This window comes from Massilia sp. LMS1-1-1.1, from assembly GCF_040815535.1.
Classification (GTDB): Bacteria; Pseudomonadota; Gammaproteobacteria; order Burkholderiales; family Burkholderiaceae_D; genus Janthinobacterium; species Janthinobacterium aestuarii.
Genome location: NZ_JBFPNG010000001.1, coordinates 1019969 through 1132899, shown reverse-complemented (window position 1 = coordinate 1132899; position 112931 = coordinate 1019969). Strand labels below are relative to the sequence as shown.

105 protein-coding genes, 7 tRNA genes, 1 pseudogene and 1 riboswitch (1 of these 114 cut by a window edge) are annotated in these 112931 nt (G+C 62.3%); of the genes and pseudogenes, 76 read left to right on the top strand and 37 right to left on the bottom strand.

Going from position 1 to position 112931, the window contains the following annotated elements; all coding sequences use genetic code 11:
* The 7 genes from MRBLMS1_RS05225 to dapC form a co-directional block, all read right to left on the bottom strand.
* Nucleotides 1–1833, bottom strand: the 5' portion of a protein-coding gene (locus MRBLMS1_RS05225) for an ATP-binding cassette domain-containing protein (RefSeq protein WP_456150452.1). The gene continues 159 nt to the left of window position 1, outside the view; the window shows 1833 of its 1992 coding nt (coding positions 1–1833); the start codon lies at nt 1831–1833; its stop codon lies off the left edge, out of view.
* A gap of 104 nt (nt 1834–1937) precedes the next feature.
* Entirely contained in the window at nt 1938–2828 is an 891-nt protein-coding gene (gene prmB, locus MRBLMS1_RS05220) for a 50S ribosomal protein L3 N(5)-glutamine methyltransferase (RefSeq protein WP_485878209.1), read from the bottom strand.
* Between the two features lie 56 nt (nt 2829–2884).
* Nucleotides 2885–4021 (bottom strand): succinyl-diaminopimelate desuccinylase, encoded by a 1137-nt coding sequence (gene dapE / locus MRBLMS1_RS05215; protein ID WP_128142530.1) that lies wholly within the window; start codon nt 4019–4021, stop codon nt 2885–2887.
* Nucleotides 4022–4106: 85 nt separating this feature from the next.
* Complete coding sequence (locus tag MRBLMS1_RS05210) at nt 4107–4463, bottom strand: ArsC family reductase (RefSeq protein WP_128142531.1); 357 nt, start codon at nt 4461–4463, stop codon at nt 4107–4109.
* A gap of 133 nt (nt 4464–4596) precedes the next feature.
* A complete protein-coding gene (locus tag MRBLMS1_RS05205) occupies nt 4597–6144 on the bottom strand; it encodes an FAD-dependent oxidoreductase (protein WP_485878208.1) in 1548 nt (515 codons plus the stop codon).
* A gap of 121 nt (nt 6145–6265) precedes the next feature.
* Nucleotides 6266–7093: a 2,3,4,5-tetrahydropyridine-2,6-dicarboxylate N-succinyltransferase gene (dapD, locus tag MRBLMS1_RS05200; RefSeq protein ID WP_046683916.1), complete on the bottom strand. Its 828-nt coding sequence runs from the start codon at nt 7091–7093 to the stop codon at nt 6266–6268.
* A 23-nt stretch (nt 7094–7116) separates the two neighbouring features.
* A complete protein-coding gene (gene dapC, locus MRBLMS1_RS05195) occupies nt 7117–8349 on the bottom strand; it encodes a succinyldiaminopimelate transaminase (protein ID WP_485878207.1) in 1233 nt (410 codons plus the stop codon).
* 186 nt (nt 8350–8535) lie between these two features.
* Here dapC and tsaB point away from each other — a divergent pair, with 186 nt between their 5' ends.
* The 4 genes from tsaB to MRBLMS1_RS05175 are packed head-to-tail and all read left to right on the top strand — an operon-like array spanning nt 8536 to nt 11579.
* Nucleotides 8536–9261 (top strand): tRNA (adenosine(37)-N6)-threonylcarbamoyltransferase complex dimerization subunit type 1 TsaB, encoded by a 726-nt coding sequence (tsaB, locus tag MRBLMS1_RS05190; RefSeq protein ID WP_181878053.1) that lies wholly within the window; start codon nt 8536–8538, stop codon nt 9259–9261.
* A complete protein-coding gene (gene rimI, locus MRBLMS1_RS05185) occupies nt 9261–9749 on the top strand; it encodes a ribosomal protein S18-alanine N-acetyltransferase (protein ID WP_485878979.1) in 489 nt (162 codons plus the stop codon). Before tsaB ends, rimI begins: the two co-directional genes overlap by 1 nt.
* Nucleotides 9746–10648 carry a uracil-DNA glycosylase gene (locus MRBLMS1_RS05180; RefSeq protein ID WP_485878205.1) on the top strand — a complete coding sequence of 301 codons (903 nt, stop codon included), beginning with the start codon at nt 9746–9748 and terminating at the stop codon, nt 10646–10648. Before rimI ends, MRBLMS1_RS05180 begins: the two co-directional genes overlap by 4 nt.
* Nucleotides 10641–11579, top strand: coding sequence for a DUF1853 family protein (locus MRBLMS1_RS05175; RefSeq protein WP_485878204.1), 939 nt, complete (start codon nt 10641–10643; stop codon nt 11577–11579). Before MRBLMS1_RS05180 ends, MRBLMS1_RS05175 begins: the two co-directional genes overlap by 8 nt.
* 66 nt (nt 11580–11645) lie before the next feature.
* Here MRBLMS1_RS05175 and lplT read toward each other — a convergent pair whose 3' ends face one another.
* Nucleotides 11646–12908: a lysophospholipid transporter LplT gene (gene lplT, locus MRBLMS1_RS05170; RefSeq protein WP_034749808.1), complete on the bottom strand. Its 1263-nt coding sequence runs from the start codon at nt 12906–12908 to the stop codon at nt 11646–11648.
* 248 nt (nt 12909–13156) lie between these two features.
* Here lplT and alr point away from each other — a divergent pair, with 248 nt between their 5' ends.
* From alr to fliD, 4 genes are all read left to right on the top strand, one after another.
* A complete protein-coding gene (gene alr, locus MRBLMS1_RS05165; protein ID WP_485878202.1) occupies nt 13157–14248 on the top strand; it encodes an alanine racemase in 1092 nt (363 codons plus the stop codon).
* A gap of 69 nt (nt 14249–14317) precedes the next feature.
* On the top strand, nt 14318–15694 hold the full coding sequence (gene radA / locus MRBLMS1_RS05160; protein WP_128142536.1) for a DNA repair protein RadA: 1377 nt from the start codon (nt 14318–14320) through the stop codon (nt 15692–15694).
* Nucleotides 15695–15769: 75 nt separating this feature from the next.
* Nucleotides 15770–16144: a PilZ domain-containing protein gene (locus MRBLMS1_RS05155; RefSeq protein WP_329958189.1), complete on the top strand. Its 375-nt coding sequence runs from the start codon at nt 15770–15772 to the stop codon at nt 16142–16144.
* 231 nt (nt 16145–16375) lie between these two features.
* A complete protein-coding gene (gene fliD / locus MRBLMS1_RS05150; RefSeq protein ID WP_485878200.1) occupies nt 16376–17761 on the top strand; it encodes a flagellar filament capping protein FliD in 1386 nt (461 codons plus the stop codon).
* Here fliD and MRBLMS1_RS05145 read toward each other — a convergent pair.
* Nucleotides 17758–18528: an AraC family transcriptional regulator gene (locus tag MRBLMS1_RS05145; protein ID WP_485878199.1), complete on the bottom strand. Its 771-nt coding sequence runs from the start codon at nt 18526–18528 to the stop codon at nt 17758–17760. The two genes, fliD and MRBLMS1_RS05145, sit on opposite strands and share 4 nt — an antisense overlap.
* Before the next feature lie 130 nt (nt 18529–18658).
* Between MRBLMS1_RS05145 and MRBLMS1_RS05140 the strand changes: the two genes are divergently transcribed.
* Both MRBLMS1_RS05140 and rraA read left to right on the top strand, forming a co-directional pair.
* Nucleotides 18659–19894, top strand: coding sequence for an MFS transporter (locus MRBLMS1_RS05140; protein ID WP_485878197.1), 1236 nt, complete (start codon nt 18659–18661; stop codon nt 19892–19894).
* A gap of 32 nt (nt 19895–19926) precedes the next feature.
* Entirely contained in the window at nt 19927–20421 is a 495-nt protein-coding gene (gene rraA / locus MRBLMS1_RS05135) for a ribonuclease E activity regulator RraA (protein WP_070302082.1), read from the top strand.
* Nucleotides 20422–20431: 10 nt separating this feature from the next.
* On the opposite strand, the gene MRBLMS1_RS05130 is transcribed toward rraA, so the two are convergent.
* Complete coding sequence (locus MRBLMS1_RS05130) at nt 20432–20860, bottom strand: DUF4952 domain-containing protein (protein ID WP_181878055.1); 429 nt, start codon at nt 20858–20860, stop codon at nt 20432–20434.
* Entirely contained in the window at nt 20847–21230 is a 384-nt protein-coding gene (locus tag MRBLMS1_RS05125; protein ID WP_070302076.1) for a MerR family transcriptional regulator, read from the bottom strand. Before MRBLMS1_RS05125 ends, MRBLMS1_RS05130 begins: the two co-directional genes overlap by 14 nt.
* A gap of 83 nt (nt 21231–21313) precedes the next feature.
* On the opposite strand from MRBLMS1_RS05125, the gene MRBLMS1_RS05120 reads away from it, so the two are divergent.
* Nucleotides 21314–21757 (top strand): hypothetical protein, encoded by a 444-nt coding sequence (locus MRBLMS1_RS05120; RefSeq protein ID WP_485878195.1) that lies wholly within the window; start codon nt 21314–21316, stop codon nt 21755–21757.
* Between the two features lie 82 nt (nt 21758–21839).
* Nucleotides 21840–23657 carry a DUF4153 domain-containing protein gene (locus MRBLMS1_RS05115; protein ID WP_485878194.1) on the top strand — a complete coding sequence of 606 codons (1818 nt, stop codon included), beginning with the start codon at nt 21840–21842 and terminating at the stop codon, nt 23655–23657.
* 58 nt (nt 23658–23715) lie between these two features.
* Here MRBLMS1_RS05115 and MRBLMS1_RS05110 read toward each other — a convergent pair whose 3' ends face one another.
* The gene (locus tag MRBLMS1_RS05110) at nt 23716–23961 is read right to left on the bottom strand and encodes a hypothetical protein (protein WP_128142543.1); all 246 of its coding nucleotides are present in this window, start codon (nt 23959–23961) and stop codon (nt 23716–23718) included.
* A gap of 270 nt (nt 23962–24231) precedes the next feature.
* On the opposite strand from MRBLMS1_RS05110, the gene MRBLMS1_RS05105 reads away from it, so the two are divergent.
* Complete coding sequence (locus tag MRBLMS1_RS05105; RefSeq protein WP_485878192.1) at nt 24232–25632, top strand: aminotransferase-like domain-containing protein; 1401 nt, start codon at nt 24232–24234, stop codon at nt 25630–25632.
* A 155-nt stretch (nt 25633–25787) separates the two neighbouring features.
* On the top strand, nt 25788–26186 hold the full coding sequence (locus tag MRBLMS1_RS05100; RefSeq protein WP_485878191.1) for a VOC family protein: 399 nt from the start codon (nt 25788–25790) through the stop codon (nt 26184–26186).
* A 15-nt stretch (nt 26187–26201) separates the two neighbouring features.
* On the opposite strand, the gene motA is transcribed toward MRBLMS1_RS05100, so the two are convergent.
* Together motA and MRBLMS1_RS05090 are read right to left on the bottom strand one after the other, a co-directional pair.
* Entirely contained in the window at nt 26202–27065 is an 864-nt protein-coding gene (motA, locus tag MRBLMS1_RS05095; protein ID WP_128142545.1) for a flagellar motor stator protein MotA, read from the bottom strand.
* A gap of 48 nt (nt 27066–27113) precedes the next feature.
* On the bottom strand, nt 27114–28028 hold the full coding sequence (locus tag MRBLMS1_RS05090; protein ID WP_128142546.1) for a LysR family transcriptional regulator: 915 nt from the start codon (nt 28026–28028) through the stop codon (nt 27114–27116).
* Between the two features lie 99 nt (nt 28029–28127).
* On the opposite strand from MRBLMS1_RS05090, the gene MRBLMS1_RS05085 reads away from it, so the two are divergent.
* Nucleotides 28128–29297 (top strand): mandelate racemase/muconate lactonizing enzyme family protein, encoded by a 1170-nt coding sequence (locus MRBLMS1_RS05085; RefSeq protein ID WP_485878188.1) that lies wholly within the window; start codon nt 28128–28130, stop codon nt 29295–29297.
* 2 nt (nt 29298–29299) lie between these two features.
* Here the strand turns inward: MRBLMS1_RS05085 and MRBLMS1_RS05080 are convergent, their stop codons facing one another.
* Complete coding sequence (locus MRBLMS1_RS05080; protein WP_485878186.1) at nt 29300–29656, bottom strand: glyoxalase superfamily protein; 357 nt, start codon at nt 29654–29656, stop codon at nt 29300–29302.
* A 173-nt stretch (nt 29657–29829) separates the two neighbouring features.
* Here MRBLMS1_RS05080 and MRBLMS1_RS05075 point away from each other — a divergent pair, with 173 nt between their 5' ends.
* From MRBLMS1_RS05075 to nosR, 8 genes are all read left to right on the top strand, one after another.
* Nucleotides 29830–30888, top strand: a complete 1059-nt coding sequence (locus tag MRBLMS1_RS05075; RefSeq protein WP_181878057.1) for an Lnb N-terminal periplasmic domain-containing protein — start codon at nt 29830–29832, stop codon at nt 30886–30888.
* Between the two features lie 80 nt (nt 30889–30968).
* Nucleotides 30969–32222, top strand: a complete 1254-nt coding sequence (locus tag MRBLMS1_RS05070) for a DEAD/DEAH box helicase (RefSeq protein WP_436482397.1) — start codon at nt 30969–30971, stop codon at nt 32220–32222.
* 87 nt (nt 32223–32309) lie between these two features.
* A complete protein-coding gene (locus MRBLMS1_RS05065) occupies nt 32310–32768 on the top strand; it encodes a hypothetical protein (protein ID WP_485878183.1) in 459 nt (152 codons plus the stop codon).
* A gap of 158 nt (nt 32769–32926) precedes the next feature.
* On the top strand, nt 32927–33793 hold the full coding sequence (locus MRBLMS1_RS05060; RefSeq protein ID WP_128142551.1) for a response regulator: 867 nt from the start codon (nt 32927–32929) through the stop codon (nt 33791–33793).
* Nucleotides 33790–34134, top strand: coding sequence for a hypothetical protein (locus tag MRBLMS1_RS05055; RefSeq protein ID WP_456150430.1), 345 nt, complete (start codon nt 33790–33792; stop codon nt 34132–34134). Before MRBLMS1_RS05060 ends, MRBLMS1_RS05055 begins: the two co-directional genes overlap by 4 nt.
* Nucleotides 34131–34970 carry an HDOD domain-containing protein gene (locus MRBLMS1_RS05050; protein WP_128142553.1) on the top strand — a complete coding sequence of 280 codons (840 nt, stop codon included), beginning with the start codon at nt 34131–34133 and terminating at the stop codon, nt 34968–34970. Before MRBLMS1_RS05055 ends, MRBLMS1_RS05050 begins: the two co-directional genes overlap by 4 nt.
* Before the next feature lie 14 nt (nt 34971–34984).
* Nucleotides 34985–36448 carry an ATP-binding protein gene (locus MRBLMS1_RS05045; protein ID WP_485878180.1) on the top strand — a complete coding sequence of 488 codons (1464 nt, stop codon included), beginning with the start codon at nt 34985–34987 and terminating at the stop codon, nt 36446–36448.
* Between the two features lie 20 nt (nt 36449–36468).
* On the top strand, nt 36469–37794 hold the full coding sequence (gene nosR, locus MRBLMS1_RS05040) for a response regulator c-di-GMP phosphodiesterase, NosR family (RefSeq protein WP_485878178.1): 1326 nt from the start codon (nt 36469–36471) through the stop codon (nt 37792–37794).
* A 10-nt stretch (nt 37795–37804) separates the two neighbouring features.
* Here nosR and MRBLMS1_RS05035 read toward each other — a convergent pair whose 3' ends face one another.
* The 5 genes from MRBLMS1_RS05035 to MRBLMS1_RS05015 all read right to left on the bottom strand — a co-directional run bounded on the left by MRBLMS1_RS05035 (nt 37805) and on the right by MRBLMS1_RS05015 (nt 42707).
* Complete coding sequence (locus MRBLMS1_RS05035; RefSeq protein ID WP_485878177.1) at nt 37805–39133, bottom strand: ATP-binding protein; 1329 nt, start codon at nt 39131–39133, stop codon at nt 37805–37807.
* An 87-nt stretch (nt 39134–39220) separates the two neighbouring features.
* A complete protein-coding gene (locus MRBLMS1_RS05030; protein WP_485878175.1) occupies nt 39221–39892 on the bottom strand; it encodes a hypothetical protein in 672 nt (223 codons plus the stop codon).
* Nucleotides 39889–40899, bottom strand: a complete 1011-nt coding sequence (locus tag MRBLMS1_RS05025) for an MlaD family protein (protein ID WP_034749726.1) — start codon at nt 40897–40899, stop codon at nt 39889–39891. Before MRBLMS1_RS05025 ends, MRBLMS1_RS05030 begins: the two co-directional genes overlap by 4 nt.
* Before the next feature lie 52 nt (nt 40900–40951).
* Nucleotides 40952–41770, bottom strand: coding sequence for an MlaE family ABC transporter permease (locus tag MRBLMS1_RS05020; protein ID WP_128142558.1), 819 nt, complete (start codon nt 41768–41770; stop codon nt 40952–40954).
* A gap of 61 nt (nt 41771–41831) precedes the next feature.
* Nucleotides 41832–42707 (bottom strand): LysR family transcriptional regulator, encoded by an 876-nt coding sequence (locus tag MRBLMS1_RS05015; RefSeq protein WP_485878172.1) that lies wholly within the window; start codon nt 42705–42707, stop codon nt 41832–41834.
* 115 nt (nt 42708–42822) lie between these two features.
* On the opposite strand from MRBLMS1_RS05015, the gene MRBLMS1_RS05010 reads away from it, so the two are divergent.
* Entirely contained in the window at nt 42823–44193 is a 1371-nt protein-coding gene (locus tag MRBLMS1_RS05010; RefSeq protein WP_485878170.1) for an MFS transporter, read from the top strand.
* Nucleotides 44194–44197: 4 nt separating this feature from the next.
* Here MRBLMS1_RS05010 and ribB read toward each other — a convergent pair whose 3' ends face one another.
* Nucleotides 44198–44845, bottom strand: a complete 648-nt coding sequence (ribB, locus tag MRBLMS1_RS05005) for a 3,4-dihydroxy-2-butanone-4-phosphate synthase (RefSeq protein ID WP_035820303.1) — start codon at nt 44843–44845, stop codon at nt 44198–44200.
* A 95-nt stretch (nt 44846–44940) separates the two neighbouring features.
* Nucleotides 44941–45091, bottom strand: a riboswitch (FMN riboswitch).
* A gap of 185 nt (nt 45092–45276) precedes the next feature.
* Between ribB and MRBLMS1_RS05000 the strand changes: the two genes are divergently transcribed.
* The 5 genes from MRBLMS1_RS05000 (at nt 45277) to MRBLMS1_RS04980 (ending at nt 52155) form a co-directional block, all read left to right on the top strand.
* A complete protein-coding gene (locus tag MRBLMS1_RS05000; protein ID WP_485878168.1) occupies nt 45277–48111 on the top strand; it encodes a M16 family metallopeptidase in 2835 nt (944 codons plus the stop codon).
* A 95-nt stretch (nt 48112–48206) separates the two neighbouring features.
* A complete protein-coding gene (locus MRBLMS1_RS04995; RefSeq protein ID WP_010399555.1) occupies nt 48207–48404 on the top strand; it encodes a hypothetical protein in 198 nt (65 codons plus the stop codon).
* 123 nt (nt 48405–48527) lie between these two features.
* Nucleotides 48528–50102: a methyl-accepting chemotaxis protein gene (locus MRBLMS1_RS04990; RefSeq protein ID WP_485878166.1), complete on the top strand. Its 1575-nt coding sequence runs from the start codon at nt 48528–48530 to the stop codon at nt 50100–50102.
* Nucleotides 50103–50184: 82 nt separating this feature from the next.
* Nucleotides 50185–51054, top strand: coding sequence for a ThiF family adenylyltransferase (locus MRBLMS1_RS04985; protein ID WP_034749708.1), 870 nt, complete (start codon nt 50185–50187; stop codon nt 51052–51054).
* Entirely contained in the window at nt 51055–52155 is a 1101-nt protein-coding gene (locus MRBLMS1_RS04980; protein WP_485878164.1) for a nitroreductase family protein, read from the top strand.
* A gap of 32 nt (nt 52156–52187) precedes the next feature.
* On the opposite strand, the gene MRBLMS1_RS04975 is transcribed toward MRBLMS1_RS04980, so the two are convergent.
* From MRBLMS1_RS04975 to MRBLMS1_RS04965, 3 genes are all read right to left on the bottom strand, one after another.
* Nucleotides 52188–53180: an EDSAP-1 family PEP-CTERM protein gene (locus MRBLMS1_RS04975; protein ID WP_485878162.1), complete on the bottom strand. Its 993-nt coding sequence runs from the start codon at nt 53178–53180 to the stop codon at nt 52188–52190.
* A gap of 110 nt (nt 53181–53290) precedes the next feature.
* On the bottom strand, nt 53291–54274 hold the full coding sequence (locus MRBLMS1_RS04970) for an EDSAP-1 family PEP-CTERM protein (protein WP_485878160.1): 984 nt from the start codon (nt 54272–54274) through the stop codon (nt 53291–53293).
* A 188-nt stretch (nt 54275–54462) separates the two neighbouring features.
* A complete protein-coding gene (locus MRBLMS1_RS04965; protein WP_485878158.1) occupies nt 54463–55695 on the bottom strand; it encodes a glycosyltransferase in 1233 nt (410 codons plus the stop codon).
* 137 nt (nt 55696–55832) lie between these two features.
* Between MRBLMS1_RS04965 and MRBLMS1_RS04960 the strand changes: the two genes are divergently transcribed.
* From MRBLMS1_RS04960 to MRBLMS1_RS04945, 4 genes are all read left to right on the top strand, one after another.
* Nucleotides 55833–56006 (top strand): hypothetical protein, encoded by a 174-nt coding sequence (locus MRBLMS1_RS04960; protein WP_200873002.1) that lies wholly within the window; start codon nt 55833–55835, stop codon nt 56004–56006.
* 240 nt (nt 56007–56246) lie between these two features.
* Nucleotides 56247–56384 (top strand): hypothetical protein, encoded by a 138-nt coding sequence (locus MRBLMS1_RS04955; protein ID WP_162995739.1) that lies wholly within the window; start codon nt 56247–56249, stop codon nt 56382–56384.
* Between the two features lie 129 nt (nt 56385–56513).
* Nucleotides 56514–56882, top strand: coding sequence for a hypothetical protein (locus MRBLMS1_RS04950; protein ID WP_034749696.1), 369 nt, complete (start codon nt 56514–56516; stop codon nt 56880–56882).
* Between the two features lie 83 nt (nt 56883–56965).
* The gene (locus MRBLMS1_RS04945) at nt 56966–57424 is read left to right on the top strand and encodes an acyl-CoA thioesterase (protein ID WP_034750191.1); all 459 of its coding nucleotides are present in this window, start codon (nt 56966–56968) and stop codon (nt 57422–57424) included.
* Nucleotides 57425–57454: 30 nt separating this feature from the next.
* Here MRBLMS1_RS04945 and MRBLMS1_RS04940 read toward each other — a convergent pair whose 3' ends face one another.
* From MRBLMS1_RS04940 to MRBLMS1_RS04910, 7 genes and pseudogenes are all read right to left on the bottom strand, one after another.
* Nucleotides 57455–57910: a hypothetical protein gene (locus MRBLMS1_RS04940; RefSeq protein WP_485878154.1), complete on the bottom strand. Its 456-nt coding sequence runs from the start codon at nt 57908–57910 to the stop codon at nt 57455–57457.
* Between the two features lie 67 nt (nt 57911–57977).
* Complete coding sequence (locus tag MRBLMS1_RS04935; protein ID WP_485878152.1) at nt 57978–58862, bottom strand: hypothetical protein; 885 nt, start codon at nt 58860–58862, stop codon at nt 57978–57980.
* Between the two features lie 285 nt (nt 58863–59147).
* Nucleotides 59148–60554, bottom strand: coding sequence for a DEAD/DEAH box helicase (locus tag MRBLMS1_RS04930; protein WP_035820280.1), 1407 nt, complete (start codon nt 60552–60554; stop codon nt 59148–59150).
* A gap of 379 nt (nt 60555–60933) precedes the next feature.
* Nucleotides 60934–61455, bottom strand: a complete 522-nt coding sequence (locus tag MRBLMS1_RS04925) for a helix-turn-helix transcriptional regulator (RefSeq protein ID WP_485878149.1) — start codon at nt 61453–61455, stop codon at nt 60934–60936.
* 5 nt (nt 61456–61460) lie between these two features.
* Nucleotides 61461–61736: pseudogene (locus tag MRBLMS1_RS04920) on the bottom strand (hypothetical protein).
* 27 nt (nt 61737–61763) lie between these two features.
* Nucleotides 61764–62552: an enoyl-ACP reductase FabI gene (fabI, locus tag MRBLMS1_RS04915; protein WP_128142568.1), complete on the bottom strand. Its 789-nt coding sequence runs from the start codon at nt 62550–62552 to the stop codon at nt 61764–61766.
* A 102-nt stretch (nt 62553–62654) separates the two neighbouring features.
* Complete coding sequence (locus MRBLMS1_RS04910) at nt 62655–64064, bottom strand: transglycosylase SLT domain-containing protein (protein WP_128142569.1); 1410 nt, start codon at nt 64062–64064, stop codon at nt 62655–62657.
* A gap of 327 nt (nt 64065–64391) precedes the next feature.
* On the opposite strand from MRBLMS1_RS04910, the gene MRBLMS1_RS04905 reads away from it, so the two are divergent.
* Nucleotides 64392–64964 carry a DUF1415 domain-containing protein gene (locus tag MRBLMS1_RS04905; RefSeq protein WP_139089831.1) on the top strand — a complete coding sequence of 191 codons (573 nt, stop codon included), beginning with the start codon at nt 64392–64394 and terminating at the stop codon, nt 64962–64964.
* Nucleotides 64964–65158 carry a DUF1289 domain-containing protein gene (locus MRBLMS1_RS04900; RefSeq protein WP_034749680.1) on the top strand — a complete coding sequence of 65 codons (195 nt, stop codon included), beginning with the start codon at nt 64964–64966 and terminating at the stop codon, nt 65156–65158. Before MRBLMS1_RS04905 ends, MRBLMS1_RS04900 begins: the two co-directional genes overlap by 1 nt.
* A 105-nt stretch (nt 65159–65263) precedes the next feature.
* Here MRBLMS1_RS04900 and MRBLMS1_RS04895 read toward each other — a convergent pair whose 3' ends face one another.
* Complete coding sequence (locus tag MRBLMS1_RS04895) at nt 65264–65770, bottom strand: DUF1993 domain-containing protein (RefSeq protein WP_034749677.1); 507 nt, start codon at nt 65768–65770, stop codon at nt 65264–65266.
* A gap of 262 nt (nt 65771–66032) precedes the next feature.
* On the opposite strand from MRBLMS1_RS04895, the gene MRBLMS1_RS04890 reads away from it, so the two are divergent.
* Both MRBLMS1_RS04890 and MRBLMS1_RS04885 read left to right on the top strand, forming a co-directional pair.
* The gene (locus tag MRBLMS1_RS04890) at nt 66033–69158 is read left to right on the top strand and encodes a sensor domain-containing protein (protein WP_485878145.1); all 3126 of its coding nucleotides are present in this window, start codon (nt 66033–66035) and stop codon (nt 69156–69158) included.
* A gap of 10 nt (nt 69159–69168) precedes the next feature.
* Nucleotides 69169–71442, top strand: a complete 2274-nt coding sequence (locus MRBLMS1_RS04885) for a xanthine dehydrogenase family protein molybdopterin-binding subunit (protein WP_485878143.1) — start codon at nt 69169–69171, stop codon at nt 71440–71442.
* Between the two features lie 6 nt (nt 71443–71448).
* On the opposite strand, the gene MRBLMS1_RS04880 is transcribed toward MRBLMS1_RS04885, so the two are convergent.
* Complete coding sequence (locus MRBLMS1_RS04880) at nt 71449–71877, bottom strand: thioredoxin family protein (protein WP_034749668.1); 429 nt, start codon at nt 71875–71877, stop codon at nt 71449–71451.
* Nucleotides 71878–72152: 275 nt separating this feature from the next.
* Here MRBLMS1_RS04880 and MRBLMS1_RS04875 point away from each other — a divergent pair, with 275 nt between their 5' ends.
* Entirely contained in the window at nt 72153–73070 is a 918-nt protein-coding gene (locus MRBLMS1_RS04875; RefSeq protein WP_034749665.1) for a 23S rRNA (adenine(2030)-N(6))-methyltransferase RlmJ, read from the top strand.
* 186 nt (nt 73071–73256) lie between these two features.
* On the opposite strand, the gene MRBLMS1_RS04870 is transcribed toward MRBLMS1_RS04875, so the two are convergent.
* Complete coding sequence (locus MRBLMS1_RS04870; RefSeq protein ID WP_070302037.1) at nt 73257–74006, bottom strand: SAM-dependent methyltransferase; 750 nt, start codon at nt 74004–74006, stop codon at nt 73257–73259.
* 55 nt (nt 74007–74061) lie between these two features.
* Nucleotides 74062–74670, bottom strand: coding sequence for a Maf-like protein (locus tag MRBLMS1_RS04865; protein WP_070302286.1), 609 nt, complete (start codon nt 74668–74670; stop codon nt 74062–74064).
* A 222-nt stretch (nt 74671–74892) separates the two neighbouring features.
* Between MRBLMS1_RS04865 and MRBLMS1_RS04860 the strand changes: the two genes are divergently transcribed.
* The 28 genes from MRBLMS1_RS04860 to MRBLMS1_RS04725 all read left to right on the top strand — a co-directional run bounded on the left by MRBLMS1_RS04860 (nt 74893) and on the right by MRBLMS1_RS04725 (nt 95882).
* Nucleotides 74893–75390, top strand: a complete 498-nt coding sequence (locus MRBLMS1_RS04860) for a YceD family protein (protein ID WP_034749656.1) — start codon at nt 74893–74895, stop codon at nt 75388–75390.
* A gap of 202 nt (nt 75391–75592) precedes the next feature.
* Nucleotides 75593–75775: a 50S ribosomal protein L32 gene (gene rpmF, locus MRBLMS1_RS04855; protein ID WP_034749653.1), complete on the top strand. Its 183-nt coding sequence runs from the start codon at nt 75593–75595 to the stop codon at nt 75773–75775.
* Nucleotides 75776–75985: 210 nt separating this feature from the next.
* On the top strand, nt 75986–77053 hold the full coding sequence (plsX, locus tag MRBLMS1_RS04850) for a phosphate acyltransferase PlsX (RefSeq protein ID WP_034749647.1): 1068 nt from the start codon (nt 75986–75988) through the stop codon (nt 77051–77053).
* A gap of 15 nt (nt 77054–77068) precedes the next feature.
* A complete protein-coding gene (locus tag MRBLMS1_RS04845) occupies nt 77069–78067 on the top strand; it encodes a beta-ketoacyl-ACP synthase III (RefSeq protein ID WP_128142573.1) in 999 nt (332 codons plus the stop codon).
* 54 nt (nt 78068–78121) lie between these two features.
* On the top strand, nt 78122–79063 hold the full coding sequence (gene fabD, locus MRBLMS1_RS04840) for an ACP S-malonyltransferase (protein ID WP_035820249.1): 942 nt from the start codon (nt 78122–78124) through the stop codon (nt 79061–79063).
* A 49-nt stretch (nt 79064–79112) separates the two neighbouring features.
* On the top strand, nt 79113–79856 hold the full coding sequence (fabG, locus tag MRBLMS1_RS04835) for a 3-oxoacyl-ACP reductase FabG (protein WP_485878139.1): 744 nt from the start codon (nt 79113–79115) through the stop codon (nt 79854–79856).
* 178 nt (nt 79857–80034) lie between these two features.
* Nucleotides 80035–80274, top strand: coding sequence for an acyl carrier protein (gene acpP / locus MRBLMS1_RS04830; protein ID WP_008449912.1), 240 nt, complete (start codon nt 80035–80037; stop codon nt 80272–80274).
* Between the two features lie 29 nt (nt 80275–80303).
* On the top strand, nt 80304–81554 hold the full coding sequence (gene fabF, locus MRBLMS1_RS04825; protein ID WP_485878137.1) for a beta-ketoacyl-ACP synthase II: 1251 nt from the start codon (nt 80304–80306) through the stop codon (nt 81552–81554).
* 163 nt (nt 81555–81717) lie between these two features.
* A complete protein-coding gene (locus tag MRBLMS1_RS04820; RefSeq protein WP_485878135.1) occupies nt 81718–82194 on the top strand; it encodes a hypothetical protein in 477 nt (158 codons plus the stop codon).
* 66 nt (nt 82195–82260) lie between these two features.
* Complete coding sequence (gene rpoE / locus MRBLMS1_RS04815) at nt 82261–82884, top strand: RNA polymerase sigma factor RpoE (RefSeq protein WP_034749631.1); 624 nt, start codon at nt 82261–82263, stop codon at nt 82882–82884.
* A 71-nt stretch (nt 82885–82955) separates the two neighbouring features.
* The gene (locus MRBLMS1_RS04810; RefSeq protein WP_485878134.1) at nt 82956–83291 is read left to right on the top strand and encodes a sigma-E factor negative regulatory protein; all 336 of its coding nucleotides are present in this window, start codon (nt 82956–82958) and stop codon (nt 83289–83291) included.
* A 235-nt stretch (nt 83292–83526) separates the two neighbouring features.
* A complete protein-coding gene (locus MRBLMS1_RS04805; protein WP_072452887.1) occupies nt 83527–85023 on the top strand; it encodes a DegQ family serine endoprotease in 1497 nt (498 codons plus the stop codon).
* 52 nt (nt 85024–85075) lie between these two features.
* Nucleotides 85076–85321: a glutaredoxin family protein gene (locus MRBLMS1_RS04800; RefSeq protein WP_485878132.1), complete on the top strand. Its 246-nt coding sequence runs from the start codon at nt 85076–85078 to the stop codon at nt 85319–85321.
* A gap of 303 nt (nt 85322–85624) precedes the next feature.
* Nucleotides 85625–87415, top strand: a complete 1791-nt coding sequence (gene lepA, locus MRBLMS1_RS04795; RefSeq protein WP_034749621.1) for a translation elongation factor 4 — start codon at nt 85625–85627, stop codon at nt 87413–87415.
* 3 nt (nt 87416–87418) lie between these two features.
* Nucleotides 87419–88336, top strand: coding sequence for a signal peptidase I (gene lepB, locus MRBLMS1_RS04790; RefSeq protein WP_485878130.1), 918 nt, complete (start codon nt 87419–87421; stop codon nt 88334–88336).
* 92 nt (nt 88337–88428) lie between these two features.
* Nucleotides 88429–89244: a ribonuclease III gene (gene rnc / locus MRBLMS1_RS04785; protein ID WP_034749615.1), complete on the top strand. Its 816-nt coding sequence runs from the start codon at nt 88429–88431 to the stop codon at nt 89242–89244.
* Nucleotide 89245: 1 nt separating this feature from the next.
* Entirely contained in the window at nt 89246–90148 is a 903-nt protein-coding gene (gene era, locus MRBLMS1_RS04780) for a GTPase Era (protein WP_046683972.1), read from the top strand.
* 28 nt (nt 90149–90176) lie between these two features.
* Nucleotides 90177–91019 (top strand): DNA repair protein RecO, encoded by an 843-nt coding sequence (recO, locus tag MRBLMS1_RS04775; RefSeq protein ID WP_485878129.1) that lies wholly within the window; start codon nt 90177–90179, stop codon nt 91017–91019.
* A 30-nt stretch (nt 91020–91049) separates the two neighbouring features.
* Nucleotides 91050–91811 (top strand): pyridoxine 5'-phosphate synthase, encoded by a 762-nt coding sequence (gene pdxJ, locus MRBLMS1_RS04770; protein ID WP_139089823.1) that lies wholly within the window; start codon nt 91050–91052, stop codon nt 91809–91811.
* Nucleotides 91812–91831: 20 nt separating this feature from the next.
* A complete protein-coding gene (gene acpS, locus MRBLMS1_RS04765; RefSeq protein WP_485878128.1) occupies nt 91832–92272 on the top strand; it encodes a holo-ACP synthase in 441 nt (146 codons plus the stop codon).
* Complete coding sequence (gene uvrC / locus MRBLMS1_RS04760) at nt 92269–94149, top strand: excinuclease ABC subunit UvrC (RefSeq protein ID WP_485878127.1); 1881 nt, start codon at nt 92269–92271, stop codon at nt 94147–94149. Before acpS ends, uvrC begins: the two co-directional genes overlap by 4 nt.
* A 127-nt stretch (nt 94150–94276) precedes the next feature.
* Nucleotides 94277–94861, top strand: a complete 585-nt coding sequence (gene pgsA, locus MRBLMS1_RS04755) for a CDP-diacylglycerol--glycerol-3-phosphate 3-phosphatidyltransferase (RefSeq protein ID WP_034749601.1) — start codon at nt 94277–94279, stop codon at nt 94859–94861.
* A gap of 225 nt (nt 94862–95086) precedes the next feature.
* A tRNA-Gly gene (locus MRBLMS1_RS04750) sits at nt 95087–95162 on the top strand.
* A gap of 92 nt (nt 95163–95254) precedes the next feature.
* Nucleotides 95255–95330: transfer RNA gene (locus MRBLMS1_RS04745), tRNA-Gly, on the top strand.
* Nucleotides 95331–95401: 71 nt separating this feature from the next.
* Nucleotides 95402–95477, top strand: a tRNA-Gly gene (locus MRBLMS1_RS04740).
* Nucleotides 95478–95532: 55 nt separating this feature from the next.
* Nucleotides 95533–95608: transfer RNA gene (locus MRBLMS1_RS04735), tRNA-Gly, on the top strand.
* Nucleotides 95609–95690: 82 nt separating this feature from the next.
* Nucleotides 95691–95766, top strand: a tRNA-Gly gene (locus MRBLMS1_RS04730).
* Between the two features lie 42 nt (nt 95767–95808).
* Nucleotides 95809–95882 (top strand) — tRNA-Cys (locus MRBLMS1_RS04725).
* A 152-nt stretch (nt 95883–96034) separates the two neighbouring features.
* Here the strand turns inward: MRBLMS1_RS04725 and MRBLMS1_RS04720 are convergent.
* Nucleotides 96035–96589 (bottom strand): inclusion body family protein, encoded by a 555-nt coding sequence (locus MRBLMS1_RS04720; protein ID WP_485878124.1) that lies wholly within the window; start codon nt 96587–96589, stop codon nt 96035–96037.
* Nucleotides 96590–97048: 459 nt separating this feature from the next.
* Here MRBLMS1_RS04720 and MRBLMS1_RS04715 point away from each other — a divergent pair, with 459 nt between their 5' ends.
* Together MRBLMS1_RS04715 and MRBLMS1_RS04710 are read left to right on the top strand one after the other, a co-directional pair.
* Nucleotides 97049–98536 (top strand): SulP family inorganic anion transporter, encoded by a 1488-nt coding sequence (locus MRBLMS1_RS04715; RefSeq protein WP_485878122.1) that lies wholly within the window; start codon nt 97049–97051, stop codon nt 98534–98536.
* 33 nt (nt 98537–98569) lie between these two features.
* Nucleotides 98570–99022 carry a hypothetical protein gene (locus tag MRBLMS1_RS04710; protein ID WP_230516363.1) on the top strand — a complete coding sequence of 151 codons (453 nt, stop codon included), beginning with the start codon at nt 98570–98572 and terminating at the stop codon, nt 99020–99022.
* A gap of 25 nt (nt 99023–99047) precedes the next feature.
* Here MRBLMS1_RS04710 and MRBLMS1_RS04705 read toward each other — a convergent pair whose 3' ends face one another.
* Nucleotides 99048–100763: a methyl-accepting chemotaxis protein gene (locus tag MRBLMS1_RS04705; protein WP_485878120.1), complete on the bottom strand. Its 1716-nt coding sequence runs from the start codon at nt 100761–100763 to the stop codon at nt 99048–99050.
* A gap of 382 nt (nt 100764–101145) precedes the next feature.
* Here MRBLMS1_RS04705 and MRBLMS1_RS04700 point away from each other — a divergent pair, with 382 nt between their 5' ends.
* From MRBLMS1_RS04700 to MRBLMS1_RS04665, 8 genes are all read left to right on the top strand, one after another.
* On the top strand, nt 101146–103296 hold the full coding sequence (locus MRBLMS1_RS04700) for a TonB-dependent receptor (protein WP_485878118.1): 2151 nt from the start codon (nt 101146–101148) through the stop codon (nt 103294–103296).
* 280 nt (nt 103297–103576) lie between these two features.
* The gene (fdnG, locus tag MRBLMS1_RS04695) at nt 103577–106648 is read left to right on the top strand and encodes a formate dehydrogenase-N subunit alpha (protein WP_485878116.1); all 3072 of its coding nucleotides are present in this window, start codon (nt 103577–103579) and stop codon (nt 106646–106648) included.
* A gap of 13 nt (nt 106649–106661) precedes the next feature.
* A complete protein-coding gene (fdxH, locus tag MRBLMS1_RS04690; RefSeq protein ID WP_128142584.1) occupies nt 106662–107585 on the top strand; it encodes a formate dehydrogenase subunit beta in 924 nt (307 codons plus the stop codon).
* Nucleotides 107572–108243 carry a formate dehydrogenase subunit gamma gene (locus MRBLMS1_RS04685; protein WP_139089816.1) on the top strand — a complete coding sequence of 224 codons (672 nt, stop codon included), beginning with the start codon at nt 107572–107574 and terminating at the stop codon, nt 108241–108243. The genes fdxH and MRBLMS1_RS04685 overlap by 14 nt, the downstream gene beginning before the upstream one ends.
* A 135-nt stretch (nt 108244–108378) precedes the next feature.
* Nucleotides 108379–109455: a formate dehydrogenase accessory protein FdhE gene (fdhE, locus tag MRBLMS1_RS04680; RefSeq protein ID WP_485878114.1), complete on the top strand. Its 1077-nt coding sequence runs from the start codon at nt 108379–108381 to the stop codon at nt 109453–109455.
* A complete protein-coding gene (gene selA, locus MRBLMS1_RS04675) occupies nt 109452–110861 on the top strand; it encodes an L-seryl-tRNA(Sec) selenium transferase (protein WP_485878112.1) in 1410 nt (469 codons plus the stop codon). Before fdhE ends, selA begins: the two co-directional genes overlap by 4 nt.
* On the top strand, nt 110858–112813 hold the full coding sequence (gene selB / locus MRBLMS1_RS04670) for a selenocysteine-specific translation elongation factor (protein WP_485878110.1): 1956 nt from the start codon (nt 110858–110860) through the stop codon (nt 112811–112813). Before selA ends, selB begins: the two co-directional genes overlap by 4 nt.
* A 12-nt stretch (nt 112814–112825) precedes the next feature.
* Nucleotides 112826–112921: transfer RNA gene (locus MRBLMS1_RS04665), tRNA-Sec, on the top strand.
* Nucleotides 112922–112931 lie beyond the last annotated feature (10 nt).

Below are 112931 nucleotides of genomic sequence, written 5' to 3'. Positions count from 1 at the left end.
CGCCTTTTGCGCATTGCGCTTGGCGATCTGCTCTTCCTGACGCTTGATCTTGTTTTCGATCGGCTTGCGCAAAGCGGCGGCTTTCTGGCGCTCTTCCGCTTCCTTGCGCTTGTCGCGCACGGGCGCGGCAGGGGCTGCTGCGGCAACGACGGGCGAGACCACGGGGAAGTCGGTCTTGTTGGCCTTGCCGGCGGCTGGCAGCACGTCCGTACCTTTGCCCAGCTTGGTCTTGAACAGCCAGTCCTTGTAGTCATCGAGGTCGCCGTCGAACGGTTGCAGTTTGCCGTCGGCAACGATGATGAATTCATCGGTGGTGGCGCGCAGCAAATGGCGATCATGGGACACGACGACCAGGGTGCCTTCGAACTGGGCCAGCGCTTCCGTCAGCGCTTCGCGCGTTTCCAGATCCAGGTGGTTGGTCGGTTCATCGAGCAGCAGCAGGTTCGGACGCTGCCAGACGATCAGGGCCAGCGCCAGACGGGCTTTTTCACCGCCCGAGAACGGCGCGATCGAAGCCGTGACCATGTTGCCGGGGAAGTTGAAGCCGCCCAGGAAGTTGCGCAGTTCCTGCTCGCGCACGGTCGGGGCGATCTTCGCCAGATGCCACAGCGGCGATTCGTCGTGGCGCAGCATTTCCACCTGATGCTGGGCGAAGTAGCCGATGTTGAGGCCCTTGCCCATGGTAGCGTCGCCCGTCAACGGCATCAGTTCGCCGGCGATGGTCTTGATCAGGGTCGATTTGCCGGCGCCGTTCTGGCCCAGCAAGCCGATACGTTGGCCGATCTGCAGCGAAAACTTGATGCCGTTGACGATGGTTTTATGCGTGATTGCGCCCGTCGCTTCGTTCTCGATCTTGTAGCCCGCATCGACATCTTCCATCACCAGCAGCGGGTTCGGCGCGCTCAGCGGCTCGCGGAATTCGAACGAGAATTCGGCGGCGGCGCGCAATGGCGCCAGCTCTTCCATCTTCGCCAGCGCCTTCATGCGGCTTTGCGCCTGGCGGGCTTTCGACGCTTGCGCCTTGAAGCGGTTCACGAACGATTCCAGGTGGGCGCGCTTGCGCTGCTGCTTTTCCAGCGCGCCGGCGGCCAGGATCATTTGCGCCGCGCGTTGACGCTCGAAGCTCGAATAGTTGCCCGAATAGCGTTTCAGCTTGCGTTCGTCGATATGCACGACGACGTTGACCACTTCGTCGAGGAAGTCGCGGTCATGGGAAATGATCAGCAAGGTGCCGGCGTAGCGCTTGAGCCAGTCTTCCAGCCAGATGATGGCGTCCAGATCCAAGTGATTGGTCGGTTCATCGAGCAGCAGCAGGTCGGACGGGCACATCAGCGCTTGTGCCAGGTTCAGACGCATGCGCCAGCCGCCGGAGAAACTCGCTACTGGCTGCTGCATCTGGTCCAGGGTGAAGCCCAGACCCAGCAGCAATTGCTCGCCGCGCGACTGCACGGTATACGCGTCGGCATCGGCCAGCGCGCTGTAGATTTCGCCGATGGCGATGCCGTTTTCCGACGTGGCCGGCTCCGATTCCAGGCGCGCCAGTTCCGCTTCCAGCTTGCGCAGGGTGACGTCGCCATCAATGGCGTAGTCGAGCGCGGCACGGTCCAGCGGCGGCGTTTCCTGCGCCACGTAAGCCACGCGCCATTTGGCCGGGAAATCGATCTCGCCCTGGTCAGGGTGCAATTCGCCACGCATCATGGCGAACAGGCTCGATTTGCCCGCGCCATTGGCGCCGATCAGGCCGATCTTGTCGCCCGGATTGAGGGTGACGTCGACTTGTTCGAGCAACGGTTTGATGCCGCGCATCAGGCTTACTTGTAGGAAACGTATCATTTTTTTCTTTGCGTTTTAACCCAAAGGCGCAAACCCGGGGTCGGACCCTGAGGGGCCGACCCCGGCATTTGCAGTTGGGTTGAGTGAGGTAGTGCGTTTGTCAATTAACCCAGCTTCAGCTGCTCGGCCGTCAGCAGGAATACCATGTCGTCGCCGGCGCTCGTCGTCAGCCAAGTCAGGCCCAGCTCGCCGAAGGCCGCTTCCGCGTATGCGCGCTCATTGCCGATTTCAATCATCAGGATGCCGTCGTCCGTCAGGCGCTCGGCCGCACCGGCGATGATCTTGCGCACCAGGTCCATGCCGTCGCTGCCGCCGTCGAGGGCGATTTGCGGTTCGGCCAGGTATTCCTGGGGCAGGGCGCCCATCGACGCGGAATTCACGTATGGCGGGTTGCTGATGATCAAATCATATTTCTTGGCCGGTACGTTCGTGTACAGGTCCGATTCGATCAGATTCACGCGGTCCTGCAGCTTGTATGTGTCGACGTTGCGCTTGGCCACGGCCAGCGCGTCGGCGGAAATATCCACGGCGTCGACTAAGGCGTTCGGGAAGGCGTCGGCCATCATGATCGACAGGCAGCCCGAACCGGTGCACAGTTCCAGGATGTTTTCCACGGCTTCCGGCTCCGCCACCCATGGCGAAAAGTATTCAGGGATCAGCTCGGCGATGAAGGAGCGGGGCACGATCACGCGCTCGTCCACGTAGAAGTTATACGTACCCAGCCAGCCTTCCTTGGTGATGTAGGCGGCTGGCACGCGGTCGATGCTGCGGCGATCGATGACGCTCATCACGCTGGCCACTTCCGACGGCAGCAGCTTGGCGTCGAGGAACGGTTCGAGCTTGTCGAGCGGCAACTTCAACGTGTGCAGGATCAGATAGGCCGCTTCGTCGAACGCTTCGGCGCTGCCGTGGCCGAAAAACAGCTTGGCGGTATTGAAACGGGTAACGGCGTAGCGCAGCAGGTCGCGTGGCGTGGAAAACGGGTTCGGGGTCATGGCATTCTCGAAAAGACGGTGTTCTGGCCCGCCGTGACGGGCCTCGGTATTCTGGTTCAGACGGGCAGCAAATGCTCCAGCGTGCGCCGGTAAATATTCTTCAGGGGATCGATGTGGCGCAGTTCGATGTGCTCGTCGATCTTGTGAATACTGGCATTGGGCGGCCCGAATTCTATCACTTGGGGGCAGATTTGCGCGATAAACCGGCCATCCGAGGTGCCGCCCGTGGTCGACAGCTCCGTCGTGAGGCCCGTTTCTTCGAGGATCGCGGACGACAGCGCATCGCTCAAGGTGCCGCGCGGCGTGAGGAAGGGCAGGCCGCTCAGGGTCCACTGCAAATCGTATTGCAAGTCATGCTTGTCGAGGATGGCGTGGACTCTTTCCTGCAAGTTTTCCGCCGTGCTGGCCGTGGAAAAGCGGAAGTTAAAGTCGATCACCATGTCGCCGGGAATCACGTTATTGGCGCCCGTGCCCGCGTTGATGTTGGACATTTGCCACGACGTCGGCAGGTAATACTCGTTGCCGGCGTCCCATTTTTCCTCGACCAGATCGGCCAGCGCCTGCGCCGCTTCGTGGATCGGGTTTTTCGCCAGGTGCGGGTAGGCGATATGGCCTTGCACGCCCTTGATCGTCAAACGGCCCGACAGCGAACCGCGGCGGCCGTTCTTGATCATGTCGCCCAGCTGCGCGCTCGACGTCGGCTCGCCCACCAGGCAATAGTCGATCTGCTCGCCCCGTTCCTTCAATTTGTTGCACACGATGACGGTGCCATCCGTGGCCGGGCCTTCCTCGTCGCTGGTGATCAGAAAGGCGATCGAACCCGTATGCTCGGGCGTGGCGGCGATGAATTCCTCGCAAGCGACCACCATGGCGGCGATCGAGGTCTTCATGTCGGCCGCGCCACGGCCGTACAGCTTGCCGTCTCGGTGCGTGGGGATGAAGGGCAGCGAGCGCCATTGCTCGACGGGACCCGTCGGCACCACGTCCGTATGGCCGGCAAAGACGAACACGGGCGAGCTCAATCCGCGGCGTGCCCACAGATTGGTGACGTCGTTCGACTGTATCGTTTCGCAGACAAAGCCCAGCGGCGTGAGGATATCGATCAGGTGCTGCTGGCAGCCCTTGTCGTCGGGCGTGACCGAGGACAGGGCGATCAGTTTTTCGGTCAGGGCGAGGGTTTTGGAGGTGGTCATGGGCGGTATGTGGCGGAGCGTCAACTCGGGGTCAGACCCTTTGGGTCTGACCCCAGCTTTACAGGTGTTGGGCTAGACTGAAAAATTAAACTGAAAAAATGGCTTTGTACTGCGCATCCGAAAACGCCACGCTGAACTGGCCATCCTTGTCCAGCACGGGGCGTTTGATGATGGATGGGTTTTCCAGCATCAGCTCCAGAGCGCTGGCCGCATCGACGGTGGCGGCCTTGCGCTCGTCGGACAGGGCGCGCCAGGTCGTGCCTTTCTTGTTGACCAGCACATCCCACGGCAATTGCTGCAGCCACGCTGCGACGGTAGCGCGTTCCAGGCCCTGCTTCTTGAAGTCGTGGAAAGTGAAATCGAGTTGCTGCGCGGCCAGCCAGGTGCGGGCCTTTTTGACGGTATCGCAGTTGGGGATACCGTAGAGTGTAATGGTCGTCATGGGTAGGGCTAAGGGGAATGAATGCGGTTCGCTTGATCGCGGCGCTTGCGCCAGGAGAAAATGCGATGGTCGCCGCCATTATACAGTTGATGCGCAGTCAATGCGGCAGTGCAACACAGCCCGGTGATTTTCCCTACACAGGCCGTGGCGCCGACTTGCCCATCTCTGCCGGGCCGAAATGCAGGCCCAGCCGCAAGGCCAGGGCGCGCAGGGCGCCGCTTTCCTGCAGATGCAGGGCCAGTGCGATATGGCCGTCGGGACGGACCAGGTAGGCTGCGTCGCGGCCCAGGCCGGCCAGCTTGGCGGCCACGTTATAGGTGTAGCAATGCACGGGCAGTTTCAGCACGCGCGCTTCGTCCAGCAGTTCGGGCGCCGGCTCGCCATAGATGTGCAATTGCCAATTCATGCTGCGCAGGGCCGTGAAATTGTCTTGCGTACCGTCGGAAAACCATGGCAGGCGGTCGCCGCCGCGCAGGTATTCCGCATGGCCGGCAGACAGGGCGCTGTCTTCATAGCTGATCTGGATTTGCGACACTGTTTTGAACAGCAGACGGCGCGCCCGCCCGAAGCCCGAGAGGAAGGGCAGCGCGTGCGGCACCAGCCAGCGCCGGAGGAATTGCCCGGCCATGCCTTGCGCGACGATGGCCTGGAAGACGCGGTCGGTGGTGGCGACGAGCTTGCGGGCAAACACGATGCGCTCGCTTTCATAGGTATCGAGCAGGGCGTCATTGCTCTGGCCCCGCAGTTTTTGCGCCAGTTTCCACGCCAGGTTGACGGCGTCACCCAGGCCCGTGTTCATGCCTTGGCCACCCACGGGGCTGTGCAAATGGGCCGCGTCGCCGAGGATGAAGCAGCGCCGCTCGCGGAACTGCCCCGCCACCCGGTGGTGGACTTTATACGTGGAAAACCAGTTCACGTGTTCGACCTGGATATTCAGCAAACTTTCCACCTGTTCCCGCACGTCGTCGAAGACGGGCGCGGGCGCGCCATCGGGGCGGTCGGGCAGGATGCCGATCAGGCGCTGCATGCCGCTGGTGCGCACGGGCAGCATCAGCGCAAACGAGTTCGCGCCCAGGTGGGCGTGCAAATCCGTATTCTTGCCCGCCACTTGCGCGTCGGCCACATAGTACAGGTGGTCGTAGGTGCCGCCGGAAAAGTCGAAACCGGCGATCTCGCGCACTTTGCTGCGGGCGCCGTCGCAGCCGCAAATATAGTTGAACGTACAATATTGGCGTTCGCCGTCCTTGAGCACGATGGCTTGCACTTCGCTATCGTCCTGCGTCCACAGGTCCAGCGCCACATTCCATTCCACGTGCACGCCGGCCGCCGCCAGCTTGCTGATCAGGAATCGTTCATGCTCGTCCTGCGGCAGGCTCAGCACGAAAGGATAGGGGCTCAAGCCTTCGCCGATCTCGCCCAGCGCCAGTTTCACCAGTTCCTCGCCGCCTTCATGGATGTGCATGGCATTGATCTTGATACCCAGGCTGACCAGCTCGTCGGCGAAGCCCAGCTGCTGGTAAAACTCCAGGGTGCGCGCATGTACGGCCATGGCCCGCGACGCCTGGCCCGGACCGCTGTTCCTGTCGATGATGCGGCAATCGACACCATGGCGCGCCAGGCGCAAGGCCAGCATGAGACCGGTAGGACCGGCGCCGACGATCAGGACGGGAGGTGTATTCATGCCATCCAGTATAGGACAGGATGGGCGATGGCTGCGCGACGATTGAAGTTGCTAGCTGGAAATGAAAATGTCCCGCCGAAGCGGGACATGCAGGTGTTACCGATACTTCACAGCGCAGTAATTAAATGCCGCGCAGCAATTCGTTGATGCCCGTTTTCGCGCGGGTTTTTGCATCCACGCGCTTGACGATCACGGCGCAGTACAGCGAGTACTTGCCATCTTCCGAAGGCAGGTTGCCCGATACCACGACGGAGCCGGCTGGCACGCGGCCGTAGGTGACTTCGCCCGTGGCGCGGTCGTAGATCTTGGTCGACTGGCCGATGTAGACGCCCATCGAGATGACCGAGTTTTCTTCGACGATCACGCCTTCGACGATTTCCGAACGGGCGCCGATGAAGCAGTTGTCTTCGATGATGGTCGGGTTTGCTTGCATAGGTTCCAGCACGCCGCCGATGCCGACGCCGCCGGACAGGTGGACGTTCTTGCCGATCTGGGCGCAGGAGCCGACGGTGGCCCAGGTGTCGACCATGGCGCCTTCATCGACATAGGCGCCGATGTTGACGTAGGACGGCATCAGCACGACGTTCTTGGCGATGAAGCTGCCGCGGCGGGCAACGGCTGGCGGCACCACGCGGAAACCGCCCTTGGCGAAGTCTTCCTTGGTGTAGTTGGCGAACTTGGTCGGGACCTTGTCGTAGAACTGCATCGTGCCATCGGACGGCAGGACGACGTTGTCTTCCAGGCGGAACGACAGCAGCACGGCTTTCTTGACCCACTGGTTGACCACCCAGTCGCCCGTGGTTTTTTCGGCCACGCGGATGCTGCCGTTGTCCAGGCCATTGATGACGTGGGAGACGGCGTCGCGCAGTTCGGCCGTGCCGTTGCCTGGATTGATCTCGGCGCGGTTTTCCCAGGCCTGGTCGATGATGGTTTGCAGTTGTTGGCTCATGATGATGTCTTGTTTATGTAGGGTTAATGCGTGGTTGATGCGGATGCGGAAAGCTGCTGGCAGAATTTTACTATGCGCAGTGCGGCTTCCAGCCCTTCGGCCGTTTCGGCCACGAGGGCCATGCGGATGCGGTTGCGGCCCGGATTGATGCCGTGCGCGTCGCGCGCCAGATAACTGCCAGGCAATACCGTCACATTATATTCGGCGTACAGGCGTTGCGCGAATTGCGTGTCGGACAGTCCCGTGCGGCTGACGTCGGCCCACAGGTAGAAGCCGGCGTCCGGCAATTGCACGTCCATCACCGATTGCAGCAGCGGCGTGATGGCGTCGAACTTGGCGCGGTACTTGGCGCGATTTTCCTCGACATGGGTTTCGTCGTTCCAGGCCGCGACGGAGGCCGCCTGCACGGCAGGGCTCATGGCGCCGCCGTGGTAGGTTCGGTAGAGCAGGAATTTTTTCAGTACTTCCGCGTCGCCGGCGACAAAGCCCGAGCGCATGCCCGGCACGTTCGAACGCTTCGACAGGCTGGAAAACACGACCAGGCGCGCATATGGGCGCTCGATGGTGGACAGTCCCAGCATGTGCGCCGCCTGCAGCGCGCCCAGCGGTGGCGTGTCGCCGTGGTAGATCTCGGAATAGCATTCGTCGGCGGCGATGACGAAATCATAGCGTTCGGACAGGGCGAACAGGTGTTCCCAGTCCGTCAGGGTGAGCACGGCGCCCGTCGGGTTGCCGGGCGAGCACAGGAACAGCAGCTTGACCTTTTCCCACACGGACGCGGGCACGCTGTCGTAGTCGCAGCCGAAATTGCGCGCCGGATCGGAATTGACGAAATACGGTTCGGCACCGGCCAGGTAGGCCGCGCCTTCATAGATCTGGTAAAACGGGTTCGGGCTGATCACGAGCGAACCGGCCGATGGATCGATCACCGTTTGCGCCAGCGCAAACAGCGCTTCGCGTGAACCGTTCACGGGCAGGATTTGCGTGGCAGGATTGAGCTTGGGGATGCCGTAGCGGCGCTCGAGCCAGCCGGCGATGGCGGTACGCAAGGCTTCCGAACCGATGGTGGTCGGATAGCTGGCCAGGCCATGGATATTGTCGGTCAATGCCTGCTCGATGAAGGCCGGCGTCGGGTGCTTGGGTTCGCCCATGCCCAGGCTGATGGGCGCATATTCGGGGTTGACCGTTATGCCGGCAAACAGCTGGCGCAGCTTTTCAAACGGGTATGGTTGCAGTTTAGCAAGAAGTGGATTCACGGAGCGGACCAGGGCAAGAGTGGGGTGATAGTGTCGCGTATGGATTGCCAGGCATGGCGCAATGACGCCGGTCAAGCAATCAGCTTAGCCTTTTATTATAGCCGTCCTCGCGCATGGCCTGTGCAAGTGGGCTGTTGTTGACCGGCACGGCATGCCGTTCCCGGGCCTGGCAAGGTAAAATACGCTATGTCTACCTTACTTCCCACCTTACTTGCTATTGAAACGTCGTCCGAACTCGCCTCCTGCGCCTTGCTGCGCGGCGATGTCGTCCTGTCCCGCGCCTCGTCGGGCGTGCGCACCCATTCCCAATCCATCCTGCCGATGGTGCAGGAATTGCTGGCTGAGGCTGGCGTGACCCTGGCGGACGTCGATGCCATCGCCTACGGCTCCGGTCCCGGCTCGTTTACGGGCGTGCGCACGGCTTGCGGCATCGCGCAAGGCCTGGCCTACGGCGCCAATCTGCCCGTCGTGCCCGTCGTCACGCTCGATGCCATGGCGCTCGCGTGCCACCAGCAGCATGGCGCGCAGCGCATCGTGACCGTGCTCGACGCCCGCATGGGCGAAGTGTACTGGGCGCAATATGACTATCAAAATGGATTGCAGGCCGTGCTGCAGCCGGCCCTGAGCGCGCCGGCCGGCGTCGCGCCGCAAGGCGACGTCACCGCTTGCGGCAACGGTTTTGGTGCCTATGCTGACGCATTGGCCGCGCTGCCATGCGCCGCCGCTGCCGACGCGGCCATCATGCCGCACGCCGTGCAAGTGGCGCAGCTGGCGCGCATCGCGTTTGTGGCCGGTCAGTTCGTGACGGCGGCCGAGGCGCAGCCTCTGTACTTGCGCAACAAGATCGCTTACACAAGTGCCGAGCGTCTCGACATGCAGGCCGCCAAGGCCGCTGCGGAGTCGGCGCAATGATGGAAGCGGGCAAGGACAGCGCTGCAGGCTGGGACTTGCTGCGCCTCGACTATCAGCCGATGCAGGAAGCGGACCTGGTCGAAGTGCTGGCGCTGGAACAGCGCGTGTATCCGCATCCCTGGACGCATGGCAACTTCGTCGATTCGCTCAAGAGCGGCTACCCTGCCTGGGTCTTGCGCGACGTGGATGGCACCTTGCTCGGCTACTTCTTGCTGATGCTGGTCGTCGATGAAGCGCATTTGCTGAACGTGGCCGTCGAGGGCGCCATCCAGGGCCAGGGGCTGGGGCGTTTCCTGCTGAACCAGTCCTGCGCCTGCGCGCGCCAGCTGGGCATGGAATCGATGCTGCTGGAAGTGCGCCCGTCGAACGTGCGCGCGCTCGATATCTACCAGCGTTATGGATTTGAACAGATAGGCCGCCGCAAGGGATATTATCCGGCGGCCAACTCGCAACGTGAGGACGCCATCGTGATGCGTTATACCTTATGAGCCGCAGCGCCGTTTTCCTCGATGAAATGGGCGTCGGTCCCCTGTGGCGCTTGCGCCAGCGCGCAGCACCCGAGACCGTTGACGTCGTCGCCGAAGCGCCCGTGGAGATGGAAGCGGCCGTGGCGCCACCCGTGGCTGAAGCCGTGATTGAGGTATTCACAGAGGTGGTTGCCGAAGTCGTCGAGGTGGTTGCCGAGGCGAAGGTCGAGGTGCAGGCCGAAGCACCTGTCGCCGTTGCCGCGGCGTCAGTCCCCGCCGCCGAGCCGGACGACACGGCCTGGTTCGACGATGCGCCGCCACCGCCGCCCGCCAGACAGCTGAGCGATGCCGATATCGCCGCCCTCGACTGGGATGGCTTGACGGCGGCCGTGGCCAAGTGCGCGCGCTGCGATTTATGCAAGACGCGCAAGGGTGTCGTCATGGGCCGTGGCGACCGCCAGGGCGCCTGGCTGATGCTGGCCAGCAGCCCCTCGCGCCTGGAAGAACGGGAAGGGCGCGCCTTGCCTGGCGAACAGGGCAAGCTGCTCGACAATATGCTGAAAGCCATCGATATCGACGCGGGCAGCGATGTGTACATCACGCATTTGCTGAAATGCCGTCCGCTCGACGAGGCCGGGCAGGAACGCTTGCCGACAGAAGCCGAGTCCGCTGCCTGCCGCCCGTACTTCGACCGCGAACTGGCCCTGCTGCAGCCGCGCACCATCGTCACTCTCGGATCGATGGCCGCCGCCGGCATCAATCCCGGCGAAAAGCCCGTGCGCGGCAAGGTGCGCCAGCTGGGCAATGCGTCCGTCGTGCCCACCTTCCACCCAGAGCAACTGCTGCAGGACGGGACGGGCAAGGCCAAGGCGCGCGCCTGGGCCGACCTGTGCCTGGCGAAAAGCACGCACGGTGGTTGAGTCGGCCGTCTACAGCTTTCAGGCCCGCTTCGAGCGCCGCTGGGGCCATTTGACGCACCCCCGCGTGCGTGCGCTGGCCTGGCTGCTCGACTCGCCCGACTTGCTGGACCCGGCCAGCCCCCATTGGGGCGGGCGCATCGCCAGCCTCGCACCCGTCACGCCCGCCGTGGCGGCGTGGCTGGGCGCGCTGCAGGATGACCCGTCGCCGCTCGACGCGGCGCTGGGGCCGAAATTCTATTCCCGCCTGGGCCTGTACGCTGAAAAGCTGCTGGCCTTTTATTTTGAACAGCATGGATTGCTGCAAGCGCATGGCTTGCAAGTGCAAGTGAACCGCAACGATACGGTGGGCGAATTCGATTTCCTGCTGCGTGACGGGAGTGAACTGCTGCACTGGGAATTCGCCACCAAGTTCTACCTGCTCGAAGGCGCGCCCGATCCCGGTGTGTTCAACCACTTGATCGGCCCCAACCTGGCCGATACCCTGGGTTTGAAGATGCGCAAGATTCTCGGCAAGCAGTTGGCCTTGTCCCGCCATCCGGCCGCGCAAACCCTGCTGGCGCAGCCCGTGTGCGCGGCGCAGGCGCTGGTCAAGGGCTGGCTGTTCTATGCGGCAGGCGCCACGCCTGCCATGGACGGCATTTCCCAGGAACATGGACACGGCTTCTGGTGCACGCCAACCCAATTGCCGCAGCAGCGCTATGTCGTGCTGCCGCGCTTGCAATGGCTGGCGCCGTTCAAGGGCCGCGACGTGGAAGTGCTCGATGTCGATGCCTTGCAGGCGCAGTTGTTTGATCTGGCGCAACCGGTGCTGGTGGCCACGGTGGACAATGTCGAAGGCTGGGAAGTGGAGCGCACGCGCGGTTTTGTCGTGCCCCATGACTGGACGGAGCAGGCTGCCGCGCGGCGGCTGGCTGGTGCTTTGCCGATTTAAGACTCTCAACCCAAAACGAAATCCGGGGTCAGACCCTCAGGGTCTGACCCCAGCCCTTGCTTGGGTCTAGTGTTTCTGCTCGCCAATCAGCGATAAATTGTCATGCTCAGCCTGGTTCAGCTTGTGCTTGCGCATGATCATGTACATGGTGCCGGCGACGAACAGGCCGAACAGGGTGATGATGATGTTCAGCGGCAGGTGCAAGCGAATCATGATCGAATACACGGCCAGCATGGTCAGAATCGACAGGTTTTCATTGAAGTTCTGCACGGCGATCGAGTGGCCTGCGCTCATCAGCACGTGGCCGCGGTGTTGTAGCAGGGCATTCATTGGCACGACGAAGAAACCGGACAGGGCGCCGATCAGTATCAGCAGCGGGTAGGCGATCCACACGGAGTGCACTTGCGTCATCATCATGACGATCACGCCCATGGCGATGCCGAGCGGAATGACGGTCAGCGATTTGCGCAGTGGAATGAAACGGGCCGACAGCACGGCGCCGGCGGCCACGCCGATGGCGACCACGCCCACCAGGCTGGTTGCCTTGTCGAACGGCATGTTCAGCGATTGTTTGGCCCATTCCAGCACGATCAGCTGCAAGGTGGCGCCTGCGCCCCAGAACAGGGTCGTTACGGCCAGGGTGATCTGGCCCAGCTTGTCTTTCCACAGGATGGAATAGCAATTGGCAAAATCGGTAATCAGTTTGATAGGATTGCGTTCCTGGTGCGCATATACGCAGCCCGTGTCGGGAATCTTCAGGTTGGCCAGGGTTGCCAGCGCATAAATGCCCACTACCACGCACAAGGCCGCTTCTGTCTTGCTGGTGATGCCCGTATTGATCAGGGGAATGTCGATCGACAGCAGCATGTCGGACACGTGACCGCTGACGAGCGCGCCGCCCATGACGGTGCCGAGGATGATGGAGGTGACGGTCAAGCCTTCGATCCAGCCATTCGCCGCCACGAGTTTTTCCGGCGGCAGCAGTTCCGTCAGGATGCCGTACTTGGCGGGCGAGTACACGGCCGCGCCAAAACCGACGACGGCGTAGGCCAGCAACGGATGCACGTGGAAGAAGACGAGGGCGCAGCCGAAGATCTTGACCATGTTGGCAATGAACATGACCTTGCCTTTCGGCAGTGCATCGGCGAAGGCGCCGACAAAAGCGGCCAACAGCACGTAAAACAGCACGAACGACAGTTTGAGCAGCGGCGTGATCCACGCCGGGGATTTCATGGACACCAATAAATCGACGGCGACAAAAAAGAGGGCGTTATCTGCCAGCGAGGAAAAGAACTGCGCCGCCATGATGGTATAAAAACCACGATTCATTCTGGAATGCCTGAAATCATATCTGGCTTGCTTTATACCACGAAAAAACGGCAAACCCCAAGTTTGGAAGGGGCTGCTTTGCATCCTCTTGCCTAAGCGAAGCTTAATTTTTCTGCCGTAGAAAAATACACATACATGTGAGCATTTTGTACATGGTGTCCTGCGCGCCTATCCTGCGCCTGCTAGCGGCGCCTGCTCGCGGCCCATCCGGTAAAATACGGCTTTCCCACTTGCCGTGTGTCACGCTTATGCCCAGGCCCCTCATCGCCACCATTCATCTCGATGCCATGCAACACAATCTGGCGCGCGCCCGTGCCGGTGCCCGCGGCGCCAACGTGTGGGCCGTCGTCAAGGCAAATGCCTATGGCCACGGCCTGGAAAGGGCCATGCGGGGCTTTGCCGACGCCGATGGCCTGGCGCTGGTCGAGGTCGATTACGCCGTGCGCTTGCGCGAACTGGGCTGGACCAAGCCCATCTTGCTGCTCGAAGGTTTTTTCGACGCTGGCGATTTGCCTGTCATGGCGCAATATGGCTTGAACGGCAGCGTGCATTGCGAGGAACAGATCGCCATGCTGGCAGCGGCGCGTTTGCCGCACGCCATCGACGTGCACCTGAAGATGAATACGGGCATGAACCGCCTGGGCTTTACGCCGGGCGCCGTGGCGGGTGCGTATGCGCGTCTGCGCGCCATGCCGCACGTCGGCACGATCACCCTGATGACGCATTTCGCCAATGCCGATGAAGCGGCGCCCACGCGCTTGCCTCTGGCCCAGCAGATGCTGCGTTTTGAAGCGGGCGCGGCCAGCATAGGCGCGCCGCTGCCGCGCAGCCTGTGCAATTCGGCCGGCGTGCTGCTGCACCATCTCGACAGCGACTGGGTGCGGCCCGGCATCATGCTGTACGGCGGCACGCCCAGCGGCGCTCCCGGCGGCACGTGCGCGCAGGCGTTCGGCTTGCTGCCCACCATGACCTTGCGCAGCAAGATTATCGGCATCCAGGATATCGCCGCCGGTGAAGTGGTGGGCTACGGCAGCCGCTACGAGGCGGCCGGCAATATCAAGGTGGGCGTGGTGGCCTGCGGCTATGCGGACGGCTACCCGCGCCACGCGCCCGAAGGCACGCCCGTGCTGGTCGACGGCGTGCACACTGGCCTCATCGGCCGGGTGTCGATGGACATGCTGATGGTCGACCTGACGCAGGTGCCGGGCGCAAAAGTCGGCAGCGCCGTCACCTTGTGGGGCCAGGGCATGCCGATCGACGAAGTGGCGCTGGCCGCCGGCACCATCGGCTACGAGCTGATGTGCGCATTGGCGCCGCGCGTTCCGGTGATCGAGGCGTGACCTCACAGCCTTGTTTGTATATACTGTATATATAGACAGCAGTTTCACCTTACCCGGGCAAAGTACACCATGGCAAAAGTCAAGACCATCTACACCTGCAGCGATTGCGGCGCCATCAGCAACAAATGGATGGGGCAATGCACCTCGTGCAATCAGTGGAATACCATGGTGGAAACCCTGCCCGAGACGGGCGGCAACAACCGCTATTCGAATCCGCAGCACATGTCGCTGGCGCAGACGGCGCCCGTGCTGTCGCTTGACGATATCGATGCCATCGACGTGCCCCGCTTCGGCACGGGCATCGAGGAATTCGACCGGGTGCTGGGCGGCGGCATGGTGGCGGGCGGCGTCGTGCTGATCGGCGGCGACCCCGGCATCGGCAAGTCGACCCTGCTGTTGCAGGCGCTGGCGAACATGTCGCACCACAAGCGCGTGCTGTACGTCAGTGGCGAAGAATCGGGCGCGCAGATCGCCCTGCGCGCCAAGCGTCTCGTCATCGATGCCAAGGAACTCAAATTGCAGGCCGAGATCCAGCTGGAAAAGATCCTGTCCACCTTGCACGATTTGAAGCCGGAAGTGGTGGTGATCGATTCGATCCAGACCGTGTATTCCGACGCGCTCAGCTCGGCTCCCGGTTCCGTGGCGCAAGTGCGCGAATGCGCGGCGCAACTGACGCGCGCGGCCAAGCAGACGGGCGTGACCATCATTCTGGTCGGCCACGTGACGAAAGAGGGCGCGCTGGCCGGCCCCCGCGTGCTCGAGCACATCGTCGACACGGTGCTGTATTTCGAGGGCGACGCCCATTCCAGCTTCCGCCTCGTGCGCGCCATCAAGAACCGTTTCGGCGCCGTCAATGAACTGGGCGTGTTCGCCATGACGGAAAAGGGCTTGAAAGGGGTGTCGAACCCGTCGGCCCTGTTCCTGTCGCAGCACGACAACCAGGTACCCGGTTCCTGCGTGATGGTGACGCAGGAAGGCACGCGCCCCTTGCTGGTGGAAATCCAGGCCCTCGTCGACACGAGCCACTTGCCCAATGCGCGCCGCTTGTCTGTCGGCCTGGAGCAGAACCGCCTGGCCATGCTGCTGGCCGTGGCGCACCGCCACGCGGGCATCGCCGCCTTCGACCAGGACGTGTTCATCAACGCCGTCGGTGGCGTCAAAATTACGGAACCGGCGGCCGACCTGGCCGTGTTGCTGGCGATTAACTCGTCGATGCGCAACAAGCCATTGCCACGGGGATTGGTCGTGTTTGGCGAAGTGGGGCTGGCCGGTGAAATCCGTCCCGCGCCGCGTGGCCAGGAGCGCTTGCGCGAAGCTGCCAAGCTGGGCTTTACCTTGGCCGTGGTGCCCAAGTCCAATCTGCCCAAGCAAGTCATCGAAGGCCTCAAGGTCATCGGCGTCGAGCGCATCGACGAGGCATTCAACAAGTTGCGCGATCTGGAGTAAGAGTTGGTATGGTTTAAATGCCAAGCTTGAGACAAGTCAAACAAAATTTCCGTTTGGAACTATAATATTTGTCCGATGAGTTCGCATGGCGAATTCGTATCGACAATGCATAGAGAGAAGCGGAATACAGTGTCAGTAGAGCAAAGGCAGGGCGCACGCAAGATTCTGCGTGCCAAGGCAATGTTGGTCATCGATGGTGCGGGTCCCGTGGCGGCGCGCACCCTCGACGTGGGGCCCGGTGGCATGGCGGCCGTCATCGCGGAGCCGGTGCCGACCGGCAAGCAGGGCAAGGTGCTGTTCGAGCTGTTTTACGATGGCGCGGCGCACATCATCGAGGCGCGCGTGTCCGTCTCGCACTGCATTTTCAGCAGTGCCGGTTTCAAGGTGGGACTCACTTTCCTGCAGCTGGACATGGCCGTCAGCAGCGCCATTTCAAGATTCATGCGCTGAGGCATGCTAGGAATAAGCGGCAAGTGACATGCGCTAGAATGGTGCATATGGCTTTGCAGTCAGGAAAAACCTGTTCTGTTCGCTGTTTTGATATTCCGGTAATACTGCATAATTATCAACCAGAAGAGGGATGCCGCCGCGCCACGCGCGCCTGCCGTCCGTTTCTAGCGCAGCATGCGGTCAAGACCTGAACCGCGTGTCATGACCTTACACCCGACGGGAACGCCTATCATGTTTAATTCGACCATCAACAGCAGGGCTTACACCAACAACACGCAGCAGACGACGCAGGGTAATATCTCGGCCGATGTGTATGCGAAGGTGGAGCGCCAGATGCAGTCGCAGAACACGGGCGTCGTCAAGCTCAACGCCAGCCTGGCGCGCGACCAGGCCAAGTTCTCGGGCCTGGGCCAGCTGCAATCGGCGCTGGCGAAATTCCAGACCGTGGCCAAGAACATGGCCGGCAGCGGCCTGGCCACGTCGGCCACGTCGAGCGCCAAGGATGTGCTGAGTGCCACCACCACCGACAAGGCCGCCAGCGGCAGCCATGAGCTGAACGTCAAGCAGCTGGCGCAGGGGCAGACCCTGCTCAGCGGCGCGCAGAAATCCTCGAGCGCGGCGATCGGCACGGGCGCGCCCGCCCTGGTCAAGATCGAAGTGGGGACGGCCGATGGCAAGCAATTTACGCCCGGCAACGGCAAGGTCATTTCGCTGACGATAGACAGCAGCAACAATAGCCTCGATGGCATCGCCGCCGCCCTGAAACAGCAGGGCGTGGACGCCAGCGTCGTCAAGGGGCCCGATGGCTACTCGCTGGCCATCAATGGCAAGAGCGGCGCCGACAGCAGCATGCGCATCAGCGTGTCCGGCGACGCTGCCGTCAGCAATCTGCTCAGCTATGCGCCCGGCTCTGGCAAGGGCCTGCAGCAGACGGCCGCCGCGCAGGATGCGCTGCTGACCGTCGATGGCAAGGACATCAAGAGCGCCACGAATACCTTGACGACGGCTGTCGAGGGCGCCACCATCGAATTGAAGAAAAAGGGTGTGACGGACCTCGTCATCGCCAAGGACAGCAGCCAGATCGCGACCAACGTGGCCAGCTTTGTCACGGCCTACAATGAACTCAACAGCAAACTGCAAAGCCTGCAGCAGGGCGACTTGAAGTCCGACACGGCGCTGGGCCAGGTGCGGTCGCAGATGGAGCAGGTGTTGCGCACGGCCAGCACGGGCGTGCCCGCCTCCATCCTGAGCAGCGCCGGCGTGACCCTGGGCAAGAGCGGCGAGCTGGTGCTTGACGATAAAAAGCTCAAGGCCGCCATTGCGGCCGATCCGGATGCCGTCAGCAAGCTGTTTACGAATAACGGCAAGGGCGTGGCCGACCAGTTCTCCAGCAAGATCGGCGAGCTGACGGGCGAAACGAGCATTATCCGCAAGGAAGTGCAGACGGTGGGCAAGGACATCACCACCCTGACCAACAAGAAAGCCGTGCTGGCCAAGGCGCTGACGGCACAGGCGCAGGCGCTGATCAAAGCCTATTCGGCCCAGGAACAGATGGGAACGAACTCGGCCTTGCCGGGTTATACCGGCAAGAATTCTTTATTCGACTTCATGGCTTAAGAGCGCTCGCCCTGGGCAAAGAAGGCCGATGGCGAGCTGCCGAAAGTCTTCTTGAACATGGCGGAAAAGGCCGACTGGCTGGCATAGCCCAGTTCTTCGGCCACTTGCGACAACGGCACGCCGCGCGCGATCAGGGGCGCCGCGTGCGCCAGGCGCACTTGCTGGCGCCACTGGCCAAAACTCATGCCCAATTCCCGTTCGAACAGCCGCGCCAGGGTACGCTCCGACGCGCCGACCAGCTGCGCCCAGTGTTCCAGGGTCTGGTTCAAGCCCGGTTTTTCGATCAGGCTGTCGCACAGGGTTTTCAGGCGCTTGTCGCTGGGCAAGGGGACGCGAATGGGGCGCGTGTCCGAGCGTTTCAATTCATCGAGAATCAGTTCGGCCAGCAGCGCTTCGCGCGCCGGTTCCTGGCCCGGGTCCAATTGCTCCAGCGCCATGATCAGCTGGCGCAGCAGGTTCGACACTTCCAGCACCTTGCAGTCGCGGCCCGTGAATGGCGCGCGCGCGGCATGGATGCACAGGGGGCGCAAACGGGTTTTTTCCAGTATCGTGACGGCATGCTCCACATTGGGCGCGATCCAGATGGCGCGCATGGGCGGCAGTACCCAGCTGCTGTTGTTGGCGGTAATACGCAGCACGCCTTCGAGCGCCATGGTCACCTGGCCCCAGGGATGGCTGTGCGGCAAGAGAAATTCATCGGGTTGCAGGTCGCGCGCGACCATGGTCACGGGGATGGTCGCGCTGGGCGCTTCCCGAGGTGGACACATGCGCGTATGGTGGAGGATAGGTACACCCATCAGCTTGGCCTTAATTCGATAAATTATGTCGTTCTGTCGGAAAACAGACGATGGTATTTTGCATACACTTGAGCTTCACCAGTATAAGACAGGGTATGACATGATAACAACTAACTCGGCATCCGAACTTCCCACCTTGCGCAGCGATGCGCGCGTCATTGCCCTCGTGGGGCTGGCGCATGGCGTGTCGCACTTCTACCACCTGATCCTCGCGGCCCTGTTCGTCTGGCTGAAACCGGCCTTCGACCTGTCGTATGCGGAACTGGGCTTGCTGATGACGGTGTTCTTCATCATCTCGGGCGTGGGGCAGGCGCTGGCGGGCTTTGTCGTCGACCGTTTCGGCGCCCGCGCCGTGCTGTTTTCCGGCATCTTCCTGCTGGGCGTGTCGGCGCTGGCCCTGTCCACCGCGCACAGCTATGCGGCGCTGATGCTGGGCGCCATGCTGGCCGGCATGGGCAACAGCGTGTTCCATCCGGCCGACTACACGATACTCAACCAGCGCGTGTCGGCGGCCCGCGTGGCCTACGGCTTTTCCGTGCATGGCATCAGCGGCAACATCGGCTGGGCCCTGGCACCGCTGTTCATGACCTACGTTGCCACCCATTATGACTGGCGGATCGCGCTGCAGTGCGCGGCCGTACTGCCGTTCGGCGTGCTGCTGATCCTGCTCCTGAACCGCCACGCCATCCGCCCGGAGCCTGTCAAGAAGGCCGCACCGGGCCAGGCGGCAGGCGGCGAGGGCACCTTGGACTTTCTGCGTTTGCCGGCCGTGTGGATGTGCTTTGCCTTCTTCTTCATTACCGCCATCGCCCTGGGCGGCATCCAGAGCTTTGCCAGCGTGGCCCTCGTCAAGCTGTACGGCATGAGCCTGGCGCTGGCCACCAGCGCCTATACGGCCTATATGCTGGCCTCGGCCGTGGGCATGCTGGCCGGCGGCGTGGTGGGCGCGCGCAGCAAGCAGCCGGACCGCAACGTGGCGATCGCCTTTTCCGCTGCCGCGCTGCTGGCCGTGCTGCTGTCCATGGCCGCCGTGCCGGCCTGGGGCGCCGTGGTGCTGATGGGCGCCATCGGCCTGACGTCGGGCGTGGCGGGACCGTCGCGCGACCTGATGATACGCGCGGCGGCGCCGAAGAATGCCACCGGGCGCGTGTATGGCGTCGTGTATTCGGGTCTCGACAGCGGCCTGGCCGTCGGGCCCCTGTTCTTTGGCGCGCTGATGGATGGCGACCATCCGGCCCTGCTGTTCGTGTTCATCGGCCTGTTCCAGGCGCTGGCGATTGCCACGGCCGTGGGCGTGGGCGGCAAAACACGTGCCGCGGCGTTGCAAAAGGCATAGAATCGTTGCCATCAGCCACGAAAGGAATCCCCATGACCTTTGCCACCACCGACCTGTGCGACGACTATGCGGCCATGCTCGACGACGGCACCCTGGCCGTGCTGCCGCCCGTGTACCGCGCTTTCGGCCAGCGCATGCGTTTCAGCGGCCCCGCCACCACATTGCAAGTGTTCGAGGACAACGCGCTCGTGCGCAGCACCCTGGAAACGCCGGGCCAGGGCCACGTGCTGGTGATCGATGGCGGCGGCAGCCTGCGCCGCGCGCTGGTGGGCGGCCAGCTGGGCGTGCTGGCGGAAAGCAACGGCTGGGCCGGCATCGTCGTCGATGGCTGCATCCGCGACAGCGAGGAAATCAATGTCTGCCAGATCGGCGTGCGCGCCCTGGCCACGCATCCTCGCAAGAGCAACAAGACGGGCGCCGGCCAGCGCGACGTGCGCGTGCAGGTCAGCGGCGTGGCCGTGCATCCGGGCGACTGGATCTACGCCGATGCGGATGGCATCCTGGTGGCGCGGCAGGAACTCGATTGAGAGGGTTGCATCAAGGGTCTTGCGCGTAGCCGTCGACCTGCACGACAAAGCGGTCGATCCGCGGCCAGGCGTCGCGCGTCCTGACCAGCGTCTCCCCCGAGCCCATCAGCAGCACATAGCCGTAGCCGGTGCGGCGGTCGCGCCAGGAGTGGGGCGTGCTGTCCCAGGCGCAGCAATAACGCTTGAGCCTGGGCAAGCCATACGCGCGCCGCAGGTACGCTTCCGCCTGTTGCGCATGCTTGCCGTCCACCGCGTAGCGGGCTTCGAACGGCTGGTCCTGGCGTTCCCTGTTTTGCTGGCAACCCTGGTAGACGAGATACGCGGGCTTCTTGCCCAGCTGGGACAGGAAGTCGCCGCAGGCCAGTTCGGCGCCCTGCGCGCCGCCCGCGCCCAGCAGGAATAGCCACGGCAGCAGTGTAGCGGGTTTAGTGACTGGCATCGGCATCTCCGCGCAACGGACACGCGGCCGCTGCCGGCCCCATACGCAGCACCAGTTCGCCGCGCAACTGCGTCAATCCCGCGATGCGCGCATCGATTTCACCCAGCTTGCGCGCCAGCGCCGCACGCAGCAGGTCCGCCGTGGCGGGATCGCCGGCGGCCGCCAGCAGCGGCATGTCGGCCTCGATTTCCGCCAGGGTAAAGCCCAGCTGCTGCGCCGTGCGCAGGTAGCGCAGCCAGTCGGCCGCCTCGGGCGGGTAGTCGCGGTAGCCATTCGCGCCGCGCCGTGCGCGCAGCAAGCCCCGCTTTTCATAAAAGCGCAGGGTATCGCGGCTCAAGCCCGTCGCCTGCGCCATCTCGCCGATCTGCATGGTGATTTTTCTTTCATAAAATGCTTGACCATGGAGTGTACTCCAACCCTGATCATGGACGCTTTCCATAGACAGGAGTTCCCATGTTGTCCGTTTCCGCCTTCCGCCGCGTGGTGCGCGCCAGCGCCATTTATGATGTGCTCATGACAGCCCCGTTTGCCACGCCGTGGACGTTTTTGCTGCTGCGCGAGCACTTGAACGCCGTCAATGTGAGCCTGGGCGGCCTGCCGCTGCCCGTCTTCGGACCGTTTCATCTGCTCATCAGCAGCTTGTTTGGCAGCGTGGTGATGGTCTGGTCCGTGCTGCGCATGCTGGACCCGCAGCCGCGCTTCGGCCGCTTCGATGCGGCGGCCCGCTATCTGTTTTCCACGTGGATGGCGTGGGCGCTGTTCACGACGGGCCAGCCGCTGCTGTGGCTGTTCCTCGTGCCGGAACTGGCCTGGGGCCTTGCGCAAAGCTTGCCATTGCGCCGCAGCGAAGGCGCGCCGGCAGGGCGCGCGCACGAATCGTTGTTGAGATGGCGATAACGAAATGCAATAATGGCCGTGCTTTACAGCAATAAACGACTATTAAGGGATGATTATGCAGCAGGATGCCGCTGGAAAAAACATGGCGTTGCTCGATCCGGTGGTGGCACCGCGCATCGCGGTGACGCGTCTGGTGACGGGCCTGCTGCAAGGTGTGCTGCTGTACTGGCTGTACAGCACGGCGCAAGACAAGGTGTGGCCCGCCACGGAAGCCTATCTGCTGGCGCCGCTGATGCTGATCAGCCTGCTGCTGCCCATTCTGCTGGTGTCCAGCCTGGGCCATATGTCGGTCAAGCGCATCGCCCTGTGGATGGCGGGCGCCGCCGTCGTGATGGCCGTGCTGGCCTGGCATGACGTGGCGCGCGGCGCCGAGCACGTGATCTGGGGCAACTACAAGCCGGGCGCACCGCTGCGCGTCATTTCCGCGCAGCTGTTCGGTTTTTGCGTCGTCGGCTTTTATATCGCCCACGCGCTGGTGCTGGCCAGCGCCCAGGATGGCCAGCGCATCGCCCGCTATCCGACCTACTTTGAAATCGCCTGGAAGCTCGGCATCCAGTTGCTGTTTTCCCTGCTGTTCGTGCTGGGCCTGTGGCTGGTGCTGTGGCTGGGCGGGCAGCTGTTCCTGCTGATCAAGCTCAGTTTCCTGAAAAAACTGCTGGGCCAGGCCTGGTTCGTGATTCCCGTCATCTGCTTCGCGTTTTCATTTGCCATCCACATCACGGACGTGCGCCCGTCCATCGTGCGCGGCATCCGCACCTTGCTGCTGGTGCTGCTGTCGTGGCTGATGCCGATCGCCGCCGTGCTCGTCTCCGGTTTCCTGCTGACCTTGCCCTTCATCGGCTTCGAGCGCCTGTGGGCCACGCGCCATGCGGCGTCCGTGCTGCTGGGCATGGCCGGCGTGCTGGTGGTACTGATCAATGCGGCCTTCCAGAATGGCGAAGTGGGCCATGGCGTGGCGCGCGGCATCCGCCTCGGCACGCGTCTGGCTTGTCTGCTGCTGCCGTGGGTGGTGGGCATCGCCATCTATGCGCTGACCCTGCGCGTGATGTCGCATGGCTGGACGTCCGACCGCCTGATCGCTGCCGCCTGCCTGCTGATCGCCACCTGCTACGCTGCCGGTTACGCATGGGCGGCGAGCAAGTATGGCGACTGGCTGCACCTGATCGCCAACGTCAACGTGGCCACCGCCTTTGTTACCCTGCTGGCGCTGTTCGCGCTGTTCTCTCCGCTGGCCGACCCGGCGCGCATTTCCGTGGCCAGCCAGATGGCGCGCCTGAACAGCGGCAAGATAGGCGTGGACAAGTTCGATTTCGAATACCTGCGCTTCCAGGGCGCACGCTATGGCCAGGCGGCCTTGCAGGAATTGACGAAACGCACGACGGGCCCCGATGCGGCCATCGTGCGGGCCCGCGCCGAGGCCATGCTCAAGCGCCAGAACCGCCTCGACGAGACGGGTGCGCTGAGCGACGTGTCGATCAACCTGACCCTGCGCCCGGCCACGGCGAAACTGCCGGAGAGTTTCCTGCGCCAGGACTGGACGCAGGTTGGCCCGGCGTGGCGCCTTCCCGCCTGTTTGAAGCGGGCTGGGCCGCAGTGCGACGCGTATCTTCTCGATTTCGACGGCGATGGCAAGCAGGACGTGCTGCTGATCAGCAATGACCCGCGTGCCTCGTCGGTGTTGCTGGCGGAAAAGGAAGACGGCAGCTGGACCGCGCGCGGGCAAATCCCCATGGATGCGCTGCGCTGCAAACCGCTGCGCGAGAAACTGCAGGCGGGCGAGTTCCAGCTGGTGCCGCCGAAAGTGCGCGAGCTGGAAATCGATGGCCAGCGCGTACCGATGACCTTATATACGCCAGAGGACGAGGTCAGCTGCCCGGATGAGACGGCGCCGGGCCCGTAAATGGCGGAGAGAGTCTGGCGCGGCTGACCGATGGAATCCGCAGCCAGAAGCGGGCATCTTATGGGAAGGTCATGTCCAAACCGACCATCCTGACAACGACGAAGGTGACGAGTCCCAGGACCATGAGCAATAGCATGAAGCCTGCGACCACCTTGCCGCTCGCGCGCAGCACAGCGCGATTCTGCTTCGCCTTATCCTTGTCCTTCTTGCCTTGATCGTAATGCCACTTGATGGCGAAGAACATGCCCGTGCCGAGCACGAGAGCCTTGAAGGTAACGAAGACTATAGGTGTCCAATCCATCATTTGAGTATTTCCAGTCTATTACTTGACACTATCTATCGTGAGGAGCACTGCCTCAAAACGCTGCTTCAGCAGCTTCCGTTCAAACCATCCCCAGGCATCCTGTTTGACTCTTCCATTATAGCTACCCATGAAATAACAAGGGCATCGGACGCAGCGATGTGCCGAATGCGGATGCGCGAGGAGAAACGTCAGCGACTTCCATACAAGATTGGTGTTGCTGCACGTTATAAGGCATACTACCTTAAAACAATCTCCATACATTGAGACAAAATGTCCCAGTTGAAAGCCATACAAGATGACAATGTGACGATCTGGTTGCCGCGATTGGCCGCGCACGGGGGGCCACGTTTTTTGCAGATTGCCGATGCCTTGCAGGCTGCGGTGGCAGACGGATCCTTGAGACCGGGTGACCGTCTGCCTCCGCAGCGTCACCTGGCAGCGCAGCTGGACGTCGACCTGACGACGATCACACGCGCCTACGATGAAGCCAGACGCCGCAACTTGCTGGAGGGCCGCGGCGCTCGCGGCACGTATGTCGCGGCGCCGAAAGTCGAATTGACCGCTATCCTCGACCTCTCCATGAATACCCCGCCACCGCCCGATGGCGTGGACTTCGACGACATGCTGAAACAAGGTTTGTCTCAGGTATTAATGCGGGCAGATAATGAATTGCTGATGACTTATCACCTGGGCGGGGGAAGCGATTCCGACCGTCAGGCCGGGGCCAAATGGCTGGCACCGATGTTTGGACATCTGGATGCTCGACAGGTCCTTGTCTGTCCCGGTGCGCAAGCGGCGATCGCCGCATTGATCCTTGCGCTGACGGAGCCTGGCGATGTCATCCTGGCAGAGCCGATGAGTTACCCCGGCTTGCGTGCCGCAGCAAGCCAATTCGGCCGGCACGTCATTGCGGTGGACGCGGACAAGGACGGGATGCTGCCCGAGATGCTCGAGCAAGCATGCCGCCAGCACAAGCCCGGGCTGGTCTACCTCAATCCCACATTACAGAACCCGACCGCCATCACCATGCCGGAACGCCGGCGCAAGGAGCTCGCCAGCATCGCGCAGCGCTGCAATGTGCGCATCGTCGAGGACGATCCCTACTGGCTTCTTGCCGAAGCCCCGCCGCCGCCTGTTGCCACGTTTGCCCCGGAACAGGTGATCTACATCTCCACCCTGTCGAAATGCCTGACACCCGGCCTGCGTGTCGCGTTCGTGCTGATACGCGACCCGATTGAGCGCGAACGTTTCCTGGTCGCGCTCAGATCCTTTGCGCTGATGGTCGCGCCTCTGACGGCCGCACTGGCCACGCAGTGGATACTCGACGGTTCGGCTGATGGATTGCTGGCAGGCGTACGCAAGGAGGCGCGCCTGCGCCACCGGATGGCGCGCGATATTCTGGCGGGGCGCTATAGCGGCTTGGGTGACGGCCTGCATGTATGGATCGAGTTGCCGGCGTATTGGAACTCTTCACAGCTTGCGCGTGCAGCCGCCAGCTCCGGCATCGCGGTCACGCCGGCGGAGGCATTCGCCACTGGCAGCGACTCCGTGAATGCCATCCGGATCTCGTTGGGCAGCATCAAGGAGCGTGAACGCTTGCAGGCGGGCCTGCAACGACTGTCTCATCTGCTTGCGCAGCGGCCCGAGTCGTTCAGCGCTGCTGTGGTTTAATTGTCCAGCAAACACTGTGCTGGTTTATTGATATCCTAGAGGAACCATTTTTTCGCCAGCGTGTCGATTTGGTATGCCGTCCACCGTTGCAGGAAGGACGCACCGGTAGCCCATTCCACCCAGTCCACCTTCAACCAGGGAAGCAAGGAAGCGCCATGCACAAACAGATCATTCTCAACCTGCCCGTAAAGGACCTGGACAAATCCAGGGCCTTCTTTGCCGCCCTCGGCTTCACCTTCAATTCCCGCTACAGCGGCGAGAATGCGGCGTTCATGAATATCGTCGAGGGCAACATCGAGGCGATGCTGACGACCGAGCCGTTCTTCCAGTCACTGATCGGCAAACCCGTCGCGAATGCCAAGGAAGCCAATGAAGTCGTCATTTGCCTCAGTTGCGAAAGCCGGGAAGAGGTGGACGGCCTGATCGCCAAGGCCCAGGCCGCCGGTGGCCGCATACCGCATCCGCCCGAAGACCATGGCTTCATGTACGACCAGGGCTTCGAGGATATCGATGGCCACCTGTGGAACCTCGTCTGGACGGCGCCGGAAGCCTGACGCGAACCGCTGGAATCAGTTCTTCGTGCGCACCTGGCGCACGTGGTTTTCCAGTTCGCTGAATGACGGGCGTTCCGTGGCGGAAATGACCTTGCGGCCGAATTCCACGGCCAGGGCCGGGGCGTAGCCGTTCAGGCTGGCCAGTAACGTCACTTTCACGCACTGGTACATCTTCGCCGTTTCATGATGCTTGCGGCGCAGCAAGCTGGCCAGCGGCGCGATGAAGCCGTAGGCCAGCAAGATGCCGATGAAGGTGCCGACGAGCGCCTGCGCGATCAGCACGCCCAGCTCGGCCGGCGGCAGGCCGACGGACGCCATCGTGTGCACGACGCCCATCACGGCGGCCACGATGCCGAAGGCGGGCATGGCGTCGGCCAGCTGCGAAATCGTCTGGATCGGCATTTCCGCATCTTCATGGTGCGTCTCGATCTCGTTATCCATCAGGTTTTCGATCTGGTAAGCGTCCATATTTCCCGACACCATCAGGCGCAAATAATCGGTGATGAATTCCAGGATGTGCTCGTCGCCGAGCGTGTACGGGTATTTCACGAAGATAGGGCTGCGGTACGGGTCGTCGATATCGTCCTCGACCGACATCAAGCCTTCCTTGCGGATCTTGCTGAGGATTTCATACATCAGCCCCATCAGCTCCATATAGCGCGCCTTCGTGTATTGCGAGCTGTGGAACAGGGTGGGCAGGGCGGCGAACGTGGCGCGGATGGCCTTGGCGTCATTGCCGACAAAGAAGGTACCCAGCGCGGCGCCGCCGATCATCAGCAGTTCCAGCGGCTGGAACAGGGCGCCCAGGTGCCCGCCCTGCATGGCGAAACCGCCGAAGACGGAAAACAGCACGACGAGAAATCCGAGTATGACTAGCAAAACCTACTCCTTCATATTATTGCCATATCGCAATATTGTAGTGTAACCCTATTTTCCCGTATTGGCCGAGTCCGGCTGCAACTGCCCGATGAGAAAATTGATAAAAGCGCGCACTTTGGCGGGCAGCTGGTGGCGGCTCGGGTAATAGGCGTACAGGTCGGCCGGCGCCAGCGCGTACTCTTCCAGCACCACGCGCAGGCGGCCGCTGTCGAGGTAGCGGGCCAGGTCCCATTCCGAGCGCAGCAGGATGCCGTGGCCGTCCAGGGCCCAGCCCAGCACCACGTCGCCATCGTTGCTGGCCACCGTGCCGCGCACTTTCACCGTGTGGGTGGCGCGGCCACGGCTCAAGCGCCAGATGCCGTAGGCGTCGTCGTTCTGCCGGTGCACGATGCAGCGGTGCCGCGCCAGGTCGTCCGGTGTCTGCGGCGTGCCGTGCGCCTGCAGGTAGGCGGGCGAAGCGCACAGGAAGCGCCGGTTCGACATGATGCGCCGCGCGGACAAACGCGTGTCGGGCAAGTCGCCGAAGCGGATGCCCAGGTCGTACGCCTGCTCGACCAGGTTGATGGGACTGTCCGTCAGCTGCAGCTGCACTTCCAGCTGCGGGTGGCGCAGGGCGAATTGCGACAGCAGGGGCGCGATCACCGTGCGTCCGAAACCAAGGGTGGCGTTCACGCGCAGCAGACCGCGCGGCTCCGCGCTGCCGCTGGCCAGGGATTCCTCCATGGCGCGGATATCGTCGAGGATGTGCCGCGCCTGCTGCAGATAGCTTTCGCCATCGCCCGTCAGGCTGATGCGCCGCGTGCTGCGGTTCAGCAGGCGCACGCCCAGGCGCTGCTCCATCAGCTGCAGGCGCTTGCTGACGGCGGGCGGCGTGATGCCCAGTTCGCGCGCCGTGGCCGACAGGCTGCCCAGCTTGGCCAGCAGCACAAAGAAGGCCATTTCCGTCGTGGCGTCGCTTTTCATTATTAACTTCAATTGAAGAATGGTTTAAATTGCTATTGATTATACGGCTGTCTATCGCGGTTAAGCTGGCGTCATTGTTTTCACCCACAGGAGACCCGCATGAAAATCGTTGAAATCCGCGAAAAGACCATCCCCATCTCTTCCCCCATCCGCAACGCCTACATCGATTTCAGCAAGATGACCCTGAGCCTGGTAGCCGTCGTCACGGACGTGATGCGCGACGGCAAGCCCGTCGTCGGCTACGGCTTCAATTCGAATGGCCGCTACGGCCAGGGCATGCTGATGCGCGAGCGTTTCATCCCCCGCATCCTCGACGCCGATCCCGCTTCGCTCGTCACGGATGACGGCAGCAACCTCGATCCGCACAAGGTGTGGGATTGCATGTACATGAATGAAAAGCCGGGCGGCCATGGCGAGCGTTCGGTGGCCATCGGCACCATCGACATGGCCATCTGGGATGCCGTGGCGAAGATCGACAACAAGCCATTGTTCCAGCTGCTGGCCGAGCGCCATGGCACGGGCGTGCCCGATAAAAAAGTCTTCGTGTATGCGGCGGGCGGCTATTACTACCCGGGCCAGAGCCTGTCCGCCCTGCAGGACGAGATGCGCAGCTACATCGACCGTGGCTACACGGTGGTCAAGAAAAAGATCGGCGGCGCTTCGCTCGATGACGACTTGCGCCGCATCGACGCCATCATGGAGGTGCTGCAGGATGGGCAAAAGCTGTGCGTGGATGCGAACGGCCGCTTTGACTTGGACACGTCGATCGCCTACGCCAAGGCGCTGCGCCAGTACGACCTGTTCTGGTATGAAGAGGCGGGCGACCCGCTCGACTTCGAGCTGCAGGCCACCCTGCGCAGCTATTACGACAAGCCGATGGCGACGGGCGAAAACCTGTTTTCCATGCAGGATGCGCGCAACCTGATCCGCTATGGCGGCATGCGCGCCGACCGCGACTGGCTGCAATTTGACTGCGCCCTCAGCTACGGCCTCGTGGAATATTTGCGCACGCTGGACATGCTGCACCAGCACGGCTGGTCGCGCAGCCGCTGCATCCCGCACGGCGGCCACCAGATGTCCCTGAATATCGCGGCCGGCCTGGGCCTGGGTGGCAATGAATCGTATCCCGATTTATTCCAGCCCTTCGGCGGTTTTCCCGATGGCGTCAAGGTCGAAAATGGCCACATCACCATGCCGGACCTCGTCGGCATCGGCTTCGAGGGCAAGGCGAACCTGTATGCGGAAATGCGTGCGCTGAGCGGGCAATAGCGTTATTCGCCGCGCTGCCAGAAGCGCAGCCGGTTGCCGAACGGGTCAGCCACTTCCAGGATGCGGCCCCAGTCCTCGTCGCGGATGCCGGGCCGCGCATACGGGTAATCCTTGTCGCGCAATTCCGCATGCAGGGCGGCGACATCGTCGACGGGGATCAGCAGCGCCGCGCCCGGTGTGGCGTCGCCGTGGTGTTCGGACAGGTGCAGCACCAGGTCGCCACGCGTCACCTGCAGGTACAGCGGCGCCGTAGGTTCGAAGCGATGTTCCCAGTCCAGGGTAAAACCGAGAAAATCGAGATAGAACTCGCGCGCTTTGGCTTCGGAAAAACTGCGCAGGATGGGGATGGGGGCATGCATGGCGGCGCTTTCAGCAAAGTGGCAATGCCGGTATTCTAGCTGTGCTGCGATGGATGTGGCCGCATGCCATGGCAGTGAGCCTACTTCGATTCCTTTGCCGGGCCGGCGCTAACGACGATGGGATGGCACGTCCGAAATACTTGCATATCTGCACTTGCCACTATAATCACGGCATGACTTTCTTATCACTGCGTGCCCGCTCCGTGCTGGCCACCCTCGGCAAAATGGCCGTTTCCCTGATTATCCTGTTGACTGCATTGTGGGGTGCGCTGGCGCTGTGGTACCAGCTGTCCGGCGGCACGGCGGCGCAAGGCATCGGCGCGCTGCTGTGGGGCGCGCTGGGCGTGGCCAGCATCGCGCTGTGGTGGATGCGCGGCGACGCGCGCGTGCTATTGCCGTATGCGGCCGGGTTTATCCTGCTGCTCGTGTGGTGGAGCCTGATCGCGCCGAAGCAGCAGCGCGTGTGGGCCGACGACGTGGCGCGCAATGTGACGGGCACGGTCAAGGGCAATCTCGTCACACTGGACAATGTGCGCAATTTCGACTGGCGCAGCGATGACGACTACACGGTCAAGTGGGAGCAGCGCAGCTACGACCTCGACGAACTGCGCACGGTGGACACGGCACTGTCGTACTGGACGGGGCCTTACATCGCGCATACCTTGATTTCCTTCGGCTTTGCCGACGGGCGCTTTTTGACGTTTTCCATCGAGATCCGCAAGGAGAAGGGCGAGAGCTTTTCCGCCATCGGCGGCTTTTTCAAGCATTTCGAGATGAGCTTGATCGCCGCCGACGAGCGCGACATCCTGCGCGTGCGCACGAATGCGCGGGGCGAGGACATGCATCTGTACCGCGTCATGATGCCCAAGGCGGCCATGCGTTCGCTGTTTCTCGCCTATCTGGACGAGGCGCAAGCGCTGAAGAACCAGCCGCAGTTCTACAACACGCTGACGGCCAACTGCACCACCATCGTCTTCGAGATGGTGCGCCGCATCGTGCCGGGCCTGCCGCTCGACTACCGGCTGATGGCCTCTGGCTACCTGGACCGCTATCTGTTCGACGTGCAGGGCTTGGTGCCCGGCCAGACCTTCCAGCAGCTGCGCGATGGGGGCCACGTCACGGCGCGCGCGCGGGCGGCCAACGGCGATGCGGATTTTTCGCACGCGATCCGCCGCGGCATGCCGGGCTACGATGACGCGGGTTATCCGAAGCTGCAAATGCCACGCCAGTAGCTGTCTGCCTTATACTGTCGCCATATCCGACCGGCCGCCTTTCGCGGCCGGTCTCACTTTACGAATAAAGAAGGCCCGCTATGCCATTTTCCTCACTGGGTCTGATTCCCGCCCTGGTCCGCGCCGTTGACAAGGCCGGCTATGCCGCGCCGACGGCCATCCAGGCGGCCGCCATTCCCGCCATCCTGCGCGGCAGCGACGTGCTGGGCGCGGCCCAGACGGGTTCCGGCAAGACGGCCGCCTATGCGCTGCCGCTGCTGCAGGCGCTGATGGCGCCCGTTTCCGGCCCGCGCCAGGTGCGCGCGCTGATCCTCGTGCCCACGCGCGAGCTGGCGGCGCAGGTGGGGCAGACGGTGCACGCGCTGGCCAAGCCGTTGCCGATCAAATTGAAGATTTCCGTGCTGTTCGGCGGCGTGTCGATCAATCCGCAGATGATGGATTTGCGCGGTGGCGCCGATATCGTCGTTGCCACGCCGGGCCGTTTGCTGGACCTGGTGCGCCAGAACGCCGTGAAGCTGGGCGGCGTGTCGCTGTGCGTGCTCGACGAGGCCGACCGCCTGCTCGACATGGGTTTCAGCGAGGAGATCAACGCCATCCTCGCGCTGTTGCCAGCGAAACGGCAAAACCTGTTCTTTTCCGCCACCTTCCCCGACAGCGTGCAGACGCTGGCCGACAGCCTGCTCAAGGAACCCGTGCGCATCGAGGTGGCGTCCGAACCGCAGGACAAGCCCGACATCGTGCAGCGCGCCATCACGGTCGACGTGCCACGCCGCACGCAGCTGCTGCGCTACCTGATCCTGCAGCAGCAGTGGGAGCGCGTGCTGGTGTTCGTCGCCACCAAATACGCGGCCGAACACGTGGCCGACAAGCTGCAGCGCGCGGGCCTGCACGTGGGCGCCTTCCACGGCGAATTCAGCCAAGGCACGCGCAGCCAGCTGCTGGCCGACTTCAAGGCCTGCCGCTTGCAGGTGCTGGTGGCCACCGACGTGGCGGCGCGCGGCATCGACATCGCCGGCCTGCCGGCCGTCGTCAACTATGACTTGCCCCGTTCTGCCGTCGATTACACGCACCGCATCGGCCGTACGGGCCGCGCCGGCGAAAGCGGCACGGCCATCAGTTTCGTGACGGCCGACACGGAAGCGCATTTCCGCCTGATCGAAAACCGCAACGACTTGCGCATCGTGCGCGAAGTGGTGGCCGGTTTCGAGCCGACGGAATTGCCCGCACCGGTGAACCCCGTCACGGACACGGTGAATGGCGGCGTGAAGGGCGCGCGCAAGAGCAAGAAGGACAAATTGCGCGAAGCGGCTGCCAAGGCGGCCGAGGGCAATTAAATCCGCCTTATGTGCGCTAGCCGCTTGAACGGCCAGCCGTCCCGCTTTAAGATGATGTTTCTATAAAGCAAGGGGACGGCAATGCACATGATCATGATCAAACGGATGGCCGCTGCCACCTGCATCGCGGCGCTGGCCGGTTGCGCCGGCATGGGCGGAAACAATGGTTCGGCCGGCATGCAGATGCCGGGCAAGACGCCTGCCGATGCCGCCGTGGCCGCCACCTGGTACAACCCGCCCAGCGAATTTCCCGGCATTTGCCTGACCCAGTTCAAGGATGGCAGCCTGCGTTTCGATGGCGGTTTCGCCTTTTTCAACCCGGGCCGCTGGGCGTACGATGGCGCCGCGTCCGAACTGCGTCTGCAACTGGCGCCGACGCCGTCGCTTGAACTATCGCACGCGCAAATCGTCCAACATATGAACCTGCTGCGCATTGAGGCGGACAGGAGCACGCTGGTGTATGGCGTGAAAGCCGATACCAAGGCCATCGGCCTGGGCGGTTTTGTGTTTTACCGCGACACGCCTTGTCCTGCACAGCGCGGATAAGTGCCGGATAAGTGCCGGATTAGTGTCATACGGGAATATTTAGTCGTATAATTTCAACGCAAGCTGGCTGCCGCGCAAGACTAGCAAGACTGTCACGTGCGGCAGATTCCCCCTCCAGGCAAGCTCCGATTTCGCCATGGCGATGAGAGGATGGTCCGATGGATGTGCACGACGAGCATGGCATGCCGGGTACTGCGGCGCTGGCGGCGGATGCCGGGCAGCAGGCCGTGGCCCCGCCGCGCACCTTGCTGCTGGTCGATGACGAGCCGAATATCCTCGCTTCCCTCAAGCGGCTGCTGCGGCGCGATGGCTACCATATCCTGACGGCCAACAGCGGCCAGGAAGGGCTGGACGTGCTGGCCAGCCATACGGTCGACGTGATCGTGTCGGACCAGCGCATGCCCGGCATGCTGGGCGCCGACTTCCTGCGCAAGGCCAAGCTGCTGTGTCCGCAAACGATACGCATCATGCTGTCGGGCTATACGGAATTGCAAGCCGTCACGGACGCCGTCAACGAGGGCGCCATCTTCAAATTCCTCACCAAGCCCTGGGAAGACCATCAGTTGCGCGAACATATCGCCGAAGCCTTTCGCCTGAAGGGCATCGACGACGACAATGCGCGCCTCAATGCGCAGCTGCGCGACGCCAACCAGGCGCTGGCGGCGGCCAATGCCGCCATGCAGGCGCTGGTGCGCCAGCAGCAGCATCAGATCAGCCGCGACGAAGTCAGCCTCGGCATCGCGCGCGAATTGCTGCAATTTTTGCCGCTGCCCGTGATCGGGCTCGATGAGGATGGCATGATCGCCTTCATCAACGCGGCGGCGGCCAATCTGTTCGAACGGGGCGCGGCCCTGCTGGGCAACGAGGCGGCGATCGTCTTGCCGCAGCTGTTCGACGGGCAGGGCGCACCTCGCCTGGCCGCCATCGATGGCCAGCCGTATGCCGTGGCCGTCCATCCGATGGGCCTGCATTCGCGTTCGCGCGGCAGTCTCGTCACCCTCAGTCGCCATGGAGTGGGTACATGAGTGAAAGCGTGAACGAAAGTGGTCGCGAGATTTCCATGGAACAGGCGCAGGAAGGCATGGTGCTGGCGCAGGCGCTGAGCGATGCCAGCGGCACCGTGCTGCTGGCCCAGGGCGCCACCTTGACGGCGGCGAACCTGACGGCCTTGCGCAGGCGCAATGTGGAGAGCTGCCACGTCGTCATGGACGAGGTGGTCGACCCCGTCGCGCAAGCGCATGCCGAGCAGGAACGGGTGCGCCGCCTGGAACGGCTGGCCGTGCTGTTCCGCGCCACGCCGGCCGATTCCGCCGGGGCCGAACTGCTGGCGCTGCTGCAGCGCTACCGGCAAGGGGGCGCCACATGACACGGCTCAGTTTTGAACACATCATCCGCCAGATCCAGGAACTGCCCTCGCTGCCCGTGGTGGTGCTGGAGCTGCTGTCGAGCATGGACCAGGACGACACGGACGTGCACGTGCTGGCGCAAAAGATCGAGCTGGACCAGGGCCTGGCGGCAAAGACCCTGCGCATCGCCAATTCCTCGTTCTATGGCATGCAATCGAAGGTCACGAGCATCCCGCAAGCCGTTTCCGTGCTGGGCTTTCACAGCATCCGCACCGTTGTCACGGCCTGCGCCCTGACGGGCAGCTTCGCGCCCGTCAGCGGCGGCTTCGATTTCCAGGCATTCTGGCGCCATTCGCTGGCCACGGCCGTCGCCGCGCGCCTGCTGGCGCCGCATTTGCGCGTCAATCCCGAAACGGCGTTCACGGCCGGCCTGCTGCACGACCTGGGCACCCTGGTGCTGGTGACGCGCTTCCCGGCCGAGCATGCGCTCGTGCGCAGCTACCGCCAGGCGCATGACTGTCAGATGGCCGATGCGGAACTGGCCGTCATCGGCATCGATCACGCGCAGGTGGGCAGCGCCCTGGCCGCCTACTGGAAGTTCCCCGAGGCGATACAGCAGGCGGTGGCCGACCACCACGCCATCGACCGGCTGGAGGCGGGCGGCTTGCCGCTGGCCGTGCACCTGGCCAATGCCGTCGCCCTGGCGCTCGACCTGGCCGGCGTCGACGATGCGCTGGTGCCACCGCTGTCGCCTGCGGGCTGGCGCAGCATCGCGCTGGATGAACAGGCCTGGCTGGCGCTGCTGGGACAAACGGAACACACTTTTGATGAAATGTCGCGGATCATGCTGGCATGAACAAAAAAGAGGCCATGGAAACAGACGCAGGGCAGGTGCTGCCCGTCACGCCGGAGCGCCGCCAGGGTGATTCCGTCGCGCTATCGGCGTTTTTCGACGGCCATCCCGTGGCCACTTTCGCCATCGACACGGACCACGTGGTGACGCACTGGAACAGCGCCTGCGAACAGTTGCTGGGCTTTACGGCCGCGGAGATGGTCGGCACGCGCGACCACTGGAAGGCGTTTTATATGCAGCCGCGCGCCTGCCTGGCCGACCTGCTGGTGGCCGATGATATCGCGCTCGGTGAAAATGACCGCTACCTTGGCAAGCTGAAGCGCTCTTCCGTGATCCCCGGCGCCTACGAGGCCGAGGATTTCTTTGCGCATATCGGCCCCGACGGCCACTGGCTGCATTTCACGGCGGCGCCCCTGCGCGACCGTCAGGGGCGTCTGGTGGGCGCCATCGAAACCCTGCGCGACGTGAGCGAGCGGCGCTTTGCGGAACTGGCGCTGCGCAAGGCGCACGACAACCTGGAACACCTGGTGGCCGAGCGCACGGCCCAGCTGGCCGAAATGAACGAGCGCCTGGCCGACGATATCCGCCAGCGCCAGATCGCCGATCTGGAATTGCGCGAGCGTAACCTGGCCCTGACGGAATTGAACAGCAAGCTGTCGCTGGCCCAGCAAAAGCTGCTGCAGTCGGAAAAACTGGCCTCGATCGGCCAGTTGGCCGCCGGCGTGGCGCACGAGATCAACAATCCCATCGGCTATGTGTTTTCCAATTTCGGCACCCTGGAAGGCTATCTGGACGACCTGTTCAGCATGCTCGACGCCTATGAGGAAGCCGAGCCGGCCGTCGCCGACCCCGTGGTGGCGGCGCGCCTGCGGGCGCTGCGTGAACAGATCGACCTCGATTTCCTGCGCACCGACATTCCCATGCTGATGGGCGAGTCGAAGGAGGGCATTTCGCGCGTGCGCCGCATCGTGCAGGACCTGAAGGATTTTTCGCGCACGGATGCGCACCAGGAGTGGGTCTGGGCCGACCTGCGCCAGGGCATCGATACCACGCTCAATATCGTGAATAACGAGGTCAAGTACAAGGCCGACGTGGTGCGCGAGTATGGCGACATTCCCGATATCGAATGCCAGCCTTCCGAGCTGAACCAGGTGATCATGAACCTGGTCGTCAACGCGGCCCATGCCATGAACGAGGAGCGCGGGCGCATCACCCTGCGCACGGGCAGCGACAACGCGACGGAAGTGTGGATCGAGGTCGAGGACACGGGTGGCGGCATCGCGCCCGAACACCTGTCGCGCATCTTCGATCCGTTCTTCACCACCAAGGCCGTAGGCAAGGGTACGGGTCTGGGCCTGTCGCTGGCCTACACCACGGTGCAAAAGCATCACGGCCGCATCGACGTGCGCAGCGTCATCGGCCGCGGCACCACCTTCCGCATCACTTTGCCCGTGCGCCAGGCGCAGGCCGTCGCACCATGACCGAACAGGACAGCATGAGTATGAGCATCAGTACCAGCGCCAGCACCGCGGCCGCGCCGCCCACCATCCTGTGCGTCGACGACGAACCGAATATCCTGTCGTCGCTGCGGCGGCTGTTCCGCCCGCACGGCTACCGCGTGCTGACGGCCGATGGCGGCGCGGCCGGTCTGGCCCTGCTCGAGAGCGAGACGGTGGACCTGGTCATTTCCGACATGCGCATGCCGCACATGGATGGCGCGCAGTTCCTGGCCCAGGTGCGCCAGCGCTGGCCCGGCACCATACGCTTGCTGCTGACCGGCTATGCCGACATCCAGTCCATCCTCGACGCCATCAACCAGGGCGAGATCTACCGCTACGTGACCAAGCCCTGGGACGAGAACGATATCGTGCTGGTGGTGCGCCACGCGCTGGAACGGCGCGCGCTGGAACAGGAAAAACTGCGCCTCGAAGCGCTGACGGCCAGGCAAAACGTGGAGCTGCAGGCGCTCAACGCCAGCCTGGAAGCGAAGGTAGCCACGCGCACGCAGCAGCTGAAACAGTCGCACGACGAGGTGCAGGCGGCCAACGAGCGCCTGAAGGCCACGTTCGTGACGACGATCAAGGTGTTTTCCAACCTGATCGAAATGCGCGGCGGCAAGCTGGTCGGCCATGCGCGCAGGGTGGCGGAGTTGTCGCGCAAGCTGGCGCAGACGCTGGGCCTGGAAGGGCAGGACGCGCGCGACGTGTTCATCGCGGCCTTGCTCAAGGATATCGGCAAGCTCAGCTTGAGCGACGACGTGCTGGAACTGCCGGCCAGCGCCTGGACGGGTGAGCAGCTGGCCGCGTTCCGCAAGCATCCGCTGCGCGCCGAACAATTGCTGATGGCGCTCGACGAGCTGCGCGCCGTTTCCGTGATCCTGCGCTCGCAGCTCGAGCGCTTCGACGGCGGCGGTTTCCCCGATGGCCTCGTGGGCCTGGCCATTCCGATGGGCGCGCGCATCCTGGCGCTGGCGTCGGACTACGACGGCTTGCAGATCGGCGCCATGGTGCAGCGCAGCCTGCGCGCCGAGGAAGCGCGCACCCTGATCTACGACAGCGTCGGCAAGCGCTACGACCCGGCCGTCGTGGCCGCTTTCCGCAGCATCATGGACGAAACGGAGCCGCCGGCGCGCGACCTGACCGTGCTGTCGGGCCAGCTGGAGCCGGGCATGGTGCTGTCGCGCGACCTGATCAGCCGCGACGGCCTGATGCTGCTGGCGGCCGAACACGTGCTGACGGCCCGCGTGATTTCCCAGCTGCTCGATTTCGAAGGCAAGAATGGCGGGCGCCTGAGCATCCGCGTGTACGCGCCCTTGAAGGAATGCTAGGGCGGGAAGGTTAGGGCGCTGGCGGGGCCGCCGGCGGCGTGACGGGCAGGTGCACGGTAAAGCGCGTGCCACGGCCCACTTCCGACGCCACCTCGATGCGTCCGCCGTGCTTGTTGACGATGCCGTACGACAGCGACAGGCCCAGGCCCGTGCCGCTGCCCACGGCCTTGGTGGTGAAGAACGGTTCGAAGATGCGGTTCAGGTGTTCGGGCGCGATGCCGGCGCCCGTGTCGCCGATCTCCACCCACACCCAGTCGCCGGCATGGCCGGTGCGGATGCTGATCACGCCATCGCTGCTGATGGCCTGGCCCGCGTTGACGAGCAGGTTCATGAACACCTGGTTCAGCTGCGAGGCCAGGCACAGTATCTGTGGCAGCTCGCCATAGTGCTTCTCGATGCGCGCCTTGTATTTCAATTCGTTGGCGACGATGTTGAGGGTGCTGTCCAGGCCAGCGTGCAGGCTGGCCACTTGCCAGTCCGTCTCGCCCACATGGGAAAAATCCTTCAGCGACTGCACGATGTCCCGCACGCGTTTGAGACCATCCATCGATTCGCGCACCAGGTCCACCATGTCGTCCTGCAGGAAGGCGAGGTCGGCCTGGTCGCGCACCTGGGCCACGCGCGCGGCCAGGGCCGGGCCGTCGAGCGTCTCGCGCATCGCCGCCTCATACTGGCCGATCACGCCGAACAGGGTGCCGACATAGCCTTGCAGCGAACTCATGTTGGAGTTGACGAAGCCGATCGGGTTATTGATTTCATGCGCGATGCCGGCCGCCAGCTGGCCGATGGAGGCCATTTTTTCCGATTGCAGCAGCTGGTCGTGCGCTTCCTGCAGCTTGCTGATCAGTAGTTGCTGCTCTTCGCCGCGCGCCTGCAGCATCGCTTCCATGCGCTTGCGTTCCGTAATATCGGTCAGCGAGCCGATCACTTCGAACGGCACGCCGTGCTCGTCGCGCACGAGGCGCAGGCTGTCGTGCATCCACAGGTAGCTGCCGTCGCGCACGCGGAAGCGGTATTCATAGGCGCGCGCGCCTTCGACGAAGATCTGCGCCAGGCTGGAAAAAATGCCGGGCGCATCGTCGGGGTGGATGTGGTCGAACCAGAAATTGGGATCGGCAACCATCTCCTCTGGCTGGTAGCCCAGCACATTCAAGGCATTGTTGCTGACAAACGTCATCTTGAAGTCGCCGCTGGGCACGGTGCAATAGATGATGGAGGGTGTATTGTCGAGCAGATATTGCAGGCGCACGGCCGTGGCGGCCGGTGCGTCGGCATCGGGCGCCGTCCCGGCATGCCGGCCGGTATCGGGAGTAGAAAGGTCGAAATCCTCGAACTGCATTGTCACACCTCGCGGCCTGCACGGCATTGATGTCATCCTGGTTCGATTATGCCTGATTCTGCCTGCCTTGGGCCGTCATCGGCGCGCTCAAGGGGCCAGTGGCTGCTCGACGATCGCCATGCGCCGCGCGATGCGCTGCGCCGCTTGCGTATCGCCCGCCTGTTCGGCGCGCAGGCGCTGCACGCCCAGCCATGCCAGCAGCGGACGGCGCCAGCCCTGGTCCGAGGCGGTGGCCACGGCCGTATCGAGCAGCTCCGGCGTGGCGCGGCCCGAGCGCAGCAGCACGCCGGCGGCCACCAGCTGCGACAGCGGGTCCTTGATGGCGGCCACGGCGCTGGCGGCGGCCGTGTCCGAGCTGGCGCTGGCGGCAGCCCGCTGCGCTTCCGGCAGCAGGGCGACATCGGCCGCCAGCGCCTTGCCGGCCAGCCAGGCCGCATAGGCGCGGTCGGCGTCCGTCGCGTCGGCTTGCAGAGCTTCAAAGCCGGCGCAGTCCTCAAAGGCCAGGCTGGCCACGCGCGCGGCGCAGCGCAGCAGTTCGATGCGCGCCACGAGTTCGAGCTTGCCCGTGCCGGCGACCTGGCTGCGGGCACGGCGGAATTCCGTCTGCTCGACCAGGGCGTTGCCGCTCAAATAAGCCGCTTGGAACCGTTCGACGGAACTTTGCGCATTCATTTTCCAGTCCGGCACGGGCGGGCCGCTGGAGCAGGCGGCGAGCGCGGTCAGGGCCAGTGCGGACAAGGTGACGTTGAGTTTTCTCATGGCAGTTTGATCTCCGGATTGCGCTTGAACGGCCATTTGCGGTTGATTTCATTGACCAGCTGCTCGACCTTGCGCAGATTGCTTTCCACGTCGGCGCGCAGCGGGCCCAGGTCGGCTGTGGCCGCCTTGGCGTTGGCGCCCACGGCTTGCGCCTCGACCAGCACGGCGTCGACTTTTTTCAGGCTGTTGCGCGTGTCGGCCAGCAGGGCGTTCAGCTGCACGATGGTCGCCTGCGCATCCGTCATCACGCCCTTGTCGCCGAAGACGCGCGTGTCGGCATTGGCCACCAGGCCATCCGTGCGACGCGCCAGCTGGTCCGCCGTGATCAGCAGGGCGTTGGCCCGTTCGATCAGCAGGCGCGACTGCTTGTCGTCGCCCGTCAGCAAGCCCATGGCGCCACCCGGACCACTGAGCTTGCCCGTCACGGCCTGCACGTTGCGCATGGTACCGTCGAGCGCGGAATCGGTGCCCGTCAGGTTGCCCAGGTTGTTCAGCAAGTCCTTGGCGGCGGCCAGCAGGCGGGGGATTTCCGCCGCCATGTCGCCCACCAGCAAGTCGCGCGTGGCGTCGTCGGGCAGCGGCGGGTCCGTCAGGATGCCGCTGTAGGCGCGCAGCTTGGCGCCGCCCACGATGCCCCGCTCCAGCGTGAAGATGGAGCTGGTGCGCAGCCAGTGCGCGTCTTTGCGCGGCACGTCGATGATGACGCGCGCGCGGCCGTCCGGCGCCAGCTCGATGCGCTGCACGCGGCCGATGGGAAAGCCGGAAAAGGTCAGGTCGGCGCCCACGCCGACGCCGTCCGAATCGTCGGCCGTCAGCACCAGGGTTTGCGTGGCTTCGAAGGCGCCGCGCGCATACATCAGGTAGACGACGGAGCCGACCACCAGCACGAACATGAAGACGAGCAGGATGGCCGCCTTCAGTTCGGCGTGGCGCACGGGCGGCGGGGCGGGCAGCACAGCGTCGGGCGCCGTGACGTCGGTCTGGTCGGGATTTTGAGGTTGGCTCATGGCTTCTGGCTCTGGTATGGGTGGTTCAAGGTTAGCTGGGCGGTGGCGGGCATCAGTAGTAATTGCCCATCAGCGAAGCCACTTCGACCAGCAGGATGACGGAAAACAGGCGCAGCATTTCGGACAGGCCGTGCGCGGCCCACAGGCGGTTGCGCCGGCCGTGCGGTTCTTCCGGATAGTACGACGAGGCCAGCGGGATCAGGGCCACGGCAAAGCTGAAGAAGATCACCTTGAGCATCAGGATCAGCGCCACGGCCGGATTGAAGATCTGTCCCACGACGCGCGTGTAGCCCTGCAGCGCCCACGGCGTAAAACCGTAGATGGTGATGTAGGCGAGGATCAGCGACGTGACGCAGCTGACGATGGCCAGCATCCACACGGCGAAGATGCCGGACATGACGCGCGGAAAGTATTCACGGCGCAGCAGGTCGACGCCCTGGCGCTGCATTTTCTCAAGCATGCCGGACGAGCGCATTTGCGCGAACGCAATGCCGTCGGGCAGGGTCAGGCGCAGCGCGACGAACAGGGCGGCCGTCAGGGGGATCAGTTCCAGCACCAGCACGCGCACCACCATTTCCAGCGCATAGCGCGACAGGCCGTAGCTTTGCGCGCTGACGACGACGATGCGTATCAGCACCAGGCTGACGAGCGCGCAGGCGACGCTGAACCACACGAGATTGGGCGCCGTGTTCGTCACCAGGCGGTGCGCGAGGATGGGGCGGTTGTCGCGGTTATAGCTCGATGGCGACAGGGCCAGCGAAAACACGAGGATGGCGAAATGCAGCATGCGCCACCAGCTGACCAGCCAGGCCATGGTGGCCCGGTGCAGGCGGCGCAGGCTGATGATGAGGGAGACGGATAGGGTCATCATGGCATCTTAACATTGGATGCGTTCGATACAAGCGATTGTGCAGCCGTGCACGGCAGGCCCTTTATTGACCGGCCACGCTGGCAACGCTGTGGATAATCGCGTCGGCCGCCGCCCGCACGCGGGCCGAGCGGTTCAGGTCCGCATGCATGACCAGCCACACGTCATACGCTTCCGCCCGCTCGGGCCAGATGCGCACGAGTTGCGGGTCGATGTCGCCCAGGTGGGTGGCCAGCTCGGCCACGCCCAGGCCCGCGCGCGTGGCTTCCTGCAGCATCGCCGCCGAGTTCACTTCCATGGCGACCCGGGCGTTGGCGACGGATTCGCCGGCGATTTTCTCGCCATGGCGCGGCGTCACGGACTGGTGGTAGATGACGATGTCGTGCCCGGCCAGCGCCGTGCCGCGCACGGGCTCGCCCCGTTCGGCCAGGTAGCTTTTCGACGCATACAGGCCCAGGCTGCGCTTGACGAGATGGCGCGAGATCAGGTCCGGGTCGGTGGGGCGCACGCCGCGTACGGCCAGGTCCGCTTCGCGCCGCGTCAGGCTGGCCAGCGCCGGCGCCACGTTGAGCACGATGCGGATGTCCGGGTGGGCCGCGTGCAGCTGCTGCATGGCGCGGATGACGAAATGGCTGGCCATGGTGTCCGTGGTGGCCACGCGCACCAGGCCGCTTAAACGGTTGTCGACGCCCTGCATCTCGCGCTGCAGCTTGTCGGCCGCCCGCTCCATCGCTTCGGCGGCCGTGAGCGCCAGCTCACCGGCCGGCGTGGGCACGTAGCCCGACGGCGTGCGCAGGAACAGGGTGGCGCCCAGCGAGCTTTCCAGCGCGGCCAGGCGGCGCCCGCAGGTGGCCTGGTCGATGCGCAGCAGGGCCGCTGCCCCGCGCAAGGTGCCGGCACGGCCGATGGCGAGAAAGATGCGTGCGTTATCCCAGTCCATCCGTTTCCTTGTGATTTGTGATGCATTTTTGCATCAAGGCGCCGATTTTATGCCTGTTTACTGCATCATGCAACGCTCGCATAATGGCTGCCCCGCTGTCCCTGCAAGGAATATTATGTTTGCCCCCACACCGCGCCGCGCCAACGGCTTGATCCTGCTGACCCTGGCCTTCGGCTTCGTCATGGCGATGATCGACGTCACGGCCGTCAACGTGGCCCTGTCCGATATCGCGCTGGACCTGGCCATTCCGCTGACGGGCCTGGTCTGGGTGGTCGATGGCTACACCCTGACGTTTGCGGCGCTGCTGCTGGCCGGCGGCGCGCTGGCCGACCGCTACGGGCCGAAAGCCGTGTACCAGGGCGGCCTCGGCGTCTTCCTGCTTGGCTCGATCCTGTGCGGCGCCGCGCCCGATGGTCACTTCCTGACGGCGGCGCGCCTGCTGCAGGGCGCGGGCGCGGCCCTGTTCATGCCCAGTTCGCTCAGCCTGCTGACGCACAGCTTTGACGACGAGCGCGAACGCACGCGCATGCTGGGCGCCTGGTCGGCGCTGGTGGGCGTGGCAGGTGCATCCGGTCCATTGATCGGCGGCATCCTCGTGCACCAGTTCGGCTGGCGCAGCGTGTTCTGGGTCAATGTGCCGCTGGGCGTGCTGGCCATCGTCATGGCGCAATTGCTGCTGGCGGCACCGGTGCGCCAGCCGCGCGATCTGTCGCTGCTCAGCCATGCGCTGGGCGTGGCGGCGCTGGCGGGCCTCAGTTTCGTGCTGATCGAAGGGCCGGCGCTGGGCTGGCTGTCGCCCGGCGTGCTGGCGGCGGTGGCATTGACGGTGCTGTCGGCCGGGCAGTTGCTGCGGCGCGAGCGCAGTGGCAGCCATCCGTTGTTGCCCCGTGCACTGTTTCACAGCAGCAGCTTTGGCGCGGCCAATGGCGTGGGTTTCTTGATCAATTTCTGCGTCTTCGGCCAGCTGTTCCTATTGAGCCTGTTCCTGCAGCAGTCGGGCGGCGCCGATGCCTTGCAGTCGGGCTTGCGCCTGCTGCCCATGATGGCGGCCTATACGGTAGGAAATTTCATGGCAGGAAGTATTGCGGCCCGCCATGGCACGCGCTTGCCCATGCTGGCCGGCTTGCTGGTGGGCGCCGTCATGGCCTTGTTGCTGATGAGCTTGCGTCCGGGCACGCCGTTTGCGCTGCTGGCGCTGGGCACGGCCGTCATGAACGTGGCCATTGGCATCGCCATTCCCGCCATGACGGCTACCGTGATGCGGGTAGCCGGCAAGCAGCATGCGAACAGCGCGGCGGCGGCCCTGAATGCGAACCGGCAAATCGGCGCCCTCGTGGGCGTGGCCCTGATCGGCAGCATCCTGCACATGGCGCAGGACTGGTCGCTGCGCTTGCCGCTGGCCTACGCGACGATTGCCGTCGCGTATGGGCTGGCGGCGGGCCTCGTGTACAAACACGTACATCTGCCGAAGACCGTCGCCGTCTGACAGTTTATTGCTCGCGCGTGCTGCGCCATTCCACCAGTTCTTCGATGGTCAGAATTGGCATGCCGTGCAGTTCGGCGAAGCGTTCGATATCGTCGCCGCGCATCATGGTGCCATCCGGGTTCATCAGCTCGCACAGCACGGCGGCCGGGTTCAGGCCCGCCATGCGCGACAGGTCGACGGAGCCTTCCGTGTGACCACGGCGCTCGAGCACGCCACCGGGCGCGGCACGCAAGGGGAAGACGTGGCCGGGGCGCACCAGGTCGGCAGGCTTGGCGTTCGGCGCGATGGCGGCGCGGATGGTGGTTACCCTGTCGGCGGCCGACACGCCCGTCGTGACGCCGTCGCGCGCCTCGATGGACACGGTGAACGGCGTGCCGTAGCGGCTGCCGTTGTCGGACGACATGGGTGGCAATTCCAGCGCGCTGACGACGTCCGTCGGCAGGCACAGGCAGACGATGCCGCTGCATTCGCGGATCAGCAGGGCCATGGTTTCATTCGTGAGTTTCTCGGCAGACAGGATCAGGTCGGCTTCGTTTTCACGGTCGAAATCGTCGAGCAGGATGACGGGGATGCCGGCGCGCATGGCGGCCAGGGCGGATTGGATGCGACCTTCGAGGTCGTTGGAAAGCAGGGTATAGCTGTTGACTAACATGGTGAAACGCTCCTCGCATAGGCGAAAAACGCTGCAGGGCAAGCGAATAGACGCAGCCGGCCGCATCGACAGGTCGAGCGGACATCGCGTTTACTGCACATCTTCTTTCATCCGGACTATACCGTCGGCTCTAGGTTCACACTAGATCTGCTGACCTTATCAGGCTAAACCTGACAAGCGCTCGCGGGCTTGACCGTTGCCGGTCTTACCGCCGGTGGGGAATCGCACCCCGCCCCGAAGACGTATTGTTGTGCCGGTCCACATGACCGGCGGCAATACTTTAGCACAATTGAAAAAAAGGGGCAGGGCACTGCTGAGTTTGTTATTCGGCAAAGTTGCCTGGGGAAAGCAGTTTTTCCTAAGCTGTTTTTAATGGCGGAAACAGGATTTCAGTGTAAGGTACGCTTACTGAATCTTACCGTTGAGAATACATGAAGCTGAGTAAATTACGCCTGATCTCGGGCGCCGTCTTGCTGGCCTGCACCTGCATGGCCCAGGCGGAAATCCGTTTGAGCGATCCCCTGCCGCTGGCACCAGAAGTTACCGTTGGAAAACTGCCGAATGGCTTGACCTATTACATCAAGAAAAATGCCCGTCCCGCGCAGAAAGTGGAATTGCGCCTGGTGGTGAAAGCCGGTTCCATCCTGGAAGATGACGACCAGCAAGGCCTGGCCCACTTCACGGAACACATGGCCTTCAACGGTTCCACGCATTTCAAGCGCAATGAACTGATTTCATATCTGCAATCGATCGGCGTGAAGTTCGGCGCCGACTTGAACGCCTACACGAGTTTCGATGAAACCGTCTACGTGCTGCCGATTCCGACGAACAAGAAGGAAAACCTGGAAAAGGGTTTTCTCGTGCTGGAAGACTGGGCGCATGGCTTGAAATTCAACACGGCCGACATCAACAGCGAGCGCGGCATCGTGCTGGAAGAGGCGCGCCTGGGCAAGGGTGCCAGCGACCGCATGAACAAGGTGCTGTATCCGAAGCTGCTGAACGGTTCGCGCTACGCGGAACGCATGCCGATCGGCAAGGAATCCGTGCTGAAAACCTTCAAGCCGGAAGCCATCAAGCGTTTCTATAAAGACTGGTACCGTCCCGACCTGATGGCCGTGATGGTGGTCGGTGATGTGGAGCCGAAACAGGCTGAAAAGCTGATCCGGCAGCATTTCGGCAAGCTGAAAAATCCCGCGAAGCCGCGCCCGCGCCTGTATGCGGAAGTGCCGCAGCGCTCGCAAACGGAAGCGCTGGTGATCACGGACAAGGAAGCACCGGACGACAGTGTCTTCATCCGCTATCCGATCCGCGCCGCGCAGGAGCCCGTCACCATCGCCGACTACCGTCGCCAGATGATCGAGAACCTGTATGGCCAAATGCTCAGCGCGCGCATGCAGGAATTGACGCAGCAAGCCAATCCCCCGTTCATTCAGGGCGGCAGCAGCATGGGCAAGCTGGTGCGCGGCTATGAATCGTTCAGCGCGTATGCCTTGCTGGGCAAGGGCGGCGTGCAACCGGCTGTCGATGCGCTGGTGCAGGAAGACGAGCGGGCGCGCCGCTTCGGTTTCAGCCAGGATGAACTGGACCGCGCGCGCAAGGACATGCTGCGCAATTACGAGCGCGCTTACAGCGAACGCGACAAGTCCGATTCGGCCGGTTTCGTCGCCGAGTATTCGCGCAACTTCCTGGAGCAGGAAGCCGTCCCCGGCATCGCCAATGAATTGCTGTACGCGCAGGAACTCTTGCCGCAGGTAACCTTGCAGGAAATCAACGAAACGGTGGCCAAGGTGATTCCCGACCAGCAAAAGAAACTGGTGGTCTTCATGGGCGCCGAGCCGAAACCGGGTGCCAGCGTGCCGACGCAGCAGCAATTGCTCGACGCCGTGGCAAAGGCCGAGCAGCAAAAGGTCGAGCCGCGCACGGAAAAAGTCCTGGCCAGCAAGCTGATGGATGGCCCGCCGGCCGGCGGCAGCATCGTCTCGGAAAAGTTGAACAGTGCCATCGGCGTGACGGAGCTGACCCTGGGCAATGGCGTGCGCGTGCTGCTCAAACCGACGGACTTCAAGAATGACCAGGTGCTGATGGGCTCGACGCGCTTCGGCGGCCAGTCGCTGTTTGGCGACGCCGACATCTACAACGCCCGCTACGCCAGCGCCGTGGTCGGCAGCATGGGCTTGAAGGACCTGGCACCGCTGGACTTGCAAAAAGTGTTGGCCGGCAAGACGGTCAACGTGGGCGCGTCGCTGGGCGAGTTGAGCGAAGGTTTTGGCGGCTCGGCCAGCAGCGCCGACGTGGAAGCCATGCTGCAACTGGTGTATTTGTATTTCAATGACGTGCGCAAGGATGCGGGCCTGTACCAGTCCTTCATCGGCAAGCAGCAGGACCTGGCGAAAAACAGCATGGCGCAGCCGGAAGCCGTGTTTTACGACGCCATCCAGCACGCCATGTTTGGCGACAACCCGCGCGTCGATGGCGTGCCGCGCGCGGCCGACTTCGACAAGGTGGGCCTGGACCGTTCCTTGGACATCTTCCGCCAGCGCTTTTCCAGCGCGCGCGGCATGACCTTCATCTTCGCGGGCAGCTTCGAGCTCGACAAGATCAAGCCGCTGATCGCCAGCTACCTGGGCACCTTGCCCGTGGGCGACGTGCCGCATGCCTACCGCGACGTGGGCATGCGCCCGGTGACCGGGATCGTCAAGAAGGAAATTTACATGGGCAGCGAGCCCAAGAGCACGATTTCCATTACCTTCAATGGCGACGTGGCGTATTCGGACGAGCAAAAGCTGACCTTGCAGGCGCTGGGCGAAGTGCTGAACCTGAAAGTCATCGAAGTGCTGCGTGAAAAGATGAGCATGATCTATGGCGGCGGCTTCGAAACATCGATGGGGCAGCACCCGTATGGCCATTATTCGGTGGCCTTGAACTTGCCGACGGGACCCGAAAACGTGGACAAGGTGATCGCCGCCGCGTTTGCCGAAATCAACAAGATGAAGACGGACGGGCCATCCGCGGCCGACCTGGAAAAGGTCAAGCTGAACTGGATTACGCGCCAGCAAAAGTCGCTGCGCGAAAACCGCTACTGGATGAGTCAGCTGATGGGTTCCGTGACGCAGGGACGCGACCCCGCGCACATCCTGCGCTACGAACAGCGCGTGCGCGCCATCACGCCGCAAGCCGTCAAGCTGGCGGCGCAGCGCTACCTGGACATGCACAATTATGTGCAGGTGGTAATGTATCCGGAACGCAAAAATGTTGCCGCCAAGTAACCGTCGTGTTTGATCTGCATGGGCGGCAGCGTGGCGAAGCTGTTAAACTGCCGCTTATTGATGTGATATCGCAATTTAACAAGCAAGGAAATACGATGGCTAAGAAAGAAGAGCTCGATCCGGAAACCCTGGAGTTGATCAACTGGTGTATCGAGGTCGAAGGCTTCCTCGTGGCTGGCGGCGCCACCGTGGCGCAGGCGCAGGACCACATCGAAGAGCAGGTCGAGTGGTTTACCGACCAATTCTACGACGGCTTGACGCCGGAAGAGGCGGCCAAGGAAGCCTTGGCCTGACCTTCTCAACACGACTTACAGCGGGCGGTGCCTGCCGGGCACAGCCCGGTAGCGCCGCCCGTTTTGCTTTTTTGAAAAGATTTCCATTGGGCAATTAATTCTTCTATTTATTTCCAGGCACCCATGACACTCCGTTCGCGCATTCTCCTCCTGTGTTTCAGCACCTTGCTGGGCATCGTCCTCATCGCTTCATTCTCCCTGTATTCCTTGCGCCAGACCATGATGGCGGAAAGGGTCGAGCAATTGACGGTGCTGGTGGAGCTGGCCAACGCGTCCGTGGAAAAGGCGTATGCGCTGGAACAGTCGGGCAAGCTCACGCGTGAGCAGGCCCAGCAGCAGGCCAAACTGGCCATCGGCAGCTTCGCCAAGGACGAGATGTATTATTTCGTGCGCGATTTCAGCACCGACTTGCTGTACGTGCATCCAAACGCGTCGCGCATCGGCGTGCCGCAAAAGAACATGAAGCAGTCGGGCGACCGCTACCGCGTGGCCCTGGCCGCCAGCCGTATCGGTCTCGTGCAGGCGGACGGCACGCGCCCCGGCGTGAAGGACCCGGTGGCAAAGATGTATGCCGTGGTGAAATTTGCGCCGTGGGACTGGCTGATCGGCACGGGCACGTATATCGATGACATCAACCACAAGTTCTGGGCCCAGGCGGGCGTGCTGCTGGCCATCGGCGGCGCGCTGATGCTGGTGGTGGGCGCCTTGGCGGCCCTGATGCTGCGCCGCATCCTGGCCCAGCTCGGTGGCGAACCCGACTATGCAGCGGCCATCGTGGCGCAAATCGCCCAGGGCGACCTGACCACGCACATCGATACGCGCCCCGGCGACACGTCGAGTTTGCTGATGGCGATCAAGGCCATGCGCGATAACCTGGCCCATCTGGTGAGCCAGGTGCGCACCGATGCGGAATCGATTTCCACGGCGTCGGGCGAGATCGCCTCGGGCAACCACGACCTGTCGGCGCGCACGGAGCAGCAGGCGGGTTCGCTGGAAGAAACGGCGTCGACCATGGAAGAGATGACGTCGACCGTGCGCCAGAATGCGGACAATGCGCGCCAGGCGAACCAGCTGGCCATTTCCGCCTCGCAAGTAGCGAGCCAGGCGGGCGGCGTGGTGAGCCAGGTGGTCGACACCATGGGCGCCATCAATGCCTCGTCGAAAAAGATCGGCGACATCATCGCCGTCATCGACGGCATCGCCTTCCAGACGAATATCCTGGCCCTGAACGCGGCCGTGGAAGCGGCGCGCGCAGGCGAGCAGGGCCGTGGCTTCGCCGTCGTGGCCAGCGAGGTGCGCAACCTGGCGCAGCGTTCGGCCGCGGCCGCCAAGGAGATCAAGCAATTGATCGACAGTTCCGCCGAGCAAGTGGGTGCCGGTGAAAAACTGGTGGCGCTGGCCGGCGAGACGATGGAAAAAGTCGTTTCCAGCGTGCAGCACGTGACCGATATCGTGGCCGAGATTTCCTCGGCCAGCGCCGAGCAAAGCGCCGGCATCGAGCAGATCAACCAGGCCATCGTCGAGATGGACAACATGACGCAGCAAAACTCGGCCCTCGTCGAGCAGGCCTCGGCGGCGGCGCAAGCGATGAACGAACAGGCGGCGGGCCTGGCGCAGATCGTCAGCGTGTTCAAGGTGGGCGCAGTGGCAGGGGCGCCACGCCCGGCGCAGTCGGCCCAGCGCCGGCTGGCCCGCTAAGTTTTCGTCATAACGGGAACTTATCGCCTGACCATCTGTCGAACTCTTCTTGGTCCTTAGCGGACGTACAGTAGAGGTAAGCATGACAGATGGTTTTTCCTATCACGCGGCATTTGCCCGTAACCTGGGCTGGGTCACGCAGGCGGAGCAAAACAGCTTGCGCGGCAAGCGCGTGGCCATTGCCGGCATGGGCGGTGTCGGTGGCGTGCACTTGCTGACCCTGGCGCGGCTGGGCATCGGCGCTTTCCACATCGCCGATTTCGACACCTTCGATATCGCCAACTTCAACCGCCAGGCCGGCGCCATGGTGTCCACCCTGGGCCAGCCCAAGGTGGCCGTGCTGGCGCAGATGGCGCGCGACATCAATCCCGAACTCGACATCAAGCAGTTTCCCGACGGCATACACGACAGCAACCTGGCCGAGTTCTTTGCCGGTGTCGACCTGTACGTGGACGGCCTGGATTTCTTCGCCTTTCCCGCACGTCAGGCCACTTTCGCCACGTGCGCCCGCCTGGGCATTCCCGCCATCACGGCCGCGCCGCTGGGCATGGGCACGGCCGTGCTCAGCTTCATGCCGGGCGGCATGACGTTCGAAGAGTATTTTGGCTGGGGCGACTTGCCCGAAGAAGAAAAAGCGCTGCGCTTTCTCGTCGGGCTGGCGCCGGCCGGCTTGCACGGTCCTTACCTGGTCGACCCGTCCGCCATCAACCTGAAGGAGCGGCGCGGGCCGTCGACCATCATGGGCTGCCAGCTGTGCGCGGGCGCGGCCGCCACGGAAGCCTTGAAAATTTTGTTGAAACGCGGCAAGGTGATGGCGGCGCCGCACGGCGTGCATTTCGACGCCTATCGCAACAAGCTCGTGCATACCTGGCGTCCCGGCGGCAATCGCCATCCGCTGCAGCGCCTGACGATGGCCATCATCAAGCGGCGACGCGCCGCGCAGGGGGCATAAATGGCGCAAGCATTGCTGAACGATCCCGTGCTGGAAAGCATCCTCGACCAGGCGCGCTGGGCGCCCAGCGGCGACAACACGCAGCCGTGGCGCTTTGAAGTCGTGGACCCGCGGCACGTGGTCGTGCATGGCTTCGATACGCGCAGCCACTGCGTGTACGACCTTGACGGCCATCCCAGCCAGCTGTCGCTGGGTGCCTTGCTCGAAAGCATGGCGCTGGCGGCCAGCTGTCACGGCTTGCGCATGGAAGCGCGCCGGCGTTTGTCCATGCCCGATACCCTGCCCACCTTCGATGTGCACCTGATCGATAGTCCCGGCATGCAAGCCGATCCGCTGGCGGCGTTCCTGCCGCAGCGCAGCGTGCAGCGGCGGCGGCTCAGCACGCGCAGCCTGCGTGCCAGCGAAAAGGCGGCGCTGGCGGCCAGCTTGCCGCCGGGCTACGGCGTGCACTGGTTCGAAGGCGGGCGCGCGCGGCTGGCCTGCGCGCGGCTGATGTTCGACAATGCGAAGCTGCGCCTGACCATGCCCGAAGCGCACAAGGTGCACCGCGACGTGATCGAATGGGGGGCGCGCTTCAGCAGCGACCGCATCCCGGAGCAGGCGCTCGGCGTCGACGCGATGACGGCGCGCCTGATGCGCTGGGTCATGCACAGCTGGCGCCGCGTGGATTTTTTCAATACCTGGCTGGGCGGCACCATTGCTCCGCGGTTGCAGATGGATTTGCTGCCGGGCCTGTATTGCGCCGCGCATTTCGTGTTGCTGGCCGATGCGCCGCCGCGCCATATCGACGATTACGTGGCGGCCGGCCGCGCCATGCAGCGCTTCTGGCTCACGGCCACGCAGCTGGGACTGCAATTGCAGCCGGAACTGACGCCGCTGATCTTTGCCCGTTATGTGCGCGAGCGGCGCACCTTTTCGCGCACCGATGGCATGCAGGAAATGGCGCAGGAACTGGCCGTGCAATGCCAGGCCGTGCTGGGTGCCACGGCGGTCGAGCGGGCCGTGTTCCTCGGGCGCATCGGCGCGGGGCCGGTGGCCAGTGCACGCTCCTTGCGCCGTCCGCTGCAAGACTTGCTGGTGGCACCTACAACGGGGCAGTAGTGCGCGTGACGCCGTGCGCGCCACGGCGTCAATTAGCGCCGGCGCCGTGGCGCCAGGCAAGCCAGCGCTGCCAAGCCCGCCGCCAGCAGCGGCAAGGTGCCGGGCAGCGCCACTGGCGTGACGCCTGGCACGTAGGCCAGTTCGGAACTGTTCAGCATGTTCAGCACGAGGGTGTAGTTGCCTGCCACCAGATTGTCCGTGACGGCGCCGTATTGCCCGCCGCACGTCTTGCCGGTGCCCGTGCCTGTGGGCGCGCCGCAGCCGCTGGGGTCGTAGGTAAATACGCTGCCGCTGGTGAGCGGCGTTTGCGCGTAGCCCGTATTGAGGTTGGCGGCGTCGGCCAGTTCCGTGCCGCCCAGGATGCCGGAGCCCAGGCTGCCGTCGGGCGCCCAGTTGAAGACGATCTGGCCATTGTCATCGATGATGCTGAACGTCATCGCCATATTCGTCGTGGCCGTCGAGCCCGTGCCGGCCAGCGCGTCCAGGTACAGCTGCATGAAGGGCAGGGCCTGGAAGCTGAAGGCCAGGGTTGCGCCCGGTTGGCCGACGACGAAATTGATGGCCAGGGCCGTGGTGGAACCGTTGCGTCCCGAGGCGTCGGCGCTGCCGCCGCCCGTCAGGAAGGTTTCCGCCGCATTCACCGTATGCGTGCTGGTCGAGCCCGGCGGGAACGGGGGAATTTGCGAAGTGATGATTTGCGCCTCGCCGCGCGCATACGCGGCGTTGCCCATGCCTTGCTGGGTAAAATCGTTTTGCCCTTTGGTGACGCCGCCGCGTGTCGCTTGCGGCGCGTCGATCTCGTTGCTGCCACCGTTGATGACGCTGCTGCCGTTGAGCGTGGCGGTGGTGCGCGATACGTCGATATTGCTGATCAAGGTGGTGGAACCGGTGGGATTGCTGATGACCAGGCCAAAGACGCTGGTGTAGGAATAACCGTAGGCGGCGGCGCTGGCAGTGCCACTGCCGGCCAGCAACAGCAAGGCCAGCAGGGCCGTTGACAGTCGGATGCATAAAAATGTAGTCATGAAAATCCTCATCTCCTGGTCGGCCGCGTTGTAAGGAAAACCGACAGGCTTGCCGCATAAAAAAAAGGCGAGGAGACTCCCTCGCCTGTGAATCCCCCCTGTTGCCTGGTTCAGACGGCAACTTTGCGGCGGCGGGCGTAGCCCAGACCCGCCAGACCCAGGCCCAGCAAGGCCAAGGTGCCCGGTTCGGGTGTCGCCGCCTGTTTCACCAAGTCCACGCTTTCCACCGCATTCAAGGTCAAGGTGTAGTTACCGGCCGTTAAAGCATTGCTGACGGAGCTGAAATTGCTGCCGCACGCTGTACCCACGCCGGTGCCCGTGGGCGTGCCGCAGCCGGAAGGGTCGTAAGTGAACAGGTTGCCGCGCGTGAGGAAATTGGTTGCCAGACTGGTGTTCAGGTTGGCGCCGTCGGCGTTTTCTGTGCCGCCGAAGATACCCGAGCCGATCACGCCGTCTGGCGTCCAGTTGAATACCGTCGCGCCGGCCGCGTCCGTGATGGTGAAGGTGACGACCAGGTTGGCCGTGGCCGTGGACAGCTGCCCGACCGTGCTTTGCAGGAAGACCTGCATGAAGGGCGACGCCAGGAAGTCGAAGCTCAGGGTTGCCGTGGGCGAGCCGACGACGAAATCGACCGAGAAGCCCGTGGTCGAGCCGTTGCGCCCGGACGCATCGGCCGTGCCGGCAGGCCCGTCAAGGTGGGCTTCGGCCACGTTGACGGCCTGGGTAGAGGTGGAGCCCGGCGGGAACGAAGGGAACTGCGTGCTGACGATTTGGGCATCACCGCGTGAATAGTTGCCTGCTGGGCCTTGTTGCGTGAAGTCGTTTTCGCCCTTGATGACGGGGCCGACGTTGGCGCGCGGGGCATCGAGCGAGCCGGCGCCGCCATTGATGACGCTCACGCCATTCAGGGTGGCCGTGCTGCGCGAGATGGTGGTGCTGTTGGCCACCGTGATCTGGCCCGTCGGCACGGCGATCACCAGGCCGAAGATGTTGTTGTACGAATAGCCGTAAGCGCCCGCCTGTGCGCTACCGGCGGCACACAGCATGGCCAATGCCGCTGCGGCCGGGAGCAGTTTCAGTTTCGAGAGTTTCATTATATTCACCTCATGGTTGAGTGAGTCTGGAAGTCTTGCCTGAGACCTGTCGGCAGGTGCTCATGGCCAGTACCTAGCGACTTCCATGCCAACGCATGAGGTTCTTTTGAAATCAACGACTTGGCGTGCTTTTGTTGACGCGGTGCAGGCTTTGCCGGATGCGCTGTAAGAAAAACCGACGCTGCCCGTCAGGGCTGGCAGCCATGCGGCAACGAGCCCAGCAGGGCGTGCATATGGGGCAGCAAGCGTTGCCCTGGCACATAGTCGCGCATGGCCGTGGCCAGCTGGCGCGCCGCCAGCTTGGCCCTGCCTTCGTCGAGCATGCGCGTGGCGGCATGGCGCAAAGCGGTTTCCTGGAAGCGGTCGGCGCGCAGCAGCAGGCCGGCGCCGGCACCCACGATGCTGTGCATGTTGAGAAATTGGTCGAGGTTGCCGGCGATGCCGATGACGGGCACGCCTGCCGTCAGCGCTTGCTGGCTGGTGGGGCTGCCGCCGTTGCAGATCACCAGGCTGGCGCGCCGGGCGGCCGCGTCGCCTGGTAAAAAAGGCGCGACATAGGCGTTCGGCGGCACGGCATCGACGCGGATGGTGCCGGCCGTGGCCGCCAGTACGGTGACGGGCAGGGGCGCCAGCGCACGCAGCACGCGCGGCAGCAATTGCCCCTGGCCGGAACTGCCCAGGGTGACATAGATGATGGGCCGTCCGCTGCTCAGTTCCGGGCGCTGCCACCAGTCCGGCAAGTCGAGCGGCGGCGCCCAGATGATGGGACCCAGGTAGTCGTGCGTGGACGGCATGCCGTGCGGCGGGAACAGTTGCGGAATATCCGCGTACAAGGTGCGGTCGGCATCCGTATAGATGCGCCGCAGGTCGCTGCCCAGCGATGGCAAGCCATGGCGGCGGCGCACACGGTTCAGGGGCACGGCGTGCGAAGCGAAGGCCAGCGGGCGGATCAGGCGGAACAGGGGATCGGCCAGCCAGATGGGCAGCACGCCCGTCAGGGGCAGGTTGGGCACCGTGTAGTGCTGGCGCACCCAGGGACTCCAGTAGGCGTTGCTGACGGTAATGTAGGGGATGCGCTGCAGGCGCGCGCTGACCGACAGCGACAGGCGGAAGTCGCCGATCACGAGATCGGGCTGGACGGCATTGAGCAGGCGCAAGTCGTCTTCGACATACGCGTGCAAGGTGCTTTCCGTATACACGGGCTTGCCGTGCGCCAGCGCCTGCAGAAATTGCAGCGATGAAATACTGTCGATGCGCCAGCGGCGGAAGGGGACTTGCTTGAAACAAAAGTCATACCCATCGGCGCAGGCAAAATGCACCTCGTATTCTGCCTCGTCCAGCCCTTGGGCCAGGCTCAGGGGGCGGCCAACATGGGCCAGGGTCACTGCCTCGGCCATAAAGAGGATTTTCTTGCGCGCCATAGGGGTCGCTTGCACTCGTGCTGGAGGGGATGCCTGCGAAGTTGGAGTGGCGCCACGCCGTTTAGTTCCCCGCCGCCTGCCAATGGCGGGCGCCAGGATTTGGCTGCATCGGCTACAGTGGGGCAAAGGAGGCCACCATGCAGCCACAATTCCATCTTGCCCCGCTGCGTGCGCACAGCACGCCCGAACCCGATATGCCGCCACCGCCGGAAGGCGATCCCCTCAAGCCGCCGCCGGAACCGCCGCCGCACATCGACCCCGTGCCGGTCGAGGAACCGACGCCGCCACCGCCGCCCGTGAAAATGCATTGAGCGGTTTTCGGACCATGGCACCGCGCCATGGCTTGCGGCGGGCAGGTGCGCGCCATGTTTATTTCCAATCGGAAATGGAAGGCGCGGGCCTCGCCAGAGGCACGCCATTTAAACAACAAAAATGCGCATAAATGTTGCCTTGCGGATACAAATCAAGCTCCAACTGCTGAGTGTCATGCGGCCGTCACGATTCTGTTCTTATAATGAGACATCATAAAAATTCTTGTACAGGAGACCATCGTGGGCAATTCCTTGCATAACAAAATCTACCTGGGCCGGCGGCCCGTGATCACCAGCAAACACCTCGTGGCGCTGGCCCTGGCGGGCGCCGTGGCTGGTTGCGGCCTGGCATGGCTGCTGCTGCGCAGCTACAAATAACGGTCGTCACGCCCGTGTTTCCGTCGCCTGGCCGCATGGCGGGCGGCGGTAGATTCACGTTGCCTGTTGCCGATGCGCAGCGGGGCGCGTACCATGGGGGCCGAACACCTGGCCTTTTATGGAAAAGTAATGAAGAACGAGAAATTAACAACCGATGAATATGACGCGCTGGAGCAAGTTGCACGCGGCATCAAGACCGAGCGCCCCAGTGCTTGCGTTGCCCGCAATGCCAAGCGCCTGTCGGGCCTGAAGCTGCTCAGCTATGCACGCGACGGCCGTCTGTCCATCACCGAGAAAGCACAACAACTGCTGTTCCTGCGCCGCTGCATCATGGGTTTGCGCGCTGTCGCCACCGATCCGCTGACCAAGCTCGATACGGACGTGGCGTATTTCCTGGGCAAGAAAGCCCACATCGTGGCGCGCGCCGAAGGCGAAGGCCACGACATTTCCGACAAGGGCCGCGAATCGCTGGCCGACATCGACACCCTGGGCCTGTAAGGCTCGCAACCGGCCCCTGGGGCCGGTTTTCACATCTTCCCTCACTTTTAATTTCCCCCTTGGAGAACACTTTGGACAGCGCGATGAACTGGTCGGCCCACGAACTGACGATGACGGTCCTGATGACGCCCGATATGGCCAACTTTTCCGGCAACGTGCACGGCGGCACCATCCTGAAATACCTCGACAGCGTCGCCTACGCCTGCGCCAGCCGCTATTCGGGCAGCTATGTGGTGACCTTGTCGGTGGACCAGGTGATGTTCCTGCAGCCTATTCACGTGGGCGAGCTGGTGACGTTCCTCGCCTCGATCAATTACACGGGTACGACGTCGATGGAAGTGGGTATCCGCGTGGTGACGGAAAACATCCAGCAGCGCCTCGTGCGCCACGCCAACAGCTGCTATTTCACGATGGTGGCTGTCGACGCCAACCGCAAGCCGGTGGCCGTGCCGCCGCTGGTGCTCGAGACACCGGAACAGCACGCGCGCTTCGAACAGGCCAAGCTGCGCAAGCTGTCGCGCCAGAAGGTGTCGAAGAAATAGTTGTGTAGCGACATCGATGGCCGCAGCCGCTTATTGGCCACGTGCGTAGCACATTTGCATTTCTGCGCAACGTATGGGACCTGGCAAATGCGTCCAGTCGCCCGGGTTGGGGAATGTGAAGGCGCATATTTGATGAATGGCTTGCGGCGGCAAAAATCCCTGATCTCTTCCCAGTTGTATTGCCCAACAATCTGCGGCCCTTTCGTTGCTGCCTACATATTGATGCGCACATTCATGCGTATAGACATACCATTGTATAAAAGGCGGAAGGTAGAAAAAATCAGGGCGGAATAATAATACACCTGGCCGTGCCATTGCAATATCCGGGATGGCGGCCACATAAGAAACCGCGCCGCCGCATGTCATGGTTTGCCCGGCAATGATGGGGGCTACTCCCATGGGTTGAAGGATGACTTGCGCGACGGCTGGCGGGCCGAGGATGGCGGCCAACACAATAAGCGACAGCGATACTGTTAAGGTTTTCATTTTTCAGTGGCGATGCTTGAATTATATGGCGCGGATAATTTTGGCGCAGTGACTTTGACATCAGCGGTTAGCTTGCATCTTCCAGTTCTTTGGGGAAGGAGCACCTTTTCTTTCTTGACTGGATCTGCTCAAGCTGATTTTTTAGTGTGGAAATTAATCCCAAACGGGGGAGCGGTAGAATTTCCGGGTCTTGCAAGAGCTGAATGAATTGTCCGATCCGTTCGTTCCCGGAATTGCAGTCTCCCATGGCGAATTCGGAAATTGCCCAATCCGCGATAATGTAGGCTCTCGCGCCATTAATGCCGAACGCAGATTCGCCGCGCAGTACATTCAGGGAATCCTGAAAAGCAGCCCGTCCTTCCTGTATTTTTCCGGTCGAAAACATCAGTCGCGCCTTGTATCGTCTCGCTTCCGATTGCATCGAGGGCACCGCATCCTTGATGGCGACGGCCCGTTCAACCAAGGTAGTGGCACTTTTCCAGTCATAAATATTCAACGCTTCCGATATCAACACCAATAGTTGGGGAATTCCCGCATGGTCGCCGAGGCGCGGTAGCAATGCCGTGGCATATTGTATGTTTGCCAGTACCTGTGGAGATACCATGGAATTCATCGCCATCAGCATTTGGGGATTATTTGATTGATATTGAATCTGGATCATGTTCTGGCGCAGATTTGACACGGCATTCACGGATTTGTTGAATTCTTCCATATCCCTGAAAAGTTCATTGCGTGGCTGGCTCCAGAACATGTCAAAAAGAGAAATTGCACTTAAAAGTATGCCAATGAGTAAGGCCAGGAAGCTTGTTCTTTTTTGAATTATTTCAAATCTTCCGTGTTCCGGATTTTCGAGGCGGTTCATTCGAAGATCCATTGCATGTATTTTCGACCCGATCGAGGATTTATCCTCCGGATCGGTGGTGTCGCTTTCCGGTACAGGATTGGAATTCATGGCGGAAATTTCCAGTCTTGGCTGCATTATTGAATCTATCGTTATCTGTATTCCCTGATGTGACTATATTCTGAAAATGTCGGTGAAGTTTGATCTTGAGTAACGTATGTGATTATTCGACGTCTTTATGTTTTTTATCTGAAAGTATTTTCGTTTTTTATGATAGGAAATCTTTCCCGAGAAGGCAGTCAGCCGGTGTGGCTGTCAAATCGACGGGCAAAAAAAAGCCACCAGATCACTCTGGTGGCTTTTTCTCGTGCTGTAATTTGCAGCGGCTAATCGTGATTAACGGTCGCCGTAGCTGCGGCGTGCGCCGTCGGTGCTGCGCGGGTTGGAACCCTTGTAGCCGCCGCCGGTGCTAGGAGCGCCGTCCTTGCGTGGTGCGCCCGGCTTGCTGAACGTGCGTTGGCCTGGCTTCGCGCCGCCACGGTTGTCGCCTGGTTTCCAGCCGCCTGGACGGGCGCTCGAACGTGGTGCCGATGCCGTTTTCTTCGGTTCGAAACCTTCGATGACATTGACCGGGATCAATTGCTTGGTGAAGCGTTCGATACGCTTGACGTTCATGCCTTCAGCGTGGTTCACCAGCGAGATGGCCAGGCCATTGCGGCCAGCGCGGCCGGTACGGCCGATGCGGTGGACGTAGTCTTCAGGGAACTTCGGCAGATCGTAGTTGAACACGTGGGTGATCGTCGGCACGTCGATACCGCGGGCGGCAACGTCGGTGGCAACCAGCACTTTGACCTGGCCGCGGCGCATGCCGTCCAGGGTGCGGTTGCGCGCGCCCTGATGCATGTCGCCGTGCAAGGCGGCAGCCGAGAAACCGGCGATGTTCAGACGGTCGGCGATGGTGTCGGCGTCACGCTTGGTGGCGGTGAACACAACAGCCTGGTCCAGCGATTCGTCGCGCAGCAGGTGGTCCAGCAGGCGATTCTTGTGCGACAGATCGTCGACGAAGTGGACGCGCTGGGTGATGTTTTCATGCTTGTTGCTCGAGCTTGCCACCTGGATGACCAGCGGGTTCTTCGTGATGCGGCGGGCCATGTTGCCCACGACGCCGTCCAGGGTTGCCGAGAACAGCATGGTTTGACGGCCTTCTGGCGTCGCTTCCACGATTTTTTCGATGTCGTCGATGAAACCCATGTCCAGCATGCGGTCGGCTTCGTCCAGCACCAGGATTTCCAGTTGCGAGAAGTCGATCTTGCCCGAGTCCATGTGGTCGATCAGACGGCCAGGGGTGGCGACCAGAATCTCAGGATTCTTGGCCAGCAATTGCATCTGTTTAGGGTAAGGCATACCGCCCAGAATCGACACAGCCTTGATGCGGCGGATGCCGGTGCTGTACTTGTCGGTGTTGGTGGTCACTTGCAGGGCCAGTTCGCGCGTTGGCGTCAGCACCAGCATTTTTGGCTGGGCAGCCTTGAAACGTGGACGCTCGCCGCGGGCGCGCGATGCTTGCATTTCCTGGTTCGGCGTCTTGCCGGCGGCGCTTTGTTCGGCGCTGGCCAGTTTGTGCAGCGACGGCAGCATGAAAGCTGCGGTCTTGCCCGAACCGGTCTGCGACGAGACCAGCAGGTCACGGCCTTCGATCGCGGCTGGAATCGCTTGCGACTGTACCGCGGTTGGCGCGGTGTAGCCCGATTCGGTCAGAGCGGCGATGATGGACGGATGCAGGCCTAAGGATTCAAATGTCATTCTTTTCTTTCGTAAAAATCAGCGTTCTTGCAAAAAGCAGAACGCAAAATAGCAACGCCAACCAAAACGAAATGACTCAACTAGAAAGAAATTTCGGCACAAAAGCTTTGCGCCGGGACGGTGTCAGGTGCGACACACAAGGCGGGAGGGCTTTATAAGCGGCATCCTGTGGATGCGCTAAGGCTTGCGAAGCTGCTAAGTTTGTAGTGCATGACTGCGGTGTTGCCATCGCTTCAAGGGAACATATTGCAGCGCACAACGACACTATACCGTATTTGACGTCGTTTTGCACGGTCTAAATGGGAAGAAACGAAAGTCCTACCACGTTTTGCGCATGTTTCCTATGCGAAATCAGTAGGAATACGTAGTTTTCGCCCGTTCAGTTGAGCATGGCCATGATGTCGGCTGGCAGCGGCGGCGCCTGTCGCGTTTCCCTGGCCAGGTTGATTTGCCGGGTGACCTGCGCCAGTTCGACCAGGCTGCGTTCCAGCTGATACGTTCCCTTTGCGTCCAGCCACGCCAGCACATCGTCCAGGTGCCAGATGGTGGCGCTGCCTTCATGTACGGGGACGGGAAAGCTGTGGCGGTATTTGCTCATCAGCTTGTGCAGGTTTTGCCGGGACAGGCCCAGTACCTGCGCCACGTCGGTCAGGCCCACGGAGTCGGGCGAGGCCTCGACCAGCACGGCCTCGGGCACGATGGCCTTGACGTCGGCCAGGGCGCTGAGCAGCGCCTCCCTGGCATTGCTGGCCTCGCGCGTGAATTCCAGTGCCAGGCGTCCCGCTTGACCGACGCCGACCAGGGCGTCGTCGCAACCGCCGCTGCCCAGGCGCCCGGCCAGCGCGTCGAGGTCGTGTTCGTGGTCGGGCAGGCGGTACTTGAGAGTGAAGATGTAATCCATGATGGTTATCCCCTGGATTTGCGTTGCATGCAGTCGTGCATCAGTTTGTTGAAAGTGCCATTGTCGACCACCCGGCGGATCGCCCGCGCGTGGTTGCCCGGGTTTTTGGCGTGCTCCAGATGCAGGCGATGCAGAATTCGCCGCAGCGGCAGCCGTCGTCATTGTAGGGGCGACATTTTGCCCCAGGCATGGCTGCCGCCCACTTCCACTCGCCAGCCCTGGCTTTCCGCGTGGCGCAGCGCCGCTTCGATTTCTTTCCTGGGGTGCGAGGAGCGCGTCATGCGATGCCTCCAATGTAGGTCACCGCATCACTCTATTTCGGGATTGACGGCCATTACTTGCGAAAAGCCGCCATCGACGTAGGTAATTTCGCCCGTGATGCCCGAGGCCAGGTCGGACAGCAGAAAGGCGGCCGTGTTGCCGACCTCTTCGATGGTGACATTGCGGCGCAGCGGGGCGTGCTCGGCCACAAAACCCAGCAGTTTGCTGAAATCCTTGATGCCGGAAGCGGCCAGGGTCTTGATGGGGCCGGCGGAAATGCCGTTGGCGCGGATGCCGCGCGGACCCAGCGATTCGGCCAGGTAGCGCACGGATGCTTCCAGCGACGCCTTGGCCAGGCCCATGGTGTTGTAGTAGGGCACGGCGCGCACGGCGCCCAGGTAGGTCAGGGTCAGGACCGACGCGCCCGGATGCAGCAGGGGCAGGGCGGCCTTGGCCATGGCGGGAAAGCTGTAGGCGGAAATGTCGTGCGCGATGCGGAAACTGTCGCGCGACAGGCCGTCGAGGAAGTCGCCGGCGATCGCCTCGCGCGGCGCAAAACCGATGGCGTGCACCAGGCCGTCCAACTGATCCCAGTGGTGCGCCAGGTCGCTGAAGACGGCGCTGATCTGTTCATCGCTGGACACGTCGCAGTCGAACACCAGTTCGCTGCCGAATTCCGCCGCAAATTCCGTGATGCGCTCCTTGAAGCGTACACCCACATACGTGAAGGCGAGGATGGCGCCTTCGCGGTGGCAAGCCTTGGCGATGCCATAGGCGATGGAACGGTTCGACAGCAAGCCCGTGATGAGGATTTTTTTGCCTTGCAAGAAAGCCATGACGACTCCTGTCTGGGTAGGTGGGCGGGAAGGCGGATGTGCAACCGGCCGCGACAGCAAAGCTGTGGCGGCCGGTGGGGTGTCTCAATACGGATCAGGCGATCAGTGACGTGCCTTGGCGCGACTGTTGCCACCGCGCTGGATGCGTGGTTTTACCAGGGAAATTGGCGCCGCTTGCACCTTGCCGCCCTTGGTGACGCGGCGCACAGCCTTGGCGACCCGTTCAGGACGGTCCGCTTCCAGCAGCATGGTGGCGCTGTCGGCGATTTCCTGGGTGATGTCGCTGTTCATCGTGGCCGAGGTTTTCGGCACGAGGATGGTGGAGCCGGCGCGCAAACGCGTGCGCTGGGGAATGTTGTTGGCCTGGCGCAGCACGTCGGCCGTGGTGCCGAATTTCGACGCCAGGGTTTCGATGCGTTCGCGCGCATTGGTGATCTTGTGCGTGGTCCAGCTCGACAAGGCATGGCCCCATTGCGCCAAGTTGGTGGTGAACTTGGCGGCGTTTTCCTGTGGCAACAGAATCTTCGTCTTTTCGCCGCCGATGATGACGGGGCGGTTAAATTGCGGATTCAAGGCCTTGAATTCATCCATCGACAGTTCGGCCAGCTGGGCGGCGACGGTGATGTCGATGTCGCTGGTCTTGTCGATGGCCGTGAAATAGGGCTGGTTGTCGACCACGGGCAGGGTCAGGCCGAACTGGGCCGGATTGGCGATGATGTTTTTCACCGCTTGCAGTTTCGGCACGTAGTTGCGCGTTTCGGCCGGCATCAGGTCGGCCAGGCTTTCGAAGTCGGTCGGCTTGCCCATCGCCTGGTTTTTCTTGATGGCGCGCTGCACCGAGCCTTCGCCCCAGTTGTAGGCGGCCAGGGCCAGTTGCCAGTCGCCAAACATGTCATACAGGCGCTGCAGGTAGGTCAGGGCCGCATCGGTCGAGGCCAGCACGCCGCGGCGCTCGTCCTTGAACATGTTTTGCTTGAGGTTGAAATCGCGTCCCGTGGCGGGCACGAATTGCCACATGCCTGCCGCATTGGCGCTCGAGAACGCTTGCGGGTTGAAGGCGGACTCGATGAATGGCAGCAAGGCCAGTTCCGTCGGCATGCCGCGCTTTTCCAGTTCCTGCACCACGTGGAAAATGTAGCGCGAGGCGCGCGCCGTCGTGCGGGCGATGTAGTCGGGGCGGGTGGCGTACCAGTTGACGTGATTCGCTACCAGCTGGTTGTTGATGTCGGGAATCGCATAGCCGCTGCGGATGCGGCCCCAGACGTCGGCTTCGCGCAGCGGATCGGAATTGTCGCTGAGGTTTTTCAGCAGACGGTCGGTCTTTTGCAGGCGGTTGTCGAGGGTGGGGAGTTTCGCCGTGACCTGGGCGGTCATCGGGATCAGGGCGGGCGTGGTGGCGGCGACTGGCGCGTTATCGCTCTCAACACCGGCTTCGTACGCCTGGCTGAGGGCGGGCGCAAGCGCCAGGGCCAACGCCGCCAGGACGGTAGATTTAAAGGAGTTTTCGTGCATAGTGTTCCATTGTTGTCGTCGGAGAAACATCGGACAGACCCATGATTAAGCTGCGAGTGTACGTATATCCACATGCCGGAGTCAAGAATTATGTCAGCATGATGACAGCACATAGGCGTCAATAGCGATGTTTCCAGTCGCTAATAATGCAATTATTACAAATTTAATTTGCCAGATGTGCGATTTGGCCGCTGTTATAGCATACATGGCCACGGTCATGGCGCAAGCCTGGACGGCGCCCGGTATGAGGCTGCGCAAAAGTGCGTACAATTTGGCTTTGGCCGGCCATTCAGCCGCCGGCCGCTTTATTAATAGAGAGTCAAGTATATGAACACCCCGCCGCGCCACGACGACGACAACGCCGTCATCATCGCCAATACCGTTGCCTGGCTGGAAAAGGCCGTGATCGGCCTGAACCTGTGCCCGTTCGCCAAGGCCGTGCACGTCAAGAAGCAGATCCGTTATGTGGTGTGCGAATCGAGCAATCCCGAAGATTTGCTGGCGATGCTGATGGACGAGCTGCAAACCCTGGCCGACACGGATCCCGAGCAGATCGACACGACCCTGCTGATCCACCCGTACACCCTGAACGATTTCCTCGACTACAACGAGTTTCTCGATGTGGCCGACGCGGCCGTGGAAGACATGCACCTGGCCGGCGAACTGCAAGTGGCCAGTTTCCACCCGAACTACCAGTTTGCCGAGACGTTCGAGGACGACATCAGCAACTACACGAACCGCTCGCCGTACCCGACCCTGCACCTGCTGCGCGAAGACAGCATCGAGCGCGCCGTCGAGGCCTTCCCGGAAGCGTCGGACATCTTCGACAAGAATATCGCCACCCTGGAAGCGCTGGGCGCCGAAGGCTGGGAAAAGCTCGGCTTGCCGAAGGTATCCTGATGGCTGACAAGGAATTGCCGCCGCGTCCAGACACGCCCTGCGTGGCCGTGTGCTCGACGACTTTCGATGAAATCTGCCGCGGCTGCGGCCGCACCGTGGTGGAAGTGGCCCACTGGGTATCGATGACGGATGAAGAGAAGGAAGTAGTGTGGGTGAGGATACTGGCGCAGGGGTATCCGCGCCGGAATACCTGATTTAACCCAAATGCAACTGCTGGGGTCAGACCCCCAAGGACGCTAACGCAGAGCTCAGCGTTGGCGGCCGCGAGGGTCTGACCCCGGTACTGTTGACGCTAACGATTAATAGCTGCCAATAAAATCTTTCTTGCCGACTTCGATACCATTGTGGCGCAGGATGTCGTACGCCGTCGTCGCGTGGAAGAAGAAGTGCGGCAGCGCGTAGTGGAACAGATAGGTCTGGCCCGTGAAGTGCTTGGTCTTTTCGCCGCTGCCCGTGGTGATGGCGCGCGTTTCGCTGCCGTCGATGTCCGCTTGCGGCAGGCTGTCCAGGAAGGCGATGGTTTTCACGATGCGCGCTTTCAGCTCAGCAAAGCTCTGTTCGCTGTCTTCATACGGTGGCACGGCCACGCCGGCCAGGCGCGCGCCGCAGCCCTTGGCGAAGTCGGTGGCGATCTGGATCTGGCGCACGAACGGCAGCATGTCCGGGAACAAGCGGAACTGCAGCAGGGCGTTCGGGTCGATTTTCTTGTCTTGCGCGTGCGTTTCCGCCTTGTCCAGGATGGCGGCCAGGCTGCCCAGGATCTGTTTGAAGACGGGGATCGAAGCGGAGTAGATGGAGAAGGTCATGGTGGTTCCTCTAGGTAAAGTGGCGCGATGATAGCAAGCCAAGCGTTTTTCTGCTGGCGCCGGCCTGGCGCGCCGGCCCGCGTGTGGTTTTTCAACCCTGTCTATATGACATGAGGTTGCCGCTGGCGCGTGTTTATTGGTGACTTATCCCGCTTTTTCCATGCATAATTGCTCCTGAAAAAAGTTTCTTCCCGCCTGACCACCCGACTTCCCCTGTAAAGTTCAATGATCGCCCGCCTGATCCCTGTTGCCCTGTTGCCGCATGTTTAACTCACCTTACCAGCGCCTGCGCGCCAGCCTGCGCGTGCTGTACGGCTCGTCGATCTATGGCGCCTTGCTGCTGGTGGTATTTGGCGGCCTTGTCGTGCCCGCCATCTTCGGCAGCTATGTGCTCGTCGGCGTGCATGAGCGCCAGTCGGCGCGCACCAGCCTGAACGAGGCCTTGCAGCGCAATGTCGATATCCTGGCGCTGGGCATGCAGGAGTCGCTGTGGAACATGAATGCGGAATCGGCCCATTCGCTGGTCGAGTCGGTGATGCGCGACCGTTCCGTGCTGCTGGTGAAGGTGCTGGGGCAGGGCGACACGGAATTCATCAGCTTGCAGGCGCCGCAGCGGCCCGTGGGCAATCTGTACCGCGCCGGGCGCGACATCCTCGTGCGCGGCGAACGCATCGGCCACGTCATCGTCGAGATGGACGACGCGCGCAGCCAGCAGGAACTGCGCGAAAAGCAGATGTCCTATATTTTCGTGCTGGGCGCGCAGCTGGCCGTGTCGATGGCGCTGATCGTGCTGTTCCTGAACCGCCGCCTGCTGAAACCCCTGCGCCGCCTGACGCGCTTTTCCGACCGCCTGTCGCACGGCGATTTCGACACGCCGCTGGCATCGCACAGCAATGACGAACTGGGTCGCCTGACGGCCCAGCTCGAGCAAATGCGCGCGGCCATCGGCCAGCTGTTCGAGGATGTGGGTCAGCGCGAAGAGCGTTTCCGCACCATCGTCACGCAGGTGCCGGGCGCCGTCTTCCGCTACCGGCCCGATGGGCCCATCGATTTCGTCAGCGATGCCATCGAAGATATTTCCGGCTATTCGGCGCGCCAGTTCATGCGCGGCACCACGCATGCCTGGGCCGACCTGATCTGCCCGGAAGACCGCCGCGAGCACCGCCGCGCCGTCGGCCAGGCCGTGCTTGACGAACGGCCATATGCGCTGGAATATCGCATCATCGACGCTTTCGGCATCGAGCGCTGGGTGGCCGAGAATGGCCAGCCGCAGGTGGGCGAGCAGGGCGTCATCTGGATCGACGGCATCATCGCCGACATCAGCCAGCGCAAGCACCACGAGATGCGCATCGAAGCGCTGCTGACGGAGCAGAGCGCCATCCTCGACAACGTGATGTTCGGCGTGATGTTCGTACGCCACCGCCGCATCATTTCCGTCAACCGCCGCTGCGAGGAACTGTTTGGCTACGGCCATGCCGAAATGACGGGCAGTTCCACCGCCATCGTGTTTACCAGTTCGTATGACTTCGAAGAGGCGGGCGAGCGCCAGTATCCGGCCCTGGCCGCGGGCGGCGATTTCAGCGAGGAGCGCCAGTACAAGCGCCGCGACGGCAGCCTGTTCTGGGCGCTGGTGAGCGGCTGCGCGCTCGATCCGCTGCGCCCCAACGAAGGCAGCATCTGGGTGTATGCCGATATCACGGCGCGCAAGGAAGCCGAGGAGAAATTGCGTTTGTCGGCCACCGTGCTCGAACATATCGCCGATGGCGTGATGGTGGTCGACGCGGATGGCATCATCGTCACCGTCAATCCCGCCTTCACGCAGATCACCGGTTACGCCGAAGCCGAGGCGCTGGGGCAGCATGCGTCGCTGACGCGTTCCGAGCGCCACGACGCCGCGTTTTACCAGGCCCTGTGGGATGAACTGGCCGTCTCGGGCTTCTGGCGCGGCGAGATCTGGAACCGGCGCAAGAACGGCGAGGTGTACCTGGAATGGCTGACCATCAGCGCCGTGCGTGACACGCGCGCCGTCACCACCCATTACGTGGGCGTGTTCAGCGACATCACCCTGATCAAGCAGTCGCAGGAAAAGCTCGACCACATGGCCCACCACGATCCGCTGACGGCGCTGCCGAACCGCCTGCTGTTCCACGACCGCCTGCAGCACGCGCTGCTGCGCGCCGCGCGCGACCAGGAACAGCTGGCCGTGCTGTTCATCGACCTGGACCGCTTCAAGAACGTCAACGATACCCTGGGCCACCATGTGGGCGACGAATTGCTGCAAAAGGTGGCCGGCCAGCTGGCGGCCCGCCTGCGCGAAGGAGATACCCTGGCGCGCCTGGGCGGCGACGAATTCATCGTCCTGCTCGAACGCATCGACGGCGAGTATGGTGCCACGCAGGTGGCGGAAAAACTGATGACCATGTTCGACCAGCCGTTCACGGTGGCCGGCCACGAACTGTTCGTCACCTGCAGCGTGGGCATCAGCCTGTATCCGGACGATGCGCTGGACTTGAACATGTTGATCCGCAATGCCGACGTGGCCATGTATCAGGCCAAGGCGCGCGGGCGCAATGGCTACCGCTTCTATGCGCCGTCGATGACGGGCGAGGGCGTCGAGCGGCTGCGCCTGGAAACCTTCTTGCGCCGCTCGATCGAGAAGAACGAGATGTTCCTCAATTACCAGCCGCAGGTGGAAATCGACACGGGCCGCCTGGTCGGCGTCGAGGCGCTGGTGCGCTGGAACCATCCGGAACTGGGCCTGGTGCCGCCGGCCCGCTTCATCCCGCTAGCCGAAGACAGCGGTTTCATCAACCAGCTGGGCAAATGGGTGCTCGACGAAGCGTGCCGCCAGATGATGCGCTGGCAGGCGCAGGGCTTGCACGTGCCGAAGATGGCCGTCAACCTGTCCGTAAAACAGTTCGAGCGGGGCAGCATCGCCGGCATGGTGGCCGCCATATTGAAGGAAACGGGCCTCGAGCCGCAGCGCCTGCAGCTGGAAGTGACGGAATCCGTCATCATGAACACGGGGGACGCCCTCGGTTTCATCAACGACTTGCACGCCATCGGCGTGGGCCTGGCCATCGACGATTTCGGCACCGGCTATTCCTCGCTCGCGTATCTGAAACAGCTGCCCGTGCAGACCCTGAAGATCGACCGCTCCTTCATCAAGGATATATCGACAGACGTCAACGACGAGGCGATTGCGATTGCCATCATCCAGCTGGGCAAGAGCATGCATTTGTCCGTGATTGCCGAAGGCGTGGAGACGGAAGAGCAGGCCGCTTTCCTGCTGCGCCATGGCTGCAAGCTGGCGCAAGGTTATTTTTATAGCCGTCCGGTGCTGGCACAGGATATGCTGGAGCGCTGGATCGATCACTCACTACTATAAAGGACAGCCCATGGCCGCACACTCCTCCCCGTCGCGTCGCCGTTTCCTGCTCGGCGGCCTTGGTCTCGGCGTGGCCGGCGTGGGCGCCCTGGTGCTGGGCTGGGGCGTGCTGCCGCCGCGCCAGCGCCTGCATGGCAGTGCGCCGCTGCCGCTTCAGGATGGCGCCGTGGCCCTCAACGGCTGGCTGGCCATCGGCACGGATGGCACGGTGACCCTGGCCATGCCGCGCAGCGAAATGGGGCAGGGCGTGCACACGGCCTTGCCGATGCTGGTGGCCGAGGAGCTCGACGTGCCGCTGGCCAGCGTCAAACTGATACAGGCGCCGAACGATAAAATCTTCGGCAATGTCGCCATGCTCAAGGACAGCCTGCCTTTCCATCCGGACGACCAGGGGCGCTTGAAGGCGCTGGCGCAGTGGACGGTCGCCAAGGCGGCGCGCGAGCTGGGCGTGATCGTCACGGGCGGTTCGTCGAGCGTGAAAGATGGCTGGGGCCCCATGCGCGAGGCGGGGGCGTCGGCGCGCGCCATGCTGGTAGGCGCCGCCGCCGCGTTGTGGCAGGTGCCGGCCGCGCAGTGCCGCACGCAGGACGGTGAAGTGCTGCATCCGGACGGCCGGCGCGCCAGCTACGCCAGCCTGGCGCAGCGCGCCGCCGTTATCGATCCGGGTACGCCCGTGCTGAAGTCGCCCAAGGATTTCAAACTGATCGGCCAGCCAGCGCCGCGCCGCGATACGCCGTCGAAGGTCAATGGCAGCGCGCGTTTCGGCATCGATGCGCGTCCGCCCGGCATGCTGTACGCGGCCCTGCATCTGCCGCCGCGCCTGGGCGATAGCCTGTCCGCGTTCGACGCGGCGCCCATACTCGCCATGCCCGGTGTGAAAAAAGTGCTGGACCTGACGCCGCAGCTGGCGCAGCGCAGCGTCTCGTGCGCGGCCGTGGTGGCGGACACCTGGTGGCGCGCGAAGCAGGCGGCGGCCGCCTTGCCGACGCAGTGGAAGGCTGGCCCGCAAGCGAACTTGTCCAGCGCCGGCGTCTACGCGGAATTTGCCCGCCTGTTGGACACCGAAGCCGGTTATGCCTATCACGCCAGCGGCGAGGTGGAAAGTAAAGCCGTGCAGGGCATGCGGCAGGTCAGCGCCGAGTACCGCGCACCGTTCCTCGCGCATGCCGCCATGGAGCCCGTCAACTGCACCGCGCAGGTGAAAAATGGCAAGGTGATGCTGTGGGCCTCGACGCAGGCGCCCGGCATCGCCGTCGACGTGGCGGCGAAAGTGGCCGGCGTCGATGCGAAAGACGTCAGCATCGAGGTGCTGCTGCTCGGTGGCGGTTTCGGCCGCCGCCTGGAAGTGGACATGGTGGCGCAAGCCGTGGCCATCGCGCTGCAGTGCGATGGCGCGCCCGTGCAGCTGGTGTGGACGCGCGAACAGGACACAAAGCACGATATGTACCGTCCCGCCGCGCTGGCCCGCTTTGCGGCCCGCCTCGACGAGCATGGCCGCATCGCTTCCTGGGACAATAAATCCGTCAGCGGCTCCATCACGCATCAATACCTGCAGCGCAATTTCGGCTTGCCCGGCGCGGGGCCGGACAAGACCACGGCCGAAGGCGAATTCGACATGCCGTATGAAATCGCCAACCAGCGCATCGCCCACGTGATCGCCGACAGTGCCGTGCCGGTCGGCTACTGGCGCTCGGTCGGGCATTCGCACAACGCGTTCTTCAAGGAAAGCTTTATCGACGAGCTGGCGCATGCGGCAGGGCAGGATGGTATCGCCTTCCGCCGCGCCATGCTGGTGCGGCATCCGCGCCATTTGGCCGTGCTCGATGCGGCCGTCGCCAGGGCGGGCAGTCCTCCGCCCGGCCATGCGCATGGCGTGGCCTTGCACCAGTCGTTCGGCAGCATCGTCGCGCAAGTGGCGCAGGTGTCGGTGGAAAACGGAGAAATCCGCGTGCAGCGCGTCGTGTGCGCCATCGATTGCGGCATTGCCGTCAATCCGAACATCATCGCCCAGCAGATGGAGTCGGCCGTGCTGTTCGGCCTGTCGGCGGCGCTGGGCGGCGAGATCACGTTCAAGGAGGGGAGAGTCGAGCAGGGCAACTTCCATGACTATCCCGTGCTGCGCATGGGGCAGACGCCCGAGGTGGAAACCATCATCATCGCCAGCGCCGAGCATCCGGAAGGCGTGGGCGAACCGGGCACGCCGCCGATTGCGCCGGCCGTGGCCAACGCCGTGTTCAGTCTGACGGGGAAAAGGCTGCGCAGCCTGCCGCTGCGCCTGGCTTGATGTGGATCAGGCCAGGGTGGCGGCAAGCATGTGGCGCAGATTGCAGTCGCGCTGCCAGTCGCGCCGTTCCTGCGTGCTGCCGGCCAGCGCGGCCAGTTCCTCGGCGCTGAGCGCCTGCTGCGCCTGCACCATGCGGTGCGCCAGGCCGCCGTCGGGCAGCACGGTGCCGAAGAAGGCGACATTGTCCTCGCGCTGTATCAACAGGGTGGGGAAGTTGTCGATGTCGAGGTCGCCCACCACGTCGGCCTGGTCTTCGATGTCGATCCAGACGAAGACGGTGTCCGGGTGGCGCGCGGCCAGTTCCTCGAACGTGGCGCGGTAGCTGCCGCAGGTGCCGCACCACAGCGCGCACAGGCAGGCCACCGTCCAGCGCGGGCCGGCCAGGGTTGCCGCGACGTCGGCGCGGTTATCGGTCGTGAGGGTCAGGCTGTGCATGGTCGTTTCTATTGGTAGGCGGATGGGCGGGGGCGCCCGATGCGCGTATTCTACCGCGCCCGGCGATGCCAGTCCCGGGAATGCATGGGCTTGTTTAGCCGTGTTTTTTGATGCAATCCACCTTTCTGGTGGATAATGCTGGTAATTGCGCGCTGATTACGCTGGTCCATGCTGTTTCCTGGCCCCGCAGCCTGACCCCTCCAGTCTGTTTTCATGCCCTGCCCGGTGTCAGCGCTCCCGCCTTTATTTATTTTTATTATGGAATTAGCCAGCTTATGTTGAGTTACCGCCACGCCTTTCACGCGGGTAATCACGCCGATGTGTTGAAGCATTATGTGCAGATTCAGTTGTTGCAATATCTGAATCAAAAAGATACCGCCTATAGTTATATCGATACCCACTCCGGCGCAGGGGTGTATGCGCTCGACGGCGGTTATGCCTCGAAAAACGCCGAATACGAAACGGGCATCGCGCCCCTGTGGGACCGCACGGACCTGCCGGCCTCGCTGGCCGAGTACATGAAGCTGATCAAGGAAATGAATCCGAGCGGCAAGATGCGCTACTACCCGGGTTCGCCGTACTGCGCCGACAAGGTCAGCCGCGAGCAAGACCGTCTGCGCCTGTTCGAGCTGCATCCAGCCGATGCCAAGATTCTGGCCGACAATTTCCGCAAGGTCGAGGCGCATGCGCTGGCCCAGGGCGAGCGTCCGACCGTGCGCGGCAAGCGCGTGCTCATCACCAAGGCCGACGGCTTCCAGAGCCTGAAAGCGCTGCTGCCGCCGCCATCGCGCCGCGCGCTGGTGCTGATCGACCCGCCGTATGAAGACAAGATGGATTACCGCAAGGTCAAGGATACCCTGGCCGACGCCCTCGTGCGCTTCCCGTCCGGCATGTATGCCGTCTGGTACCCGGTGCTGCAGCGCATGGAATCGCGCCAGTTCGCCGACAAGCTCAAGCAACTGCCCAGCTCGGACTGGCTGCACGTGACCCTGACGGTCAACACCCCGTCGCCGGACGGCTTCGGCTTGCACAGCAGCGGTATGTTCATCTTGAACCCGCCGTACACCCTGGAGCCGATGTTGCGCGAAGTCATGCCGTACCTGGTGAAGGTGCTGGGCCGCGATGATGGCGCGAAGTTTGTATTGGAAACGGGCAAGGGCGGACAGAAGAACACGGGCACCCGTCGCGTCTGAAGGCACCTGACCAAACCTACTGCGCGTCGGTATAGGCGGCCTGCGATGCTCACCGTACTAGAGTACGGTTGCGCTTCTTAGCCACCTCTCCCTTCCGCTCGCTACGGTTTTGTCAGTTGTCGTGACTATCGTAGTGAAGCAAAGCAAAGCAAACGCCACGGTAAATATTTCCGTGGCGTTTGTCGTTTACTGTCCCAGCAACAGGAACACGGTCGGTTTCTTGTGGAAGTCAGGCGCCTTGCCGGCGGCTAATTGTTTTTTCCACTGGCCGCCATTCCATGTCTGCACGCTTTCCGTGTCCAGGCTCAGGTCGGTGGCGACGCAGATCAGCGTCGATGGCGCGCATTGCGCCACGAGCGCTTCCAGCATGGCGGCGTTGCGGTACGGCGTTTCGATGAACAGCTGGGTCTGCTTTTCATTGCGCGAGCGGCTTTCCAGTTCCTTGATGCGCTTGGCGCGCAGGGCGGCGTCCGTGGGCAGATAGCCGTTGAAGGCGAAGCTCTGGCCGTTCAAGCCGCTGGCCATCACGGCCAGCAGGATCGACGACGGGCCCACCAGCGGGCGCACTTTAATGCCGTGCTGATGCGCCAGGCGCACGAGGTCGGCACCCGGGTCGGCCACGGCGGGCACGCCTGCTTCCGACACGAGGCCCGCGTCGCGTCCCGCCAGCAGCGGCGCCAGCAAGCCGGCCAGCGCTTGCGCCGGGGTATTGACGTTCAGTTCGGAAATCGTGATTTCCTGCAGCGGCTTGGCCAGCGGATGCTGATTGCCGATCAATTTCAAAAAGGCGCGCGCCGTCTTGGCGTTTTCCGCAACGAAATAATCGAGCTGCGACGTGATCTGCCGCACTTGCTCTGGAATGATGTGGCCCAGCGGGTCGCTTGCGCCGTCGGACAGGCCGAGGTGGTTGGGAATCAGGTACAGGGTGCCGGTCATATTGTTAGCTTTGTATTGGCCGGGGTCAGACCCGTCGGGTCTGACCCCAGGGTGATTAAAATGTGAAAAACGCCACACCCGCCTTGCGCAGCATGCCCGTGAGGGCGATCAGCGGCAAGCCAGTCAGGGCGGTCGGGTCGGTGGTGGCTATGCGTTCAAGCAGGGCGATGCCCAGGCCTTCGTTCTTGGCGCTGCCGGCGCAGTCATATGGCTGCTCGATGCGCAGGTAGGCGTCCAGCTCGGCATCGGGCAAGTCGCGTACGGTGACGAGGGTCTGGACGTCTTCCACTTGCGCTACAGGCGGACTCTGGCGGCCGTCGAGCAGGCACAGTGCCGTGTGGAACACGGTCTGGCGCCCGCGCATGGTTTGCAGCTGCAGCAGGGCATTCGCATGGTTGCCGGGCTTGCCGATCTGAGCGCCATCGAGTGTGGCGACCTGGTCGGAGCCGATGACGAGGCTGTCAGGATAGCGGTCGAGCACGGCTTGCGCCTTGGCCTGGGCCAGGCGCAGGGCCGTGGCGCTGGGGCTTTCGCCTGGCAGGGGACTTTCGTCGAGATCGGGCACGGCCACCTCGAAGGGCAGGCGCAGGCGTTGCAGCAATTCCTTGCGGTAGGTCGAACTCGATGCAAGAATCAAGCGCGATGGGGCGGAAGTTGGTATCATTCGGTAGTGGATGGCGGCCGGCATGGCCGCGCTGGTCGATGTCAGTGGAATTTCACGCAAATTCCAGGGCGCAGAGCCCACAACTGAGGCTCCATGCGGCATGACGGTGTTGATGAAATGTCATGTTGATGGCAATAATTGCGTCAAAAAAGATGCTTAGCCTTTGACTCCGTGCTAAAAACCCTGTTATTATCGCAGGTTTTCCGGGGAAATTTTCTACCAATGAATGCTTTTGTGATCGACACCTTTGATTTTTGTCGTATCAGCGGGAGCCGCGAGGGTGTAACTCCTGTCGCTGAAATGACCCGGTTGACCAAGGATTGTGCAGATAGTTCCGGCGAGATCGCCTGGAAAATCGTCGGCGGCACCAGCAAGCTGGGCTACCCACAGCTGACCTTGTCGGTCAACGGCACCGTTCAGCTGGTTTGCCAGCGCTGCCTGACTCCGTATGCTTACGTAATTGATTCGACGACCACTCTGATGCTGGGCAAGGATGACGAGCACGCGGACGAGATCGAAGAAATCATCAACGATGAATCGATCGACGTGATCGTCGGCAGCCGCAACATGGATGCCGCGGCCCTGATCGAAGATGAAGCCTTGCTGGCCCTGCCGCAGGTACCCAAACACGACGTCTGCCCCGATACGGCGCAGCTCGATGCTCTCAAGACTGAAAAGAAGTCGCCGTTTGCGGCCCTGAAAGACTTGAAGCCAGAATAAAGTAGTAAAGGGGTTTTCCCCATCAAAGAACGTGTCAAACGCGTGTTGTAATCGAGTATGGCAAGTGTAGTGAAATGTAGTTGTAATAAACGATGTCGGTCCGGGCTATTTTCGGGTAGTCTTTGCCGCTGGGATACTCGATTCGCATGTATTTGCCAATCGATTGTGCTAAAATTTTAGAACTTATGTATTAGGAGTCATCATGGCAGTTCAACAGAACAAGAAAACCCCTTCCAAGCGCGGCATGCACCGTTCGCACGACTTCCTGGTCGCGCCGCAATTGAGCGTCGAGCCAGTTACCGGCGAAACACACATGCGTCACCATATCAGCCCTAACGGCTTCTATCGTGGCCGTAAAGTGTTGAAGACCAAAAACGACGAGTAATCGACGTTTTTGTTGGGTAAGATGAAAGCGGTGTTGCGTGGTTATTCGGCGTGGCGCCGCTTCTTCTTTTTTATCGGCTGCAATTCATCTTGCACACCCGTCATTTTGAATCACGCTGTCCAGGCCTGTGCATGACATGCTGCACCCTGCATATGCTCCAGTCCGATTCACATCTTGCCGCACGCCCGCAGCGGTATTGAATCAACACAAATGACAATCAAAATTTCTATCGACTGCATGGGCGGAGATCACGGTCCCTCAGTCACTATCCCCGCAGCAATTTCCTTCGTAAAACATGAGCCTGAAGCCGAACTGATCCTTGTTGGATTGGAAGACGTGATCCGTGCCGAACTGAAGAAACATAAAGCCGACACGCATCCGCGCCTGTCGGTATTGCATGCATCCGAACAAGTTACCATGGACGATCCCCTGGAAGTGGCCCTGCGCCGCAAGAAGGATTCCTCCATGCGCGTGGCCATCGAACAGGTCAAGAACGGCGTGGCGCAAGCCTCCGTTTCCGCCGGTAATACGGCAGCCCTGATGGCCGTGTCGCGCTATGTATTGAAAACCATGTCCGGCGTCGATCGCCCGGCCATCTGCAGCATCTTGCCGAATCAAAAGAACGGCCCGACCTACATGCTGGACCTGGGCGCGAACGTCGATTGCGAACCGCATCACTTGCACCAGTTCGCCATCATGGGTTCCGTGCTCGTTTCCGCCATGGAAGGTATCGAGCGCCCGACGATCGGCTTGCTGAACGTGGGCACGGAAGATATCAAGGGCAATGAAGTGGTGAAACTCACCTCGAAGCTGCTGCAGGCCGACCACGAGCGTGGCGCGCTGAACTTCTACGGCAACGTGGAAGGCAATGATATCTTCAAGGGCACGACCGATATCGTCGTCTGCGACGGTTTCGTCGGTAATGTCACCCTGAAAGCCATCGAAGGCCTGGCGCGCTTCATGAAAGACGTGCTCACTTCCGAATTCAAGCGCAATCCGATTACCATGCTGGGCGCACTGATCGCCCGCGGGGCCCTGAAAGCCATCGGCAACCGCTTGAATCCTTCGCGTTACAACGGCGCCAGCCTGCTGGGCTTGCGTGGCCTCGTCTTCAAGAGCCATGGCAGCGCCGATGCCTATTCGTTCGAATGGGCCTTGCGCCGCGCTTTTGATGCGGCAAAAAATGACGTGCAAGCGCACTTGGCCAGCATGATCGCCGAGCTGATGCCCCGCACGCCAGTTCCGGATGAACCTACATCAACAAGCTCTACCATTTAGTGGACGGGTACTTGCATGACTGTTTTTAGCAAAACTTACAGCAAAATTATCGGTACCGGCAGCTACTTGCCGGAGAAGCGCGTCACCAACCAGGACTTGACCGAACAGCTCGCCGCCAAGGGCATCGAGACGTCGGATGAATGGATCGTCTCGCGCAGCGGCATCTCGGCGCGCCATTACGCGGCGCCAACGCAAAATTCCTCGGACCTGGGCGTGGAAGCGGCCAAGAAGGCCCTGGAAATGGCTGGCCTGAACGGCAACGACCTCGACCTGATCATCGTCGCCAGCTCGACTCCCGATTTCTTCGGCAGCTTCCCCAGCACGGCCTGCATCGTGCAAAACAAACTGGGCATCACGAACAACTGCGCCGCCGTCGACGTGCAAGCCGTCTGCAGCGGTTTCGTGTATGCGGTGGCCACGGCCGACAGCTTCATCCAGTCGGGCATGCATAAAAACGTGCTGGTGATCGGCGCCGAAGTGTTTTCGCGCATCCTCAATTTCGACGACCGCGGTACCTGCGTGCTGTTCGGCGACGGCGCCGGCGCCATCGTCATGACGGCGTCAAAAGAGCCGGGCATCCTGGCCACCAAGCTGCACGCGGACGGTCGCCACTCGAACATCCTCAGCGTGCCGGGCAGCCTGGCTGGCGGCGCGCTGGACGGTAGCGCCTTCCTGTACATGGATGGCCCGGCCGTCTTCAAGCTGGCCGTGTCCGTGCTGGAAAAAGTCGCGCATGAAGCCCTGGAGCACGCCAACATGACGTCGGACCAGATCGACTGGCTGATCCCGCACCAGGCGAACATCCGCATCATGAACAGCACGGCCAAGAAACTCGGCTTGCCTCTGGAAAAGATGGTGGTCACCGTCGACCAGCATGGCAACACCTCTGCCGCCTCGATCCCGTTGGCACTCGACATCGCCGTGCGCGACGGCCGGGTCAAGAAGGGCGACAACGTCATGATGGAAGGCGTGGGCGGCGGCTTTACCTGGGGCGCCGTGCTGGCAAGAATGTGATGGCCGAAGGCTGACTTTGGTTCTCTGAGTAAATAGTAAAAAAACGGAGTCGACATGACACAATTTGCATTTGTTTTCCCAGGCCAAGGCTCGCAAGCGATTGCGATGCTCGACGGTTTCGCCGGCAACCCAGTGGTTGCGCAAACCGTCGCTGAAGCGTCGGATGCCCTGCAATTCGACCTGGGCAAGCTGATCGCCGAAGGTCCGAAGGAAGAGCTGGATCTGACCACCAATACGCAGCCGGTGATGTTGACGGCGGCCGTGGCTTTCTACCGGGCCTGGCTGGCGGCCGGCGGCCCCGTGCCGACGGTCGTGGCCGGTCACAGCCTCGGTGAATACTCGGCGCTGGTCGCCGCGGGCGTCATCTCGTTCAAGGATGCCGTGCCGCTCGTGCGTTTCCGCGCGCAAGCCATGCAGGAAGCCGTGCCGGTGGGGCAGGGCACGATGGCTGTCGTGCTGGGCCTGTCGGACGACGACGTGCGCGCCGCCTGTGCGGAAGCGGCGGCGGAAAACCCGGCTCTCGTGGTCGAGCCTGTCAATTTCAATGCGCCAGCGCAAGTCGTCATCGCCGGCCATACGGCTGCCGTCGAGCGCGCCTGCGAACTGGCCAAGGCCAAGGGCGCCAAGCGTGCCATGAAGCTGCCCGTCTCCGCGCCATTCCACTCGTCGCTGCTGAAGCCTGCATCGGACCGCTTGCGCGAATACATGGCCGGCTTGACGTTCTCGGCGCCGCAGATCGCGCTGATCAACAACGTCGACGTGGCCATCGTCAACGACGTTGCCGGCATCAAGGATGCGCTCGTGCGCCAGGCAGCCAGCCCCGTGCGCTGGGTGGAAACCATGCAAAAAGTGGCGGCAGACGGCATCACGCAAGTGATCGAATGCGGTCCGGGCAAGGTCCTGATGGGCCTGGCCAAGCGCATCGATCCCGTGCTCGTGGGTGACGCCATCGTTGACCAGGCATCGCTGGAACGTATTTTGACGCAGCTCAAATAAACATCAGACCGCGGCAGCTTGCCTGCCGCGCTTGCATTTAAGGATACTCATGAATTTAGCAAATCAAATCGTGCTGGTCACGGGCGCCTCGCGCGGCATCGGCCGCGCCATCGCCACCGAACTGGGCAAACAGGGTGCTACCGTGGTCGGCACCGCCACCTCGGAAAGCGGCGCGCAAGCGATCACCGATTACCTGGTCGCCGAAGGCGTGACGGGCAAGGGCCTGGTCCTGAACGTGACCGATGCGGCGCGTTGCGCGGCCGTCGTCGACGAAGTGCAGAAAACCTACGGCAGCTTGTCGATCCTCGTCAACAATGCGGGCATCACGCAAGACCAGCTGGCCATGCGCATGAAGGATGAAGAGTGGGACAGTGTCATTTCCACCAACCTGTCGGCCGTCGGCCGCCTGTCGCGCGCAGTACTGCGTGGCATGATGAAAGCCAAAACTGGGCGTATCATTAATATCACGTCGGTGGTGGCTTCGTCGGGCAATCCGGGGCAAATGAATTACGCGGCGGCCAAGGCCGGCGTGGAAGGCATGAGCCGCGCCCTGGCGCGCGAAATCGGCAGCCGCAACATTACCGTGAATTGCATCGCCCCTGGCTTCATCGATACCGACATGACCAAGGCGCTGAGCGAAGAGCAGCACGCGGCCCTGTTGACGCAAATTCCCCTGTCCCGCCTGGGCAAACCGGAAGACGTGGCGGCGGCGGTAGCCTTTTTGGCCTCGCCGCAAGCGGCATATATCACGGGCACGACCCTGCACGTGAACGGTGGAATGTACATGAATTGATGTGAAAGCTAGACGGGGCGGGCGTTTGTGGCATGATTCAACGGCCGTTTTTGTCTATAATCGCATCTTTTAGCAGCAGCTTCGGTCGAATTAGCAGCAGACACCGAAATTAGTATTCGGACGCGCAAACCTGATAAAATGCGCGCACTTTCCGTAACACACACTTTGGAGCCATAACATGTCGGATATCGAACAACGCGTTAAGAAAATCGTCGCTGAGCAACTGGGCGTTGCAGAAGCAGACATCAAAATCGAATCCTCCTTCGTCGACGATCTCGGCGCCGATTCCCTGGACACCGTGGAACTGGTCATGGCCCTGGAAGACGAATTCGAAATGGAAATCCCTGACGAACAAGCTGAAAAAATCACCACCGTGCAACAGGCGATCGACTACGCCACTGCACACGTCAAGGCCTAAGCCTGTCTGACCGACTTCAGGAGAATCGCTTGAGCCGTTCTAAAAACCGTCGTGTTGTTGTCACCGGCCTGGGCTGCGTTTCACCTGTCGGCAATACTATTGCCGAGGCGTGGGGCGCAATCATTGAAGGTAAATCCGGCATTGCCACGATTACCAAGTTTGATGCACAGCCATTCACCACGCATTTTGCTGGTGAAGTCAAAGGCTTCAATATCGAAGAGTACATCTCCGGTAAGGAAGCCCGCCACATGGATACCTTTATCCATTACGGCATGGCTGCGGGCATCCAGGCGATGCAGGACTCCGGCCTGGAAGTGACCGAAGAAAACGCCGAGCGTATCGGCGTGATCATCGGTTCCGGTATCGGCGGCTTGCCGCTGATCGAGGAAACCAAGTCCGAGTACGAAAAGCGCGGTCCGCGCCGTATCTCGCCATTTTTCGTGCCTGCCTCGATCATTAACATGATCTCTGGCAACCTTTCGATCAAATATGGTTTGAAGGGCCCGAACCTGGCGATCGTTACAGCGTGTACCACCGGTTTGCACAGCATCGGTGCCGCAGCGCGCATGATCGAGTACGGCGATGCCGACGTCATGATCGCCGGCGGTGCTGAATCGACCGTGTCGCCACTGGGCCTGGGCGGTTTCGCTTCGGCGCGTGCCTTGTCGACCCGCAACGACGATCCGGCGACGGCATCGCGTCCGTGGGATACCGACCGCGACGGCTTCGTGCTGGGCGAGGGCGCTGGCGTCATGGTGCTGGAAGAGTACGAGCACGCGGTGGCCCGTGGTGCCAAGATCTATGCCGAAGTACATGGTTTCGGGATGAGCGCAGATGCTTATCACATGACCTCGCCGCTGGAAGATGGTAGCGGCGGCAGCAAATCGGTGATCGCGGCCCTCAACAACGCTGGCTTGAACGCGGATCAGATTCAGTACCTGAACGCGCACGGCACGTCGACCCCGCAAGGCGACGTGGCGGAAGTGATGGGCATCAAACGCACCTTCGGCGAGCACGCCAAGAAGCTGGTTGTCAACTCGACCAAGTCGATGACGGGCCATTTGCTGGGCGGCGCGGGCGGTCTGGAAGCGGTGTTTACGGTCCTGGCATTGCACCATCAGGTGTCGCCACCGACCATCAACATCTTCAACCAGGATCCGGCTTGCGATCTCGATTTCTGTGCCAACACGGCGCGGGATATGAAGATCGATTATGCAGTGAAGAATTCGTTCGGCTTCGGCGGAACGAATGGCACGCTGATTTTCGGTAAAGCGAAATAAGCAGGAACTTTCAAGCGCTCGCTACGGTCAAACTGTAGTGAGCGCTGATTCGGCGCCAACGTTCGTTGGTGCCTGAATTTGCCCGGCATGTTGCCGGCGCGCCTTTTTTTTCCCATGAAGTATGTCAATCGCGGTAGCGGCTGTTATTCGCACGCCTGTCTGTTTGCGTCTGTTGCAAGCGGCGCTGGGACTGTGTGCCTTGCTGGCTGCCTGGCCCTTGAGCGGTGCGTGGCGCGTTGCGGCCGTGTCCGGCCCAGGCCCCGGCCAGATGGTGGGCGCTTATGCGCTGGGCTGGAGCGGTGCACTGTTGAGTGCGGCTGGCGGCGTGTTTTTACTGGCTTTGCTGCGCAGGCGCAGAAAGCCGCACACGCTTGATATTTCGCCGGTTGGCCAGTTGCGGCTGGCGGTATATCTGGAGCATGGCGGAGCGCCAGGGGGGGATGCCAGCAGCGTGGCGGTGCCGCCGGGGCTGCGCCTGTTGCCGGGCTCGACCCTGTGGCCGTCGCTGCTGGTGCTGTGCCTGGCCGATGCCGTGGGGCGGCGCACGCAGGTGCTGGTGCAGCGCGGCGGCAGCTGCGCCGCCTTCCGCCCGCTGGCCGTGGCGTGCCGGGCCATCGCAGCCCGGAATGGGAAAGAATAAAAATGGGTCGAACACTGAACTTCTTGCAGCGGGCCAACTCTATATCCATACAGGCGCCCACGCTGCATGACTACAGGGACATTGGGCGTGAGGACAGAGCGCGAGTATGATCAGTTACTGGTCGAGCGGGTGCAGGCTGGCGACAAACGGGCATTTGATGTGCTGGTATCGAAATACCAGCGCCGCTTGATGCGCCTTGTGTCGCGCCTTGTGCATGACCCGGCGGAGGCCGAAGATGTGGTTCAGGAAACCTTTATCAAGGCATACCGGGCGCTGCGCCATTTTCGCGGCGAGGCCGCCTTTTATACCTGGCTGTACCGCATCGGCATCAATACGGCCAAGAATTATCTTGTCACGCAGGGGCGCCGCGCGGCCACGTCCAGCGATACCGACGCCGAGCAGGCAGAGTCCTTTGATGATGGCAATAAATTGCGGGACAACAATACACCCGAATCGGTGCTGGCCAGCAAGCAGATTGCGGCCACCGTCAATGCGGCCATGGATGTACTGCCCATCGAATTGCGCACGGCCATCGTGCTGCGCGAAATCGAGGGCCTGAGCTATGAAGAAATATCGGAGATCATGGCGTGCCCCATCGGCACCGTGCGCAGCCGGATTTTTCGCGCGCGCGAAGTGATTGCGGAGAAATTGAAACCGTTGCTGGACATGCCAATTGACAAGCGCTGGTAATCTGGGAGTATGAGGTTGGCATGGCTGTGTCCGGTTTCCGCACCGATCCCTTTGAAATGGCAGGACCCATCATGGATACGCATACAAGATTGCACGAGACTATTTCCGCCCTGGCCGATGGCGAGCTGGCGGCGAGCGAACTCGAACTGGCTTTTGCCGCCCTCGACACGGATGAGGGGCGGCAGATCTGGGATGCCTATCGCCATATCGGTGACGTGCTGCGCTCGGAGCAGTGCGGCCATGCACTGAGCGCCCAGTTCGATGCGCGCCTGGCCAGCCGCCTGGCCGCCGAGGCGGCGCCTGAGGGGCTGGCTGCCCATGCTGAGCCGCTGCTGCCCCTGTCCGCCGCCATCGTGCCGCCGGGCACTGCCGAGCCGCTGGAGGCGGGGCCGCTGGCGCAACGCTAAGAACTGTTTGCCATCTTATGCCAGGCTTAACGTTCCTGTCGCCCTCTTGACACTGGAGTTCGGTACGATTGACACTGTGCGCAGGCAATATCTTGCTTTTGCGATATATTGTTGCTGCCATGCGCGCTGCCGGGTGTGTTTGCCCCCGGGATTGCGTCGTGACGGCCAATCATGCACGCAGGCAATAGTCTGATCCGCGGTTTGATCCGTTTCTATATTCGAGAAGATCTTTTCCATGAAAAAAAACATGTGTGCTGCCAGCAAGTCGTTTTCAGTGAAGACGCTTTCCGCCTTATTGTTCGGTACGGCTGGCGTCTTTTTTGCCCCCTCCATGCTGGGCCTGGCGCCACAGGCGCAGGCTGCCGTGCCGGCCGTGAAATTGCCTGATTTCTCGGACCTGGTCGACGCCGTCGGTCCGGCCGTCGTGAATATCCGCACCACCGAGCGCCTGAAAATGAACGGCGCCGGCGTCGGCAGCCAGGATGAACAGGAAATGCAGGAATTCCTGCGCCGCTTCTTTGGCGGCGCCATGCCGACGCCGCGCCAGCAGGCGCCACGCGGCGGCCGCCGCGCCGTGCCGCAGGAGCAGGAAGTGCAGCGCGGCGTCGGTTCCGGCTTTATCATCTCGGCCGATGGCTACGTGCTGAGCAATGCCCACGTCGTCGACGGCGCCGATGAAGTCTACGTGACCCTGACGGACAAGCGCGAATTCAAGGCCAAGGTGATCGGCGCCGATGCGCGCACCGACGTGGCCCTGCTGAAAATCGAGGGTGGGAACCTGCCGCGCCTGACCATCGGCGACTCGAACAAGATACGCGTGGGCGAGTGGGTCATCGCCATCGGCTCGCCGTTCAACCTGGAAAACTCGGTGACGGCCGGTATCATTTCCGCCAAGTCACGCGACACGGGCGACTATTTGCCCTTGATCCAGAGCGACGTGGCCGTCAATCCCGGCAACTCGGGCGGTCCGCTGATCAATATGCGCGGCGAAGTGATCGGCATCAATTCGCAGATCGCTACCTTGTCCGGCGCCTACAATGGCATTTCGTTTGCCGTGCCCATCGATGAAGCCATGCGCGTGGGCGAGCAGCTGAAAAAAACGGGTAAAGTCGTGCGCGGCCGCATCGGCGTGCAGATCGGCGAAGTGAGCAAGGACGTGGCGGAATCGCTGGGCTTGCCGAATGCCAAGGGCGCGCAAGTGTCGATGGTGGAGCCGGGCGGTCCGGCCGACAAGGCGGGCATCAAGCCGGGCGACATCATCCTGAAATTCAACGGCGCTCAGATCGAGCGCTCTTCCGACCTGCCGCGCCTGGTCGGTGGCGCCGCCGTCAACGGCAAGTCCACGCTCACTGTGTGGCGCAAGGGGGCACAGCAGGACATCCCCGTCACCGTCGTCGAGCTGGAAAGCGAGAAAACGGCGAAGAAGAGCGCCAAGGAGCCGGAAGCGCAAGCCGTCAATGCCCTGGGTCTGAAGGTCAGCGACGTGCCGGCCGCGAAGAAGCAGGAACTGAAGATCGACGCGGGCGTGCAGGTCGACGAGGCCGATGGCGTGGCGGCCCTGGCCGGCCTGCAGCCTGGCGATGTGATCTTGCAACTGAATAACGTTGCCGTGAAAGACGCCAGGCAGTTCAATGCCCTGGTCGCCAAGCTCGATCCGAAGAAGACGTCGGCCTTGCTGGTACGCCGTGGCGACGTGGCGCAATTCGTGTCGCTGCGCCCATCGGCGAAGTAAAATGTGATCATCCCGCATTCCGGCTGCGGCCGGGATGCGGTATCCTGCCGCCATGCACTTCACCCTCTATTCCCGCAGTTATTGCCACCTTTGCCAGGACATGCTCGACGCCTTGCTCCTGCTGCAGCCGCCCGGAAAACCGTTCACGGTGGACGTGATCGACATCGATGAGTCGCCTGATGCAAGCTTGCTGACCCGTTTCGACGAGCTGGTGCCAGTGCTGTTTGCCGACCTGGCGCAGCCTGAACTCTGCCATTATTTTCTCGACGAGCAGGCCGTGCGGCGCTGCCTGGTGTAGCTTGATTGTCAATATTGACACTGCATTGCACCATTCTGGTGCTGAAAACAGCTGAAAATCTCGGCTTGCCCCGGTGCCGGCCTCATAAGACGGGCTTTCTACTCTGAAATCCGGTAAAATGGGGAGGTCGAAAAAGCTACTGTCCGAGGCAGCAGCTTCTGTCGCTTCAAAAGCGCTCGCCTGGGCATGCAGATGTCCTGCTCGGAGCGCTTTTTTTATCATGAGCGGGGCGCCGGGTTTGGCCCGGGCATGATCCCCTTGATTCCTGTTAAGCAGTGTCGTCACTCGCACATATATTAGTTAATGAACAACATACGCAATTTCTCCATCATCGCCCATATTGACCACGGTAAATCGACCCTGGCTGACCGCATCATTCAATTGTGCGGCGGCTTGTCCGACCGCGAGATGGAGGCGCAGGTGCTCGATTCGATGGATCTGGAGCGCGAGCGCGGCATTACCATCAAGGCGCAAACGGCGGCCCTGCACTACAAGGCGCGCGATGGCCAGATCTACAACCTGAACCTGATCGATACGCCGGGCCACGTCGACTTCAGCTATGAAGTGTCGCGCTCGCTGTCGGCGTGCGAAGGCGCGCTGCTGGTCGTGGACGCGTCGCAAGGCGTGGAAGCGCAAACGGTGGCCAACTGCTACACGGCGCTGGACCTGGGCGTGGAAGTGGTGCCCGTCCTGAACAAGATCGACTTGCCAAACGCGGACCCGCCGAGCGCCATTGCCGAGATCGAAGACGTGATCGGCATCGACGCGGGCGACGCCGTGCATTGCTCGGCCAAGACGGGCTTCGGCGTGCTGGACGTGCTCGAGCAACTGATCGTCAAGGTACCGCCACCGAAGGGCGACCCGGACGCGCCGCTGCAGGCGCTGATCGTCGACTCCTGGTATGACGCCTATGTGGGCGTGGTCATGCTGGTGCGCGTCATCAACGGTACCCTGAAACCGAAAGACAAGATTCGCCTGATGGCCACCGATTCGGTGCAGCTGGTGGAAGACATCGGCGTGTTTTCGCCACGTTCGCAATCCTTGCCGCAATTGTCGGCAGGCCAGGTGGGCTTCATCATCGCCGGCATCAAGGAATTGAAGGCAGCCAAGGTGGGCGATACCGTCACCCTGGCCAACCGTCCTGCCGCCGCGCCATTGCCCGGCTTCAAGGAAGTGCAGCCGCAAGTGTTCGCCGGCCTGTTCCCCGTGGAAGCAAACCAGTACGACGCGCTGCGCGACTCGCTGGAAAAGCTGAAACTGAACGACGCGGCCCTGATGTACGAGCCGGAAGTGTCGCAGGCGCTGGGCTTCGGCTTCCGCTGCGGCTTCCTGGGCTTGCTGCACATGGAAATCGTGCAGGAGCGCCTCGAGCGCGAATTTGACATGGACCTGATCACCACGGCGCCTACCGTGGTGTACGAAGTGATCCAGCGCGACGGCACCATGATCAACGTCGACAACCCGTCGAAGATGCCCGATCCGTCGCGCATCGAGGAAGTGCGCGAGCCTATCGTCACCGTCAATCTGTACATGCCGCAGGAATATGTGGGCTCCGTGATTACCTTGTGTATCGGCAAGCGCGGTATCCAGATGGACATGAGCTACCACGGCCGCCAGGTCAAGCTCGTGTATGAAATGCCGATGGCCGAGATCGTGCTGGACTTCTTCGACCGCCTGAAATCGACGTCGCGCGGCTATGCCTCGATGGATTACGAGTTCAAGGAATACCGCGCGGCCGACGTGGTCAAGGTCGACATGCTGATCAACAGCGAAAAAGTCGATGCGCTGGCCATCATTGTCCACCGTTCGAACAGCCAGTACCGTGGCCGCCAGGTGGCCGCCAAGATGCGCGAACTGATCCCGCGCCAGATGTTCGACGTGGCGATTCAAGCGACCATCGGCGCGAACATCATTTCGCGCGAGAACGTAAAAGCCTTGCGCAAGAACGTCTTGGCCAAGTGCTATGGCGGCGACATCAGCCGCAAGAAAAAATTGCTGGAAAAACAAAAAGCGGGCAAGAAACGCATGAAGCAAGTGGGTTCCGTGGAGATCCCGCAAGAAGCATTCCTGGCAATTTTACAAGTGGATGGTTAATCAATGAACCTGCAAGTGATTTTAGGAAATTTCGCTTTAATCCTGTTCGTGCTGATGGTGTTGACGGGTCTGGTCTGGTGCCTCGATGTATTTTATCTGTCCAAGCAGCGCCGCAAGGCGGCCGACCGTGCCCTGGCTGAATTTGATGCGCGCCAGTCCAAGCTGGCCGCCGAGGGCATCAAGTCCGATGCGGGCGGCAGCCGCGCGAGCATCGAGGCGGCCCTGTTGCGCCAGCCGACCTGGGTCGAGTATTCGGGCAGCTTCTTCCCCGTCATCGCCCTCGTATTCTGCTTGCGTTCGTTCCTGTACGAGCCATTCAAGATCCCGTCGAGCTCGATGGTGCCGACCTTGCTGGTGGGCGATCTGATCCTGGTGAACAAGTTCACCTATGGTATTCGTTTGCCGATCGTCAACAAGCGCATCATTGAAGTCAACGATCCGCAACGCGGCGACGTGATGGTGTTCAAGTACCCGAAAGATATGTCGCAAGACTATATCAAGCGCGTGATCGGTGTGCCCGGTGATAAAATCACCTATGAAAACAAGCGCTTGACGGTCAACGGCAAGGAAGTGGCGTACACGCCGCTGGACGACTACCTGGACGATGAAAGCACGGTCTACCACAAGCAGCTGGAAGAAAACCTGACGGGCGTCAGCCACCGCATCCTCAACGACGAGCCTGCTCCTACGTTGAACTTGCGCGAAGTGAAGGATTTCCCGTACAAGGATGCGTGCAACTACAACGAAGACGGTTTTACGTGTGTAGTGCCACAAGGCAATTACTTCATGATGGGCGACAACCGCGACAATAGCGCGGACAGCCGCTACTGGGGCTTCGTGCCGAACGAGAACATCGTCGGCAAGGCTTTCCTCGTGTGGATGAACTTCAGCAACCCGAAACGTGTGGGCGGCATACACTAAGCCGGCCTGGTCTGTAATGGACCAACCATGGCTGCCGCGCCGATTCCCCGCGCGGCGGCCAGCCGAATTACTCAGATGACACAGAAACAACAATGAATCTTCAGCTATTGCAAACCCGTTTAGGCTATACGTTCCAGGATGCTGGCCTGTTGCAGCAAGCCTTGACGCATCGTAGCCACAGCAGTTTGCATAACGAGCGGCTGGAATTCCTCGGCGACTCCATCCTCAACTGCGTGGTCGCTTCCATCCTGTACGAACGCTTCAAGTCCATCGACGAGGGCGATCTGTCGCGCCTGCGCGCCAATCTGGTCAAGCAGCAGTCGCTGTATGAAATCGCGCAGAAGCTGGAATTGTCGCAATTTCTGCGCCTGGGTGAAGGCGAACTGAAATCGGGCGGTTTCCGCCGTCCATCGATCCTTGCCGACACCCTGGAAGCCTTGCTGGGCGCCATCTTCCTCGACACGGGCTTCGATGCGGCCAGCACGGTGATCCGCGCGTTCTACATCCCCATCCTCGACTCGGTCGATCCGCAAACCTTGGGCAAGGATGCCAAGACCCTGCTGCAGGAGTTTTTGCAAAGCAAGAAAATTTCGCTGCCACAGTACAACGTGGTGGCTACCCACGGCGCCGCCCACAGCCAGGAATTCGAGATCGAATGCCTGGTGCCGAAATTGAACATCCAGGTTTACGGCCGTGGCGGAAGCCGCCGCGCCGGTGAGCAAGCCGCCGCCAAACTGGCGCTGGACGTGGCCGAGCAGGCGCTGTTGAAGTCGCCTGCCGCCAGCCGCAAGCCCAAACCGCGCGCCGCCCAGCTCAAGCTGGCCGGCATTGCCACCATCCAGAGCGACGACGCGCAAGCCCCGGCTGCACCGGCGATCGCCGCTCACACTAAACAGAATCGACACTAGCATGACAGCCACCAAAATGCCCGACAACTTCCGCTGCGGCTATATCGCCATCGTGGGCCGCCCGAACGTGGGCAAATCGACCCTGATGAACGTGCTGATCGGCGCGAAGGTCAGCATCACTTCGCGCAAGGCGCAAACGACGCGCCACCGCATCACGGGCATCCAGACGGTGCCGGACGCGCAATTCATCTACGTCGACACGCCTGGTTTCCAGACGCGCCATTCGAACGCGCTGAACAAGACGTTGAACAAGACCGTCACGAACACCCTGATTTCCTCGGACGTGATTTTGTACGTGATCGAGGCGGGCACGTTTGGCCCGGCCGACCAGCAAGTGATGGACCTGCTGCCGAAGGAAGTGCCATGCATCCTCGTCATCAATAAATCGGACCGCGTGAAAGACAAGGCCGTGCTGCTGCCGTTCGCGCAAAAGGTCGCCGCCATGCGCGACTTCGCCGCCATCGTGCCCGTCTCGGCCAAGCTGCACTTCCAGCTGGAAGGCTTGCAGAACGAAATCAAACGCTTCCTGCCGGAAAACCAGCCGATCTTTGGCCCGGACGACATCACGGACCGCAGCGAGAAATTCCTCGCTTCGGAAATCGTGCGCGAAAAACTGTTCCGCTTCGTCGGCGACGAACTGCCGTACACGAGCACCGTGCTTATCGAGAAATTCGAGCAGGAAGGCGATCTGCGCCGCGTGTTCGCCGCCATCCTGGTCGAACGCGATACGCACAAGTCCATGATTATCGGCAACAAGGGCGCGCGCCTGAAGGAAGTGTCCACCCAGGCCCGCCTGGATATGGAAAAGCTGTTCGGCGGCCCTGTGTACCTGGAAATCTGGGTCAAGGTCAAGTCGGGCTGGGCCGACAACGAGGCGGGCTTGCGCGCCTACGGCTACGAGTAATCCGCAATCCGGGGGCGACGCCACACGCATGAGCACCACCACGCCAGCGCTGCACGATCCTGCGCCAGCCTCCCTCGTTGTCCCCGCGCCGGCGGCCATTGCGCCGCCGGCCGCAACTCCCGCATCCGCCGCGCCCCGGCGCAGCCGTCCGCCCGCGCGCGACGGGAAGATCACGGGCCAGCCCGCCTTCGTGCTGCACAGCTATCCGCATAAAGAAACCAGCCTCATCGTCGACGTGTTTACACGCGAATATGGCCGCATCGCGCTCGTCGCCAAGGGCGCCAAGCGGCCCCATTCGCAGTTGCGCGGCGTGCTGCAGACCTTCCAGCCGCTGCAGGCGGGCTGGACGGGCAAGTCCGAACTGCGCATCCTCACGGGCGCCGAGTGGGTAGGGGGCATGTTGCCGCTGGAAAAGACCGCCTTGCTGTGCGGCTTTTATCTGAACGAATTGCTGGTGAAACTGCTGGCGCGCGACGACCCGCATCCCGTCCTCTTCGACCACTACGTTGCCACCTTGAATCAACTGGCGCACAATGAGCCGCCGCCCATCGTGCTGCGCAAGTTCGAGCGCGCCCTGCTCAAGGAAACGGGCGTGGCGGCCGACCTGACGCGCTGTACGGGCACGCGCCAGGCCGTCGATGCGGGGCAGGTGTACGTGGTCGACCCGGAACGGGGACCGCGCCCGGCGCGCGCCGCCGACGCCTGGCCCAAGATCACGGGCAAGACCCTGCTCGACATGGAGCGCGAAGATTATCTTGACGTGGCCACGCAGGCGCAAAGCAAGCTGCTGATGCGTTTTTTGCTGGCCCATCAACTGGGTGGCGCCACCTTGAATACGCGCCAGATACTGATCGATTTAATGCAGCTGTAATAGATTTCAGCACTTTACGGACACCATCATATGAGCTTTTTGCAGCCTTCCGGCCCCGTCATCGACCTGGGCGTCAATATCGACCACGTGGCGACCTTGCGCAATGCGCGCGGCACCGCGTATCCGGACCCGATCCGCGCGGCCCTGCTGGCCGAACAGGCGGGCGCCGACGCCATCACCCTGCATTTGCGCGAAGACCGCCGCCACATCAAGGATGCGGACGTCATCGCGATCGCGCCGCAATTGCTCACGCGCATGAACCTGGAAGCGGCCGTGACGCAGGAAATGATTGATTTCGCCTGCCGCATCCGCCCGGCGGATGTCTGCCTGGTACCGGAAAAGCGCACGGAAGTGACGACCGAAGGGGGCCTGGACGTGGTGCGCTACTTCAAGGAAGTGCAGGCGGCCGTGAAACAATTGCAGGGCGAGGGCATACGCGTGAGCCTGTTCATCGATGCGGACGAGCAGCAGATCGCCGCCGCAGCTGAATTGGGCGCACCCGTGATCGAGCTGCACACGGGCCGCTATGCGGACACGCAAGGCACCGAGCAACTGGCCGAGCTGGAGCGCATCAAGGCGGGCGTGCTGTTCGGCGTGGGCCGCGGCTTGAAGGTTAACGCAGGCCACGGCTTGCATTACACCAATGTGCAGGCCATCGCCGCCATTCCCGATATTGCGGAACTGAACATCGGCCACGCCATCGTCGCGCATGCCGTGTTTGTCGGCTGGGAAAACGCCGTGCGCGAAATGAAGGCCATCATGGTGGCAACGCGCCTCGCCGGCAAGGCATAAGCGCGCACAAAGGAGGCAGCATGATCTACGGCATCGGTACCGATATCTGCAAGATCCCCCGCATCGAGGCGGCCCTGGCGCGCCATGGCGAGCGTTTCGCGAAAAAGATACTGGGACCGCAGGAGCTGGAAAAGTTCCGCGCCCGCACCGCCAAGAACGCCGTGCGCGGCGTGCGTTTCCTCGCCACACGCTTCGCGGCCAAGGAGGCGTTTTCCAAGGCCATCGGCCTGGGCTTGCGCATGCCGATGACCTGGCCCGCCGCGCAGATGCTGAACCATCCCAGCGGCAAGCCGATGATCGTCTGCAGCGGCGTGCTGGCGGAGTTCATGGAGAAAAACCGCCTGAGCGCGCAAGTGACGATCAGCGATGAGGAAGAGTATGCGGTCGCGTTCGTGATCGTGGAGCAAGCAGATGCCGGGGTCAGACCCGGCGGGTCTGACCCCAAACCGAGCCAGCAATGACCGAAGCAAGCCCAGAATCTTCCTTGGCGGAGACACCGCCCGACCCGCGCGCGCAGGTGCTGGCCACCGTCGCCAAGCTGCCGAACCTGCCCGGCGTGTACCGCTATTTCGACGCCGCCGACAAGGTGCTGTACGTCGGCAAGGCGCGCGACCTGAAAAAGCGCGTCTCCAGTTATTTCCAGAAAAACCTGGCCAGCCCCCGCATCGCCATGATGGTCGAGCGCATCGCGCGCCTGGAAACGACCGTCACGCACAGCGAGGCGGAAGCCCTAATCCTGGAAAACAACCTGATCAAGGCGCTGCAGCCGCGCTACAACATCCTGTTCCGCGACGACAAGTCGTATCCGTATTTGAAAATCACGAATGGCGATGCGCCGCGCATGGTGTATTACCGGGGTGCGGTGGACAAGAAAAACCAGTATTTCGGGCCGTTTCCCAGTTCCTGGGCCGTCAAGGAATCGATGCAGATCCTGCAAAAGGTATTCCTGATTCGCACCTGCGAGGACAGCGTCTACGCCAACCGCACGCGGCCCTGCCTGCTGCACCAGATCGGCCGCTGCAGCGCGCCGTGCGTGGACCTGATCAGCAAGGAAGATTACAAGAACGACGTGGAAAACGCGGCGCGCTTCCTGCGCGGGCGCCAGAGCGAAGTACTGGCCGACCTGGAAAAGAAGATGCATGCGTTTGCCGCCGAATTGAAATTCGAGCAGGCCGTGGTGGTGCGCAACCAGATCGCTTCGCTGTCGCGCGTGCTGCACCAGCAAAGCATGGAAACGACGGGCGACGCCGATGTCGACATCATCGCCGTGCTGGTGCAGGGCGGGCGCGCCTGCGTCAACCTGGCCATGGTGCGCGGTGGGCGCCACCTGGGCGACCGTGCGTATTTCCCCAGCCAGCTCAGCGATGCGGCGGCGATTGCCGAGGAAGCCATCGAGGTGGAAGTCCTGGCCGCCTTCCTGGCCCAGCACTACACGGAAAAATTCATTCCCGGCACCCTGATTCTGAATATCGAATTCGACCAGCCGGCTTTGATGGTGGCGCTGATGGAGCAGTGCGGCCACCGCATCAACCTGATCTTCCAGCCGCAGGGGCAACGCCGCCAGTGGCTGGAAATGGCACAGAAGGGCGCCGAGATTTCGCTGGCGCGCTTGTTGTCCGAGCAGGGGTCGCAGCAGTCGCGCACGCGCGCGCTGGCCGAAGCGCTGCGCCTGGAAACGGAAGATCTGGACAGCCTGCGCGTCGAGTGCTTCGACATCAGCCACACGCAGGGCGAGGCGACGCAGGCGTCGTGCGTCGTGTTCCATCATCACGCCATGCAGAACGGTGAATACCGGCGCTACAACATCAACGACATCACGCCCGGCGACGATTACGCGGCCATGCGCCAGGTCCTCATGCGCCGCTACGAAAAGGTGGCGAATGGCGACGGCGTGATGCCCGACGTGGTCTTGATCGACGGCGGCAAGGGGCAGATCGAGATGGCGCGCCAGGTGTTTGCCGAGCTGGGACTCGATATCAGCTTGATTGTCGGCGTGGCCAAGGGGGAAGGGCGCAAGGTGGGCCTGGAAACCCTGCTGTTCGTCGATGGCCGCGCGGCGCAGGAACTGGGCAAGGAATCGGCGGCCCTGATGCTGATCGCGCAAATCCGCGACGAGGCGCACCGCTTTGCCATCACCGGCATGCGCGCCAAGCGGGCCAAGACGCGCCAGACGTCGCGCCTGGAAGAGATCGAAGGCATCGGCGCCAAGCGCCGCCAGAAACTGCTGTCGCGCTTTGGCGGCTTGCGCGGCGTGGTCGACGCCAGTGTCGAGGATCTGATGTCGGTGGAGGGGATTTCCACGCAACTGGCGGAAGAGATCTACAAGCAATTACATTGATGGATCAATGGCCTGGTCCGGTGCTGCGGCAAGCGGACTAGGCTAATACCCCGGGGCCATGTAGACTAGTGGCGCTTTCTTCACGCTTTCTTCATGTTCAATTTACCCGTCGGCCGATTGCTCTCTTATGCCTTTTAATATTCCCATCCTTTTGACCTGGCTGCGCGTGGCCCTGATACCGCTCGTTGTCGGCGTGTTTTATTTGCCGCCGTCGATGCTGCTGCATGGCGACCAGAACCTGGTTGCCACCCTGGTCTTCATCGTTGCGGCCGTGACCGACTGGTTCGATGGTTTCCTCGCGCGGCGCTGGAACCAGACCTCGGCCTTCGGTGCCTTCCTCGATCCCGTGGCCGACAAGCTGATGGTGGCGGGCGCCTTGCTGGTGCTGGTGCAGCTGGACCGTGTCAATGCCGTGCTGGCCTTCATCATCATCGGCCGCGAAATCACGATTTCCGCGCTGCGCGAATGGATGGCGCAGATCGGTGCATCGAAATCGGTAGCCGTCAGCTCGATCGGCAAGATCAAGACGGCCGCGCAAATGACGGCCATTCCCTTGCTGCTGTACCACGAAGTGATCTTTGGCGCGATCGATACCCACGTGTGGGGCGAGAAGCTGCTGTGGATCGCCTGCGTGCTGACCGTGTGGTCGATGTTCTATTACTTGCGCCTGGCATGGCCGCTCATCAAGGAAAAGGCCGGTAACCTGCATTAAGGCCGCTCCGCCTAGCTACTGCGCAGCGCACTCTCGCGCCTCCGTTGCTCGCTGTACCTTCGTACAGCTCCGCTACTCAACACGATATTGCGCTTGCTCGCTACGCTATTCGGGGGACCTTAAGACGGTATTGGCTACTTTCTGCGGAATATTTTGCAAAAGACCAGATATTGCCCGTTGACAGCCCCTGTAATCCCTCTATAATGCTGGCCTGTTGTTGATGACGCGGGAGTAGCTCAGTTGGTAGAGCGCAACCTTGCCAAGGTTGAGGTCGAGAGTTCGAGACTCTTCTCCCGCTCCAGTTTTCTGGATCGTGTCATAGGTAAAAACAGCGAATGCAGTAAAAAGTAGTACTGGCGATGTAGTAGAGCTTCTGATACAATGTTGTCCACTGCGGGAGTAGCTCAGTTGGTAGAGCGCAACCTTGCCAAGGTTGAGGTCGAGAGTTCGAGACTCTTCTCCCGCTCCAGTGAACACTGGATCAGCAGTAAAGCAGCACTGGTAAACGGTAGCAAAAAGCAGTAAAATAGCGATTCGTATGCGGGAGTAGCTCAGTTGGTAGAGCGCAACCTTGCCAAGGTTGAGGTCGAGAGTTCGAGACTCTTCTCCCGCTCCAGCGATAGCTGAAGCAGTACAGCAAGATGGCAGTAGCAGAAAATAGAAGCTCCAATGCGGGAGTAGCTCAGTTGGTAGAGCGCAACCTTGCCAAGGTTGAGGTCGAGAGTTCGAGACTCTTCTCCCGCTCCAGAATTCTAAAGGGAAGCTAAGCTGGCTTCCTTTTTTTATCCGCCGCGGTACGCGGCGCGATTAGGCGGTAACCAAGCTCCATGCGGGAGTAGCTCAGTTGGTAGAGCGCAACCTTGCCAAGGTTGAGGTCGAGAGTTCGAGACTCTTCTCCCGCTCCAGTTTTCAAGGTGCGCCGCAAGGCACATCGAAGCAGTTCCTCTGGCGAGGTAGCAAAGAGGTTATGCAGCGGCCTGCAAAGCCGTTTAGACGGGTTCGATTCCCGTCCTCGCCTCCAGATAAGTGCATGTGATACATGCGCAAATAAAAAAGCCCACTTCTGTGGGCTTTTTTTTTGCCTGCGCGGGGCCATCCCGGCGTATCTCGCACCGGCTGAAATCGGCGGTAATTAAATAAATGGTTTATATTTATTTGGTTTCCGGGAAATGACTAACCGACAGTAATCTGTGGATCCCAATAAAAATAACCATACAGGCTTTGCGTCTGGCCATCGTCATTCAGGCTATATACGGCAATATGGACGTAGAAATTTTCCGTGCCCGATTTGGATACCTGCGCCGTGAAATTGGAGAAATTGCGCGATTGCTGTACGGCCGGCAAACCATTCGACGAATCCGTATTCGGCACGGCCGCATTTCTCCGTGTAATGGTATTGGAAACAAAGGTATTGAAGACCTTGTCGCCATTCCAGTAATTGATGCCGTAGACAATGACGGCCGAATCGGCGTTGTCATAGATGGAAGCGCCGGTGAACGAGACGAAGTCGCCCACATTGGCCTTGAAACTCAGATCGGCGGTGCCTTGCCCGCTATTGATGCCGCGCGGGTCGGTGGCAATCATGTACTGGCTGGTATGCGCCAGGCCCACAGGCTTGGTCTGGTCGGGACTCGTCTGACGTGGATGCTGGGCCATGATCAGATCGGTGTCTATTACAACGAGAATGTTGATTGTAATATTACTGGCATATAATTGCGCGTCGGTCATGATTCCTCCTGAGTTTCCCTACTCGTCTGGCTTTTCGGATACGCCCCGTTTTTTAATGTGGTCAACAGTCTCCACCACTGCTGAGTAGAATAGTGGAGAAAATTGAATAGATACTCTCCAATTGAAACGGCGGAGATTATTTAAAATATTCCATTTAAATTGTTTTTATTTTAAAAATAAAACTATTGGAAACATTATTTGCTTGCCAGTATCCGCTCCCGCTGCGCGTCGCCGCGCCGTCCATCGGGCCCTGCTGCATCTTGTATAATGTGTGCAGGCTCGGCCGCGCCGCATGGCGCTGCCGAATCTTCCTCTGTCCGCCAATCCCATGTAGTCACCGACGATTTTCCTCTGCGTGCGACCTCGGCATGGCTTCGTTTTGACGACCGCTGGCATGGCTGCGCCCGATGACTGTGCATCGCGCGCGCATTTCTCTGTTCCGACCCTGGATGTGTATCAATGATCAACGCAACTTTTCGGGACGAGTGGTTCTCGAACATACAAAAAAATGTCCTGGCGGGGTTGACCACCTCATTCGCGCTGGTGCCCGAATGCATCGCCTTTGCCCTCGTGGCGCAACTGAATCCCCTGATGGGCTTGTACGGCGCCTTCATCATTTGCGCATTCACGGCCATCTTTGGCGGGCGCCCCGGCATGATTTCGGGCGCCGCCGGTTCCATGGCCGTCGTCATCGTCGCGCTCGTGGCCCAGCATGGCGTGCAATATCTGCTGGCCACCGTGGTGCTGAGCGGCATCATCATGGCGCTGTTCGGTATCTTGCGCCTTGGTAAATTGATCCGTATGGTGCCATACCCGGTGATGCTGGGCTTCGTGAATGGCCTGGCCATCGTCATCGCCATGGCCCAGCTGGAACACTTTCGTCAGGCCACGCCGCAAGGCGAAACCTGGCTGCAAGGCACCTCCTTGTACGTAATGGGCGCGCTGGTGCTGCTCACCATGGCCATCGTCTACGTGCTGCCGCGCATCACGAAGGCCGTGCCGCCGGCGCTGGTGGCCATCCTCGGTGTGGGTGTGCTCAGCCATTTCTTGCAGCTGCCCACGCGCACACTGGGCGACCTCGCGCATATCGCCGGCGGCCTGCCGGCCCTGCATTGGCCCACGGTGCCGCTGGACATGGCCACCTTGCACGTCATCTTCCCGTACGCGGCGCTGATGGCCATGGTGGGCTTGCTGGAAACCTTGCTCACTTTTAATCTTACCGATGAGATGACTGAAACGCGGGGCCAGCCGAACCGCGAATGCATCGCTCTCGGTGCATCGAACGTCGTTTCGGGCCTGTTTGGCGGCATGGGCGGCTGCGCCATGATCGGGCAGACGATGATCAACCTGAGTTCTGGCGGCCGCTCGCGCCTGTCGGGCGTGACGGCCGGCGTGATGATTTTATTGTTTATCCTGTTCCTGTCGCCGCTGATCGAGCGCATCCCGCTGGCAGCCCTGGTCGGCGTGATGTTCGTCGTGGCGCAGCAGACGTTTGCCTGGGGTTCGCTGCGCGTGCTGGGCAAGGTGCCGTTGCAGGATGCGCTGGTGATCGTCGCCGTGACGGTGATCACCGTGTTGACGGACCTGGCGCTGGCCGTGCTGTGCGGCATCGTGATTGCCGCCTTGAATTTCGCCTGGCAGCATGCGCGCGACATGCGTGCCGACATCGATGACACTGGCGCGGGCGTGCGCGTCTACCTGCCGCACGGCACCCTGTTTTTCGCCTCGACCACGCACTTCCTGGAACTGTTCCAGGCGGCGACCGACCCGGCCCGCGTCATCCTCGACTGCCGGCACCTGCACATGGCCGATCACTCGGCCATCGCCGCCATCGAAGCTTTGTATGAGCGTTATGAAAAGGCGGGCAAGCACCTGCAGGTGACGCATTTGTCTCCCCGCAACCAGGCCTTGCTGCAGCGGGCTGGTGTCGATGTGAGCGTGGCGTAAAATAGGCGATTGTTGAATGTCTGTGGAGTGTGAATGCTGTCGTCCGAACAAGAGCAATTATTGCAGCAAAGCCAAACGGCTTTTGATGCCTACTATGACGCGCTGGGCGCGTCGCTGGTGAATTTCGTCGAGCGCCTGGGCATCCAGCCCGCGCACGAAGTACTGACCAACGCGGCCGAATACCTGCCGTACATCGATGCAGCCATGCGCACCATCGTCATCCGCGACGAAAGCTGGCAGTGGGTGAAAACCATGCTCGGCTACTTTATTGGCGAATACTTCGTGCAAGGGCATGCGGGTTGCTGGTATGTGGAAACGCGGGCGGAGTCGCCGCATTTTTGCCGCACCATGGTGGGCGGCTTCGAGCATGGCTTGCCGGCGGATGCCGCCATTGATCCGGAGGCGCTGGCGCTGGAATTCCTGGGACAATCCGTACCGCGCGAACTGGCGGCACTGATCGCCCAAGCGCAAGCCCGCGCGGCTTGATGCCGCAGGGCTTGCTGAAGAAAATTTAGAACTCTTCCCACTCGCCTTCGGCCGGTGCCGTTGCCTTGCTGCTGGTGCGTGTCACGGGCAGGCGCAGGGCAGGGGCCGAGGCCTTGCGGGCTGGTGCGGCCGCAGTTGTCGGAGTGGCCGGCGCGCTGCGCTGCGCCACCTTGGCGCTGAAACGGTCGGTCGCCGCCGCATTGGCATCGAGGCGGAAGACGCTGACCACCTGCGCCAGTTCGCTCGCCTGTTCCTGCATCGCTTCGGCCGCTGCCGACGCTTCTTCCACCAGCGCCGCATTTTGCTGGGTCACTTGATCCATTTCGGAAATGGCCTGGTTGACTTGCTCGATGCCCGCGCTCTGCTCTTCGCTGGCGTTGCTGATCTCGCTCATGATGGACGTGACGAAGCCGATGCTTTGCACGATTTCTTCCATCGTCTTGCCGGCCTTGTCGACCAGGTCCGTGCCCACGTCGACTTTTTGCACGGAGTCGTCGATCAAGCCCTTGATTTCTTTCGCCGCCGCTGCCGAGCGCTGCGCCAGGTTGCGCACTTCCGTTGCCACGACGGCGAAGCCGCGGCCCTGTTCGCCGGCGCGCGCCGCTTCCACGGCTGCGTTCAAGGCCAGGATGTTGGTCTGGAAGGCGATGCCGTCGATGACGGAAATGATGTCGACGATCTTCTTCGACGAGGTATTGATCTCGCTCATGGTGGCGACCACTTCGGCCACCACGGCGCCGCCACGACTGGCGATGCCGGCCGCGTCGCCGGCCAGTTTATTCGCCTGGCGCGCGTTGTCCGCGTTTTGCTTGACGGTCGAGGTCAGTTCTTCCATCGACGAAGCCGTTTCTTCCAGCGAACTGGCTTGCTGCTCCGTGCGCGACGACAGGTCCTGGTTGCCGGCGGCGATTTCCGCCGATGCCGTGGCGATGGTGTCGGTGCCGCTGCGCACTTGGCCCACGATGCCGACGAGGCTGTCGTTCATGGTTTTCAAAGCATGCATCAGCTGGCCCGTTTCATCGCGGCCTTGCGCCGTGATGGTGCTGGTCAGGTCGCCCGCTGCCACGGTTTCCGCCACTTTCACGGCGGCGCGGATGGGGCCGGTGATCGAGCGCGTGATCCACCACGCGAAGCCGATGCCCATCAGCACGGCCAGCACGCCCATGGTGATCAGGAAGACACGGGTGCCGCTGTAGGCTTCGATGATGCTGTTGCCAACGCCGTCGGCAGCCTTGATCTGCATGGTGGCAAAGCGCTTGACTTCGGCCAGATAGGCCACGGTGATCGGCGCGACTTCCTTGTCGAACACGACTTTGGCACCCGCCATATCGCCGTCGGCCTTCATCTTGAAGGCGCGCGCGCGCGTCGTCACGTAGTCGGTGCGCACCTTGCGCACGACCTTGAATTGCTCGATCACGGCCGGGTTGAGCAGGGAGGCGACGATGTCGTCCTGCAGCTTGCTGGAACGCTCCGCATCGACTTTCAAGTCTTCCTCGATCTTGGCGCGCACGACAGGATCGGTAATCTCGAACGAGGCGACGCCGCGTACGCTGTTGAGTTCAATGATCTTCGACCATTCGGCCACCATGCGCTGGTTCTTGATGCTGGTATTGATGAGGCGGTAAGTCAGGTCGCTGGCCGTTTGCATGCGCACGAGGGCGGTGATGGTCAAGGCGGCAAGCAACAGCAATACGACAGCAAAGCCGACGCCAAGGCGGCTGCCGATGTTCAGGTTTTTCATGTAATTCCTAACAGTTTAATAGTCATGATCGCCGCCGCCAGCAGGGGCGGACAGGCGCCGCAAGGCGCAGGGGATCGGGGTCTTCGGGTGCCGCGTGATGGCTGTGCGGCGCGCCGCGCTGAGCGTGGCGTTGGAGGTGAAGCAAGGGGCATGTCGGTCAGGCTGACCGCTGCCCAGCAAGCCGCAAGTATAGCATTGACGCAGGGAAATAGTTTTTCAAAGCAATTTTAATTATTTTTTGATATTGATTTCCTGTTGTGTTTTTACATCAAGTACCTAGTCCATAAGTACTATCACTTACAGAAGTGCTTACTTTAGGCATGCTTGCCTGATAAAATACTAATGATAATCATTCGTATTAAAACATCGACCAGGGAATTGTATGCAGCAACGTCGCAAGCCAGGATTCAAACCGATCACCATCGCCGTACTGGGCGCCATGACCTTCGGCGCCACGCCATTGGCGGCCTGGGCGCAGGAAAGTTTGCCAGCCGTCACCGTGACGGCATCGAAGGACAAGGATGGCTATGTCGCCGCCACCTCCGCCAGCGGCACCAAGACGGAAATGGCCCTGCGCGACGTGCCGCAGACGATCAACGTGGTGCCGGCCGCCGTCATCCGCGACCAGAATGCCATGTCGATCCAGGACATCATGAAGAACATCCCCGGCGTGGGCTTGTCCACGGGCGACGGCCAGCGCGACCAGATATTCATCCGCGGCTTCACGGCCATTGGCGACCAGTTCGTCGACGGCTTCCGCGATGACGCCCTGTATTTCCGCGACCTGTCGAATGTGGAGCGCCTGGAAGTGATCAAGGGACCGGCCGCCGTGCTGTACGGCCGCGGTTCCTCGGGTGGTCTGGTGAACCGCATCACTAAGAAGCCGGGCGTGGACATCACGGACGTGGCCCTGAGCCTGACCAACACGGCAGGGCGCCGCGGCGAAGTCGACGTGGGCCGTGTCGGCGAGACGGTGGACTGGCGCTTCACGGGCGCGCGCGAATTGTCGGACAGTTACCGCGACCAGCAATTTATCAACCGCACGGCGCTGTCGCCTTCCGTGGCCATCCGCCTCTCCGGCGCCACCAAATTGCTGCTGCAGGGCGATTACCTGGAAGACCGCCGCCTGACGGACTTCGGCATCCCGTCCTACCAGGGCCGTCCCGTCGCCGTCGATGCGCGCACCTATTTTGGCGCCGCGAATGCCCGCGATGCGGACTTCAGCCAGTCGCGCGTCGTGTCCACGGCCGCCACCCTGACGCACAAGTTCAGCGATAGCTTGTCGCTGCGCAATGCCTTCCGCTACTACGATTACCACCTGGACCGCAACAACACGAATATTTCCGGCAACGTCAACGAAGTCAAGGGCACGATGAGCCTCGGTCACGCCAAGCTGAACCGTGACGAAAGCGGCTGGTTCAACCAGACGGAACTGACGCAAAAGCTGGTCACGGGCACCTTGCGCCATGAAGTGCTGTACGGCGCCGAATTCGGCAAGCAAAACAAGGATGCGTCGAGCTGGGCATCGACCGTCGTGGCGACGAATGTGTCGATCTTCCATCCCGTCCTGCCGCAGGTTAACCGCAGCAAGCTGGGCGTGCGCGGCGATACCTTCGGTACCTACGACACGGCCGCCGCCTACGTGCAGGACGCCATCAGCATCAGCGATGAGTGGAAGGCGCTGGCCGGCCTGCGCTACGACCGCTACAAGCAGCAGTCGCGCCTGGCCAATGCGCTTGGTGTGACGACGGCCAATCTGTCGCGCACGGATTCGGCTTACAGCCCCCGCGCCGGCCTCGTCTGGCAACCGGGCGCGACGCAGTCGTACTACGCGTCGTGGAGCCGCTCGTTCCAGCCTAGCGGCGAAAACTTCGCCCTGGCCGCGAATAATGCCGACCTGGCGCCGGAAACCACGCGCAACACGGAAGTGGGCGCCAAGTATGAGCTGTGGGGCGGCCGCGCCAACGCCACCGTGTCGCTGTTCCGCCTGGAACGCAACAATATCAAGACCAGCGACCCGATCACGAACCGCATCGTGCCTGTCGGCACGCAGCGCACCGATGGCCTGGAACTGACCTTCAACGCGGACTTGCACGATGGCTGGAAAATGATGGCCGGCTACGCCTGGCTGGACGCCACCATCACCGACTCCATCGCCGTCGACCGCAGCGTGAATGCGCCGGGCACGACGACGCCGAGCGCCGTCGCCATCAAGGGCAAGCGCGCTACTTTGACGGCGCGCAACATGGCCAACTTGTGGGTGACGAAAGACCTGGGCCACGGCTTCACGGTGGGCGGTGGCGCGAATGCCGTTGGCAGCCGCTTCGCCAATCAGGGCAACACGGTGGTGCTGCCAGGCTACGTGACGGCCGACGTCATGGCCGCGTACCGCACGGGCCGCTATGAAGTGCAGCTGAACGTCAACAATATCGGCGACACGCGCTACATCGTCTCGGGCCACGGTTCCAGCCCGAACCTGAGTCTGCCGGGCGCGCCGCGCAATGTGGCGCTGACTTTGCGCTACAGCCTGTAACTTTTTTCTGTTCCCGAAAACCCGCTTGCGAGCGGGTTTTTTTCATGGGTGGGTAGCGATGTGCAAGCGCGCGGGGCAGGCTGGCATTGTTTAGAGGGAACGTTCGGTACCGTCAAATTAACGTTGACTAAAGGAAACTTTCTCCGGCGAACTGAGCCTTGATCGGGATTGAGGGGTAAAATGATGTCATACGGCACAGGCATGGTGCTTATATCTTGGTGATATGACACGACTACGGCGCCGTATGACTTTTATTTACTCACATCATAGAGGCCTGAATATGGTTCAGATGTCCAGGCGCCAGTTCCTTCGGGTAACTGGCGCGACCATTGCTGGTTCCAGCCTCGCCCTGCTCGGTTTCGCACCGGGCCAGGCGATGGCGGAAGTGCGGCAATACAAGCTGTCTCGCACGACCGAGACACGCAATACCTGTCCCTACTGTTCGGTAGGATGCGGCGTCCTGCTGTATGGACTGGGCGACGGCGCGAAAAATGCCGTCTCCAGCATCATCCACGTGGAAGGCGATGCCGATCACCCGGTGAACCGCGGCACCCTGTGCCCGAAAGGCGCCAGTCTGGTCGACTTCATCCACAGCCCGAACCGCCTGAAAGTGCCCGAGTACCGCGCACCGGGCGGCACGGAATGGCAACCGATCTCCTGGGATGTGGCGCTCGACAAGATCGCGCGCCTGATGAAGGATGACCGTGACGCCAACCTGATCGAAAAGAATGCCGACGGCAAGACCGTCAACCGCTGGCTCTCCACCGGCATGCTTGCCGCGTCCGCCGGCAGCAACGAGGTCGGGTATCTGACCCACAAGACAGTGCGCAGCATGGGGATGCTGACTTTTGATAATCAGGCGCGTGTATGACACGGACCGACGGTGGCAGGTCTTGCCCCGACGTTTGGCCGTGGCGCGATGACGAATCATTGGGTCGATATCAAGAATGCCGACGTGATCCTGGTCATGGGCGGCAATGCAGCAGAAGCACATCCTTGCGGATTCAAATGGGTAACGGAAGCGAAGGCGCATAACAAGGCCAAGCTGATCGTTGTCGATCCGCGTTTTACCCGTACCGCATCCGTGGCAGATTACTATTGCGCCACGCGTACCGGCACGGACATCGTCTTCCTCGGCGCGATCATCAATTATCTGCTGACGAACGACAAGATCCAGCATGAGTACGTGCGCAACTACACGGACATGCCCTTCATCGTGCGCGAAGACTATGCGTTCGAGGACGGCCTGTTCTCGGGTTTCGACAAGGAAAAAGGCAAGTACACCGACAAGGCCACCTGGGATTACGAGATCGGCGAAGACGGCTATGCCAAGGTCGATCCGACCCTGGAACACCCGCGCTGCGTCTACCAGATGATGAAGAAGCACTACGCACGCTACACGACCGAGATGGTCGAACGTACGTGCGGCGTGTCGGCCGACAAGTTCCACAAGGTGGCGGAAGCCCTGGCTTCGACCGCCGTGCCGGGACGCGCCGGTACCATCCTGTACGCGCTGGGCTGGACGCATCACTCGACCGGTGCGCAAACCATCCGCACGGGCGCCATGGTGCAGCTGTTGCTGGGCAATATGGGCATCGCCGGCGGCGGCATGAACGCCTTGCGCGGCCACTCGAACATCCAGGGCTTGACCGATCTGGGCCTGATGTCGAACCTGTTGCCGGGCTACATGACCTTGCCGAACGAGAGCGAGCAGGACTTCGATGGCTATATCGCCGCGCGCGCCACCAAGCCGCTGCGGCCGAACCAGCTCAGCTACTGGAGCAATTACCGCAAATTCCACGTCAGCTTCATGAAGACGTGGTGGGGCGACTTTGCCACGGCGGACAACAACTACGCCTTCGACTACCTGCCAAAGCTCGACAAGCCGTACGACTTGATGCAAGCGATCGAGAACATGCACCAAGGCAAGATGACGGGCTATATCTGCCAGGGCTTCAATGTGCTGGCGTCCGCGCCGAACAAGCAGAAGGTCACGGAAGCGCTGTCCAAGCTGAAGTTCCTCGTCATCATGGATCCGCTGGCCGTGGAAACGGGCGAATTCTGGAAGGCGCACGGGCAGTACCACGAAGTCGATCCGACCAAGATCATGACGGAAGTGTTCCGCCTGCCGACCAGCTGCTTCGCCGAAGAGCGCGGTTCGCTTGTCAGTTCCTCGCGCGTCTTGCAATGGCACTGGCAGGCGGCCGAACCGCCGGGCCAGGCGCGCAGCGACCTCGAGATCATGTCGGGCCTGTTCCTGCGCATGCGCAGCATGTACCAGAAAGAGGGCGGCAAGTTCCCCGATCCTATCGTCAACCTGACGTGGAATTATGCGCAGCCGCATAACCCGCAGCCCGAAGAAATCGCCCGCGAATTCAACGGCAAGGCACTGGCCGACTTGTACGATCCCAAGGATCCGACCAAGCTGCTGGTGAAAAAGGGTGAGCAGCTGGCCTCGTTTGCGCAATTGCGCGACGATGGCACGACCACCAGCGGTTGCTGGATTTTCGCTGGCAGCTGGACGCAGGCGGGCAACCAGATGGGACGGCGCGACAATAGCGACCCGACCGGCATCGGCCAGACCTTGGGCTGGGCCTGGGCGTGGCCGGCGAACCGCCGCGTGCTGTACAACCGCGCTTCGTGCGACTTGAAGGGCAAGCCTTTCGACCCGACCCGCAAGCTGATTGAGTGGAATGGCACCAACTGGAGCGGGGCCGATATTCCCGACTTCAAGGTCGATGAACCGCCGGAAAACGGCATGGGGCCGTTCATCATGCTGGGCGAGGGTGTGGCGCGCTTCTTTGCGCGTGGCGCCATGGCCGAAGGTCCGTTCCCCGAGCATTACGAGCCGTTTGAAAATCCGCTCGGCTACAACCCCATGCATCCGAAAAACCCGCAAGCGACCAGCAATCCTGCCGCGCGCGTGTTTGCCGACGACCGCAAGCTGTTCGGCACGCATGAGGAATATCCGCACGTGGCGACCAGCTACCGTTTGACCGAGCATTTCCATTACTGGACCAAGCATGCACGCCTGAATGCCATCATCCAGCCGGAACAGTTCGTGGAAATCGGCGAGGAACTGGCGGCCAGTATCGGCGTCGTTGCCGGCGGCAAGGTGCGTGTCACGTCCAAGCGCGGCCACATCATCGCCAAGGCCGTCGTCACCAAGCGCATCAAGGCCTTGAAGATCGAAGGCAAGCAGGTGCATACCGTGGGCCTGCCGCTGCACTGGGGCTTTACGGGCGTGGCCAAGCCGGGGTATCTGATTAATTCCCTGACACCGGGCGTGGGGGATGCGAATTCGCAGACACCGGAATTCAAGTCCTTCCTCGTGAAGGTGGAAAAAGCATGATGGGAGATCGATAATGGCACTGCAATCCTTAGATATCCGGCGCCTGTCCGCCACCACGGTGACGCCGCCGCAAGCGCGTACCCCGGTGACGGGCACGGTGGCCAAGCTGATCGATGTGTCGAAGTGCATCGGCTGCAAGGCTTGCCAGACGGCGTGCATGGAATGGAACGACTTGCGTGACGAAGTCGGCGAAAACCATGGCACCTATGACAATCCGACGGACCTGACGCCGCAATCGTGGACGGTGATGCGTTTTGCCGAACACGAAAACAACGACGGCAACCTCGAGTGGCTGATCCGCAAGGACGGCTGCATGCACTGCGAGGATCCGGGCTGTCTGAAAGCCTGTCCGGCTCCGGGCGCCATCGTGCAGTACACGAACGGCATAGTGGACTTCCACCAGGAAAACTGCATCGGCTGTGGCTACTGCGTGGCCGGCTGTCCTTTCGACGTGCCCCGCATTTCGAAAAAGGACGACCGCGCCTACAAGTGCACCTTGTGCTCGGACCGCGTGGCCGTGGGCCAGGAACCGGCCTGCGTGAAAACGTGTCCGACGGGCGCCATCGTGTTCGGCACCAAGGAAGACATGAAGGTGCATGCGGAAGAACGCATCGTTGACCTGAAGTCGCGCGGTTTCGAGAACGCTGGCCTGTACGATCCGCTGGGCGTGGGCGGCACGCACGTGATGTACGTGCTGCACCATGCCGACAAGCCGAAGCTGTATTCGAACTTGCCGGAACGCCCGCGCATCAGCCCGATGGTGGGCTTCTGGAAGGGCTGGTCCAAGCCGCTGGCGGTGGCCGGCATGGCCGCCACGGCCCTGGCAGGGCTGTTCCATTACACGCGTGTCGGTCCGAACGAAGTGAGCAAGGACGAAGAGCACGAAGCGCTGGAAGAGGCCAAGCGCATACGGGAGGAAGACCATGAGCCACAGTGATCTGCATGATGGCAAGCTGCGCGACAAGGATGGCAATCCCTTGATCGAACGCTACAACCCGAACGAGCGCACGAATCACTGGGTGACCGCCATCACCTTCGTCATGCTGGCCCTGTCCGGGCTGGCCATGTTCCATCCGTCGATGGCGTGGCTGGCGAACCTGTTCGGCGGCGGGCAATGGACGCGCATCCTGCATCCGTTCGCCGGCCTGGTGATGTTCGTCTCGTTCGCGATCCTCGTGGTGCGCTTCTGGCACCACAACAAGTTCGAGGACGGCGACAAGCAGTGGCTGAAACAGATGGACGACGTGCTCAACAACCGCGAAGAGAAGCTTCCGAAGATCGGCAAATACAATGCCGGCCAGAAGATCCTGTTCTTCGTGCTGCTGGCCAGCATGATCGGCTTGCTGCTGTCGGGGATCGTGATCTGGCGCGCGTATTTCGCGTTCTATTTCCCGATCGACGTGGTGCGCTTTGCCGCCTTGCTGCATGCCGGTTGCGCGTTTGCCATCATCTGCGCCATCATCGTGCACATCTACGCGGCCCTGTGGGTCAAGGGCTCGATCGGCGCCATGGTGCGCGGCACCGTCACCTACGGCTGGGCGCGCAAGCACCATCCGAAGTGGTTTGAATCGGTGATCCGCAATACGAGAAAGTAGGCAGTTAGGGTACGTTTTGCCCCAAGTGCAAAAGCTGGGGTCAGACCCGTCGGGTCTGACCCCTGTTTTACTTTGCGGCTTGCGATGACTGTATCGATTAAAATACTTTTTACAGCACAGCCAACTCCGCTGGCCATGCTGTGCTTTTTTGATGGGAAAACTCCATTGGTACAACGCATACTCCAGCCAGGCGAAATCGAAGGCCTGGACCACAACGCGATTCCGCGCCTGCTGCTGCCGCAGCCTGGCAGCCTGTTTACGGCGCGCGCCTTGCGCCTGCGCGAACTGGCGCAAGGTAACATCAAGGGCATCCCCGTCGACGCGGGCATGCAGGGCTACCTGGTGTTGATGGCCGCGCTGGCCGATGCGCAGGCGGCCGTGGTGGGAAAACTGGCGCCCGGCGCCGTGCCTGCCGCCGATCCCGACGCGCTGCGCCGCGCCATCCAGCACCGCATGCCGGTGCTGCCCGTCAGCGGCGCCCGCCCACCCGTCTGGCGCGACATTTTCGCCAGCCTGCTCGATGAACTGGCCGCCACGGCGGCAAGCCAGCCGGCATTGTCCGGCGGCCTGACCCAGGTGCTGGCCCAGCTGCGCGCGCTCGATGCACAAGCGCTGGACGCCTGCGCCGATGCCGTGCTCGATGAAAACGGCGACAACCTCAATCCCATGCATGCGCCATTCGTCGCGGCCGCCCTGCAAATCCTGTGGTCGGTGTCGGCCAGCGAATTGCGCGCCGCGCGCGTGCCGGACCTGGAAACGGGCACCCTGTGTCCCGTCTGCGGTTCGCATCCGGTCGCCAGTGTGATCCGCATCGGCGGCCAGTCGCAGGGCTACCGCTACCTGCACTGCGGCATTTGCGAAAGCGAATGGCATATGGTGCGCGTCAAGTGCTCGACTTGCGAACAGAATGGCAAGATCGCCTACCAGGGCCTGGACGCGGCCGACGCCAAGCCGTTCGACCCCGTGACGGCGAAGGACGACAAATTGCCGAACAAGGCGAACGATCCGAAGAAGGTGGCGCGCGCGGAAACCTGCGACGACTGCCACACCTACCGCAAGGTCTTCAACCAGGAACACGATTACAACGTCGAACCGCTGGCCGACGACCTGGCCAGCCTGATGCTCGACCTGCTGGTGGGTGAAGCGGGCTACCAGCGCGCCAGCGGCAATCCGCTGCTGTGGCTGGGCAAAAGCCCGGATCAGCCGTCATGACGACGGGGCAAACCGTGCGCCTGCCGTCGGTAGACCGCATCCTGGGCGACGCGGCTTGCCTGGCCCTGATCGCGCGCTATGGCCGCGTGCAGACCCTGGCCTGCGCGCGCGCCGTGCTGGCCGAACTGCGCACGGCCATGCTGGCGGGCGCAGTGTGCGAGGAGGGCGCATCGATCGCCGCCATCGCCACGCAAATGGATGAGCGGTTGCAAGCGCAAGCGCGCCCGCAGCTGCGCGCCGTCTTCAACCTGACGGGCACCGTGCTGCATACGAATCTGGGCCGCGCCTTGCTGCCCGATACGGCCGTGCAGGCCGTGGTGGAAGCGCTGCAGTGGCCGATGAATCTGGAATTTGACCTGGAAACGGGCAAGCGCGGTGACCGCGACGACCTGGTCGAGGAATTGCTGCGCGAACTGACGGGGGCCGAAGCGGCCACCATCGTCAACAACAATGCGGCCGCCGTGCTGCTGATGCTCAATACCCTGGCGCAGAATAAAGAGGTCGTCGTCTCGCGCGGCGAGCTGGTGGAAATCGGCGGCGCCTTCCGCATCCCCGACGTCATGACGCGCGCGGGCGCCGTGCTGCGCGAAGTGGGCAGCACGAACCGCACGCACCTGGCCGATTACGCGCATGGCGTGAACGAGAACACGGCCCTCTTGATGAAGGTCCATTGCAGCAATTACGCGATTACCGGTTTCACGAAAAGCGTGGAGCTCGATGAACTCGTGCCGTTGGCCGTAAAACACGGCGTGCCGACGGCCGTGGACCTGGGCAGCGGTACCCTGGTCGACCTGGCGCAGTACGGTCTGCCGCATGAAACGACGGTGCGCGAAACCATCGAAGCGGGCGCCGACCTGGTGACCTTCAGCGGCGATAAATTGCTGGGCGGCCCGCAGTGCGGCGTCATCGTCGGGCGCGCCGATCTGATCGCGAAGATCAAGCGCAACCCATTGAAACGTGCACTGCGGGTCGGCAAGCTGACCCTGGCCGCACTGGCTCCCGTGCTGCAGCTGTACCGCGCGCCGGACTTGCTGGCCGAACGGCTGACCACCTTGCGTTTGCTGACGCGTCCCGCCGCCGCCATGCGCGCGCAGGCGGAAACCGTGCTGCCGCTGCTGCAAAGCGTACTCGGTGCCGACTATGTGGCCACCGCCGAAGCCATGAAAAGCCAGATCGGCAGCGGCGCCTTGCCCGTCGACCAGCTGCCCAGTTTTGGTCTGGCCATTCGCAGCGCGCCCGCCTCGCGCCTGAGCAATCCCCTGGGTGTGCTGGAACAGCGTTTGCGCGCCTTGCCGTGCCCCGTGATCGGGCGCATCGGCCAGGACACCCTGTGGCTGGACCTGCGCTGCCTGGAAGCGGCGCACGAGACGGTCTTCATCGCGCAGCTCGCCGAGTTGTCCGCATGATCGTCGGCACCGCAGGCCATATCGACCATGGCAAGACCACCCTCACGCGCGCGCTGACGGGCGTGCACACGGACCGCCTGAAGGAAGAGCAGGCGCGCGGCATTTCGATTGAGCTCGGCTATGCCTACCTGCCGCTGGCGGACGGCACGGTGCTGGGCGTGATCGACGTGCCGGGCCACGAAAAATTCGTCCGCACCATGGCTTCCGGCGTGACGGGCATCGACTTCGCCCTGCTCGTGGTGGCGGCCGACGATGGCGTCATGCCGCAGACGCACGAGCACCTGGCCATCTTGCAGCTGCTCGGTGTGACGCGCGGCGCCGTGGCGCTGACCAAGATCGACCGCGCCGACAGCGCCCGCGTCGCGCAGGTGGAGCTTGACATCGAAGCGCTGCTGGCCGGCACGCCGCTGGCGGGCAGCCCGATCTTTCCCACTGCCGCCAACCGCGACGACGATGCCGGCGTGGCCGCCTTGCTGGCACACCTGACGCAAGTGGCGCGCAGCCTGCCGCAGCGCGACGAGCGGCGTTTGTTCCGCCTGGGCGTGGACCGCGTGTTCACCTTGTCGGGCCAGGGCACCATCGTTACGGGCACGGCGCTGGCGGGCCGCGCGCAGGTGGGCGACATGCTGCAGCTGGCGCCCGGCGGCGCGCAGGCCCGGGTGCGCAGCATCCATGCGCAGAACCGCGCGGCCGAGACGGGCATGGCGGGCCAGCGCCTGGCGCTGAACCTGGCCGGCATCGACCGCGAGCGCATCGAGCGGGGCAACTGGATCGTCGCGCCCGAGCTGGCGCAGTGCTCCGAGCGCCTCGACGTGGAACTGACGCTCTTGCCCGACGCGGGCGTGCAGCTGAAAGCCTGGTCGCCGCTGCACGTGCACCTGGGCGCGGCGCACCAGCTGGCGCGCGCCGTCATGCTCGATGGCGAGACCCTGTCGCCGGGACAGACGGGAAGAGTACAGCTGGTGTTCGACGCCCCCATGCACGGCGTGCCGGGCGACCGCTTCGTCGTGCGCAATGCGCAAGCCACGCAGACGGTGGGCGGCGGCATGGTACTCGATCCGTTTGGTCCCGCGCGCAAGCGGCGCAGTCCGGCCAGGCTGGCCTGGCTTGATGCGCTGGCCGCCTTCATCGCGCACGGCGACTATGCGGCCCTGCTGGCGCAAAGCCCGCTGGGGCTGCGCGAGTCGCTGCTGGTGCGCCTGTCCCTGTTGCCGGCGGACGCGCTGGCGCTGCCGCCCGACACGCGGCGCATCGCCCTGCGCGGCGGCGACGCCTTGCTGGTGGCGCCGCCGGCGTTGCTGGCGCTGCAGGAGCGGGTGCTGGCCGCACTGGAAAACTTCCACGCGCGCGCACCCGACGAGGCGGGGCCGGAACTGTGGCGGCTGAAACGCATCGTCGACGCGGAGATGGAAGACGCCTTGTGGAGCCATCTGGTCGAAGGCTTGCTGGCGCGCGGCGAGATCCTCGCGCGCGGTGCCAGCCTGCACTTGCCGACGCACAGCGTGGAACTGACGCCGCAGGAGCAATCGGTGGCCGAACCCTTGCTGGCCGCGCTGGAGCAGGGGCGAGCCGATCCGCCATGGACGCGCGACCTGGCGCGCAGCTTCGGCCTGGCCGAGGACGAGACGCGCAGGCTGTTGCGCAAACTTGCCAAGGCAGGCCAGATCAGCCAGGTCGTGCACGACCTGTTCTATCACCAGGCGGCGCTGGCCGAGCTGGCGCAACTGGTACGCACCCTGACCGAAAAAGCGGAGCTGGGCGAAGGCCTGTCGCCCGGTGCCGGCGCCGTCGGTGCGGCCACCTTCCGCGACGCCAGCGGCCTGGGCCGCAAGCGGGCGATCCAGGTCTTGGAATTCTTTGACCGCGTCGGTTATACTCGCCGTGTTGGCAATGGGCATCTATTGCGCCCGCAAGCGCTGTGGTCCTATACGGCAGCCTCGCCCAACAGCTAGCTCAGGCACCGCGGAAAGCACACTCATCCGGTGATGTGGCCGGGCTTCAAACCCGGTGGAGGGCGTCAGACGTTCTCCCGTAGGTTCGACTCCTACTGTTTTCCGCCAGTTACTTTTC

Coding starts and splice junctions, on each gene's coding strand:
- prmB (WP_485878209.1), bottom strand. CDS start 2,828: ATGACCCCGAACCCGTTTTCCACGCCACGCGACCTGCTGCGCTACGCC.
- dapE (WP_128142530.1), bottom strand. CDS start 4,021: ATGACCACCTCCAAAACCCTCGCCCTGACCGAAAAACTGATCGCCCTG.
- MRBLMS1_RS05210 (WP_128142531.1), bottom strand. CDS start 4,463: ATGACGACCATTACACTCTACGGTATCCCCAACTGCGATACCGTCAAA.
- MRBLMS1_RS05205 (WP_485878208.1), bottom strand. CDS start 6,144: ATGAATACACCTCCCGTCCTGATCGTCGGCGCCGGTCCTACCGGTCTC.
- dapD (WP_046683916.1), bottom strand. CDS start 7,093: ATGAGCCAACAACTGCAAACCATCATCGACCAGGCCTGGGAAAACCGC.
- tsaB (WP_181878053.1), top strand. CDS start 8,536: ATGTCTACCTTACTTCCCACCTTACTTGCTATTGAAACGTCGTCCGAA.
- rimI (WP_485878979.1), top strand. CDS start 9,261: ATGGAAGCGGGCAAGGACAGCGCTGCAGGCTGGGACTTGCTGCGCCTC.
- MRBLMS1_RS05180 (WP_485878205.1), top strand. CDS start 9,746: ATGAGCCGCAGCGCCGTTTTCCTCGATGAAATGGGCGTCGGTCCCCTG.
- lplT (WP_034749808.1), bottom strand. CDS start 12,908: ATGAATCGTGGTTTTTATACCATCATGGCGGCGCAGTTCTTTTCCTCG.
- alr (WP_485878202.1), top strand. CDS start 13,157: ATGCCCAGGCCCCTCATCGCCACCATTCATCTCGATGCCATGCAACAC.
- radA (WP_128142536.1), top strand. CDS start 14,318: ATGGCAAAAGTCAAGACCATCTACACCTGCAGCGATTGCGGCGCCATC.
- MRBLMS1_RS05155 (WP_329958189.1), top strand. CDS start 15,770: ATGAGTTCGCATGGCGAATTCGTATCGACAATGCATAGAGAGAAGCGG.
- fliD (WP_485878200.1), top strand. CDS start 16,376: ATGTTTAATTCGACCATCAACAGCAGGGCTTACACCAACAACACGCAG.
- MRBLMS1_RS05145 (WP_485878199.1), bottom strand. CDS start 18,528: ATGTGTCCACCTCGGGAAGCGCCCAGCGCGACCATCCCCGTGACCATG.
- MRBLMS1_RS05140 (WP_485878197.1), top strand. CDS start 18,659: ATGATAACAACTAACTCGGCATCCGAACTTCCCACCTTGCGCAGCGAT.
- rraA (WP_070302082.1), top strand. CDS start 19,927: ATGACCTTTGCCACCACCGACCTGTGCGACGACTATGCGGCCATGCTC.
- MRBLMS1_RS05130 (WP_181878055.1), bottom strand. CDS start 20,860: ATGCCAGTCACTAAACCCGCTACACTGCTGCCGTGGCTATTCCTGCTG.
- MRBLMS1_RS05125 (WP_070302076.1), bottom strand. CDS start 21,230: ATGCAGATCGGCGAGATGGCGCAGGCGACGGGCTTGAGCCGCGATACC.
- MRBLMS1_RS05120 (WP_485878195.1), top strand. CDS start 21,314: ATGTTGTCCGTTTCCGCCTTCCGCCGCGTGGTGCGCGCCAGCGCCATT.
- MRBLMS1_RS05115 (WP_485878194.1), top strand. CDS start 21,840: ATGGCGTTGCTCGATCCGGTGGTGGCACCGCGCATCGCGGTGACGCGT.
- MRBLMS1_RS05110 (WP_128142543.1), bottom strand. CDS start 23,961: ATGATGGATTGGACACCTATAGTCTTCGTTACCTTCAAGGCTCTCGTG.
- MRBLMS1_RS05105 (WP_485878192.1), top strand. CDS start 24,232: ATGTCCCAGTTGAAAGCCATACAAGATGACAATGTGACGATCTGGTTG.
- MRBLMS1_RS05100 (WP_485878191.1), top strand. CDS start 25,788: ATGCACAAACAGATCATTCTCAACCTGCCCGTAAAGGACCTGGACAAA.
- MRBLMS1_RS05090 (WP_128142546.1), bottom strand. CDS start 28,028: ATGAAAAGCGACGCCACGACGGAAATGGCCTTCTTTGTGCTGCTGGCC.
- MRBLMS1_RS05085 (WP_485878188.1), top strand. CDS start 28,128: ATGAAAATCGTTGAAATCCGCGAAAAGACCATCCCCATCTCTTCCCCC.
- MRBLMS1_RS05080 (WP_485878186.1), bottom strand. CDS start 29,656: ATGCATGCCCCCATCCCCATCCTGCGCAGTTTTTCCGAAGCCAAAGCG.
- MRBLMS1_RS05075 (WP_181878057.1), top strand. CDS start 29,830: ATGACTTTCTTATCACTGCGTGCCCGCTCCGTGCTGGCCACCCTCGGC.
- MRBLMS1_RS05070 (WP_436482397.1), top strand. CDS start 30,969: ATGCCATTTTCCTCACTGGGTCTGATTCCCGCCCTGGTCCGCGCCGTT.
- MRBLMS1_RS05065 (WP_485878183.1), top strand. CDS start 32,310: ATGATCATGATCAAACGGATGGCCGCTGCCACCTGCATCGCGGCGCTG.
- MRBLMS1_RS05060 (WP_128142551.1), top strand. CDS start 32,927: ATGGATGTGCACGACGAGCATGGCATGCCGGGTACTGCGGCGCTGGCG.
- MRBLMS1_RS05055 (WP_456150430.1), top strand. CDS start 33,790: ATGAGTGAAAGCGTGAACGAAAGTGGTCGCGAGATTTCCATGGAACAG.
- MRBLMS1_RS05050 (WP_128142553.1), top strand. CDS start 34,131: ATGACACGGCTCAGTTTTGAACACATCATCCGCCAGATCCAGGAACTG.
- MRBLMS1_RS05045 (WP_485878180.1), top strand. CDS start 34,985: ATGGAAACAGACGCAGGGCAGGTGCTGCCCGTCACGCCGGAGCGCCGC.
- nosR (WP_485878178.1), top strand. CDS start 36,469: ATGAGCATCAGTACCAGCGCCAGCACCGCGGCCGCGCCGCCCACCATC.
- MRBLMS1_RS05035 (WP_485878177.1), bottom strand. CDS start 39,133: ATGCAGTTCGAGGATTTCGACCTTTCTACTCCCGATACCGGCCGGCAT.
- MRBLMS1_RS05030 (WP_485878175.1), bottom strand. CDS start 39,892: ATGAGAAAACTCAACGTCACCTTGTCCGCACTGGCCCTGACCGCGCTC.
- MRBLMS1_RS05025 (WP_034749726.1), bottom strand. CDS start 40,899: ATGAGCCAACCTCAAAATCCCGACCAGACCGACGTCACGGCGCCCGAC.
- MRBLMS1_RS05020 (WP_128142558.1), bottom strand. CDS start 41,770: ATGATGACCCTATCCGTCTCCCTCATCATCAGCCTGCGCCGCCTGCAC.
- MRBLMS1_RS05015 (WP_485878172.1), bottom strand. CDS start 42,707: ATGGACTGGGATAACGCACGCATCTTTCTCGCCATCGGCCGTGCCGGC.
- MRBLMS1_RS05010 (WP_485878170.1), top strand. CDS start 42,823: ATGTTTGCCCCCACACCGCGCCGCGCCAACGGCTTGATCCTGCTGACC.
- ribB (WP_035820303.1), bottom strand. CDS start 44,845: ATGTTAGTCAACAGCTATACCCTGCTTTCCAACGACCTCGAAGGTCGC.
- MRBLMS1_RS05000 (WP_485878168.1), top strand. CDS start 45,277: ATGAAGCTGAGTAAATTACGCCTGATCTCGGGCGCCGTCTTGCTGGCC.
- MRBLMS1_RS04995 (WP_010399555.1), top strand. CDS start 48,207: ATGGCTAAGAAAGAAGAGCTCGATCCGGAAACCCTGGAGTTGATCAAC.
- MRBLMS1_RS04990 (WP_485878166.1), top strand. CDS start 48,528: ATGACACTCCGTTCGCGCATTCTCCTCCTGTGTTTCAGCACCTTGCTG.
- MRBLMS1_RS04985 (WP_034749708.1), top strand. CDS start 50,185: ATGACAGATGGTTTTTCCTATCACGCGGCATTTGCCCGTAACCTGGGC.
- MRBLMS1_RS04980 (WP_485878164.1), top strand. CDS start 51,055: ATGGCGCAAGCATTGCTGAACGATCCCGTGCTGGAAAGCATCCTCGAC.
- MRBLMS1_RS04975 (WP_485878162.1), bottom strand. CDS start 53,180: ATGACTACATTTTTATGCATCCGACTGTCAACGGCCCTGCTGGCCTTG.
- MRBLMS1_RS04970 (WP_485878160.1), bottom strand. CDS start 54,274: ATGAAACTCTCGAAACTGAAACTGCTCCCGGCCGCAGCGGCATTGGCC.
- MRBLMS1_RS04965 (WP_485878158.1), bottom strand. CDS start 55,695: ATGGCGCGCAAGAAAATCCTCTTTATGGCCGAGGCAGTGACCCTGGCC.
- MRBLMS1_RS04960 (WP_200873002.1), top strand. CDS start 55,833: ATGCAGCCACAATTCCATCTTGCCCCGCTGCGTGCGCACAGCACGCCC.
- MRBLMS1_RS04950 (WP_034749696.1), top strand. CDS start 56,514: ATGAAGAACGAGAAATTAACAACCGATGAATATGACGCGCTGGAGCAA.
- MRBLMS1_RS04945 (WP_034750191.1), top strand. CDS start 56,966: ATGAACTGGTCGGCCCACGAACTGACGATGACGGTCCTGATGACGCCC.
- MRBLMS1_RS04940 (WP_485878154.1), bottom strand. CDS start 57,910: ATGAAAACCTTAACAGTATCGCTGTCGCTTATTGTGTTGGCCGCCATC.
- MRBLMS1_RS04935 (WP_485878152.1), bottom strand. CDS start 58,862: ATGAATTCCAATCCTGTACCGGAAAGCGACACCACCGATCCGGAGGAT.
- MRBLMS1_RS04930 (WP_035820280.1), bottom strand. CDS start 60,554: ATGACATTTGAATCCTTAGGCCTGCATCCGTCCATCATCGCCGCTCTG.
- MRBLMS1_RS04925 (WP_485878149.1), bottom strand. CDS start 61,455: ATGGATTACATCTTCACTCTCAAGTACCGCCTGCCCGACCACGAACAC.
- fabI (WP_128142568.1), bottom strand. CDS start 62,552: ATGGCTTTCTTGCAAGGCAAAAAAATCCTCATCACGGGCTTGCTGTCG.
- MRBLMS1_RS04910 (WP_128142569.1), bottom strand. CDS start 64,064: ATGCACGAAAACTCCTTTAAATCTACCGTCCTGGCGGCGTTGGCCCTG.
- MRBLMS1_RS04905 (WP_139089831.1), top strand. CDS start 64,392: ATGAACACCCCGCCGCGCCACGACGACGACAACGCCGTCATCATCGCC.
- MRBLMS1_RS04900 (WP_034749680.1), top strand. CDS start 64,964: ATGGCTGACAAGGAATTGCCGCCGCGTCCAGACACGCCCTGCGTGGCC.
- MRBLMS1_RS04895 (WP_034749677.1), bottom strand. CDS start 65,770: ATGACCTTCTCCATCTACTCCGCTTCGATCCCCGTCTTCAAACAGATC.
- MRBLMS1_RS04890 (WP_485878145.1), top strand. CDS start 66,033: ATGTTTAACTCACCTTACCAGCGCCTGCGCGCCAGCCTGCGCGTGCTG.
- MRBLMS1_RS04885 (WP_485878143.1), top strand. CDS start 69,169: ATGGCCGCACACTCCTCCCCGTCGCGTCGCCGTTTCCTGCTCGGCGGC.
- MRBLMS1_RS04880 (WP_034749668.1), bottom strand. CDS start 71,877: ATGCACAGCCTGACCCTCACGACCGATAACCGCGCCGACGTCGCGGCA.
- MRBLMS1_RS04875 (WP_034749665.1), top strand. CDS start 72,153: ATGTTGAGTTACCGCCACGCCTTTCACGCGGGTAATCACGCCGATGTG.
- MRBLMS1_RS04870 (WP_070302037.1), bottom strand. CDS start 74,006: ATGACCGGCACCCTGTACCTGATTCCCAACCACCTCGGCCTGTCCGAC.
- MRBLMS1_RS04865 (WP_070302286.1), bottom strand. CDS start 74,670: ATGATACCAACTTCCGCCCCATCGCGCTTGATTCTTGCATCGAGTTCG.
- MRBLMS1_RS04860 (WP_034749656.1), top strand. CDS start 74,893: ATGAATGCTTTTGTGATCGACACCTTTGATTTTTGTCGTATCAGCGGG.
- rpmF (WP_034749653.1), top strand. CDS start 75,593: ATGGCAGTTCAACAGAACAAGAAAACCCCTTCCAAGCGCGGCATGCAC.
- plsX (WP_034749647.1), top strand. CDS start 75,986: ATGACAATCAAAATTTCTATCGACTGCATGGGCGGAGATCACGGTCCC.
- MRBLMS1_RS04845 (WP_128142573.1), top strand. CDS start 77,069: ATGACTGTTTTTAGCAAAACTTACAGCAAAATTATCGGTACCGGCAGC.
- fabD (WP_035820249.1), top strand. CDS start 78,122: ATGACACAATTTGCATTTGTTTTCCCAGGCCAAGGCTCGCAAGCGATT.
- fabG (WP_485878139.1), top strand. CDS start 79,113: ATGAATTTAGCAAATCAAATCGTGCTGGTCACGGGCGCCTCGCGCGGC.
- acpP (WP_008449912.1), top strand. CDS start 80,035: ATGTCGGATATCGAACAACGCGTTAAGAAAATCGTCGCTGAGCAACTG.
- rpoE (WP_034749631.1), top strand. CDS start 82,261: ATGACTACAGGGACATTGGGCGTGAGGACAGAGCGCGAGTATGATCAG.
- MRBLMS1_RS04810 (WP_485878134.1), top strand. CDS start 82,956: ATGGATACGCATACAAGATTGCACGAGACTATTTCCGCCCTGGCCGAT.
- MRBLMS1_RS04805 (WP_072452887.1), top strand. CDS start 83,527: ATGAAAAAAAACATGTGTGCTGCCAGCAAGTCGTTTTCAGTGAAGACG.
- MRBLMS1_RS04800 (WP_485878132.1), top strand. CDS start 85,076: ATGCACTTCACCCTCTATTCCCGCAGTTATTGCCACCTTTGCCAGGAC.
- lepA (WP_034749621.1), top strand. CDS start 85,625: ATGAACAACATACGCAATTTCTCCATCATCGCCCATATTGACCACGGT.
- lepB (WP_485878130.1), top strand. CDS start 87,419: ATGAACCTGCAAGTGATTTTAGGAAATTTCGCTTTAATCCTGTTCGTG.
- rnc (WP_034749615.1), top strand. CDS start 88,429: ATGAATCTTCAGCTATTGCAAACCCGTTTAGGCTATACGTTCCAGGAT.
- era (WP_046683972.1), top strand. CDS start 89,246: ATGACAGCCACCAAAATGCCCGACAACTTCCGCTGCGGCTATATCGCC.
- recO (WP_485878129.1), top strand. CDS start 90,177: ATGAGCACCACCACGCCAGCGCTGCACGATCCTGCGCCAGCCTCCCTC.
- pdxJ (WP_139089823.1), top strand. CDS start 91,050: ATGAGCTTTTTGCAGCCTTCCGGCCCCGTCATCGACCTGGGCGTCAAT.
- acpS (WP_485878128.1), top strand. CDS start 91,832: ATGATCTACGGCATCGGTACCGATATCTGCAAGATCCCCCGCATCGAG.
- uvrC (WP_485878127.1), top strand. CDS start 92,269: ATGACCGAAGCAAGCCCAGAATCTTCCTTGGCGGAGACACCGCCCGAC.
- pgsA (WP_034749601.1), top strand. CDS start 94,277: ATGCCTTTTAATATTCCCATCCTTTTGACCTGGCTGCGCGTGGCCCTG.
- MRBLMS1_RS04720 (WP_485878124.1), bottom strand. CDS start 96,589: ATGACCGACGCGCAATTATATGCCAGTAATATTACAATCAACATTCTC.
- MRBLMS1_RS04715 (WP_485878122.1), top strand. CDS start 97,049: ATGATCAACGCAACTTTTCGGGACGAGTGGTTCTCGAACATACAAAAA.
- MRBLMS1_RS04710 (WP_230516363.1), top strand. CDS start 98,570: ATGCTGTCGTCCGAACAAGAGCAATTATTGCAGCAAAGCCAAACGGCT.
- MRBLMS1_RS04705 (WP_485878120.1), bottom strand. CDS start 100,763: ATGAAAAACCTGAACATCGGCAGCCGCCTTGGCGTCGGCTTTGCTGTC.
- MRBLMS1_RS04700 (WP_485878118.1), top strand. CDS start 101,146: ATGCAGCAACGTCGCAAGCCAGGATTCAAACCGATCACCATCGCCGTA.
- fdxH (WP_128142584.1), top strand. CDS start 106,662: ATGGCACTGCAATCCTTAGATATCCGGCGCCTGTCCGCCACCACGGTG.
- MRBLMS1_RS04685 (WP_139089816.1), top strand. CDS start 107,572: ATGAGCCACAGTGATCTGCATGATGGCAAGCTGCGCGACAAGGATGGC.
- fdhE (WP_485878114.1), top strand. CDS start 108,379: ATGCTGTGCTTTTTTGATGGGAAAACTCCATTGGTACAACGCATACTC.
- selA (WP_485878112.1), top strand. CDS start 109,452: ATGACGACGGGGCAAACCGTGCGCCTGCCGTCGGTAGACCGCATCCTG.
- selB (WP_485878110.1), top strand. CDS start 110,858: ATGATCGTCGGCACCGCAGGCCATATCGACCATGGCAAGACCACCCTC.